This is a genomic window from Bacillus sp. G1(2015b), from assembly GCF_001482475.1.
In the GTDB taxonomy this organism is placed as follows: domain Bacteria; phylum Bacillota; class Bacilli; order Bacillales; family Bacillaceae; genus Bacillus; species Bacillus safensis.
Genome location: NZ_LKIC01000001.1, coordinates 57,672 through 173,014 on the forward strand (window position 1 = coordinate 57,672; position 115,343 = coordinate 173,014).

At 42.7% G+C, this 115,343-nt stretch carries 111 protein-coding genes (2 of these 111 cut by a window edge); 77 read left to right on the forward strand and 34 right to left on the reverse strand.

Features of this window, described 5'->3' with window-relative positions; genetic code table 11:
* Positions 1-246, reverse strand: partial view of a GNAT family N-acetyltransferase gene (locus AMR95_RS00330; protein ID WP_058837233.1) — the 5' portion only. It extends 522 nt beyond the left edge of the window; only the first 246 of its 768 coding nucleotides appear in the window; its start codon is at positions 244-246; the stop codon falls past the left edge of the window.
* Between the two features lie 201 nt (positions 247-447).
* On the opposite strand from AMR95_RS00330, the gene AMR95_RS00335 reads away from it, so the two are divergent.
* From AMR95_RS00335 to AMR95_RS00355, 5 genes are all read left to right on the forward strand, one after another.
* A complete protein-coding gene (locus AMR95_RS00335; protein ID WP_058837234.1) occupies positions 448-906 on the forward strand; it encodes a MarR family transcriptional regulator in 459 nt (152 codons plus the stop codon).
* 111 nt (positions 907-1,017) lie between these two features.
* On the forward strand, positions 1,018-1,248 hold the full coding sequence (locus AMR95_RS00340) for a hypothetical protein (protein ID WP_058837428.1): 231 nt from the start codon (positions 1,018-1,020) through the stop codon (positions 1,246-1,248).
* On the forward strand, positions 1,245-1,703 hold the full coding sequence (locus tag AMR95_RS00345) for a DUF523 domain-containing protein (RefSeq protein WP_058837235.1): 459 nt from the start codon (positions 1,245-1,247) through the stop codon (positions 1,701-1,703). Before AMR95_RS00340 ends, AMR95_RS00345 begins: the two co-directional genes overlap by 4 nt.
* A gap of 32 nt (positions 1,704-1,735) precedes the next feature.
* Positions 1,736-2,152 carry a DUF5301 domain-containing protein gene (locus tag AMR95_RS00350; protein WP_058837236.1) on the forward strand — a complete coding sequence of 139 codons (417 nt, stop codon included), beginning with the start codon at positions 1,736-1,738 and terminating at the stop codon, positions 2,150-2,152.
* Positions 2,153-2,233: 81 nt separating this feature from the next.
* Entirely contained in the window at positions 2,234-3,061 is an 828-nt protein-coding gene (locus tag AMR95_RS00355; RefSeq protein WP_039176146.1) for an aldo/keto reductase, read from the forward strand.
* Positions 3,062-3,097: 36 nt separating this feature from the next.
* Here the strand turns inward: AMR95_RS00355 and AMR95_RS00360 are convergent, their stop codons facing one another.
* On the reverse strand, positions 3,098-4,195 hold the full coding sequence (locus AMR95_RS00360; protein ID WP_082672179.1) for an iron-containing alcohol dehydrogenase family protein: 1,098 nt from the start codon (positions 4,193-4,195) through the stop codon (positions 3,098-3,100).
* Between the two features lie 195 nt (positions 4,196-4,390).
* On the opposite strand from AMR95_RS00360, the gene trhO reads away from it, so the two are divergent.
* Positions 4,391-5,359, forward strand: a complete 969-nt coding sequence (trhO, locus tag AMR95_RS00365; protein WP_039176148.1) for an oxygen-dependent tRNA uridine(34) hydroxylase TrhO — start codon at positions 4,391-4,393, stop codon at positions 5,357-5,359.
* 342 nt (positions 5,360-5,701) lie between these two features.
* Positions 5,702-7,321 (forward strand): APC family permease, encoded by a 1,620-nt coding sequence (locus AMR95_RS00370; protein WP_058837237.1) that lies wholly within the window; start codon positions 5,702-5,704, stop codon positions 7,319-7,321.
* 35 nt (positions 7,322-7,356) lie between these two features.
* Here the strand turns inward: AMR95_RS00370 and AMR95_RS00375 are convergent, their stop codons facing one another.
* Positions 7,357-7,557, reverse strand: coding sequence for a hypothetical protein (locus AMR95_RS00375; RefSeq protein WP_058837238.1), 201 nt, complete (start codon positions 7,555-7,557; stop codon positions 7,357-7,359).
* Positions 7,558-7,743: 186 nt separating this feature from the next.
* Here AMR95_RS00375 and licT point away from each other — a divergent pair, with 186 nt between their 5' ends.
* The 5 genes from licT to arr all read left to right on the forward strand — a co-directional run bounded on the left by licT (position 7,744) and on the right by arr (position 13,009).
* Entirely contained in the window at positions 7,744-8,580 is an 837-nt protein-coding gene (licT, locus tag AMR95_RS00380; RefSeq protein ID WP_058837239.1) for a BglG family transcription antiterminator LicT, read from the forward strand.
* A gap of 235 nt (positions 8,581-8,815) precedes the next feature.
* Complete coding sequence (locus tag AMR95_RS00385; protein WP_058837240.1) at positions 8,816-10,675, forward strand: beta-glucoside-specific PTS transporter subunit IIABC; 1,860 nt, start codon at positions 8,816-8,818, stop codon at positions 10,673-10,675.
* A 19-nt stretch (positions 10,676-10,694) separates the two neighbouring features.
* Complete coding sequence (locus AMR95_RS00390) at positions 10,695-12,116, forward strand: glycoside hydrolase family 1 protein (RefSeq protein ID WP_039176157.1); 1,422 nt, start codon at positions 10,695-10,697, stop codon at positions 12,114-12,116.
* Between the two features lie 152 nt (positions 12,117-12,268).
* Positions 12,269-12,481: a hypothetical protein gene (locus AMR95_RS00395; RefSeq protein WP_058837241.1), complete on the forward strand. Its 213-nt coding sequence runs from the start codon at positions 12,269-12,271 to the stop codon at positions 12,479-12,481.
* A gap of 111 nt (positions 12,482-12,592) precedes the next feature.
* The gene (gene arr, locus AMR95_RS00400; protein WP_058837242.1) at positions 12,593-13,009 is read left to right on the forward strand and encodes an NAD(+)--rifampin ADP-ribosyltransferase; all 417 of its coding nucleotides are present in this window, start codon (positions 12,593-12,595) and stop codon (positions 13,007-13,009) included.
* Positions 13,010-13,071: 62 nt separating this feature from the next.
* Here arr and AMR95_RS00405 read toward each other — a convergent pair whose 3' ends face one another.
* The 6 genes from AMR95_RS00405 to AMR95_RS00430 are packed head-to-tail and all read right to left on the reverse strand — an operon-like array spanning position 13,072 to position 20,622.
* Positions 13,072-14,991, reverse strand: coding sequence for a BglG family transcription antiterminator (locus tag AMR95_RS00405; protein ID WP_058837243.1), 1,920 nt, complete (start codon positions 14,989-14,991; stop codon positions 13,072-13,074).
* A complete protein-coding gene (locus AMR95_RS00410; protein WP_058837244.1) occupies positions 14,988-15,872 on the reverse strand; it encodes an ROK family protein in 885 nt (294 codons plus the stop codon). Before AMR95_RS00410 ends, AMR95_RS00405 begins: the two co-directional genes overlap by 4 nt.
* 56 nt (positions 15,873-15,928) lie before the next feature.
* Positions 15,929-18,592, reverse strand: coding sequence for a mannosylglycerate hydrolase (gene mngB / locus AMR95_RS00415; protein ID WP_058837245.1), 2,664 nt, complete (start codon positions 18,590-18,592; stop codon positions 15,929-15,931).
* Positions 18,593-18,620: 28 nt separating this feature from the next.
* Positions 18,621-19,739, reverse strand: a complete 1,119-nt coding sequence (locus AMR95_RS00420; protein ID WP_024424401.1) for a PTS fructose transporter subunit IIC — start codon at positions 19,737-19,739, stop codon at positions 18,621-18,623.
* A 35-nt stretch (positions 19,740-19,774) separates the two neighbouring features.
* Positions 19,775-20,104 carry a PTS fructose transporter subunit IIB gene (locus AMR95_RS00425; RefSeq protein ID WP_007498438.1) on the reverse strand — a complete coding sequence of 110 codons (330 nt, stop codon included), beginning with the start codon at positions 20,102-20,104 and terminating at the stop codon, positions 19,775-19,777.
* Positions 20,101-20,622, reverse strand: coding sequence for a PTS sugar transporter subunit IIA (locus tag AMR95_RS00430; protein ID WP_231746853.1), 522 nt, complete (start codon positions 20,620-20,622; stop codon positions 20,101-20,103). The genes AMR95_RS00425 and AMR95_RS00430 overlap by 4 nt, the downstream gene beginning before the upstream one ends.
* Positions 20,623-20,801: 179 nt before the next feature.
* Between AMR95_RS00430 and AMR95_RS00435 the strand changes: the two genes are divergently transcribed.
* Together AMR95_RS00435 and AMR95_RS00440 are read left to right on the forward strand one after the other, a co-directional pair.
* The gene (locus AMR95_RS00435; RefSeq protein WP_058837246.1) at positions 20,802-23,468 is read left to right on the forward strand and encodes a S8 family peptidase; all 2,667 of its coding nucleotides are present in this window, start codon (positions 20,802-20,804) and stop codon (positions 23,466-23,468) included.
* A gap of 107 nt (positions 23,469-23,575) precedes the next feature.
* Positions 23,576-24,058 carry an Ig-like domain-containing protein gene (locus AMR95_RS00440; protein ID WP_058837247.1) on the forward strand — a complete coding sequence of 161 codons (483 nt, stop codon included), beginning with the start codon at positions 23,576-23,578 and terminating at the stop codon, positions 24,056-24,058.
* Between the two features lie 308 nt (positions 24,059-24,366).
* Here AMR95_RS00440 and AMR95_RS00445 read toward each other — a convergent pair whose 3' ends face one another.
* The 3 genes from AMR95_RS00445 to mmuM all read right to left on the reverse strand — a co-directional run bounded on the left by AMR95_RS00445 (position 24,367) and on the right by mmuM (position 27,490).
* Positions 24,367-24,987: a hypothetical protein gene (locus tag AMR95_RS00445; RefSeq protein WP_039176173.1), complete on the reverse strand. Its 621-nt coding sequence runs from the start codon at positions 24,985-24,987 to the stop codon at positions 24,367-24,369.
* A 122-nt stretch (positions 24,988-25,109) separates the two neighbouring features.
* A complete protein-coding gene (gene mmuP, locus AMR95_RS00450) occupies positions 25,110-26,513 on the reverse strand; it encodes an S-methylmethionine permease (RefSeq protein WP_039176176.1) in 1,404 nt (467 codons plus the stop codon).
* Between the two features lie 38 nt (positions 26,514-26,551).
* Positions 26,552-27,490: a homocysteine S-methyltransferase gene (mmuM, locus tag AMR95_RS00455; RefSeq protein ID WP_039182957.1), complete on the reverse strand. Its 939-nt coding sequence runs from the start codon at positions 27,488-27,490 to the stop codon at positions 26,552-26,554.
* Between the two features lie 335 nt (positions 27,491-27,825).
* Here mmuM and AMR95_RS00460 point away from each other — a divergent pair, with 335 nt between their 5' ends.
* The 4 genes from AMR95_RS00460 to AMR95_RS19175 all read left to right on the forward strand — a co-directional run bounded on the left by AMR95_RS00460 (position 27,826) and on the right by AMR95_RS19175 (position 29,837).
* On the forward strand, positions 27,826-28,656 hold the full coding sequence (locus AMR95_RS00460) for a YitT family protein (RefSeq protein WP_039176179.1): 831 nt from the start codon (positions 27,826-27,828) through the stop codon (positions 28,654-28,656).
* A gap of 116 nt (positions 28,657-28,772) precedes the next feature.
* The gene (locus AMR95_RS00465; protein WP_039176181.1) at positions 28,773-29,090 is read left to right on the forward strand and encodes a PadR family transcriptional regulator; all 318 of its coding nucleotides are present in this window, start codon (positions 28,773-28,775) and stop codon (positions 29,088-29,090) included.
* Complete coding sequence (locus tag AMR95_RS00470) at positions 29,083-29,670, forward strand: DUF1700 domain-containing protein (RefSeq protein ID WP_058837248.1); 588 nt, start codon at positions 29,083-29,085, stop codon at positions 29,668-29,670. Before AMR95_RS00465 ends, AMR95_RS00470 begins: the two co-directional genes overlap by 8 nt.
* A complete protein-coding gene (locus tag AMR95_RS19175; protein ID WP_186315137.1) occupies positions 29,667-29,837 on the forward strand; it encodes a hypothetical protein in 171 nt (56 codons plus the stop codon). Before AMR95_RS00470 ends, AMR95_RS19175 begins: the two co-directional genes overlap by 4 nt.
* Before the next feature lie 68 nt (positions 29,838-29,905).
* Here the strand turns inward: AMR95_RS19175 and AMR95_RS00475 are convergent, their stop codons facing one another.
* Entirely contained in the window at positions 29,906-31,123 is a 1,218-nt protein-coding gene (locus AMR95_RS00475) for a multidrug effflux MFS transporter (protein ID WP_058837249.1), read from the reverse strand.
* A 213-nt stretch (positions 31,124-31,336) separates the two neighbouring features.
* On the opposite strand from AMR95_RS00475, the gene AMR95_RS00480 reads away from it, so the two are divergent.
* Positions 31,337-31,873: a GNAT family N-acetyltransferase gene (locus AMR95_RS00480; protein WP_058837250.1), complete on the forward strand. Its 537-nt coding sequence runs from the start codon at positions 31,337-31,339 to the stop codon at positions 31,871-31,873.
* Positions 31,874-31,931: 58 nt separating this feature from the next.
* Here the strand turns inward: AMR95_RS00480 and AMR95_RS00485 are convergent, their stop codons facing one another.
* Positions 31,932-32,135 carry a hypothetical protein gene (locus tag AMR95_RS00485; RefSeq protein WP_058837251.1) on the reverse strand — a complete coding sequence of 68 codons (204 nt, stop codon included), beginning with the start codon at positions 32,133-32,135 and terminating at the stop codon, positions 31,932-31,934.
* Between the two features lie 111 nt (positions 32,136-32,246).
* On the opposite strand from AMR95_RS00485, the gene AMR95_RS00490 reads away from it, so the two are divergent.
* The gene (locus tag AMR95_RS00490; RefSeq protein WP_058837252.1) at positions 32,247-32,783 is read left to right on the forward strand and encodes a DUF402 domain-containing protein; all 537 of its coding nucleotides are present in this window, start codon (positions 32,247-32,249) and stop codon (positions 32,781-32,783) included.
* A gap of 37 nt (positions 32,784-32,820) precedes the next feature.
* On the opposite strand, the gene AMR95_RS00495 is transcribed toward AMR95_RS00490, so the two are convergent.
* Positions 32,821-34,434 (reverse strand): S8 family peptidase, encoded by a 1,614-nt coding sequence (locus tag AMR95_RS00495; RefSeq protein ID WP_039176194.1) that lies wholly within the window; start codon positions 34,432-34,434, stop codon positions 32,821-32,823.
* A gap of 187 nt (positions 34,435-34,621) precedes the next feature.
* Here AMR95_RS00495 and AMR95_RS00500 point away from each other — a divergent pair, with 187 nt between their 5' ends.
* The 4 genes from AMR95_RS00500 to AMR95_RS00515 all read left to right on the forward strand — a co-directional run bounded on the left by AMR95_RS00500 (position 34,622) and on the right by AMR95_RS00515 (position 39,108).
* A complete protein-coding gene (locus AMR95_RS00500; RefSeq protein WP_058837253.1) occupies positions 34,622-36,103 on the forward strand; it encodes an amidase in 1,482 nt (493 codons plus the stop codon).
* A 37-nt stretch (positions 36,104-36,140) separates the two neighbouring features.
* A complete protein-coding gene (locus AMR95_RS00505) occupies positions 36,141-36,713 on the forward strand; it encodes a TetR/AcrR family transcriptional regulator (RefSeq protein ID WP_231746854.1) in 573 nt (190 codons plus the stop codon).
* Positions 36,714-36,793: 80 nt separating this feature from the next.
* Positions 36,794-37,816, forward strand: coding sequence for a quercetin 2,3-dioxygenase (locus AMR95_RS00510; protein ID WP_058837254.1), 1,023 nt, complete (start codon positions 36,794-36,796; stop codon positions 37,814-37,816).
* A gap of 158 nt (positions 37,817-37,974) precedes the next feature.
* The gene (locus AMR95_RS00515; protein ID WP_047203435.1) at positions 37,975-39,108 is read left to right on the forward strand and encodes a zinc-dependent alcohol dehydrogenase; all 1,134 of its coding nucleotides are present in this window, start codon (positions 37,975-37,977) and stop codon (positions 39,106-39,108) included.
* 21 nt (positions 39,109-39,129) lie between these two features.
* Here AMR95_RS00515 and AMR95_RS00520 read toward each other — a convergent pair whose 3' ends face one another.
* Entirely contained in the window at positions 39,130-39,567 is a 438-nt protein-coding gene (locus tag AMR95_RS00520; protein ID WP_039176203.1) for a MarR family winged helix-turn-helix transcriptional regulator, read from the reverse strand.
* 262 nt (positions 39,568-39,829) lie between these two features.
* Here AMR95_RS00520 and AMR95_RS00525 point away from each other — a divergent pair, with 262 nt between their 5' ends.
* From AMR95_RS00525 to AMR95_RS00540, 4 genes are all read left to right on the forward strand, one after another.
* Entirely contained in the window at positions 39,830-41,338 is a 1,509-nt protein-coding gene (locus tag AMR95_RS00525; protein ID WP_058837255.1) for a class I adenylate-forming enzyme family protein, read from the forward strand.
* A gap of 66 nt (positions 41,339-41,404) precedes the next feature.
* Entirely contained in the window at positions 41,405-42,787 is a 1,383-nt protein-coding gene (locus AMR95_RS00530; protein WP_058837256.1) for an amino acid permease, read from the forward strand.
* Positions 42,788-42,887: 100 nt separating this feature from the next.
* Positions 42,888-43,253 carry a VOC family protein gene (locus AMR95_RS00535; RefSeq protein WP_025092526.1) on the forward strand — a complete coding sequence of 122 codons (366 nt, stop codon included), beginning with the start codon at positions 42,888-42,890 and terminating at the stop codon, positions 43,251-43,253.
* Between the two features lie 114 nt (positions 43,254-43,367).
* On the forward strand, positions 43,368-44,228 hold the full coding sequence (locus AMR95_RS00540) for an alpha/beta fold hydrolase (RefSeq protein WP_058837257.1): 861 nt from the start codon (positions 43,368-43,370) through the stop codon (positions 44,226-44,228).
* 40 nt (positions 44,229-44,268) lie between these two features.
* Here AMR95_RS00540 and AMR95_RS00545 read toward each other — a convergent pair whose 3' ends face one another.
* Together AMR95_RS00545 and AMR95_RS00550 are read right to left on the reverse strand one after the other, a co-directional pair.
* Positions 44,269-45,696 (reverse strand): alanine/glycine:cation symporter family protein, encoded by a 1,428-nt coding sequence (locus tag AMR95_RS00545; protein WP_024427211.1) that lies wholly within the window; start codon positions 45,694-45,696, stop codon positions 44,269-44,271.
* A gap of 33 nt (positions 45,697-45,729) precedes the next feature.
* Entirely contained in the window at positions 45,730-46,710 is a 981-nt protein-coding gene (locus AMR95_RS00550; protein ID WP_008342152.1) for a glutaminase, read from the reverse strand.
* 517 nt (positions 46,711-47,227) lie between these two features.
* Here AMR95_RS00550 and AMR95_RS00555 point away from each other — a divergent pair.
* From AMR95_RS00555 to AMR95_RS00565, 3 genes are all read left to right on the forward strand, one after another.
* Entirely contained in the window at positions 47,228-48,514 is a 1,287-nt protein-coding gene (locus AMR95_RS00555) for an ATP-binding protein (RefSeq protein WP_058837258.1), read from the forward strand.
* A gap of 4 nt (positions 48,515-48,518) precedes the next feature.
* A complete protein-coding gene (locus AMR95_RS00560; protein ID WP_039176221.1) occupies positions 48,519-49,457 on the forward strand; it encodes a response regulator in 939 nt (312 codons plus the stop codon).
* A gap of 191 nt (positions 49,458-49,648) precedes the next feature.
* Positions 49,649-50,734 carry an SEC-C metal-binding domain-containing protein gene (locus AMR95_RS00565; protein ID WP_039176224.1) on the forward strand — a complete coding sequence of 362 codons (1,086 nt, stop codon included), beginning with the start codon at positions 49,649-49,651 and terminating at the stop codon, positions 50,732-50,734.
* 47 nt (positions 50,735-50,781) lie between these two features.
* On the opposite strand, the gene AMR95_RS00570 is transcribed toward AMR95_RS00565, so the two are convergent.
* The 4 genes from AMR95_RS00570 to AMR95_RS00585 form a co-directional block, all read right to left on the reverse strand.
* Positions 50,782-51,822: a DUF4352 domain-containing protein gene (locus tag AMR95_RS00570; protein WP_058837259.1), complete on the reverse strand. Its 1,041-nt coding sequence runs from the start codon at positions 51,820-51,822 to the stop codon at positions 50,782-50,784.
* A 314-nt stretch (positions 51,823-52,136) separates the two neighbouring features.
* Positions 52,137-52,793, reverse strand: a complete 657-nt coding sequence (locus tag AMR95_RS00575; RefSeq protein ID WP_058837260.1) for a response regulator — start codon at positions 52,791-52,793, stop codon at positions 52,137-52,139.
* On the reverse strand, positions 52,790-54,004 hold the full coding sequence (locus tag AMR95_RS00580; protein ID WP_058837261.1) for a sensor histidine kinase: 1,215 nt from the start codon (positions 54,002-54,004) through the stop codon (positions 52,790-52,792). Before AMR95_RS00580 ends, AMR95_RS00575 begins: the two co-directional genes overlap by 4 nt.
* 22 nt (positions 54,005-54,026) lie before the next feature.
* A complete protein-coding gene (locus AMR95_RS00585; RefSeq protein ID WP_231746855.1) occupies positions 54,027-54,488 on the reverse strand; it encodes a DUF1453 domain-containing protein in 462 nt (153 codons plus the stop codon).
* 159 nt (positions 54,489-54,647) lie between these two features.
* Between AMR95_RS00585 and AMR95_RS00590 the strand changes: the two genes are divergently transcribed.
* On the forward strand, positions 54,648-55,577 hold the full coding sequence (locus tag AMR95_RS00590) for an aldo/keto reductase (protein WP_041089305.1): 930 nt from the start codon (positions 54,648-54,650) through the stop codon (positions 55,575-55,577).
* Between the two features lie 33 nt (positions 55,578-55,610).
* On the opposite strand, the gene AMR95_RS00595 is transcribed toward AMR95_RS00590, so the two are convergent.
* Complete coding sequence (locus tag AMR95_RS00595) at positions 55,611-56,576, reverse strand: sensor histidine kinase (protein WP_058837263.1); 966 nt, start codon at positions 56,574-56,576, stop codon at positions 55,611-55,613.
* Between the two features lie 11 nt (positions 56,577-56,587).
* Positions 56,588-57,289: a LytR/AlgR family response regulator transcription factor gene (locus AMR95_RS00600; RefSeq protein ID WP_039176235.1), complete on the reverse strand. Its 702-nt coding sequence runs from the start codon at positions 57,287-57,289 to the stop codon at positions 56,588-56,590.
* Between the two features lie 166 nt (positions 57,290-57,455).
* Here AMR95_RS00600 and AMR95_RS00605 point away from each other — a divergent pair, with 166 nt between their 5' ends.
* The 3 genes from AMR95_RS00605 (at position 57,456) to AMR95_RS00615 (ending at position 59,851) form a co-directional block, all read left to right on the forward strand.
* The gene (locus tag AMR95_RS00605) at positions 57,456-58,196 is read left to right on the forward strand and encodes an ATP-binding cassette domain-containing protein (protein WP_039176238.1); all 741 of its coding nucleotides are present in this window, start codon (positions 57,456-57,458) and stop codon (positions 58,194-58,196) included.
* Positions 58,196-59,371 (forward strand): ABC transporter permease, encoded by a 1,176-nt coding sequence (locus AMR95_RS00610; RefSeq protein WP_039176241.1) that lies wholly within the window; start codon positions 58,196-58,198, stop codon positions 59,369-59,371. Before AMR95_RS00605 ends, AMR95_RS00610 begins: the two co-directional genes overlap by 1 nt.
* A gap of 144 nt (positions 59,372-59,515) precedes the next feature.
* Complete coding sequence (locus AMR95_RS00615; RefSeq protein ID WP_058837264.1) at positions 59,516-59,851, forward strand: hypothetical protein; 336 nt, start codon at positions 59,516-59,518, stop codon at positions 59,849-59,851.
* A 45-nt stretch (positions 59,852-59,896) separates the two neighbouring features.
* Here the strand turns inward: AMR95_RS00615 and AMR95_RS00620 are convergent, their stop codons facing one another.
* On the reverse strand, positions 59,897-60,232 hold the full coding sequence (locus AMR95_RS00620) for a hypothetical protein (protein WP_039176245.1): 336 nt from the start codon (positions 60,230-60,232) through the stop codon (positions 59,897-59,899).
* Positions 60,233-60,330: 98 nt separating this feature from the next.
* The gene (locus tag AMR95_RS00625; protein WP_039176247.1) at positions 60,331-61,392 is read right to left on the reverse strand and encodes a DUF4352 domain-containing protein; all 1,062 of its coding nucleotides are present in this window, start codon (positions 61,390-61,392) and stop codon (positions 60,331-60,333) included.
* 527 nt (positions 61,393-61,919) lie between these two features.
* Between AMR95_RS00625 and AMR95_RS00630 the strand changes: the two genes are divergently transcribed.
* Complete coding sequence (locus AMR95_RS00630) at positions 61,920-62,348, forward strand: cell wall hydrolase (RefSeq protein ID WP_039176249.1); 429 nt, start codon at positions 61,920-61,922, stop codon at positions 62,346-62,348.
* A 119-nt stretch (positions 62,349-62,467) separates the two neighbouring features.
* Positions 62,468-63,247 (forward strand): glucose 1-dehydrogenase, encoded by a 780-nt coding sequence (locus tag AMR95_RS00635; protein ID WP_058837265.1) that lies wholly within the window; start codon positions 62,468-62,470, stop codon positions 63,245-63,247.
* 20 nt (positions 63,248-63,267) lie between these two features.
* On the opposite strand, the gene AMR95_RS00640 is transcribed toward AMR95_RS00635, so the two are convergent.
* Together AMR95_RS00640 and AMR95_RS00645 are read right to left on the reverse strand one after the other, a co-directional pair.
* On the reverse strand, positions 63,268-64,308 hold the full coding sequence (locus AMR95_RS00640; protein WP_058837266.1) for an acyltransferase family protein: 1,041 nt from the start codon (positions 64,306-64,308) through the stop codon (positions 63,268-63,270).
* Positions 64,309-64,518: 210 nt separating this feature from the next.
* Entirely contained in the window at positions 64,519-65,511 is a 993-nt protein-coding gene (locus AMR95_RS00645) for an LLM class flavin-dependent oxidoreductase (protein WP_047203451.1), read from the reverse strand.
* A gap of 413 nt (positions 65,512-65,924) precedes the next feature.
* Between AMR95_RS00645 and AMR95_RS00650 the strand changes: the two genes are divergently transcribed.
* The 15 genes from AMR95_RS00650 to AMR95_RS00720 all read left to right on the forward strand — a co-directional run bounded on the left by AMR95_RS00650 (position 65,925) and on the right by AMR95_RS00720 (position 81,083).
* Positions 65,925-66,527: a TerD family protein gene (locus AMR95_RS00650; RefSeq protein WP_039176264.1), complete on the forward strand. Its 603-nt coding sequence runs from the start codon at positions 65,925-65,927 to the stop codon at positions 66,525-66,527.
* 20 nt (positions 66,528-66,547) lie between these two features.
* Positions 66,548-67,129, forward strand: a complete 582-nt coding sequence (locus AMR95_RS00655) for a TerD family protein (protein ID WP_039176267.1) — start codon at positions 66,548-66,550, stop codon at positions 67,127-67,129.
* A 39-nt stretch (positions 67,130-67,168) separates the two neighbouring features.
* Positions 67,169-67,747, forward strand: coding sequence for a TerD family protein (locus AMR95_RS00660; RefSeq protein WP_034664245.1), 579 nt, complete (start codon positions 67,169-67,171; stop codon positions 67,745-67,747).
* A gap of 140 nt (positions 67,748-67,887) precedes the next feature.
* A complete protein-coding gene (locus AMR95_RS00665) occupies positions 67,888-68,667 on the forward strand; it encodes a TerC family protein (protein WP_039176272.1) in 780 nt (259 codons plus the stop codon).
* 99 nt (positions 68,668-68,766) lie between these two features.
* Complete coding sequence (locus AMR95_RS00670; RefSeq protein ID WP_058837267.1) at positions 68,767-69,954, forward strand: HpcH/HpaI aldolase/citrate lyase family protein; 1,188 nt, start codon at positions 68,767-68,769, stop codon at positions 69,952-69,954.
* Positions 69,944-71,275, forward strand: a complete 1,332-nt coding sequence (locus AMR95_RS00675; protein WP_058837268.1) for a phosphoribosyltransferase family protein — start codon at positions 69,944-69,946, stop codon at positions 71,273-71,275. Before AMR95_RS00670 ends, AMR95_RS00675 begins: the two co-directional genes overlap by 11 nt.
* Complete coding sequence (locus tag AMR95_RS00680; protein ID WP_058837269.1) at positions 71,268-72,377, forward strand: cysteine protease StiP family protein; 1,110 nt, start codon at positions 71,268-71,270, stop codon at positions 72,375-72,377. The genes AMR95_RS00675 and AMR95_RS00680 overlap by 8 nt, the downstream gene beginning before the upstream one ends.
* Positions 72,374-73,189, forward strand: coding sequence for an HAD family hydrolase (locus AMR95_RS00685; protein WP_058837270.1), 816 nt, complete (start codon positions 72,374-72,376; stop codon positions 73,187-73,189). The genes AMR95_RS00680 and AMR95_RS00685 overlap by 4 nt, the downstream gene beginning before the upstream one ends.
* 70 nt (positions 73,190-73,259) lie before the next feature.
* Positions 73,260-74,876 carry a YceG family protein gene (locus AMR95_RS00690; RefSeq protein ID WP_058837271.1) on the forward strand — a complete coding sequence of 539 codons (1,617 nt, stop codon included), beginning with the start codon at positions 73,260-73,262 and terminating at the stop codon, positions 74,874-74,876.
* 14 nt (positions 74,877-74,890) lie between these two features.
* The gene (locus AMR95_RS00695) at positions 74,891-75,985 is read left to right on the forward strand and encodes a toxic anion resistance protein (protein WP_034283225.1); all 1,095 of its coding nucleotides are present in this window, start codon (positions 74,891-74,893) and stop codon (positions 75,983-75,985) included.
* 400 nt (positions 75,986-76,385) lie between these two features.
* The gene (gene opuAA / locus AMR95_RS00700; protein ID WP_039176292.1) at positions 76,386-77,651 is read left to right on the forward strand and encodes a glycine/proline betaine ABC transporter ATP-binding protein OpuAA; all 1,266 of its coding nucleotides are present in this window, start codon (positions 76,386-76,388) and stop codon (positions 77,649-77,651) included.
* A 10-nt stretch (positions 77,652-77,661) separates the two neighbouring features.
* Positions 77,662-78,507, forward strand: a complete 846-nt coding sequence (opuAB, locus tag AMR95_RS00705) for a glycine/proline betaine ABC transporter permease subunit OpuAB (RefSeq protein ID WP_039182966.1) — start codon at positions 77,662-77,664, stop codon at positions 78,505-78,507.
* Positions 78,507-79,388 carry a glycine betaine ABC transporter substrate-binding protein gene (locus AMR95_RS00710; RefSeq protein WP_039176296.1) on the forward strand — a complete coding sequence of 294 codons (882 nt, stop codon included), beginning with the start codon at positions 78,507-78,509 and terminating at the stop codon, positions 79,386-79,388. Before opuAB ends, AMR95_RS00710 begins: the two co-directional genes overlap by 1 nt.
* 106 nt (positions 79,389-79,494) lie before the next feature.
* Positions 79,495-80,250, forward strand: coding sequence for an alpha/beta fold hydrolase (locus tag AMR95_RS00715; RefSeq protein WP_231746856.1), 756 nt, complete (start codon positions 79,495-79,497; stop codon positions 80,248-80,250).
* A 110-nt stretch (positions 80,251-80,360) separates the two neighbouring features.
* Complete coding sequence (locus AMR95_RS00720; RefSeq protein WP_058837272.1) at positions 80,361-81,083, forward strand: SDR family NAD(P)-dependent oxidoreductase; 723 nt, start codon at positions 80,361-80,363, stop codon at positions 81,081-81,083.
* A 48-nt stretch (positions 81,084-81,131) separates the two neighbouring features.
* Here the strand turns inward: AMR95_RS00720 and AMR95_RS00725 are convergent, their stop codons facing one another.
* Positions 81,132-82,259, reverse strand: coding sequence for a M20 peptidase aminoacylase family protein (locus AMR95_RS00725; protein WP_058837273.1), 1,128 nt, complete (start codon positions 82,257-82,259; stop codon positions 81,132-81,134).
* A 153-nt stretch (positions 82,260-82,412) separates the two neighbouring features.
* Here AMR95_RS00725 and AMR95_RS00730 point away from each other — a divergent pair, with 153 nt between their 5' ends.
* The 3 genes from AMR95_RS00730 to AMR95_RS00740 all read left to right on the forward strand — a co-directional run bounded on the left by AMR95_RS00730 (position 82,413) and on the right by AMR95_RS00740 (position 86,674).
* On the forward strand, positions 82,413-83,843 hold the full coding sequence (locus AMR95_RS00730; RefSeq protein WP_058837274.1) for a YfcC family protein: 1,431 nt from the start codon (positions 82,413-82,415) through the stop codon (positions 83,841-83,843).
* Between the two features lie 217 nt (positions 83,844-84,060).
* Positions 84,061-85,008: an L-lactate dehydrogenase gene (locus AMR95_RS00735; RefSeq protein WP_039176305.1), complete on the forward strand. Its 948-nt coding sequence runs from the start codon at positions 84,061-84,063 to the stop codon at positions 85,006-85,008.
* Between the two features lie 43 nt (positions 85,009-85,051).
* Complete coding sequence (locus AMR95_RS00740; protein WP_058837275.1) at positions 85,052-86,674, forward strand: L-lactate permease; 1,623 nt, start codon at positions 85,052-85,054, stop codon at positions 86,672-86,674.
* Positions 86,675-86,719: 45 nt separating this feature from the next.
* On the opposite strand, the gene AMR95_RS00745 is transcribed toward AMR95_RS00740, so the two are convergent.
* Positions 86,720-87,709: a LacI family DNA-binding transcriptional regulator gene (locus tag AMR95_RS00745; RefSeq protein WP_039176311.1), complete on the reverse strand. Its 990-nt coding sequence runs from the start codon at positions 87,707-87,709 to the stop codon at positions 86,720-86,722.
* Between the two features lie 109 nt (positions 87,710-87,818).
* Between AMR95_RS00745 and AMR95_RS00750 the strand changes: the two genes are divergently transcribed.
* From AMR95_RS00750 to AMR95_RS00780, 7 genes are all read left to right on the forward strand, one after another.
* Positions 87,819-89,144 carry a DegT/DnrJ/EryC1/StrS family aminotransferase gene (locus AMR95_RS00750; RefSeq protein ID WP_058837276.1) on the forward strand — a complete coding sequence of 442 codons (1,326 nt, stop codon included), beginning with the start codon at positions 87,819-87,821 and terminating at the stop codon, positions 89,142-89,144.
* Positions 89,119-89,985 carry an HAD-IIB family hydrolase gene (locus tag AMR95_RS00755; RefSeq protein WP_058837277.1) on the forward strand — a complete coding sequence of 289 codons (867 nt, stop codon included), beginning with the start codon at positions 89,119-89,121 and terminating at the stop codon, positions 89,983-89,985. The genes AMR95_RS00750 and AMR95_RS00755 overlap by 26 nt, the downstream gene beginning before the upstream one ends.
* Positions 89,982-91,028: a Gfo/Idh/MocA family protein gene (locus AMR95_RS00760; RefSeq protein WP_039176319.1), complete on the forward strand. Its 1,047-nt coding sequence runs from the start codon at positions 89,982-89,984 to the stop codon at positions 91,026-91,028. The genes AMR95_RS00755 and AMR95_RS00760 overlap by 4 nt, the downstream gene beginning before the upstream one ends.
* A gap of 54 nt (positions 91,029-91,082) precedes the next feature.
* Entirely contained in the window at positions 91,083-92,273 is a 1,191-nt protein-coding gene (locus AMR95_RS00765) for an MFS transporter (protein WP_058837278.1), read from the forward strand.
* 115 nt (positions 92,274-92,388) lie between these two features.
* On the forward strand, positions 92,389-93,018 hold the full coding sequence (locus tag AMR95_RS00770) for a LysE family translocator (RefSeq protein WP_058837279.1): 630 nt from the start codon (positions 92,389-92,391) through the stop codon (positions 93,016-93,018).
* Positions 93,019-93,122: 104 nt separating this feature from the next.
* Entirely contained in the window at positions 93,123-93,506 is a 384-nt protein-coding gene (locus AMR95_RS00775) for a UPF0715 family protein (protein ID WP_047202084.1), read from the forward strand.
* A 192-nt stretch (positions 93,507-93,698) separates the two neighbouring features.
* Positions 93,699-94,457 (forward strand): YqcI/YcgG family protein, encoded by a 759-nt coding sequence (locus AMR95_RS00780; protein WP_039176329.1) that lies wholly within the window; start codon positions 93,699-93,701, stop codon positions 94,455-94,457.
* Here AMR95_RS00780 and AMR95_RS00785 read toward each other — a convergent pair.
* Positions 94,452-95,768 carry an amino acid permease gene (locus AMR95_RS00785; protein WP_058837280.1) on the reverse strand — a complete coding sequence of 439 codons (1,317 nt, stop codon included), beginning with the start codon at positions 95,766-95,768 and terminating at the stop codon, positions 94,452-94,454. The genes AMR95_RS00780 and AMR95_RS00785 overlap by 6 nt on opposite strands.
* Before the next feature lie 112 nt (positions 95,769-95,880).
* Between AMR95_RS00785 and AMR95_RS00790 the strand changes: the two genes are divergently transcribed.
* The 9 genes from AMR95_RS00790 (at position 95,881) to AMR95_RS00830 (ending at position 105,976) form a co-directional block, all read left to right on the forward strand.
* Complete coding sequence (locus AMR95_RS00790) at positions 95,881-96,477, forward strand: DUF1989 domain-containing protein (protein ID WP_047202087.1); 597 nt, start codon at positions 95,881-95,883, stop codon at positions 96,475-96,477.
* Between the two features lie 198 nt (positions 96,478-96,675).
* Positions 96,676-97,497, forward strand: a complete 822-nt coding sequence (gene nadE / locus AMR95_RS00795) for an ammonia-dependent NAD(+) synthetase (RefSeq protein ID WP_024424335.1) — start codon at positions 96,676-96,678, stop codon at positions 97,495-97,497.
* Positions 97,498-98,016: 519 nt separating this feature from the next.
* On the forward strand, positions 98,017-98,874 hold the full coding sequence (locus AMR95_RS00800) for a citryl-CoA lyase (RefSeq protein WP_082672180.1): 858 nt from the start codon (positions 98,017-98,019) through the stop codon (positions 98,872-98,874).
* Entirely contained in the window at positions 98,871-100,304 is a 1,434-nt protein-coding gene (locus tag AMR95_RS00805) for an aldehyde dehydrogenase family protein (protein WP_058837281.1), read from the forward strand. Before AMR95_RS00800 ends, AMR95_RS00805 begins: the two co-directional genes overlap by 4 nt.
* Positions 100,305-100,370: 66 nt before the next feature.
* A complete protein-coding gene (gene aroD / locus AMR95_RS00810) occupies positions 100,371-101,087 on the forward strand; it encodes a type I 3-dehydroquinate dehydratase (protein WP_058837432.1) in 717 nt (238 codons plus the stop codon).
* A gap of 38 nt (positions 101,088-101,125) precedes the next feature.
* The gene (locus AMR95_RS00815; protein ID WP_058837282.1) at positions 101,126-102,886 is read left to right on the forward strand and encodes a thiamine pyrophosphate-binding protein; all 1,761 of its coding nucleotides are present in this window, start codon (positions 101,126-101,128) and stop codon (positions 102,884-102,886) included.
* A gap of 23 nt (positions 102,887-102,909) precedes the next feature.
* The gene (locus tag AMR95_RS00820; protein ID WP_039176346.1) at positions 102,910-103,290 is read left to right on the forward strand and encodes a cupin domain-containing protein; all 381 of its coding nucleotides are present in this window, start codon (positions 102,910-102,912) and stop codon (positions 103,288-103,290) included.
* Positions 103,291-103,414: 124 nt separating this feature from the next.
* Positions 103,415-104,617, forward strand: a complete 1,203-nt coding sequence (locus tag AMR95_RS00825; protein WP_081258472.1) for a CaiB/BaiF CoA transferase family protein — start codon at positions 103,415-103,417, stop codon at positions 104,615-104,617.
* Between the two features lie 45 nt (positions 104,618-104,662).
* Entirely contained in the window at positions 104,663-105,976 is a 1,314-nt protein-coding gene (locus AMR95_RS00830; protein ID WP_039176349.1) for an MFS transporter, read from the forward strand.
* A 44-nt stretch (positions 105,977-106,020) separates the two neighbouring features.
* Here the strand turns inward: AMR95_RS00830 and AMR95_RS00835 are convergent, their stop codons facing one another.
* The gene (locus AMR95_RS00835) at positions 106,021-107,379 is read right to left on the reverse strand and encodes a hypothetical protein (RefSeq protein ID WP_058837283.1); all 1,359 of its coding nucleotides are present in this window, start codon (positions 107,377-107,379) and stop codon (positions 106,021-106,023) included.
* A gap of 148 nt (positions 107,380-107,527) precedes the next feature.
* On the opposite strand from AMR95_RS00835, the gene AMR95_RS00840 reads away from it, so the two are divergent.
* The 5 genes from AMR95_RS00840 to AMR95_RS00860 all read left to right on the forward strand — a co-directional run bounded on the left by AMR95_RS00840 (position 107,528) and on the right by AMR95_RS00860 (position 112,818).
* A complete protein-coding gene (locus AMR95_RS00840; protein WP_058837284.1) occupies positions 107,528-108,301 on the forward strand; it encodes an IclR family transcriptional regulator in 774 nt (257 codons plus the stop codon).
* Between the two features lie 85 nt (positions 108,302-108,386).
* Positions 108,387-108,944: a shikimate kinase gene (locus tag AMR95_RS00845; RefSeq protein ID WP_003214270.1), complete on the forward strand. Its 558-nt coding sequence runs from the start codon at positions 108,387-108,389 to the stop codon at positions 108,942-108,944.
* A gap of 344 nt (positions 108,945-109,288) precedes the next feature.
* Entirely contained in the window at positions 109,289-110,236 is a 948-nt protein-coding gene (locus AMR95_RS00850) for a dihydrodipicolinate synthase family protein (RefSeq protein WP_058837285.1), read from the forward strand.
* A gap of 77 nt (positions 110,237-110,313) precedes the next feature.
* Positions 110,314-111,321 (forward strand): LacI family DNA-binding transcriptional regulator, encoded by a 1,008-nt coding sequence (locus AMR95_RS00855; protein WP_058837286.1) that lies wholly within the window; start codon positions 110,314-110,316, stop codon positions 111,319-111,321.
* A 120-nt stretch (positions 111,322-111,441) separates the two neighbouring features.
* On the forward strand, positions 111,442-112,818 hold the full coding sequence (locus AMR95_RS00860; RefSeq protein ID WP_039176363.1) for an MFS transporter: 1,377 nt from the start codon (positions 111,442-111,444) through the stop codon (positions 112,816-112,818).
* 234 nt (positions 112,819-113,052) lie between these two features.
* Here AMR95_RS00860 and AMR95_RS00865 read toward each other — a convergent pair whose 3' ends face one another.
* On the reverse strand, positions 113,053-113,826 hold the full coding sequence (locus AMR95_RS00865) for a class I SAM-dependent methyltransferase (RefSeq protein WP_058837287.1): 774 nt from the start codon (positions 113,824-113,826) through the stop codon (positions 113,053-113,055).
* Between the two features lie 116 nt (positions 113,827-113,942).
* On the opposite strand from AMR95_RS00865, the gene AMR95_RS00870 reads away from it, so the two are divergent.
* Entirely contained in the window at positions 113,943-114,860 is a 918-nt protein-coding gene (locus tag AMR95_RS00870; protein ID WP_058837288.1) for a LysR family transcriptional regulator, read from the forward strand.
* 241 nt (positions 114,861-115,101) lie between these two features.
* Here the strand turns inward: AMR95_RS00870 and AMR95_RS00875 are convergent, their stop codons facing one another.
* Positions 115,102-115,343, reverse strand: partial view of a carbon-nitrogen family hydrolase gene (locus AMR95_RS00875; RefSeq protein ID WP_058837289.1) — the end only. It continues 544 nt past the right edge of the window; the window shows 242 of its 786 coding nt (coding positions 545-786); its start codon lies beyond the right edge, outside the window; its stop codon occupies positions 115,102-115,104.

A 115,343-nucleotide genomic window follows, 5' to 3' on the forward strand; every position in this document is an offset into this window, starting at 1 on the left:
ATGGTGATCGATCCATGTGCTGAAGATGAGTTTCTGTGACCGCATGTGTTCAATGGCTGCTTTCACTTTTTTCGGATCTTGGATTTGAGCTGATGTGGGTAAGAGCAAATTGAACGTGTCAGTCGATATATGAGTATTGGATAGAACGAAATCGTCAGTTGCGAGAAAGGTTCCGTTCACAGCAGAAGAAAACAGGTGTATCTTTTCTTCTAATTGGCGGATGGCCATTTGTTGTTCGGGTTTCATTTAGCTCACCTTTTCATTATGATAAATTGGATGACATCCCCATGATTATAGCATGTGACAGGATGAGGGGAATCTAGTAAAAAAGTACAAATGTAATTTTTGGGTCTGTTGACCTATTATTTTACTCACGTCGACATTTCTTTTGACTCCTTTCTTAATTATTAGTACCATTTTATTAACCAGTTAAGAGTGGAGGTTCAGATGGAAACAAAAGAGCAGATTGTATTAAAAGCGATTCAAGATCTGATTATGCATAGGGAAAAGAGACGGAATGATCCAACAGACCCACTGATTACCACGACTGATACACTCAAACAAGAATGGACACTCACACAGCTTCACATTTTATCCATGATTCAAGCCAATCCAAACGAATCAAATAATACATTTCTATCTCAACAACTGAAACTATCAAAGCCAGCAATTACAAAGGCCGTGAAAAAACTAATTGAAAAAGGCATGGTGGACTATTGTCACCGGCAAGGGGATAAGAAATCTGTCTATTATTCTTTGACAGAGGAAGGGCAGCAATTGGCTGCGCTGCATGATGAACTACATGATAAAGCAGTCATGTCTTATTTAGAATTTCTCCACCAGTTTCATGAGGATGAATTACAAGTCATTGAGCGCTTCTTAAAGGCTTGGAAAGAAAAGATATAGATAAAAAACCGAAACCATCGCACAAAAGGAGATGATGGTTTCGGTTTTTTTATGGTAAAATTAACATATATTAACGTTGTTCTTGGCCATGATGAAAGGGAGGGAGCTTCATTGGAGAAAGAAATGATAGAAAATTATAAAAAATACGCATTCATCATGCCATTCGTGGGATTGTTTGTCAGCTTGCTATTATTTGTTTACTTTTTTGGCATCACAGGAGTTGAAGGGTCAATTTGGGCTGCTGCTTTGTATTGTGCTCTGCCCTTTTTGGTGAATACGATATGTTTCTTGCCTGTATGTATTTATTTTAAAATCAGCAAAAAAAGTGAGGAACACACATGATTGTCGTCAGTGCTTGTCTTGCTGGGTTGAAGGTTCGTTATAATGGCAGCCATCGATTAGATCAGCGTATTGAAGAGCTTGTTCAAGAGGGAAAGGCAGTCACAGTTTGTCCTGAGCTGCTTGGCGGTTTCTCCACGCCAAGACCTCCCGCGGAAATCATTGGCGGAGACGGACATGATGTATTACAGGGTCTCGCCTCCGTGATTGATGTGCATGGAACTGATGTCACGGAGATGTATGTAAAAGGTGCGACGGCCACGCTGGAACAGGTTCAGTCTCTGAAAGCGACAGCAGTTGTGTTAAAAGAGTACAGCCCTTCCTGCGGCAGCCGGATGATTTATCGCGGTGATTTTAACGGCAGGACAAAAGCTGGGGATGGTGTGACATCCGCCTTGCTCAAACAGCACGGAATTCAGGTATTCTCTGAGGAGGATGATTGGATTTCGCTGTTTTAATAGGTGTGGTGTGAATAGAAGGAGGAGTTAGGTTGAAAAAGTGGATCATTGGTTTAGTCGTCATTATTTTAATAGGAATTGGTCTTTATTTTATAATCAATGCAAAAACATACTCTTTTGATGATGTGGCCTCAATTGATCAAAACAAGGTGACTTCGATTCAAATTGAGCATGATAATGAGCGTGTTATGGTTGAAAAGAAAGAGGATATTCAAAAGCTGCTGAAGGAATTTTCGGGTATGAAATTAAAGAAGGTGAATGACTCTAAAAAAGACACAAAAGAGTCTTATTGGATCAGGGTGTTAGAGGATGGCAAAGCGACATACGGATTCATCTTTTACGATCAAGCTTATTTAGAAACATATGATGGTTCTAAAACAAAAAATCGGATCAGCGAATATCAAATCGTTGACGCCAATCAAGTCGATATAGGAAAATATATCAAATAAATCAGTCAGAATGTCATGCATGATCAATAGAAAATTCGGGTATAGTGCTTGGTAAGTAAAAAGGAAGCGGAGGTTTGTTTGATGAGTGGATTAACAGATACAGTCACATTAGCAAACGGAGTAAAAATGCCGAAGCTAGGCTTTGGTGTATGGCAGGTAAAAGATGGAGATGAGGCTGTAAATGCCGTCAAAGACGCTCTTGAAGCGGGCTATCGCAGCATTGATACAGCAGCAGCCTATCAAAATGAAGAAGGGGTAGGCAAAGCCATTCAGCAATCAGGCATCTCTCGCGATGATCTATTCATTACGACGAAGGTCTGGAATAATGATCAAGGCTATGAATCAACACTCGAAGCCTTTGAAACAAGTATGAACAAGCTGGGGCTAGATGTATTAGACCTTTATTTAATTCATTGGCCTGTTGAAGGCAAATATAAAGAAACATGGAAAGCGCTAGAAAAACTATATAAGGATGGACGCGTTCGAGCGATCGGAGTGTGTAATTTCCATCAGCATCATTTAGAGGATTTATTGGAAGAGGCTGAAGTTGTGCCAATGGTGAATCAAATCGAGCTGCATCCGAAGCTGACGCAGGAGCCTTTACGAGACTACTGCAAATCGAAAGGAATTCATGTAGAGGCGTGGTCGCCATTAGGAAGCGGGAAGCTTCTAAACCATCCTGTTCTTCAGGATATCGCGAAAAAACATGACAAGTCAGTAGCGCAAGTGATTCTTCGCTGGGACTTACAGCACGGCATTATCACCATTCCAAAATCTGTGACGAAGAGCCGAATCATCGAAAACACACAAGTCTTCGATTTCGAGCTGTCCACACATGAGATGGGTGTCATTGATCAGCTCAATGAAGATGAGCGCACAGGTCCAGATCCAGATAACTTTAATTTTTAATCGAAAGAAAAGCACAGGTGCGATGCCTGTGCTTTTTTATTTGCCTTCATGTGTAGACATTTTTTGAGGTTGAAAGGTCTCAATGATTTGAATGGCGTCGATAATCTTTTCTTTATCATAGTCTCCAATCAAACAAAAGGTTTCATTTTTACGTGCAGCATGGTTTGCCACTGTAAGTGCCGCCTCGTCCAGCTGAGTTGTAATACCAAGATCGCGCATATTTTTAGGTAATCCAAGTGTTTGGTAGAGTTCAAGTAATTCCTCTACCTCGGACATTCGGTTTTCTGCGGCAAGCTGGACAAGGATGCCATAAGCCACTTTTTGTCCATGTAACACATGATGCGTTTCTTCAATAAATGTCAATCCATTATGAATGGCATGGGCTCCTGCCATTCTTCCATAACGTCCCCCATAGCCTCCGACTGTTCCGGCTAACGTAATAATCGTATCTGTCACATCTGCAAATGCTTGTGAAAACTGACCTGTTTTTAAGCTGTTCACCGCTTCTTCACTATGAGAAAGAAGAATGTCTCGAACATATACCGCCTGCTTTAGTGCAGCATGCACCATGAGCGGCAAAGCGCCTTTTGTGTTACGAATAATCGCTTCCGCTTCATACCATTTTGCCAGCGTATCACCAATTCCGCTTTGAAGGTAGGAAAGAGGAGAGGAAAGCAAAAAAGTATGGTCAATTACGGTGAGGTAGCTGGATCGTTTATGATAATCGACTCTCATGAAATTGCCCTTATCATCATAAATGACGCTGAGTGGTGTAGAGGCAGCACAAGTGCCGGGAATCGTTGGTACCATGATAACTTCGATTTGAAGAGCGTCTGCAACTGATTTGGCGGTATCTAAAATCGTTCCGCCTCCGATGCCGATAATCACATCTGACCCGTTAAGCTCTTCTGCGATCCGTGTGACCGCATTGGGTGAACTGTATCCTTTGTGCTGAATGACAGGCCACTCGGTCGGCAGCTTTGTGTATTGTGAAAAAGCTTGGTATGAATCATATCCTGTCACCACAGCAGGTGACTGAAAAGCAGATACAAGGGAATCTAGTTCATGATATATTCCCTTTTGAGAAATAAATTGGTTAGGACCGCTTCTGACAATATCTTCTGGCTGGATCATGGATCATCATTGCTCCTTTACTACATCATATTATTCATAAATCATCTCATTTTACAGAAAGTTCTGTCAAATAAATATGAGAAGAAAGGCCCTTCCGTTTTATGGAATTAAGCCGCCGACATTGCCTTTAGGTATGTATTTCCTGTATGATAAAGAATGGTATGTTTTGATTAAATTTAAGAGGTGTTTATATAGATGGAAAAACAATATCGCGTTTTACTTTACTATCAATATGTCCCCATTGAGGATCCAGAGACGTTTACAGCAGAGCATTTAGCATTCTGTAAGGAGCTTGGTTTGTTAGGCCGTATCCTCGTATCAGCAGAAGGATTGAATGGAACTGTTTCTGGAACCATTGAGCAAACGGACAAGTACATGCAAGCGTTAAAAGAAGATCCGCGCTTTGCGTCTATGCCGATCAAAATTGACGAAGCAGATGGTCATGCATTTAAGAAAATGCACGTCCGCCATCGGAATGAACTAGTGAACCTTAGCCTTGAGGATGACGTGAATCCGTTAGAATTAACGGGGAAACATCTTAGCCCGGTCGAATTTTACGAGCAAATGCAATCACCTGATACTGTTGTGATTGATGCACGTAATGATTACGAGTTTGATGTGGGTCACTTCAGAGGGGCAGTCCGTCCTGATATTGAGACATTCCGTGAATTACCTGAGTGGATTCGTGACAATAAAGAGATTCTTGAAGGGAAAAAAATCCTGACTTATTGTACAGGCGGCGTACGCTGTGAAAAATTCTCCGGCTGGTTAAAGCGTGAAGGCTTTGAAGATGTCTCTCAGCTTGACGGCGGAATTGTCACTTACGGAAAAGACCCAGAAGTACAAGGAAAGCTATGGGACGGTCAATGCTATGTGTTTGATAATCGCTTAACAGTACCAGTGAATCAAACAGAGCATGTGGTTGTCGGAAAAGATTTCTTCACTGGTGAGCCTTGCGAGCGTTATGTGAACTGTGCGAATCCTGCATGTAACCGCAAGATGATTGCCACTGAAGAGAGTGAGCATAAGTATATGCGCAGCTGCAGTCATGAATGCCGCACAAGCGAACGGAACCTGTATGTGAAACAGCACAATTTATCTGAAGAGGAAGTTCAAGAAAGACTAGCTGTCATTGAAAAAGAACAAGCGATTTCACAAGGATAGAGGGAACCCCCCTCTATCCTTTTTTTCTATACATGGCGGGGTTTAGAAGGGAGAGGAAGTCATTTCCTCTATCTTTTTTGTTTTGTTTTTTTCAAAATAAGGGTAAAGGTAGTTATTCAGTCTAATAGAATGAACAGTTGAAAAAGCGCTTTCTTTTGAAATAAGCATGTTCGACTATTTCAGAAAATGAAGAATTGAGAGATAATATAACAGGCGAAAAATGAACAAGGGTAAAGGTTCATTAGAAGAAATATTTGCCAGTAAAATGAAAAGTGAGCTGCTTTGAAAGAGAGATGCTTGCTTGACACATGCTCTGTATTTTAATCGAAAGGTGTTATGAACATGAATCATTTGCATCGTAGGATGGGAACTTTCGCTTTAATGATGGTAGGTCTTGGCTCAATCATTGGTTCAGGATGGCTCTTCGGTGCTTGGCGTGCGGCTCAAATCGCCGGCCCTGCTGCTATTTTATCCTGGCTGATTGGGATGGTTGTGATTTTATTTATCGCTTTGTCTTATAGTGAACTCGGATCGATGTTTCCAGAGGCAGGCGGAATGGTGAAATATACGCAATATTCACACGGATCTTTTATTGGGTTTATTGCAGCTTGGGCGAACTGGATCGCCATTGTTTCTGTCATTCCTGTTGAGGCCGTTGCTTCTGTCCAGTACATGAGCTCGTGGCCTTGGGAGTGGGCAAAGTGGACAACCCATTTGGTTACAAAAGGGGTGTTGACGACAGAAGGGCTTATGGTTGCCAGTGTGCTGCTTGTGATTTACTTTCTGCTAAATTATTGGACAGTTGGGTTATTTTCAAAAGCGAATACATTCATTACCGTGTTTAAAATTGTCATTCCAGGATTAACAATTGGTGCGCTCTTATTCGTAGGTTTTCATAGTGAGAATTTTACTTCTGGAACAAGTATTGCCCCTAACGGCTGGGCGAGTGTGCTGACGGCTGTTGCGACATCAGGGATTGTGTTTGCCTTCAATGGCTTCCAAAGCCCGATTAATATGGCCGGTGAGGCAAAAAATCCAGGCCGGTCGATTCCAATCGCCATTGTCGGATCGATTTTTATTGCAACTGTGATTTATGTCCTTTTACAAGTCGCCTTTATCGGTGCTGTTGATCCATCTATGATTGTGAATGGATGGAGCCATTTGAATTTCAACTCGCCATTTGCGGACCTTGCCATTGCGCTTGGGATTAACTGGCTTGTTCTGATTTTATATGCGGATGCATTTGTGTCACCTTCTGGTACAGGCATTACGTATACCGCAACGACGTCTCGTATGATTTATGGAATGGAAAAAAACAAATACATGCCAAGTGTGCTTGGCCGTCTGCACCCTATTTACGGCGTGCCTCGTCCAGCAATGTTTTTTAACTTAGCCGTATCGTTTATCTTTCTGTTTTTATTTAGAGGCTGGGGTGTACTTGCTGAAATTATCTCTGTCGCAACGCTCATTTCTTATTTGACTGGACCAGTGACCGTCATGACGCTGAGAAAGACAGGGACAGATTTATATCGACCGCTTCGAATAAAAGGACTAAGCATCATTGCTCCTCTCGGTTTTATCTTTGCTTCATTGACGCTGTATTGGGCAAGATGGCCGTTAACAGGTCAGGTGCTGTTCATTATTCTCATCGGTCTCCCTATCTATTTTTACTATCAAGCAAAAGCGAAGTGGAAAGGCTTCGGCCGCAACTTTAAGGCGGGTGCTTGGATGGTTGTGTACCTGCTTGTGATGATGACGATTTCCTGCCTTGGCAGTGACAAATTCGGGGGTTATAACGTCATTCATTATGGCTGGGACATGGCACTGATTACAGTGGTTGCTCTGCTATTTTATATGTGGGCACTCAAAAGTGGATATGAAACAGAATTTTTAGAAGATGCGAAAAAAATTAATGATGAGCTGCGTGCTTCTCAGAAAGAAGCTGCGGCAACCAAAGAATAAAGAAACGGCTGCCTGAACATTGCGGGCAGCCGTTTTTATTTGGATGAATGATGCATCACATGCTGCTTCAGCCAAGTGGTGACGCCGCGCAGAACGGCAGCTGTGACAAGTGAAATGAGCACATATCTCCAAAGCTGACCTAAGCCTTGTCCACTCAGCCAGAACACGATGCCTAGAATGATGAGGGTGAACATGAGAAAGAATAAAAATGTTGCAGACCAGAAAAAAGCCTTCATAAAAGGTCACCTCCTCTGGAGTAATATATGCAGGCTGATGCACGATCAGACCAGTAATGATGAGGTAGAATAATTTATGAATTATATTGCAAAAGTCAGATAAAAACACCAAGTGATTTGACAGTTGTGTTAAGATGAGAGCATATTTTGAGTAAAGTTGTTGGTGATAGACGGAGGTGTTTGGAAATGCAGATTCAAAAGGTTCTAAACAATAATGTCATTAGTGTCATAGATGAACAAGGGAAAGAAATCGTCGTCATGGGCAGAGGCATTGCTTTCAAGCGACGTCCCGGCGACCCGGTGGACGAAACGTTAATTGATAAAGTCTTCCGCCTAGAGGATCATTCCGTTCACGAGCGGATGAAAATGCTGCTTCAAGAGGTTCCGTATGATGTGGTCAAGGTGACGGAGGAAATGATCCAATATGCACATACAAAGCTGAACCGAAGATTAAACGAAAGTCTGCATGTATCGCTGGCAGACCATATTCATTACGCCATCGAACGGTTGAAGAAAAATCATCTGATTGAGAATTCGCTGATTTGGGAGATTAAACGCTTATACAAAGATGAATTTCTTGTCGCAAAGGACTGTCTTGAGATGATTGAAGAGCGTCTTCATATTGAACTGCCTGAGGATGAAGCAGGCTTTATTGCGATGCATATCATTAACGCAGAGCTCAATGAGGATATGAATACGACGGTCAATATTACAAAGGAAGTCAATGCCATTCTCACCATTGTGAAATATCATCTCAACATGGAATTTGATGAAGACTCACTCAACTTTTATCGTTTTCTCACGCATTTGCGCTTTTTCGTCCAGCGTCTGATTAATGAAACACTGCTTGTCAGCGAAGATCAGGACTTATATCAGCTGATCAAAGTGAAATATCCGAAAGCATACGATTGCGCAAAGAAAATCGCAGAATATGTCTATCAAACCTATCACCGAGATCTCACATCAGAGGAGATGCTGTATCTATCAATTCATTTGAATCGACTGATCAAACGAGAAAAATAATGATAGATTTTAAAAGAAAGCGTTGACATGAGAAAAGGTGAGTGGTACTATTTGCTCATAAACATAAAAGAATACGGTTTCACAATGATCGTCTTAGAGGATTGTGACTGTTCGGCAGGCAAAACCTAAACGTTCACTAAAAAAGCGCAACAGCAAGCTGCGACTATTTTTGGTGCCCGTTTAGGTTTTTATTTTGCCCAAAAACGTATTTTTTTCAAAAAAAGGGGGTTTTTGTATGAGTCATCGTCAATTAGCAGAAGACATTATCAAGCACATTGGCACAGAGAAAAACGTTCATTCATTGGTGCATTGCGCCACAAGACTTCGCTTTACTTTAAATGACAGATCAAAAGCAGATAAAGCGGCCATTGAAAAGTTAAATGGTGTCGTCACAGTCATGGAAAGCGGCGGCCAATTTCAAGTGGTCATTGGTAATACCGTACCAGAGGTTTATCGAGAAATCGGAGAGTTTACGAATCTATTAGAGGATTCCTCTGCTTCATCTGCAAAATCAGGTGAAGAGAGCACAAGCCTTTTCGGAAAATTCGTCGACATTGTATCGGGGATTTTCACACCACTTCTCGGTGTCATGGCGGGTGCAGGTATTTTAAAAGGTCTATTAGGTATTTGTATCAATGCGAAATGGTTATCTCCTGAAGATACGTCGTATCAAATTTTATTTGCTGCGTCTGACAGCTTGTTCTACTTCCTGCCATTATTGCTCGCATTCACTTCTGCTAGGAAGTTTAAAGCGAATCCATTTGTCGCTGTAACGATTGCAGGTGCATTGATTTACCCAACCATTCAAGAATTGTCAAAAGGCGGCGGAGATGTGACCTTCTTCGGAATTCCAGTCGTCTTAATGTCTTATACATCTACGGTCATCCCAATCATTTTGGCAGTGTTTGTCATGGGATATATCGAACGTTTCTTTAACAAAGTCATTCATGAAAGTGTCAAAAACTTTATTACACCACTCATTTTACTTGTCACGGTTGTTCCGCTGACACTCATCGTATTCGGACCATTTGGTGTGTATGCAGGGAATGGCATTGCAGCTGTTTTGCTGAAAGTATTCTCCTTTAGTCCTACACTTGCAGGTGCTTTAATTGCGATGGCTTGGCAGATTCTTGTCATCTTCGGTATCCATTGGGGACTTGTGCCAGTGATTTTAAATAATATCGCAGTCCATGGGAAAGATCATATCAAGCCGGCAACTGCGCCAGCGGTCTTCTCACAAGCCGGAGCTTCCATCGGTGTTATGCTGAAAACAAAGAATAAAAAACTGAAATCATTGGCTGGATCAACAGCAGTTTCTGCCGTGTTTGGGATCACAGAGCCAGCTGTATACGGGGTCACGCTTCGTTTGAAAAAACCATTTATTGCAGCTGTTATCTCTGCCGGAGTCGGCGGTGCGATCATCGGTTATTCACAAAGTATTGCGATTGCGTCAGGCCTTCCAAGTTTACTGACACTTCCGATTTTCTACGGTCAAGGCTTTACAGGGTTCATCATCGGAATCTCGGTCTCGTTCGTCCTTTCTATCATCCTAACCTATTTGATTGGATTTAAAGATCCAGTAGATGAAGATGAAACGCCGGCAGCCGCTCCTGCACCGGTAATTGAAAACGAACATGGGGTCAAAGCAGCTCATGTGAAAAGTCCTTTAAAAGGCGAGGTCATCAAGCTGGAGGAAGTGCAGGATAAAGCATTCTCATCTGGTGCACTAGGAAAGGGCGCAGCCATCATTCCATCAGAAGGAAAGCTGTTTGCACCAGTATCAGGAGTTGTGACAACGGTGTTCCCAACTGGACATGCGTATGGTCTAACTTCTGAAAGCGGAGCAGAAGTACTCATTCACATTGGGCTGGATACCGTACAATTAGGCGGTCAGCATTTTACCCCGAAGGTTACTCAGGGGCAAACCGTAACAGAAGGTGAACTGCTTGCAGAGTTTGATATTGAAGCTATCCAAGTAGCCGGTTTGTTAGTCACAACACCAGTGATTATTACCAATTCCGGTGAGTTTAGCGATATTATTGAAACAGAGGAGAAGCAAATTGCTCCGGGACAGTCATTTTTACATCTAGTTTAATTATGAGGAGGAAGAAATTATGAGATATTCAACACTAGCACCATTTCCAAAGGACTTTTTCTGGGGCGGATCGACTTCCGCCTATCAAGTAGAAGGTGCGTGGAATGAGGATGGCAAAGGGCCTTCTGTCATTGACATGAGAGCCAGTTATCCTGAAGGCACAACGGATTTTAAAGTCGCAAGCGATCACTATCACCGCTATAAAGAGGATGTGAAGATGTTTGCAGAAATGGGTTTGAAGGCTTACCGCTTTTCCATTGCGTGGACAAGGATCATTCCAGATGGAGATGGGGAGATCAATCAAAAGGGGATTGAATTCTATCATTCACTCATCGATGAATTGCGCCGCTATGACATTGAACCAATCGTGACAATGTATCATTTTGATCTGCCTCATGCGCTTCAAGTAAAGGGCGGGTGGTCTAACCGCGGGACAGTGGATGCGTTTGAACGCTATGCAGAGGTGCTATTCAAGGAGTATGGTCAGAAGGTGAAATACTGGCTGACCATCAATGAACAAAACATGATGATCTTACATGGATCAGCGCTTGGTACACTTGATCCGAATTTAGAAAATCCAAAAAAAGAACTGTATCAGCAGAATCATCATATGCTCGTTGCACAGGCAAAAGCTATGACGCTTTGTCATCAAATGCTGCCTGAAGCGAAAATTGGACCAGCGCCAAACATCGCGCTCATTTATCCGGCTTCTCCAAAGCCTGAGGATGTGCTTGCTGCGGCGAATTACAATGCGATCCGCAACTGGCTTTATCTTGATATGGCTGTGTTCGGCCGTTATAACAACCTTGCTTGGGCGTACATGAAAGAAAAAGACATTCTTCCTGTCATCGAAGAGGGAGATATGGATATTTTGAAAAGCGCGAAACCAGACTTTATTGCCTTTAACTACTACACCTCTCAAACGGTTGAAGCGAGTAAAGGAGATGGCAACGACGAATTTGCACGCGGCGGAGATCAGCATTTGAAATCAGGGGAAGATGGCGTCTACAAAGGCGGCAACAACCCATTCTTAAGCAAAAATGCGTTTGGCTGGGAGATTGACCCTGTCGGTTTCCGTTCAACGATGCGCGAGATTTATGACCGCTATCAGCTGCCGCTTATTATCACGGAAAACGGATTGGGTGCTTTCGACAAGTTAGAAGAAGATGGTTCAATCCAAGATGATTATCGAATTGATTATTTAGAAAAGCATATTGAACAAATCAAATGGGCGATCACAGATGGCGTCGAGGTATTCGGATACTGCCCGTGGTCAGCTATCGACTTAATCAGCACACACCAAGGATGCTCCAAGCGCTACGGATTCATCTACGTCAATCGAGACGAATTTGACCTAAAAGACCTCAAGAGAATTCGCAAAAAGAGCTCTTATTGGTATGAAACCTTGATTCAACAAAATGGAGACAACATCGGGAAGTAACGATAAAAAAGCCAATCACCTTATGCGGGTGGCTGGCTTTTTTTGTTCACTTTATTGGCAAGATCATATTGTTCGAGTTGTTCTCACATGATAGTCTGATGGTATATTGTAAAAATTGGTTAAATATCCATTATAAGAAAGGGGCTGTTTATATGATGACAATTCTTTATATGTTCTTCCTATTGTTTTTCATTTTTTATGGTTTGAATTATATAGGACAGAAATTAATTGCGAAGGAATATCCAATGAACCATGGAGTGATTGTGACTCTGTCAGCTGTGGAAGGTATTCTTGTTTTCGTCATTGTTGGTGTGAATGCGAAATTCCCATTTTTATTTACAGTATTTATGTCCGTTCACATCTAACTCTCTACTATCATTATACCCCGAATTTAATGAAATTTATAGACTGTTTTCCCCCCATATCTAGCCGTATACTGTTATACGCAAGTCAAAAACGATAAGGGGTGTGGCTGTATGAATGACAAGCAAAAGGTGTTAGATCCAGGGCCATTTTTTCATGGGACAAAGGCAGAATTGAAGATTGGGGATCTGCTTGAACCGCTGCATTTATCCAATTATCAGGATAAAAAATCGAACCATATTTATTTCACCGGAACACTAAACGCAGCCAAATGGGGTGCTGAGTTAGCCAGGTCTGATGCGAAAGAAAGAATTTATATTGTAGAACCGTTAGGCGAGTTTGAAAATGATCCAAATGTGACGGACAAAAGATTTCCCGGCAACCCAACACGTTCTTATCGATCGAAATCTCCGTTGAAAATAGTCGCAGAATTAGGTTCATGGGAAAGACATTCCGATGAAGAAATCAATCATATGCTAAGCTCCTTAAAAAAATTAAGTGAAGAAGGAAAAAATATCATCTACGATTGATGTTACGTATATCTAAATAACACAAAAGCCGCCTCATGAACTGGGCGGCCTTTTATTTGATCTTAATGGAACAACGCATCCATCAGCTCATCAAATGTTTTGGCTTGCTTGAGGGCGCGAATGCGGTCTGGATTGTCTAGTAAATCGACGGCCTGTTCAAAGAATTGGTTCATGCAGGCAGCGTCATCCTTATGAATCGCTAATAAAAAGACAATTGATACTTGGTCTCCCTGCCAGTCAATCGGCTGTTTTAAGTGTGCGATGGCTACAGAGGAAGTCCCTTCATTTGTGATGAGCGGATGCGGCATTGCAATACCGCTGCCAAGATAGGTAGACGACATTTGCTCACGCTCAAGCACCGAAGGCCGAAATGAAGACGATACTAGCTGATGCGCCTCTAAACGGCTGCATAATATATTTAATACCTCATCCTTGCTGCTTAGGTCAGCATTCATTAAAGTCAATCGCTCTTGAAAAAACGCCATCAGCTCTTTTGAGGGTGCCCCGTGTCCATTTAATAAATGAATGACTTCATTCACACGCTGTATATCATGCTGTTCAAAAAAGGCACTGACCTGAATGACTGGTTTCCCCTTTGATGTGAGTGGAACAGTTGTGATGATGACGTCACAAGGCAAAGAGGAGCTCATGAGATAATCCTGATAGGAATAGAGCTCAACGATGTCAAGCTCGTGCTGAAAGGCTGACTTCAATTTAATTTCAAGGAGCCTTGCCGTCCCTAGTCCAGACCCGCACACGATAATGGCTTTCTTTCTTTGCGAGGTGTCGAGCTGACTTCTTTCAAATGAAGCAGCGATATGCAAGGCAACATATGCGGCCTCGTCTTCATTTGGTGTACGCACCAGCTGTAAGGCATTGAGTCCGCTGACAGCCAAATCAAACGGGTAAGGATAGGACGCTTTGATCTCATGCAAAAGCGGATTTTGTAAGGATACGCCATATTGGATTCGATTTAATAGCGGCTTCATATGAAGCATCAAGTCTTGCTGCAGAATGCTGTCATCAGCAAAACGATGGCCGCTTGTTTTTTCAATGTGCTGTAGAAAGACTGTGACCGCCTGTTGGACTTCCACTGTCGTCTGATGCTGGGCGGCTTCTTTCCATGTTTGATTCGCCAATAGATGCATGACTAAGTAATCTGTTTCATCCTCTGATAGGGTCACATAAAAAGTGTCACTCACCTGCTGTATGATTTTTTGTGCAATTCTCATCAAAACTGGTGATCTTTGTGTGCGGGCAGTACTAGCCGATACCCGCTGGTTTTTTCGTGTTTGCTGAATCGCAATGGCTAAGTGAATGACTAAATTTTTTAAGGCAATATCTTTAATGAGCAATGACTCTTGATGCAGGTTCGTCAACACAATAGATCGAATGGTTTCAAGAGATATATCAGGAAAATGGAGCTGCTCCCGCTCGGTGATATGAGAGAGAGCAGGCTCTTCTTCAAGAAGTAAGTCTGCATAGCATGTTCTTTTTTGCAGCTCATCTCCTTCAATCTTTAAGCCAAATCCAGGCTTTGATACAAGGGTCATGCCGTAACGGGCTAACATCTCTCGTCCTTTTTTCAAATCACTGCTGACCGTCATGCGGCTGATAAACAGTTCTTCAGCCAGCTGGTCAATTTTTAAGTAATCTGATTGAAGCAGCAGCTTTCTCATCATAAATCGTACACGCTCTTCTGGCATGACGGGGACAAGAGAGCGGGCAGGAAGTGTTTGTTGATGAAGCCAAAGTAAGAAAGCGTCTTGGTCACTCGTTAAAAGAGTATATCCCTTTCCGCGAATCGTTTTAATCATGGCTCCAGCTTCCTTTAAATACTCATTTGCTTCCTTGATTAAATTGCGGATAGAGCGGTCAGATAAGCGAAAAGAGGCAGTGAGCTCCTCCAGCTTCACGAACCCCTTCGTTTCAAATAGCCGCTGAATCAGCTGATAGGTTCGAGGATCTGCCGTCATCATCATTGCGCGGCTCCTTGCGCCTGTAAGGCATCCGTTCCAAGAGCGATGGCGCCCATTAAACCAGATAATCCATCAAAGGATGGTTTTGTGATAATTTCATGTAAAGGCTTTGGCAGCTGCAAATAGCCGCGAAGCCGCTTGTCTGTTTCATCAAGAATAAGTGGCAGCATAGCTGGCTGCTTCATCACGCCTCCGCCTAAAATGATGCGTTCTGGTGAAAGGGTGAGCAGCAGGTTAGCAGTCATCTGCCCGAGATAGTAAGCATGAAGTGACCAGGCTGGATGATCCTCTGGCAGCATGGGTGCCAGTGTATGATAGCGTCCTTCTATGGCAGGACCAGATGCCAGTCCCTCTAAACAATCATGATGTATAGGGCAGCAGCCTCCGTAGGTATCATGAGGATGCCGCTGAACGGTGATATGACCCATTTCTGGATGCAGCAATCCGTGAATAAGGCGATGTTCAATATAGGCACCTCCGCCTATTCCAGTCCCAACAGTAATATAGACCAAGGAGGCAGGTTTTTCTGCTTCAGTTGAAAAATGGGCTTCTCCGAGTGCTGCACAGTTCACATCGGTATCAAGCTTCATCGGGATCCCGAGGGCTTGTTTTAAGGTAGAGAGGAAAGGGAATTGGCGCCAGGCCGTTTTTGGTGTGTCTAAAATCGTCCCGTAGCTTGGGCTTTGCTCTTTCACATCGACAGGACCGAATGCCCCAATTCCAATTGCATCAACACGATGCTTTGTAAAGTAATCGATCACTTGCCGGCATGTTTCATCTGGATTCCCCGTTGCAAAGGAAGTCATGTGTTCAATCGTTCCGTCTGTTGTTCCGTAGCCGCAGACAAATTTCGTTCCGCCTGCTTCAATGCCTCCAATTCGCATGATCAATGCCCTCCATTAAAGAGGGGCGGAATCCAATGGATCCCGCCCCTACATGTTCATTTTTTCTTTACAATGTAGGTTTGTACCTGACAAGGTGTAAGCGGTTCAATGTGTAATGATCCATGTTGTGCTTTGAGTATCTGTCCTTCAGGTGTTTCTCCTAAATTCGCTGTTTCTCCGTGTTGTAGAGATGAACTATTGATTGAAGCGGCTGTTTGACGCGTTAAATATGGATTGAAGAGACGAATGACAATGCCTGTTCCATGCTCTTCTTTTTTCAGAGCGCTTAGAATGGCTCCATCTGTCTCGATGTCAAGCAGGCTATAAGTAGATTGTAAGTCTTCTTTTTCATCTCGGAAAGAGAAAATTAAACGACCGTTTAAAAAATCTGCCCGCTCGTAGCATTGAACAGGGGTGGTATACCGTTTGGCAAGCTGCGCTAAGTGTCCCTCGCTGACTGCATCCTTGCTATAGTGCATACCAAATGAGAATGACAGTGCACCTTGCAGCTGAGCGTCAGGTGTCTCCACAATTTTTTCCCCAGATGCGCGTCCTGGACGATAAAGGAGATTTTCTTTCCCCATTTTTCCGAAACAGCGGAAGAGCGTATACGCAATCGTTGTGTAACCTTCTCCTGTGATTTGGTATTCTCTCACGCAGTCGGTCAACAGAGCGGCACCATATGCTTCATCACGAAGTGCGACAAAGGATTGCATCGGTTCAATGGTGATCGGTTTTTCTTCCCAATGTTCATTGTTCCACCATTCAAGCTCTTGCGTGAGCTCTGTTGGGCGTTCGATTGTACCAAATTGTTGATCGCTTAGTGATACGTTTGATGCGATGCCTGTATCAAAAAGAACACGAAGGCGATGATCCAATGCATGGTTATCGACATCTACATGAAAACGGATGATAGCCTCGTCTTTGTTTAATGCCACCTTCGCTGTGATCGGAAGTGATGTCGCAGCCGATTGCTTAGAGCGCGCCTCTAGGTCATAAGGGACAGTGAGCTGAAGCTTGATGGTCAGCTCGTCTTGCAGACCGCTTTTAGACACTGAGATGTCCGCTGATGAAAGATCTTTTGATGACACATACAGATCCTCACGCGGTGGTGAATAGTTGTAAGAATCCCCATCGTCTCCGTTGTCTTCAAAGATCATTTGCTCAGAGAAGGTCTTGCCTGTTTGTTTGTCTGTGATGTTCAGTGATCCGTTGTCATTTGCCGCAATGCGGTAGTGCTTATTTTCGATCACGCGTCCTTCTGTTTGTTCCCACACAGATTCGCTTGATTCATCGAAGACCATGCTCACTTGTGTATAGCCTACTGACGGTAAGTCGATGGCTTCAATCAGCAGCACGGCTTTCCATACTTGCTTTGGCATGTACACTTCTTTACTTGGGTTAAGAGAAATTTGCTGTGCCAGCACATAATCTGTGACATCGGTTTTGCTTTTCACTGTGTACTGAAGCGTTCGTCCATTTGCATCCTTTAGCGTAAATGGACGTTCCGTGATAAAGGTCTCGACTTCAATAACTTCAGAACGCTTTGAAGGCAGTGTATTGAACAACGTGAACGTGATTTCCTGCTCTGTTTGCAGTCGAATAGTGATGAGACGCATGTGCAAGTCCACTAGATTCTCGGCGATTTCCTTTGCCTGCTTGTAGCGGAAGAAGACATCTTGGTTTGTCGTGTCACTATTACAGCCGCCAATGCTGTCATGCGCTGCATTTTCAAACATAAGGTACCAAATATCGCGAACCGTATCATGCGGATAGTCGTGTCCAAGCGAATAGCTGATCGTTAGGATAGGCTCCATCACATTCACGAGATAGTTTTCGATTTGATTGTTTAAGATTTTTAAATCCGCTCGTGTTGAAAAAATAGATTTGTGAATCCGCATATGCTTCGCGTGAATAAGCTCTCCCTGTAACGTCTCAAAAGATGTCCGCTCTTTTTTCACGGCTGCAATATAATCTTCTAAACTACTGATTTGATAGTGATGCTCGTCAAGCTCATTGGCTTTTTCTAATAAGTCAGGCAGGTTTTTACGGATCGGTGCCTGGTCAAAGCCATTTGGGAAATAGACATTCTTTGTGGTGGCCTTTGCTTGCAGCGCACCAATTTTTTCAAATAAAAAGGCTTGTAAGTCCTCATCCTTCTCAGGAATATTTCCGCCGTAGTAGTAGCCAAATGGCAGGTTCACAGCAAAGACTTCACTGCCGTCAGCGCCGCGCCAATTGAATTCAGTATGATTGGTCATATGGTCAGAAACGCCGCGCCAAAATGCTGTATCGACAATACCGAATCCGCGATAAATTTGAGGCATTTGCGCGGATTGACCGAAGGAATCAGGGACATAGCCGACTTTCATCACGTGGCCGAACTGCTGACAGCGTTCAATTCCATATTGCAGGTTACGCACAATCGATTCACCTGAAATGACGAGCTGGTCGGTTTGGGTATACCATGGGCCGATGATGAGACGTTTCGCTGTGACGAGCTTCTTGATTCGATTCTCATCCTCTGGACGCCATTTCAAATAATCATCTAATAAGGAAGCCTGGGCATCGAGCATGAAGTAATGGAACCTTTCATCTGTTTCAAGGGTATCTAAAATGTCCATTACGCTTTTCATTAAGTAGATACGGGAGCGGGAGGTGGTGAAATACCATTCCCGGTCCCAGTGAGTATGTGGAATCACATGTACATTGACAGTCATTGATCAACGACACCTTTCTTCGTTCAAATTATCCTTCTAGCACAAGGTCAAAATCGTCTTCTTCTTTCTGCTTCTGATCATGTTCCGGCGTTTTTGGCTCTTTTTTCTCAGAGAAATTCACAAGCAGGTTGGCGCCAATACCGATGACGAGTGCGCCAGTAAGGGCTCCGATTAAATAAGCCCACCAGTTTCCGACTGAGAAGAAGCCGTATAGCCCGCCAATTGGCGGCATGATGTCATGAACTCCTAATAATGCTGCGACCCCGCTTCCAACAGCACATGCGACAACATTGAGCGGAATCAATTTCAAAGGATTGACGAGGGTAAAAGGGATCGCCCCTTCCGTAATACCGATAATGCCCATAACAAGTCCGCCTCGTCCGGCTTCTCTAAAGGTTGGAGAGAAGTTGCGTTTTCGAATCAATGTCGCAAGCCCGTATCCAAGCGGTGGAATGACAATCGCAATATTGACAAGAATGGCAGGGAGGTAGACGCCTGATAGGAAGAGCGCGTTACCAGCCATCCATGCTGACTTATTCACCGGTCCGCCAAGATCGAAGCCAATCATCGCACCTAAAATGAGAGCGAGCGCAAGTGTGCTTGTTCCATCAGCGACCATGCCTTTAATCCATTCAATTAATGCCGTGTTCAAAGCGCCTAATGGTCCGCCTAGAAGAACTGACATAAGAAGTCCGGTTAAGCCAACGGTAATGAGCGGCAGGATGAGCAGAGGGACGAGCCCAGCTGCAGAGCCTTGAATTTGAATTTTTCTTTTCACAAAAAGAGCAACATATCCTGCGAAGAAGCCTGCAATGACGGCACCTATAAATCCGGCATTTGTTGAGCTGGCAAGGGCACCGCCGATAAAACCAGCTGCAAGACCTGATTTATCTGCAATGGAATAGGCGATAAATCCAGCGAGCAGGACGTTCATTAAGCCAATGCCTGTCCAGCCAACCTGCTCCATTAAATAGGCACCGTGCAGTATGCCGCCAGCATCCTTATAGGTGTTTAAATCTGAAACACCAAACCCTAACCCGACCAATTTTGCTAAACCAACGATAAGTGAAGCACCGATGATTACAGGAAGAATATAAGAAATACCGGTCATAAGATGGCCTTCAATGACTTTTAATTTTGCTTTCATTTTCTTTGCTCCTTTCTATATGGCATTGCTCATGTTTATTGAGATTCAGACTTTTTCTTTTCTACAAGTGCTACGGCTTTGGTGATAATTTGTTCAGCATTTTTTAAGGCACGTCCGATTTCGACACGTACAGTGGGAATGCCTGAGAAGCGTTCTGCATCGTTGATATGCTGATTTGAGGCAATGATGCAGAGGTCTGCCTGCTTTGCTTCCTCTGCTGTAATGCCGTTCACCTGTCCCATAATCCCTTGCTGTTCGATTTTGATCTCGTGTCCGAGTTGTTTACCCGCATTTTCTAACGCTTTGGCTGCCATTGGTGTATGAGCTAACCCTGCTGGACATGAAGTGACACCGACAATTTTCATTGTGTAATCCCCTCTTTCAATTGTTGTTCAATGACTTCGTAATAGTAATCAGCTGTTTGACCTGGTTGAATTTTTTCGATAAAAGCAGGTTCCATTAGGCTTGTCGCAATACCTGACAGTAGTTTCAGATGTGTGACATTTGCTTCTTCTAGTGGAACGAGCAGTGTAAATAAATAGCTTGTGGGCAAATCGTCGAAGCTTCCCCATTCAATGGGTTGTTCAAGTTCTAAAAAAAGAAGTGAAGCCGTTTGTACAGCGGAGCTTTTTGTATGTGGAATGGCGAAGCCTTGTTGAAGTCCTGTTGAGACTTCGTCTTCCCGTTTCAATAAATCCGTTAATAGCCCTGCTTGATCGTTTGTAATCTGAAGGTCTTCAGCTTTCTCGGAAATGTATTGTAAAATCTCATTCTTTGATCGTCCGTTTACTTGTGTGAAAACATGATCTTTTTGGAACAAGCTGATCCCTTCTCTCTTGTTTGTTAAGCGCTTACAAGTTGATTGTAATGTACTTTTCAGCATGGTTAAATAGCATCATTTTCCGTTTGAAATGGCAAAAAGTTTATGAAGCTACCCGTCTTGCTGACTGAATATCTCAAATCCTAGCTTAAAACGAGTTTAATTATATAAAAAACAGATTCTACTAAATGTATTTCTGTGATATTCTTCCAAGGTATCATAAAAGATAAGGGGGTCTTTTCATGTTCAAAAAGCAGGTCAAATCCTGTGTGGTCGTACTCATGGCCATCATTCTATGTATGGCAGCATTACCTGGATACGAGGCAGCAGCTGCCAGTCATGGAACAAGTGTCAATGAAGCCATTGGGTTAAAAAATGGTGAAGTCATCTCAGGTACATTACAGAATGAAAAGGAAGAGTCATGGTATCAAATCACGCCATCTGCACAAGAAGTGGCAAAACATACACATATGCAAATTTCTTTGAAAAGTAAACAAGTGCTGTCCGTATCGGTCTATCCAAGTAAGGACAGAGCGATGAAGGATGACACCTATTCAAGGTATCGCGTAGACACAGCAAGCGGAGAGACAGAGATCAACTTCCCGCACGCATGGTCAGGTCCCTATTATGTCAAAGTGCTCTATTTAGGGTCAGAGGAAGACAGCCGTGATGAGGAAGAGGATGCGGCATATACAATCGGATATAAAGGAGCTAACCTTCCGCCTTCTGAACCCGTTTTCCCTGAAGAAGATGAGCCTGAAATCATCATTATTGAGAAAAAGTACGGGCGTGAAATTCTACAATCGATTCGTACAATCGAAGATAAACGATTTAATGAGACTTCAGAAGGTCTGAAGCTTTCGCGTCTGCTCCAAAAAACAAAACCGTTTCTCAAATCGAAGCTCATCAAACATCAAAAAGAGCAGCAAAAGGTATACAATCATCTGCTCACATTAAAAACGCTGCTAAGTGACGTAGAGAAATATGGTGCATTTAGCGGTCATATCGTAACAGAAAAAGAACAGCAGGCGATTCGCTCCCTTTTTGATATGCTCAAAGAAGCAAGTCCGGCTTATTTAAAAAAGGAATTAGAAGCTGTCAGTCAAAAAATTGGCATTGATCAGCTTGAAGGAAAATCAGCTGGTTATGTATTAGAGAAACAAAAGCTTGTAAAAGAAGAGAAGGTTAAAACGAATAAGATCATTTTTAAATTAAAGGATGGCCAAACACTTCAATCTGCGAAAAAGAAGATGAAAAGCTACGGTATCCAAGAAAACCGTGTGACATCACAGTCAGTCAGTCCTTTATTCAAAGGCATGTATGTCTATGATGTACCAGCAGGGCAAGAATCAGCTGGAAAGACACTAAAAGCAGGCAAAGCGGCCATCAAGAGCACGGCAAGAAAGCTTTCCAGCATGCCGAATGTTGAATTTGCAGAGCCTGTTCAAACCTATCGTGCGCTAAGCAACGACGCGCAGTATGCTTATCAGTGGCCGCTGAAAAACAGTGCGCAAAACAGTGGGAAAAAAGGCGCTGACGTCAAATTTGAACAAATGAATACACTGATTGGCACAAGCAAAATGAAGCAAACATTAATTGCTGTTGTGGATACAGGTGTAGACAGCCGTTTGACAGATTTAAGCGGGACTGTTCGTACAGACTTAGGTGCGAATCTCATTGGACGCAACAAAGATGCGATTGATGACAATGGACACGGTACGCATGTGGCAGGCATCATTGCCGCAAAATCCGATAACCATTACTCAATGGCAGGTCTCAACCAACATACGGGCATCATTCCAGTGAAGGTGCTGGATGCTTATGGATTTGGCGATACAGAGCATATTGCACTTGGCATCAAGCATGCAGTGGACAAAGGCGCAAAGGTGATCAACATGAGCCTTGGCGGCTACTACAGCAGAGTGATTGAATATGCAATGAATTATGCTGCACAAAGAAATGTACTAGTCGTCGTGGCAAGTGGAAATGATGGCGTACCAGAAATGGGCTACCCTGCGACGTCAAAATACGCAATGGCGGTTGGCGCAAGCAACCGTATGGATATTGCCGCTGAGTTCTCAAGTTATGGCAAAGGACTGAGCATGTCAGCACCAGGTTCTGATATTCCGAGCTTAATGCCTGATGGGAACGTCTCATACCTTAGCGGGACATCAATGGCGACACCATATGTGGCAGCAGCAGCAGGATTACTGCTTTCTAAAAATCCATCCTTGAAGCCAAATCAAGTGAGAAATCTTTTGCAAAATACAGCAGATGATATCTCATTTAAATCTATTGATGGAAAAGACGACGTTTTCTATGATGAAAACGATGAACCAATTGTTGATCCAAAAATTCCAGGTGTCGATTGGATGACAGGACACGGCAGACTGAATGCATTTGCTGCATTAAGTGCTGTCGAATTGAATGCATCTGTGAGCAAAGTGGAGGATCAGCATCAAAAGGTGACAGGTAAAGCAAAAGCTGGCGCTGCTATTTCTGTGTATAGAGGAAAAACCCTGCTTGGAAAAGGCATAGCAGGCAAAAAAGGAACCTTTAGTGTGAAGATTAAACATCAGAACAAAAACAAGGTCCTTCAAATTAAAATTTCAAAAGGAAAGGCCTCTACGACGCTCAAAACCGTCGTGAAAAAAGGCAAAGCACCAGCTAAGCCGAAAGTGAGCAAAGTAACAGTCAAAAGTAAAGCGGTCAAAGGGACTGCGGGTGCGGGCTTGACCATTAAAGTGAAAAACAAATCAAAGAAAGTCATCAAAACAGTCAAAACCAATAGCAAGGGCACATTTACTGCCCAAATAAAACCACAAAAAGCCAAAACGGTTTTGTATGTGACTGCTTCAGATGTGAGAAAAAGAGAAAGCAAAGCAGTAAAAGTGGTTGTGAAAAAATAAAAGAAGAACTTCCCTTTCTAAAAAAGGGAAGTTCTTTTGTTTTATACTGGAAAAATACCAATTCCTGTCGATAGTAATATAGTAGGAAATAAAAGGAGGATTTATCGATGAAAAAAATCATGTTTGCTTTCTTTCTATCATTGCTTCTCGTATTCCCAAGCTTTGCACATGCTGAAGAAACAGGTGCAGTACCAGCATCCGTACAAGTAACAAGTGTCACAGCAGCCGATAGTGGTATAGTGAATTACGGCTATGGCAGTAAATATCGCGTGGGTTCTTATTATCCAGCTACGTTTAAAGGGACACTAAAAGATGCAAGCGGAAACCTCATGCCTAATCAGCCGATCCAGCTTTATTTTGAAGCAGCAATCAAATCATATGCTCAAACAGCGACAGGCACAACAGATGAGAATGGACAGTTTTCACTCACGTTTCAAGTTCCTGCAGGTGCAGGCTACCAATCATACAATAATGCAGGCTGGTCTACACATTACTACGATATCGTTCCAGTGACGTTCACGTCAAACGACATCAAACTATCTTCAAATGTCACAAGTGTGTACCATTTGGCGTATACATCACGTTACTAATCTCATAGAAAAAAAGGATGTCATCAGGTGACATCCTTTTCTTTTTGTTAGCAAACCTGCTGGGCGGCAACCGAAAGAGTCGATAAACAAACACTCATCAGCCGTTACTCCCAGATTCGATCGAGCGTTTAACTTTTAATCTTAAGCTTTGATGGATAAGAACTTTTACACTTAAACTTTGATCCTTGAACGTTCAGCTTTGAGCTTTTATCAAGGATCATCCTAAGATGATCATCAGATGAGGAGGGAATGACCTTTCCCTCGGAGGTGTTTAGTTCTATCGATTTTCGGCTTACTAACAAAATCAATTAATCGATCTGTATTTTCGTCAATGTATTGCTTTCAGACAAGGAAAAATCAACTTCCATTTGGAAATCTTCAATTTCTTTTGAAAGCTGTTCAATTTTTACTCGAAGGCGAAGCGGATCGATGATCACTGCCTCATTTTCAGCTAGAAAAGACTTCACGATCTCTTGGTTGGCAGCCGCTTGTGTCTTTCCATCTTTCCCAAACAAGGTTTCTAAATGCTGATCAAGTCTCCTTTTCACATCTTCATTCGTTTGTTCTGCTTTGTCGACCAGCTCTTTGTACACTTGTTTCATTTTCCGTAAATAACGAATATCGTAGTCTATCGACGTCTTACGTTCAATCGCCTCTGCCACCGTCATACGGACACCTGCCACATCAATCATTGTGGTTGCATTTGATACAACGATAGCTGATTTGATGGCATTCCGGCGTTTGATTAAAGCTTGAATCGATTGATCATCAGCCTTCGCCTTTTTTTCAACTTCTTCTTGATTCTGAAATCCGTGCTGTATATGTTTCCCGATCATCAATCCACCAAGTACGGCGTCATCAACGGTTCGGTTGATCCTTTTATCTAACATTTTCAGTTCACTTAATGCTCTTGTAATGGTCATTTCCATATTCACGACAACTCCCTTGGTTCATCCTGAAAATCATAGATTCCTATCATATACCAAAGTGTGCTTCTTTTACTAGTGATATCCTTTTCTGTCAGCAGCTTTATATAGAAAAAACCTGATGTTTATACACCAGGTTTTTCTCGTTTTTTCTGAATCCAAGCTGTCATGTAATACGCAGCATAGCAGAGCGCAATGAAAGGAATGCCGCAGATGAGGGCAATCCGCTGATTTGGATCAAAGGCAATGCCGATGACAGATGCTAGACATAGGAGGAAGGCAGCAATCGGAACCACTGGATAGAGCGGGGTTCGAAATGATAAATCTTGAAGCTGTCCGCCTTCCTGTAAAAATCTTTTCCGAAACATCAACTGTGAGGCAGCAATTCCCATCCATACGACCACAACAGCCAGTCCAGAGATTGACACAAGAACAAGATATACCGTTTCTGGTGCGATCACACTCGATAGCAATGAAAGAATACCACCGATCATACTTAAAATGAGTGCATTCAAAGGAATTCCTTTTGATGTCAGCTTCGCCAGTTTTTTAGGAAGTGTCCGTTCTTCAGAAAGCGACCAAAGCATACGAGATGACGCGTATAATCCTGAGTTTGCGGCAGATAAGATCGCGGTCAGGATGACAAAATTCATGAAATCTGCAGCATAAGGAATTCCGATACGATCAAATACCACGACAAATGGGCTTTTGATCACCCCGGCTTCTTCTACTGGAATCAAGCCAGCCAAAACAACGATCGTTCCAACGAAAAACAGGACGAGACGCAGGACGGTTGTGCGAATGGCTCTTGGGATGGTCTCGTCAGGATTGACGCTTTCACCCGCAGCAATCCCAATCAACTCCGTCCCTGAAAAAGCAAAATTGACAGCAAGCATCGTCATTAAAATCGGTAAAAAGCCGTTTGGGAAAAGTCCGCCTTCGCCAGTGAAATTAGAAAAGAACGGAGCGGCCTCACCGCCCTTTAATGGAATCAAACCAAACATTGCAGCTCCGCCAAGAATAATAAAGAGAATAATAGCCATCACTTTAATACTGGAAAACCAAAACTCTGATTCTGCAAAAAATTTGACTGTAAATGCATTCAGTAAAAAGATGAGAAGAGCAAAAACACCACTCCACATCCAAACCGAAGTGTCTGGAAACCAGCGCTGCATTAATAATCCTGCCGCTGTAAATTCCGAACCGAGTGCCACTGTCCATGTCAGCCAGTATAGCCAAGCGACCGTATAGCCTGTACCAGGTCCAATGTATTTTGTTGCGTACGTATGAAAAGCCCCTGTGACCGGCATAGCGACAGACAGCTCACCTAAACAAAGCATCACGAGGTAGACAATTAATGCCCCCACAAGATAGGCAAGAATGGTTCCCGCAGGTCCGGCCTGATTGATGGTATACCCAGAGCTTAAAAAGAGCCCTGTCCCAATGACGCCGCCTAGAGAAAGCATGAACAGGTGCCGGCTCGTCATTTTTCGTTGATATTGTTGTGACTGATCTTTTGCTTGTTCCATGTCTTCCCGCCCTTTTGCTTAGAAGTATGTGTAATGAATCATGATGTGGTTCGTTTTAAGATGTCATTGATATCTTCTGGAGTCGTGCGGCAGCAGCCGCCGATGATATGCGCGCCGTCTTTGTACCACTGATACGCACATTCGCCAAAAGTAAGATGTGACGTATCACCGCTCCAAACCTTTTCTTCAGGATCATATACTTCACCTGAGTTTGGATACACCACAATCGGTTTGCTTGTTCCTTTTTTCATTTCTTGAATGAGAGAAGTGATAAATTGCGGCGGCGTACAGTTCACGCCGACAGCAGCAATTTGTTCATAAGGTTCAAGTGCCTGTACACATTCCCGTATGGAGTCACCTTCACTAATGTGCAGGCCATCCTTTGCGCTGAATGTGATCCAAGCTGATACCCCGCTGAATTCATCCCGCAGCAGCTTTGCGATGGCTGTTGCTTCAATCAAACAAGGAATCGTTTCACATGCAAGGATATCTGCTCCCGCTTCTACTAATGCCTGAATTCTTGGTCTGTGAAAATCAATGAGAGCCTGCTCAGAGAGTCCGTAATTTCCCTTATATTCTGAACCATCAGACAAATAAGCGCCGAATGGCCCCACAGATCCAGCGACAAATGGTTTTGTCCGCCCTTCACGACGCGCTTCATCCTGCCAAAAAAGATCGCGTGCCTCTTTCGCTAAAGTGACAGATCGTTTCATGAGTTCAAGCGCTTCTTCTTTTGTATAGCCTTTTTCAGCAAAGCCTTCAATCGTTGTTTGGTAGCTGGCGGTTGTGGCGCAGTCAGCACCTGATTGGAAGTAGTCCAAGTGTACTTGCTGAATCAATTGTGGCTGTTCAATAAGTATTTTGGCTGACCATAAACTGTCATTTAAGTTACAGCCCTTTCGTTCAAGCTCTGTTGCTAATGCACCGTCTAAAATCAAAGGTGCGTGAGCCTGTAAACGGCTTTGAATAGGATTCATCGGAATCAAACAGCCTCCTTTTTAGATCGGATTTGATGGGTATGATATGAGGCAGTAGTTTAAATGACTAAAGCGTTTTTGTCAAGGAGAGGAAAAAGCATATTAGGGCGCGAAAACCCTGAAAACATGCGGGTTTTGATGCATAAAAATGTAGTCAAAATAATAGAAAACCAAGTCATTGACAGCCTCTAAAAAGAGATATATATTATGGAAAGATTGATTTCAGAAAGCTTCATCAAAAGGCGCCGTCTTTTGATTTTTATGTTGTCCAACGACTGTCTTCTTTCGTGCAGAAAGAGGGTTTTTTATATGCTTAAAAAAGGAGGAAAGAAGAATTGAAAAAATGTGTAAAAGATATAACGATGATTTTAGTTGGTTCTTTTTTATTTGCCGCAGCAGTGAACATGTTTGTCATTCCGCTTGAATTTGGTGAAGGCGGCGTAACGGGGCTGTCCATCATTTTTTATTATTTGTTTGAGATTGCACCGTGGCTGACGAACCTTGTGTTGAATGCGATCTTATTACTTGTGGGATATAAATACTTGGACAAGAAGACCACGATTTATACGGTGGTTGCCGTCGCAAGTAACTCTCTATTTTTACACTTGACCACAACATGGGTCGTGAATGTTCATGAATTGATCATTGGAGCAATTTTTGCAGGAATTATCATCGGTATCGGGATTGGTCTAGTGCTAAGAGCAGGCGGAACAACGGCGGGCTCTGCCATTCTCGGAAGAATTGCCAACAAGTATTTAGACTGGAACGTGAGCTATGCCATCTTGTTCTTTGATCTGATCGTTGTATTTGCTTCCTACTTTATTATTGGTGCGGAAAAATTAATGTTTACCATTGTGATGCTGTATGTGGCGACAAAGGTGATGGACTTCGTGATAGAAGGACTTAACACGAAAAAGGCAGTGACGATTATTTCTTCATGCAAAGATGATATTGCGGAAGAAATCAATCACACCCTGGACCGAGGCGTAACAATTTTAAACGGACGCGGACATTATTCAAAGGAATCGAAGGAAATTCTTTACGCAGTCATTCAAAAGCAAGAGCTCATGCGCCTCAAGAAAATTATTAAGAAAATTGATCGAGACGCATTTGTTGTTGTCCATGACGTGCGCGATGTGTTCGGAGAAGGATTTGTAAATATATAAAAATGAAAATAAGACAAAGAGCTAAAAGACCCGAAAAAGGGTCTTTTTTTATTCTCTATACCTCTTGTCACACAATACTATGTAATGTATAGTATAAAGAGTTAGGAGTTGTAAACATGAATGCACAATTAAAAAAAGGATTACTGGAGTTTTGTGTACTGGCGGTATTAAAGAAAGGCGATTCCTATGGTTATCAAATCATTAAAGATATGTCCCGTTGTATTGAGATTTCAGAATCGACATTGTATCCGATTTTAAAGCGTTTAGAGCAAAACAATTATGTGGAGACCTATTCCCAGGAACATAACAGTCGATTAAGAAAATACTACCGCATGACAGAAAGCGGGCGGGAGCATATGGCGCAGTTTTTAGAGGAATGGGATCAGGTGATGGCGATTTACGACTTTATTTCTGGAGGACAGGGCAATGAATAAAAAAGAATTTTTAAGCAGCCTAAAGAAGCATCTGCATCTTCTAGGCGACAAAGATAGTGATCGGTTTATCGAATACTACGATGAAATAATTGAGGATTATCAGGAAGATGGCTACAGTGAACAGGAAGCGGTTCAACAAGTCGGGCAGCCTGCTATGATCGCTGAAGGAATTATGAAGGAACAAGGAATAAAAACCGTTCAGGTGCCGACGTTTGGAGAAAAAGCCACAAGACTCTCCATTCTCATTTTAGGCTTTCCGTTATGGGGCAGTATTCTAGCAACAGTCTTCCTGTTGATTCTTTCTGTGTATATGGTGATTTGGTGTATTCCACTCGTGACAGGTACAGTGACGCTGGTTGGTCTGCTCGGAGGTTTTTGGAGCATCATTGGTTCTCCATTTATCTTTCAGGACGGTTTGCATGTGGTGGTGACGCAGATTGGCGTTGGTATTTTTCTGTTAGGTGCCGGATTATTAAGCGGCATAGCCACGGCGTATTTGACAAAGCTATTTGTGCAAATAACTATTCAAACCACTAAGGCATTCATGGGAATGTTTAAAAAGAAGGTCGTGAGAGTATGAACGTGAACGATTTAAAAAAGCAAGTCATCAAATGGGGAATCATCTTCACCGTTGCCGGAGGAATTGTCATGGCAATTGGTTTTGGCATATCAGGCTTTGATCTAGATGCATATCACAACGATGACCAGAACAACGTGTTCCGCACCATCAATTGGAGTAAGCCATAATAAATGAAAAAAGACAAAGAGCTAAAATCAAGATCATTTTAGCCCTTTGTCAACAGTCTGAAACCCGCTTATGCGGGTCTTTTTTTCGCTCGGGCCACAAAGAAGAAATAACAGCAAAGTGCGCCTAGATCACAAAGCATAATGATCAGACCCATTGGAAAGGCTGTTTGGCTTCCGGCTAGTCCGACAAGAGGTGTCATGCAAGCGCCTAGCAGCATTTGCGCCACACCGATCAGTGCAGCAGCACTTCCTGCATGTGCCCCGTGATGCTGCATCGCAAGAGACGGTGCAGAGGTGCCGACAATTCCAACGCTTGATACCACAAAAAACAGCGGAATGAGAATACCGTACAATCCTGCATCAATCGAGATCATGAAAAATAAAGTCACTCCCCCTAACGCAGCTGTCAGCAATCCAATGCGAAGGACTTTCTCTTCACCGATTTTCGCAGCGACTCGGGCAAATACTTGTCCAGCCGTGATGATTCCAAGACTATTTACCGCAAATGCTGCACTAAAGCCTTGTGGAGAAAGGTTAAAAATATCCTGGAGCACAAACGGTGAACCTGAAATATACGCAAACATCGCTGCGAATACAAGACCTTGTGAGAGTGCATATCCAACAAAGAGACGATCACTGGCTAAAATTTTCATCGCGCCTGCAATCTGTTGAAAGCCCCCGGTCTGTCTACGCTCCGCAGGTAAGCTTTCTTGCAGTGAAAAGATGGATCTCAGCAGCATCAATGCCCCGAGAATTCCGAGTAGGACAAATACACCCTGCCATGTCGTGAAGCGTAAAATTTGTCCGCCCGCAATAGGTGCTGCTGCCGGAGCCACCCCGTTGACTAACATCAGCAGTGCAAAGAATTTCGTCATTTCTGATCCTTCATAATGATCTCGCACGATAGCTCGTGCAATCACAATGCCTGCTGAACCAGCAAGTCCTTGAATCAATCTAAGAAGAATGAACATCCAAATCGATGTGACCACTGTACAAAGAAGTGATGCCGCTATAAAGATAATCAAGCCAATCATCAGCGGTTTTCTTCTGCCGATCGTATCGCTGATCGGGCCTGCAATCAGCTGGCCAAGCGCCAGTCCAATGAGACAAGCCATGAGACTTAATTGGGACAGCGCCGTACTTGCCTCAAAATCACGAGCAATATGAGGCAATGCAGGTAAATACATATCCATTGCCAGCGGAGCAAGGGCTGTTAAAGATCCAAGCAATGCGGCAAGGAGAAATCGATTTTTTTTCGATTCTTGGGGATAAGATAAAGAACTCATATGATGACAACACTCCTCGTATACTTCCTCAACACAGCATAATGAATCGAGCGTTCCTTTTCAATGAAAAATTTTCAAAGATGTTTCCGTGCAAAATGATTGATCTTTCGAATGAGACTCTTTACATTGAATGAGTAGAGAAAAGAGTAAGGCTATCACATGCAGTGATTGCATGATACGTATATCCACTAATAGAGAGCAGGAGGTGCTGACATGAAGCAGCAAGAGCTAATCATTCGTCAAGCAGTCAAAGAAGATCATGAGGCCATCAGGAGCGTGCTGATCAAATCCTATGCACAGTATGCGCCTCAATTTACAGAGGAAGGCTGGCAAGATTATTCTGCCGCGCTTGCAGCAGCTGTAGATAATCCGAACATGGAGCTGATGCTGGTGGCGGAGCTTGATGGCAAGGTTGTGGGGACGCTTCAAATGTTCCGTTCATCAGAGCAAGCATATGACAATCCAGAAATGGGCATTACATCAGCCATCGTCCGGTTTTTAGGAGTAGATCCCGATGTGAGGGGAAAAGGAATTGCAGAGTCCTTGCTGCGTAAAAGTATTGAACTAACGCAATCATGGGGCGAAAATGTCCTGTATCTGCATACATCTGATAAAATGCAGGCCGCCATTCGCCTATATGAAAGAATGGGCTTTGAGCGTGCGCTTGATAAAGATTTTGTGAGCTCGAGTGGGACGCATGTCAAGAGCTATCAATATGTGATCAAGAAAGAACAGCCAGCAGGTTCATAATATAACGTGCAGCAAAAGGAAGAGCTTACGTCCATGGGCAGCTCTTCCTTTTTTCAATTTACGCCCATAGTGCCAGCGCCCAATATGATACCCCCCATGAGATGAAACCGAACATGACAAAGAATTTTAACATGCGCTCATAAGGAGACAGCTTTCGTTCTCTCTTCGTTTTCACTAGCTGCCAATAAAGGGCAAAGCCGCAAATCATGAGGATAATTTGTCCAAGCCGTGTAAAGTTTTCAAGAATCGTGATTCCGTTCATTTCTTTTCACCTCATTATTCATCTTCCAGAAGTAAAAGCGCAATCCTTTATTTCTTCAAAAAAAATCGGTGTATACTAGAAAGAAACGAGTGTTAGAGGGAGTTGTGCATATTGTTTTCGCTGCATGCGGATCGTTGGGATGAAGTCATCGAGAGAAAAATCAAATACGATCAAAAAGTTGTGGAACATACCTGTCAGCTGTTAGACGCACAGAAGCAGCAGGCTGTGCTGTTTCACAAGATTGAAGACCCGTTTACGATGAGGGCAGGTGATGGTGCTCTGACCATTCCAAAAGGGAGCTATACGACCGCTTATTATTGGAAGGATCGTCCTTACAACATATATTTCTGGAGAGATGATCAAGGGAAGGAACTAGGGTCTTATCTTAATATGGTGGGAGACACTCAATTCAACGGCCAGCTGGTCATGTTTGAAGACCTCATTATTGATCTCCTCGTTCTTCCGAATGGTGATGTCTTTGTGCTGGATGAAGATGAATTGCCGGAGAGTTTAGCGGATTTTGAACACGGTTCGGTGCATCGGGCATTAAAGGGCGTGATGGCTTCGTTAGAAAGCATTCTCGATCAAGTGAGGGCAGATGCCGAAGGAAAATATCATCACAGTTTGTTTGAGCCGATGTTGAAATAGAAAAAACGATTCCTCGCTGAAAGGAATCGTTTTTTTGTTAAACCTTAATACGGTTTAATCGTTTTTGTAAATTGGTTTTTGTTTTGGAGGCTTTTAGCTGTTTGACAGCGCTTTGGGCCGCTGCTTTTGTTTTCTTTGTTCGTTTCGCTTCCGCTTTTTTGACCTTTTGTTTAGCGTCTGTCACTTTCTTTTGATAAGCGACTTGTTTTTTGACTTTGTCGAGCCGGTTTTGCAGGCTTGTTTTTTCTTTGCCTTTGTTTAGTTTTTTGATGGCCGTTTGAGCACTTTTAATAGCGCCCTGTGTTTTGTTTTTTTCGGCTGTTTTGACCTTTGCACGTGCCGAGCGGATATCAATGGCTGCTTGGACTTTCTTCACCCGTTCTGTGAGTGCTGTTTTTTGTTTGCTTGCAGTGAGCCGGCCAATTCTTGTTTTGGCTTGATTGACATCTTCCTGCTTTTTAGATGTTTCGGCTTTTTTAACAGCACTGGCAGCAGCCTTTAAAAAGGAGGATTGCGGCACATATTGCACGCGGCCATAGCCGAATTGTGGATCCCTCCCTTTTGCACCAAGATCCACTGTATAGCTGCGCAATAAAGTGCGAAGCTGTGCATTTGTTTTCTTCGGATGAAGCTGCTTTAACAGTGCCAGCATTCCTGTGACATGCGGTGCAGCTTGTGATGTACCCGTTGCATACCAATATTCATTTTTTAAATAAGTGCTGATGACGTTCTGGCCAGGGGCAGAAAATTCAATCCCTTTCCCTGTATTCGAGATAGACGCGAGTTTGTCTTTGTCAGTCGTTGCAGATACGGCAATGACGCTATTGTAAGCGGCAGGGTAGCTAATATGATTCTTTTTCCCATCATTTCCGCTTGCAGCGACTACAAGTAGTCCTTTTTTATAGGCTTCATCCACTGCTGAACGCAAGATGGGGATATTGTCTTCAAAGCCTAAACTTAAATTAATAATGTCCATCTTGTTGGTAATCGCCCAATCGATGCCTCGAAGCAGACTATATAGATCGCCTTCTCCCGTTTTATCTAACACTTTCACAGCATACAGCTTCACACCAGAAGCGACGCCAACTGTTCCATAATCGTTATTAAGCGCACCAATCGTGCCGGCGACATGTGTGCCATGTCCTTCATCATCTTTATAAGAGGATGTGTAGTTCACGAATGATTTACCGCCGGCTACCTTTAAATCCTCGTGTGAGAAAATGCCAGTATCTAAAACGGCTACTTTTACATTTTTACCAGTGACGCCTTCTTTTATTGCTTGTTTTATATTGAGTTTTTGCAGGTTGTAAGATTTTTGTACCAATGCATCCTGATTAGTAGCAGCGGCTGTTTTCTTCACAGTAGAAGCTGCGAGTTTAACCTTTACGTTTTTTGAGACGTAAGCGATATTTGGGTCTTTTTTGAGTGAGGTGACCGCTTGTTCATCTGCTGTCACAGCGACCGCGGGAAGATGTATGTACTGTGCGTTCACTTTCTCACTTTCCTCAATAGCTGTTTGTTTCCCTTTTTGATTTTTATAGACGATGATAACATCTGTTTCTTTTGACGGTGCAGCTGCCTGCGAATGGAAGGGCAAAGCAGTTGTCAGCGCAAGAAGAAACGCGATGACGATCAATATTTTCCTTTTCAAGGCGTGGCTCCTCTCATCCGATGATCTCGGTCTTTTTTTCTCTATTATATCGGAGAAAGCAGAGGGATGGGATAGTAGAATTGTCGTCTTGTTGAGAAAGTTATTTTTACTAGTAACCTGAAATTGAAATTCATAGAATTCTAGTAGACAATAGAGACATCAAGATAAGAGAAAGAAGGACATGTTGATGAACGTAAAAGAGTATATGACGTATGATGCGACTGGCTTAGCAGCACTTGTGCGGAATAGGCAGGTAACGCCCGAGGAGCTTATGCAGGCTGCATTTAATAGATTGAATGAGGTCAATCCAGAACTAAACGCTGTGATACAGACGAGACAAGATCAAGTTTTAAAAGATATCAAGGAGTTACATGAGTATCAGCCATTTGCAGGCGTTCCGTTTGTGCTGAAAAATATATCACAAGGGATTAAAAACGAACCGCTGACAGCAGGCGCTTTGCTGTTAAAGGATGTAAAAGCCAACTCGGATTCGCACTTTGTTGATCGATTGAAGCAGGCTGGTTTTCTCATGATTGGGCATACAAATACACCGGAATTCGGTTTAAGAAATGTGACGGAACCTGCGTTACATGGGCCAACGAGAAATCCTTGGAATACGGACTATTCTCCAGGCGGCTCAAGCGGCGGGACAGCAGCAGCTGTTGCAAGCGGCATTGTACCTGCTGGCGGAGCAAGTGATGGCGGTGGTTCCATTCGGATTCCAGCCTCCTTTACCGGTTTGTTCGGTCTTAAGCCTACGCGGGGAAGAACGCCGGTAGGCCCAGGCGCAGGAAGGCAGTGGCAAGGGGCTTCCATCGACTTTACACTCACAAAAACCGTGCGGGACAGTGCAGCCCTTCTTGATCTTCTTCAAGTCATTCAGCCCGAAGCTGCTTTCCAAACTCCGTTATACGATGGCAGTTACCAAGAGGATCTGGTGAAACGTACATCTTCTATGCGAATTGCTTACAGTGTAGAATCTCCAGTTGGCACGAAGGTCAGTGAGGAAGCGAAGCAGGCGGTTCAGCAAACAGTGAAATGGCTGAGTGAGCAAGGTCATCAAGTAGAAGAAGCCAAGCCGGAAATTGATGGGGTTCATCTCATGCAGCAATATTACGTGATGAACAGTGGAGAAATGTCTGCGTTATTCACTTCCTTGGCTCGTTCCTTAGGGCGTCCAGTAAAGCCGGAGGAAACGGACATCGTGGCATGGGTGCTGGCGGAGGCTGGCAAGAATGTGACCGCAGCTGCTTATACAGAAAGTCTTGATGCGTGGGATCGGGCTGCTGCACAAATGGCGTCATTTCATCAAACCTACGATCTCTATGTGACACCAGCTACTGCCTATTCAGCTCCAAAGGTTGGTGAGCTTATGCATTCAGATCAGGAAACAGCCGAACTTTTATGTGTGTCATCTCTTTCAATGCAAGCACAGCAGGATCTTATTTATGATATGTTCCTCAAGAGCTTGACCTACACCCCATTTACACAGCTTGCCAACTTAACAGGTCAGCCATCAATGAGTGTACCGGTTCATCTCACTAGCGCGGGCATGCCTTTAGGGGTACAGGTGACAGCGCCTAAAGGGAAAGAGGACTGGCTGCTCAGGCTTGCGGCGGAAATGGAGACATCCTCGATTTGGAAAGGAACTAGACAATTAAATCGATAACGCATGATAAGCGACTTTGGTCTATGGAGGGAAAAGAGTGTCACACGTGAGTACGAAGGATAAAATCATTCAAACGGCAGCACTTCTTTTACGTAAACAGGGATACCATGCGACAGGATTGAATCAAATTATCAGAGAGAGCGGCACACCTAAAGGCTCTCTTTATTATTACTTTCCAAATGGAAAAGAAGAGCTGGCCATTGCATCTGTTGAATACATTAGTCAAAAGGTCATCAATCAAATTGAAGAAGGCTTTGCTTATTCGGATGATCCGTATATTGCCATCGATCGTTTTATGACAAACATCATTCGAGGATTTATGGAGAAAGAAGGTGAAAGAGGGATTCCAATTGTCTTGCTGGCGGCAGAGTCAAAGCCGGAAAACACGCAGCTCCATGTTGCATGCAAACAAGAAATGATCCGCTGGCAGGAGCTTGTAAAAGAAAAGCTAATGAACAGCGGGTATGAAGAAAACAAAGCGGATGAGCTGGCTTCTCTCCTTCACTCAATGGTAATCGGTGGTCTATCGATGACGACTGCACTCAAACAAACGACCCCTTTAGAACACGTAAAAAGTTACCTTAGACACTTATTTATGCGAGAAGAGTAAAATCTCTCGCATATTGTCTATCTATTATATCAATTGGTCTATATAATATAGATAGTCAATTCGTCATGAGGAGTGATGGGATGTCGGAGCAACCGCAATCGATCAAGCAATCCGAAGGTACCTCTTTTTATACCATGTCTGGTTCAGGAAAACTGTATGGGCTGGAGAATCAGCTTGTTCAAATGCTGGCAGAAGCAAATCAAACGAATCAGCTGTTTGAGCTTGCCTTAATCACAGGTGGGAAAGGAGCTTATTTCCCGCTGCACTGTCATGAGCACTTATTTGAAACCATTTTTGTGCTGGAAGGAAAGCTTGAAGTGATGCTGGACGGTAAAAAATACATGGTAACTGCCTTTGATTATATTCATATCCCGCCCAAAACGATTCATGGCTACAGAATGCATAGTCATAAAACAAGATTTATTTCATATACGCTGGGCGGAAAAATGACAGATGTCTATCAGCAAATTGGGAAGAGGCTTTTTCAGAATGAATGTTCTATGATGAATCATGCTTTCGATGCAGCCAGTTTTCAGCAGGCTGAAAAAGAAAGCGATATCATCCTGATGCATGGAATCAGAGAACTGTCCAATACAACGAGGCCCTCCGTTTTATTTCATAGTCAGCTCCCTCAAAAGGTGCAGCCTTATGTATTAGAGGCTGGTGAAGGGAAGCAATACATCATTGATGGTCAGATTCATGAGCTGATTGCAACAGTAGAAACAACAGGGGGCGGATTCAGTCATTTTGTGATTGAAGGAGCGAAGGAGAAATATTTCCCGCCGCATTATCATCAAGTTCATACTGAAGCGCTCTATTGTGTTGAAGGGAAAATGAACCTTCATTTGAATGGAGAAGATATTTGCTTGATGCCGGGTGACTTTGCCTATATCCCGCCTGATACGATTCACTCTTATGAATTTATGTCTCATTCAAATAAAATGTTGGTTTTGCTGCTACCAGGAGAAATTGAGCAGGTGTATGAGCAGTTTGAAGAATCTCCAAGACAAAGTATATGTCCCTATTTTATTCAAGAAGGGAATTTCATGTTCAATCGGGAGACTTCAACTCAATATGATTTGTTTTTTGTCGAAAAGGAATAAGTGTGTAACGCGTTACACAACATTATGAGTCTGTCGAAACAATCGACAGGCTTTTTTTGTTTTTTGCCTCCTCCACATAAATTTCTCATTTGATGAATGAAGCATTCATTCAAGGTGAAGCTATGTAAAGATGACTTGAGCTAAAGGAGGAAATGCATGTGAGAGCCGTTACTTATCAAGGGAAAAATAGCATTGCAGTGAAAAAAGTAGATGCACCGTCGATTCAAGATCGAGAAGATGTGATTATACGGATTACATCGACATCAATTTGTGGATCAGATTTACATTTGTATCAGGGGAATTTCCCGCTTCCAATCGGCTATGTGATTGGGCATGAACCAATGGGGATTGTGGAGGAAGTTGGCCCGGATGTCACAGCCGTAAAAAAGGGAGACCGTGTCGTCATTCCATTTACCGTTGCATGTGGTAAATGCCAATATTGCGATCATCACTTAGAAAGCCAATGCGACAACTCAAACCCGCACTACGACTCGGGTGGACTTTTTGGCTATAGTGAGAAATATGGGAATTATCCCGGAGGACAGGCAGAGTATTTACGCGTACCTTTTGGAAATTACACCCCGTTTAAGATTCCAGAGGATTGTGAGCTGGAGGATGAACAATTGCTGTTCTTATCAGATGTCCTGCCAACCGCCTATTGGAGCGTAGAGCACGCAGGTGTGAAAAAAGGCGATACGGTCATCGTGCTAGGCTGCGGACCTGTTGGGTTAATGGCACAGCAATTTGCTTGGCAAAAAGGGGCGGAACGTGTGATAGCTGTGGATTACATCGATTACCGCCTGCGGCATGCAAAACGGATGAGCGGCGTGGAGGTTTTTGACTTTACAGAAGATCCCGACATGGGAGAAACGTTAAAGGAGCTCACCAAGGGCGGGGCCGATGTTGTGATTGATTGTGTGGGAATGGACGGGAAGAAGTCGCCGCTTGAAAAAATTGAGCAAAAGCTCAAGCTGCAAGGCGGAACGATCGGACCCATTCAAATTGCCACAAAAGCCGTTCGCAAGTGCGGAACAGTGCAGATGACGGGTGTGTACGGCGGCCTGTACAATATGTTCCCATTAGGTGCTTTTTTCGCAAGAAACGTCACCTTGAAAATGGGCCAAGCCCCTGCTCGAGGATACATGTCAAAACTCTATCAAAAAGTGACAAGCGGTGAAATTGATCCTAGAGCCATTATCACACACAAATTGCCATTAGATGAAGCTGCTCATGCGTACCACATCTTCAATGACAAACAGGATGATTGTATAAAGGTCGTCTTAAAGCCATAAAAAGAAGGCTTAGGAGTATTCCTAAGCCTTTAATGTGTGCTCGTCCATCATTTTTTCGATTAATTCAAAAAATGTTTTTTTATCTTCCTCTGAAAGGTGGTTGAACAATTGATTCACAAGCAGCTGGCGATTGTCGATCATTTGTTTAGCAATTTGTTCACCCAATTCAGAGAGTTCAATCCATACAGTACGGCGGTCATTATTATTTCGAGAGCGGATAATCAGCCCTTCGTCTTCTAAGTGATTGAGAGCGGTGGTTGTTGCAGAGGGAGATAATGAAACTTCCTGAAGAATATTTTTCACAGTACATGATTGATGGCGGTAGATGATACGTAAAATAAATCCTTTAACATTCGTGACGTTTTTCGGAATATTTTCTTCATCTAATTGTTTCGTCGCCTTTAAATACTTTGTCAGTGCATGGTCTAACAAACTTGCCTCTAGCTCGAAATGTTGCATTCTCCATACCTCTTTTCCTATTGCATTCGCATTTTCCGATCAATTACTAGGTCTATCTTATCATAATAATCATCATGATTTAAACCAAAATGGAAGACGGCTATAAAATTACCTATATTATCAATTAATAAAAAGAACAATTCCAAAATGAAATGATTTTACTTTCAGCTGTTTTTATTTTAGAATGTGAATGAGATAAAATCTGCCAACCTAATTCGCTGGAAATTGGCTATTGGAAATCAAACGTTTGGAGATGAAGATATTGAATACTTTACAGGCATTACTAAACGACAGAATGGAACGCTCTTCACAAATTGAGGCGGTAACTGGCGGAGGTGTGTCTTATACATTTGAAGAATATGCAAAACGCATCGACCAGCTCGCTCATTACTTACATCAAAAAGGAATTCGAAAAGGCGATCGCGTTTGCTTTATTTGTCAAAACCATCATCACTTTTCAACGATTATGCTGGCAGCCATTAAAGCAGGTGCAGTCGCAGTTCCGCTTAGCTGGCAGCTTACTTCTTTTGAGCTGGAAGGGATTTTGAAAAAAGCAGAGCCAAAGGCTTTATTCTTTGACCGAGAATTCCGTGACATTATTGCTGCGGTGGATGTGTCTTTAGACAACTGTCTCATGGTAGAATCTGGTGTGAATGCAAAAACAACGCAGCTGTTTGAAGATATATTGGCTTCAAATGATGGCAGTGATCTTGCAGAAGAGGTATCAGAGGAGGATCTAGCGATGATCTTATTTACCTCTGGGACAACGGGTAATCCAAAAGGCTGTATGGTTGGACATGGACGAATCTATCAATTTTTAACAAGACGTGGGAATCGAGGATTTGACTTGAAAGGAAAGCGGTACTTAGCGAGTCACCCTCTGTATCATATGAGTTCAATTAATCACCTGATCGCCGCTGCGATTGAAGGGTATACGCTTGTTTTCTTACATGAGGCAACACCGAAGCGCATTTTAGAAACAATTGAAAAAGAAAGAATTACGTTCATGATGGCTTTCCCTTCAGCTTATACGTACATGTTGGAAGAAATGAAGCGTGGTTCGTATGATCTTTCATCCTTTGAAATTGCGATTTCTGGCGGTACGAAGGTGCCGGTCCGTTTGATTAAGGACTACAAAGAAGCAGGCATTCAGATGATGCATGGCTACGGAAGCACGGAAGCATGGGTTGTCAGTGCGTGGCATCCTGCGATGGGCGAGGATAAAATGGGCTCTGCTGGTAAAGTGGATCCAGATGTAGAAGTGAAAATCGTTCATCCTGAGACAGAGGAAACACTGCCAGCTGGAGAAATTGGCGAAGTCGTCATGAGAAGTCCGTTTTATTTCTTAGGCTATTATCATCAGCCTGACGCAACTGCGAAGGTACTCAAAGATGGCTGGTTCCATATGGGAGATGCAGGCTATCTAGACGAAGACGGTTTTCTATTTATCACAGGCAGATACAAAGATGTGATTTTATACGGCGGAGATAATATCTACCCTGATCAAGTAGAAGAAGTCATTGAACAAATTCCGGGTGTGATTGAATCAGCTGTCATCGGGGTGCCGGACGAATTATATGGTGAAGTGCCAAGTGCATATATCATAAAAGACGAATCCGCCGATTTCTGCGAGGAAGATGTGGTGAACTATTGTCAGGAACGTTTGGCCGATTACAAAGTGCCATCCATTCATTTCATCAGTGAACTGCCAAAAAACAAGCTTGGTAAAATCATGAAGAAAGATTTACGTGAATTGGTTGTGAATGCTTAGTACCTATTCTGCTATAATGAAATTTGAATGATTTTTTGTTTTTCTAACGTTTTGGAGGGAAAGGGTTTGCGACATATTCTTCGTAAGAAACACATTCACGATTTGTTGGAACAGAGCAGACAGCAAAAGGTAAAGAAAACGCTGGGCGGGCTTGATCTCACGCTTCTTGGTATAGGGGCAGTGATTGGTACAGGGGTTATGGTATTAACTGGAATTACAGCAGCTAAGGATGCTGGACCGGCTGTCATTTTCTCCTTTGCGATTGCAGCCATTGTGTGCAGTTTGGCAGCACTTTGCTATGCAGAAATGGCATCAGCGCTTCCTGTATTCGGCAGTGCATACATTTATTCATATACAACTATGGGCGAGCTTGTAGGCCATTTGATGGGCTGGACCTTATTATCTGTTTATATGCTGACAGCTTCAGCTGTCGCCAGCGGCTGGTCGAGTTATTTCAACAGCCTGCTTGAGGGATTTGGAATTTCGATTCCGCATCAATTCTTAGCGGGGCCAGAGCAAGGCGGATATATGAATCTGCCGGCGATTATCATTGCTTTACTGATTGCGTGGATCTTATCTAGAGGAACGAAGGAAAGTAAAAAATTTAATAATATCATGGTGTTTGTGAAACTCGGTATTATTGTTCTTTTCATTGTAGTAGGCGGCTTTTATGTACAGCCAGCCAATTGGCAGCCATTTATGCCGTTTGGCGCAGAAGGCGTTATTGCCGGTGCTGCTGCTGTATTTTTTGCCTTTTTAGGATTTGATGCGATTTCTGCTTCAGCTGAAGAGGTGAAAAATCCGCAGCGGAACCTGCCAATTGGGATCATAGGTTCATTACTTATTTGTACGATCATTTACATTGTCGTTTGTTTGGTCATGACAGGCATGGTGCATTATACAAAGCTGAATGTCACAGAGGCTATGTCCTATGTCCTGCAAAGTGTACATCAAAATAGCGTGGCTGGTATTATTTCTGTTGGTGCGGTCATTGGATTGATGGCTGTGATTTTCGCCAATAATTATGCGGCAACTCGAATTGCCTATGCGATGGGCCGAGACGGACTTTTGCCTAAAGTGTTTTCAAAAACAAACAAAAGCGATACGCCTGTTGCTAGCATATGGATGATTGGCGGAATGACAGCTGTTATTTCAGGCTTTATTGATTTGAAGGATCTGTCCAACTTAGCGAATATCGGTGCGTTATTAACGTTTGCCATGGTCAGTTTATCTGTGCTTATTTTGAGAAAGACACATCAGCAGCTTGAGAGGGGCTTCAGGGTTCCTTTTGTGCCGGTTTTGCCGATTATATCAATGGGCTGCTGCTTGTTCCTTATGCTCAACTTACCAGGCCGGACATGGCTTTACTTTGGGGTTTGGCTGTTAATCGGTGTCGTCATGTACGCAGCGTATTCAAACAAACACAGTGAATTAGCGAAATCTTCATGAGAAAAAGGTGCAAATCCGTTGACGATTTGTGCCTTTTTTCATACGATTTGGGATAAGCTATAAAAGAGATAATGGACGGAACAAGAGGAGGATGAGGGATATGATTAGTGTTAGTCCTTATATTGTTGTAGAAGATGTGAAAGAATCTCTTCAATATTATCAAGGGATTTTTGGTGGGGATATTCAAATCTTAAATGAACATCAAGACCGTGTCCTGCATGCTGAATTGCATCTTGGGGAATCACTGCTTCATTTTTCAGATACGTTTGGACGCACGCCAAAGCCAGAGAATCTCAGATTGATCATGCAGTTTGACAATGAAGAAGAACTAAAGGCTGTCTATGAAGCGCTGGAAGCTGATGGAGATGTACTGGTTGAATTACAGGATACCTTCTTTGGCGCACTTCACGGACAAGTACAGGACCGGAAAAATGGGTTGATCTGGGTTCTGAATTATATGAAATAGACTAAGACCTTCACACGAGTGTGAAGGTTTTTTTGTGAGTGTTTTTATTTTCTGAAAAATGGAAAATATGCTATGTTGGAAGAATAAAAGGACAAGGAGAAGGGTGGCAAAGGAATGGAACAAATTGAGTTTCAATCAATCCAAACAAATGGTATAACACTTCATACAGCAATGGCTGGACCGGAAAATGGCCCGCTGCTTGTACTGCTCCACGGGTTTCCTGAGTTTTGGTACGGCTGGAAAAATCAAATCATCCCCTTGGCTGAGGCAGGCTATCGTGTTGTCGTTCCTGATCAAAGAGGCTACCATCTAAGTGACAAGCCAGAAGGAGTCGAATCCTACGTATTAGATAAATTGAGAGATGATATTGTGGGTTTGATCAAGACGCTGAGCCCGAACCAAAAGGCGATTGTCGGCGGACATGACTGGGGCGGGGCTGTTGCTTGGCATTTGGCTTCGACCCGTTCTCAATATGTCGAGAAATTAATCATTGTGAATATGCCGCATCCGCGGGTGATGATGAGGGTTCTTCCTTTTTATCCGCCGCAGTGGAAGAAAAGCTCTTATATCGCTTTTTTTCAGCTCCCAAATGTTCCTGAGGCAGCACTTCAAGAAAATCACTTCCAAAAGCTGGATGAAGCCATTGGGCTTACTGCAAGACCACATTTGTTCACGAAGGAAGATGTCTCAAGCTACAAGCTCGCTTGGACGCAGCCAGGCGCCTTGACCTCAATGCTGAATTGGTACCGAGCCATTAAAAAAGGCGGCTTTGAAAAGCCAATTTCAAAACGAATTCTCGTTCCTGTTCGCATGATCTGGGGGATGGAGGACAAATTTTTAAGCAGAAAGCTGGCGAAGGAAACGATTAAGATCTGTCCAAATGGCCAGCTGATCTTTGTCGATGATGCCTCTCATTGGATCAATCATGAAAAACCAGACGTCGTCAACAAACTCATACTCGAATTCTTGACATAAAGAAAAAAGCTCTGATCAGAGGACCAGAGCTTTTTTTGATTTATCCAATTTGATTCTTTTTCAATGCAGCAGGTTCGTCGTCCCAGCATTCAATTTTCTCATTGTTTGGAACGGCATTTTTATAGAAAACAGGATCTTTGCCTTCTTTTTTCTGTCTCGTGTAATCCTTCAGTGCTGCGAAGGCGACCTTAGACAGCATGGTAATAGCGATGAGGTTGACGATGACCATGAGTCCCATAAAGAGATCGGCTAGACCCCAAACAAGAGGAACAGTGGCAACCGCACCGAACAGAACCATTCCAATAACGGCAATTCGATAGATGTTAAGCCAAATTTTGTTCGCTCCAAGGAATTCAATGTTCGTTTCCCCATAGTAATAGTTACCAATCAATGTACTAAACGCGAATAGGAAAATCATGATGGCAAGGAATCCAGATGCCCATGGTCCAATGTGCTGACTGAGAGAAGCCTGTGTTAATTCAATTCCTTGCAAATTTGTTGTTTTATACGCATCAGAAAACAGAACAAGGAAGGCTGTGCTTGTACAAATAATTAACGTATCTGTTAACACGCCGAATGCTTGGATTAATCCTTGTTTAACAGGGTGGCTCGTGACAGCCGTTGCTGCTGCGTTAGGTGCACTACCCATACCAGCCTCATTCGAGAAGAGACCGCGTTTAATCCCTTGTAATAAAGCACCGCCCAGCGTACCGCCAGCGAACTGTTCAAACCCGAAGGCGTGTTTCACAATCGTGCTGATGACACCAGGAAGTTCCGTGATATTTGTGACAATGACAAAGAACGCAATACCGATGTAAGCAACTGCAAGCACAACAACAATGTATTCAGAAGCCTTTGCAATCGCTTGGATACCTTTGAAAATGATCGCTGCAAAAATGACTGCCATCACAATACCGACGGTTAAACGGTCTAAACCAAAGGAATTTTTAAAAGCGACAGTGATCGTATTGGATTGAACCGCGTTAAAGACGATTCCAAAAGAAATCGTAATCAGGATCGCAAATAAAATCCCCATCCAGCGCTTGTTTAACCCTTTTTCCATGTAATAAGCAGGTCCACCTCGGAAGCCTGTTTTGTCTTTTACTTTATATACTTGAGCTAGTGTACTTTCAACGAAACTTGAAGCAGATCCGATAATGGCTACGATCCACATCCAAAAGATGGCACCAGGGCCACCAATGGCAATAGCGATGGCAATCCCTGTGATATTCCCTGTTCCTACGCGTGCTGCCATACTGATCGCAAATGCTTGGAACGGTGATATTCCCTCTTTTTCTTTTCTTCCTTCTTTCAGGACACGCAGCATTTCTTTGATCATTCTCACTTGCAGGAAGCGTGTTCTATATGTGAAGTACACCCCAACACCAAGTAACAGAGCAATCACAATATAAGTCCAAATAAAATCATTTGTATGTGTTAAATAAGATAGCAAAGCTTTTTCGTTCATAACATCACCTCTTCGAATTCATCACTGTTCTTTTTAAAAAATACTGAGATCCCACTCTTTAGCGAGCTTTTTCAGCATCATGACACCGGTAATACTATTTCCACAATCGTCAATGGCAGGACCGTAAATGCCAATACCACAGCCTGTCTGAAACGGGAACTCTCTTCTTGCGCTTGGCGGAACGCAAGCCATAATTCCTCCAGACACACCACTTTTGGCTGGAACGCCTACGAAAGCAGCAAAATTCCCAGACGCATTATACATGCCGCATGTCAGCATCAATGCCTTTGTTAGTCTGGCGATATCCTTTGGGATGACTTGGACTTGTTTAAAGGGATGGTAGCCATCACTTGATATAATCAGTCCAATCAAGGCGATGTCCTCTGTTGTGACCTCGATGGAACATTGCTTTAAATACACTTCTAACGTGTCCTCGACATCCGATTCTAAATAATTGGTTTCTTTTAAATAATAAGCAAGTGCCCGGTTGCGATGCGCAGTTGCCCATTCTGATTGATAAACCTCTTCATTAACAGAAGGACGCTTACCTATTAAGTTTTCGATTAAATCGAAAATATATGCTAGCTTTTCTGTAGAAGTCTTTCCGGGAAGGATGGAGGATACGGTAATAGCTCCAGCATTAATCATTGGATTAAAGGGCTTCCCTGGTTTATGCATCTCAAGACGGTAGATGGAATTAAATGCATCACCAGTTGGCTCTACATCTACCCGATCCAAGACGTAAGGTACGCCTCTTCCTAAACAGGCAGCTATAAAGCTGATGACTTTTGAGATACTTTGCAGGGTAAAGGGAACGTCCCAATCACCATATCGTACAGATGATCCATCTGGGCCTATCACGCTGATACCAAGTTGAGAGGAATTCACTTTTCCGAGTGCTGGAATGTAGCCAGCATTCTGCCCGTTCTTGTAATACGGACGTATTTCTTCTGCCCATTGATCAACAGAAGACTGGCATGCGTGTTGTGTATTATTAGAAATTGCTGTTTTCATACGATTCCTCCAATCAAAAATCAAAAAGTACCCTATTGAATTGGCGGATGACAAAAAATGCGATCAAATAGGCACGAAAACATGTTACACATCTTCAAAGAACTTGTCATGCGCTGCTTGCACCACTCCTTTACACCTAAATATATGTACAAATGAAGGCATTGTCGGCGGAAAAACAAAAAGGGTTTTTAGTGAAAATTAAGAAAACGCTTACATCTAGTTTCACTAAAATTATTCATTCAATTTATCTTGGAAACTACACAATCTGACGTAAATCTACAGAAAAACTTACAAATAAAAATCAGTCTGTCGACTTTTGTCTAAACAATTCCTATTATTGTCGTCAATGATCAAAACACTGAATAGCTGAAAGGTCACCTTGCTGCCCCGGAGAATAGTCATAAAAAAGGATTTTGGAGATAAAAAGAGCGGTGAAAATTATTTTTTTGCACATTGTGGAGAAAAGAGTCTCCTTGTATACTGTGGCTATGCAAACAGGGGAAGGGATGTCAGTCATTTGAGTTTAAATCAGCTTGTCAAAAAGGACGCATTCATTTTAATTTTTATGATGGTCATTGTGCCGCTTGCAGGAGAGCTGAAGTTTTATCCTGTGAATGAGACGTTTCGCATCAGCTTTGGTGCGCCTGCGTTTTTCTTTTGTTTATTACTCTTAAGAAAATCTAGACCGCTATTGCCAGGATTTTTAACAGGCGCAGCTATTGTGCTTTTTCGTGTAGGCCTAGATTTGATTCAGCAGAATGCTGATTTGATGACATCATTGTATCAGCAATTCCCAAGTTTCTTTTTCTATTTTACTTATGCTTTCTTGTTTTTTGCCGTCCGTACGGGACGCTTTAAACAGCGCTCAATTTTCATTGGGATCATCGGACTAATGATCGAATTAGTTGCTGATTTTGTCGAGCTGTTTGTACAATTTTTAGTGTTTGATACAACAATGACTTTATCAAAGCTGAGCGATATGTTCCTCATTGCGTTTGCTCACAGCTTTGTGGTGATCAGTTTTTTTAATATGATGAAGCTGTATGAGGCGCAATCAAGAGAGAAGCAGATCATGAAACAAAATGAGCATATGATGATGGTCATTTCGAATTTATATGAAGAAACGGTGCACTTAAAGAAAACATTAAAACATACAGAGCATATTACGCAGGAATCATACCGGCTTTATCGTCTGCTGCATGAACACGAAGCAGGGAAAAAAGTGAGTCAGGAGCTGTTAAAGCTCGCAGGAGAAATTCATGAAGTCAAAAAGGACAATCAGCGTATTTATGCTGGGCTTTCAAAGCTGATTTCGAAGGAAAATATGCAAGATTACATGAAGGCGGAAGAACTCGTTCAAATTGTGATCCGTATTCAAGAGAAATATGCTCTATCTCTTGGGAAAAACATCTCCTTTACCTCTGATATAAGGGGCATTCATCTACATGATTATCATGTGTTTATTTTCTTATCGCTGATTAATAATTTAATGGCCAATGCAGTGGAAGCTATAAAGGATACCGGCATGATCTCACTCGAATTGAAAGGAAGTCATGATAAAATAGAGATTCGGATTGAAGATGATGGACCGGGGATTCCTAAAAAAATGAGAGAGATTGTGTTTGATCCAGGCTATACTTCCAAATTTGATGCATTTGGAACACCGTCTACTGGGATAGGCTTATCCTATGTGAGAGAGCTGGTTCAAGAGCTAGGCGGTCATATTCAAATCGAACCAAAAGAAACAAAAGGTACAGCTTTTCTGCTTGTCCTTCCTATACAAAATTTAATACAGAGAGGGTGAGTGTATGCGATTCTTCATTGCAGATGATGATCGTGCAATACGCTCGATTTTAGGTCAAATCATAGAGGATGAGGATTTGGGAGAGGTCGTAGATGAAGCGGGTGACGGAGTTGGATTAGAGGCACATTCACTGAACCTCAAGAAAGTAGACATCCTTTTGATTGATCTTTTAATGCCTGCTAGAGATGGCATTCAAACCATCCGCCATATTCACCCTGAATTCAAAGGCAAGGTCATTATGATTTCCCAAGTAGAGGCGAAAGAGATGATGGCAGAAGCCTATGAACTAGGGATTGAATATTATATCCATAAGCCTGTCAATCGAATTGAAATCGTCAGTGTGATTCGAAAAGTCATGGAGCGTATCAAACTGGAAAAATCGATTTACGATATACAAGCCTCCCTTCGCCACGTACTGCCATTAGAGCCTGTGTTTTCTCAAGGTGCTGGCGCTGGAGCGAAGAGAAGAACGATGAAAGAGGCTGGGGAATTCCTCTTATCTGAGCTCGGAATTGTCGGTGAGAACGGCTCTAAGGATTTACTGGAGATACTTCTCTATTTACATGAAACTCAGTCAGCCAATTCTCATGAGGTCAATTTCCCGCCGCTAAAGCAGCTGTTTATCAAAACCGCAGAAAGAAAGCTGGATCATGGTGCAACCGATGTAGAGGTGATGCGGGAAGTGAAAGCGGCGGAGCAGCGGATTAGACGAGCTATTCATCATTCCTTGAATCATTTTGCCTCACTAGGATTAACAGATTTCTCAAATCCTAAGTTTGAGCACTACGCGTCGAAGTTTTTCGATTTTACCGATGTCAGCCAAAGAATGAAAGAAATGCAGAAGACATCTTCTCCCGCAGGATCGACGGGCAGAGTCAATACAAAAAAATTCGTTCAAATCTTTTATTTTGAAGCAAAGCAGTTATTCGAAGAAATGAGCTGAGGAAAATCTGTTGGTATGATTGGAGAAAATAAACAGAGAAAGTCTGCTTTTCCTATGATCTGTCTTGATCTTCAGGTGTCTTTATCATTTAACTGATCATTCTGATTTTTCTTTTTTCTTGAAAATAAAACCCTCCTGTGCAATCGTTTGTTAAAATAGTGAGGTTAGACTAGAATGTCGGAGGTTTTATTTTGGGAAAAATTAAACGAAATGCGCTCTGCCCATGCGGAAGCGGAAAAAAATATAAACATTGCTGTGGTCAAAAATCAGGCGGAGAACAAACGTCTGAGCTTGTGTTTAAGGAAGCTGTACAAGTTCAAAAGGATTTAATGAATTATGCTTTTTCTAAACATCAAAGAGCGATCAATCAATTCATTAATGAGTTTTCTTTCCTTGCAGATATGGATAAAGAAACGCAACAAATCTCAGTTTTTCATTTGAGTGTATGGGGCATCTTCTTCCGTCCATTAACTGATCAGAAAGAAACCATTTTCCAAGAATTCCTGACAAAGAAAGCAGAAGATATTACCCGTCCGAAAACAAGACAAGTGGTCCAATCTTGGACAGACATGGAACCATCTTTGCTTTTATTAAATGAAAAAACGGACGAGTCTCTTTACTTTGAAGATATGGTAACAGCTGAGAAGGTTGAAGTAGATGTAAAACCGGATCAAACGGTACTGCCTGAAAAGGGAAGTCTCGTGCTTGGTTTTCCTGTTCAATTTGAAGAAAAAGCAGAGTTTTTCATTCAGTATACGATGTTTGCGAAAGAGTTCACAGATACTCTTCTTCTTCAGGTCCGCCAGCTTGTTGACGCATATGAAGCAAATGGAGGAGCGCGCAGCACATTTATGAGAGAATCATTCCCTGATGTGCTGAAGTGTATGTTTGCGAAGCAAGAAGTAGAAGAATCAGAAACACCTGCTCAAACAGAAGGCGATGCAGGTCTATCAGCAGATCGTATGGACTGGGCAAGTGACGTCCAGCTGGAAACAGCTAAGCTGATTGAAGACGGAATGAAGGAGCACGGTGACCAAAGCCTGACAGATGGTGCTTTAACGGTTTGGAAAGCCTACTGTGATCAGAAATCACCTGTGATCCGTAAAGCAGCGTCATTTGCTGCAGGAATCGAATACTATATTCATTCACTTGCAAGCGATGCTCCGCTTTCTCAAGCACAAGTAGCGAAGAAGTATGGCATTAGTGCGTCGACTGTATCGAGCCGTTTTAAAGATATCGAAAAAGCGGTGAAAGAAGAGCAAGAGGCGACAGTATAATCTAAAAAAGACGCGGCACCTTCAGAGGCCAGCGTCTTTTTTTTAGATTATCTCGTTTTAATAAAACCACTCATGTACTGCTCTGTATTATAATCGTTTAGGTCGATTTTCCATTGACCATCCCCATTACGTTTCATTTTCACTTCATATTCAGCTGGGCTGGAGACGGGAGGGAGCTTTTCGAATTCAGATGCGTACATGTTTAAGCTTTTTTTATACAATTCTTCTTTAGAACGGATCTTTCCGTTGTAAAACTCGTCTCTTTTCTTGTCTAGTTTGTCTTTTAAGTTAGAAGCATCAATGCCTGTTACTTGAGCGACAACCTTTGCTTCGTCATCAGAGATGGTTTTTACACTTGTTTCTACTTTGGCTTTATCCTTCATAGTGTTTTGAATGCGTTTGTACATCGACAGAATATCACGGTCACTCACTTCATTACCGTATATTCCTGCACTTCTTTTGAAGTCTTTAACAAACATTTCATGGTATTTATTGACGACATCCGATTGGTTGTCACCCGTTAAATCTGCGAATTCATCGTTCTTTTTGTCAAAAACAATAATATCGGTATATGCTGATAACGCTTTTGCTGGGTTATCCAGCTTTTTTGCTGAATCGAGTATTTTGTTTCCATCTAGATCGATTTGGATGGAATCACTGTTTTTCTTGATGCTGTCCTGATACACGAACTGATATTTTTTCCCTTTGTCTACTAGGAAATAAAGAGCTCCTGAAAGTGACTTGCCTTTGTTCAATGAACCAAGGTCAAGACGGTCTTTACTACCGTAGAATTTTAAATCAGATACTTTGGCATCGTCCTGATAAAGGGAGAAGTCAGAGTTATATAATGAAAGGGCTTTGTCACCTTTGTTTGTGATCGTTAGGTTGACTTTTAGTACCAATTCATTGTCTCTCAGGGTAGTTGTTGAGTCTTCTGGTAACGTATATTCGTAGCTATTGACTTTTACCTCTGCTGTTTTCGTTGACTTTTGGTCAGTGTCTGTTGATTTGGCTGAGCTCTGGCAGGCTGCAGAGATGATCATCACGAATGAAATCATGAGGAGGGCACTTATTTTTTTAAAATTCACAGTTGATGCTCCTTTGCTTTTCTTTCGTCATTTCATTCCCGCTATCTGACTATGAAAAAAGAAACAGATAGAATGGTATATTCGGGTGTTAAAGGGGAAAATATCCTAATGACGATTTGCACTATTCATTCTATCGAAATTCATTCATGATGAGGAATAGGTTTTAGTCCCTATTTTTAATAGTTTTTAACACATTTACCTATAAAATAAGGAATTAAATAAGCATAATATACTGGTTAATAAGTATTGATTTATAGATTTATTTTGGGTTTTAAATGTTTTTTGTATAAAAATCTTGAAATAAAGGTAGTTTTTTATTTGACGAGGCGGTGCCGGATGGCGAAGACGACAGCCTGTGTGCGGTCTTGTGCATTGAGCTTTTGTAATATACGGTGCACATGCGTTTTTACCGTACTTTTGCTGATAAATAATTGATCAGCGATGTCTTCATTCTTTAAACCATAGGCCATTTGCTGTAAAACATCGCGTTCACGTTCTGTAAATGATTCGTGAAGCAGATGAGTGTGATGTGTATCATTTGCTTGCTGAAGGGCTCGTGCCATCATGTGCTCAGAGGCTGCCGTTCGAAAGACAGATTCACCAGCAAAGGCGGTGCGGATGGCCTGAATTAATTCCTCAGGCATTGTATCCTTCAGCAAATAACCGACTGCCCCTGCACGAATCCCGTCAAAGACGTATTCTTCCGTATCAAAGGTCGTGAGAATCACAACTTTTACATCTGGGTGCTTTTTTAAAATGTGCTCTGTTGCCGTGATGCCATCCATTCCAGGCATTTGTACATCCATGAGCAGTACGTCGGGTTTGTTGGTCAAGCAAAGCTCAACCGCCTCCTGACCGTCTGACGCCTCCCATATGACGTCAATATCCTCTTGAGCGCTTGCAATATAACGAAATCCTTGGCGGATCAGCGGCTGATCATCAATAATGCCAATCTTAATAGGGGTTGTCATGTCTCAGAGTCCTCCTTGATAGGAATTTGAACATGGATACAAAAGCCGTGCGGCTCGCGTATGGACGTCTTGAGGGAACCGCCTGCTGCGTCACACCGTGCTTTCATGCCTGACAGTCCAAATCCAAATGAAATATCTTTTTCGCTGGTCAAATTTCCATCGTCTTCAATGTTCATCATCAGCTCATGCTGGTGGTTATAGAGTGTAATGGTCATCGCGGTCGCCTTGGCATGGCGAATTGTATTGGTGATCGCTTCTTGTAAAATGCGGTAAAGCAGTTCAGATACGGAGAGCGGCCATTTTTTATACGTAAGCTGCTCTGTATGAAACTGAATATCTAGCTCTCCTGATATCTCTCCTTGCTTGATGAGACTGCGAAGTCCGGCAAGTCCGAGACCTGCATCATCTGACGCCATATGATGAACCACAGAACGAACTTCGGTGAGACAATTTTTAGAAATATTGATCAGCTCCTGAAACGTCTGCGCCATCTGCTCTGGTTCTTCCTGTTTTAAACGATAGGGCAAAGACTGCAGCTGGACAATCATTGAGGTTAATTGGTGACCGATGCTGTCATGCAGGTCACGTGCAATTCTGCTCCGCTCCTCCAGCACAGCAAATTGGAGTGACTGAACGGTCGCTTCTTCAAGCTCCATATGCGCCTTTTTTAATTGTTCATGGGCATCTGATAATTCCTTGTGAACCAATTGCAGTTCTCCGAAGTGTTCTTCCTTTAATTCCTGTTCACGCCGCCGCATTCTAGAGATCAAGACAAGTGTATACACAAGCAGCTGGAATAGCGGGAGAGTGATCACCATGTTCCAAGAAAAATCATTTACATAATAACTGACCCCACTAGTGAAAAAGATGATAGCAAATAGATAGTGATGATGCGCCTCTGAAAAACGAAAAGCGATAAAGCCAATCATAAAAAAGGTCAGCCCAATACTGTCTTGAATATGACCTGTCACCAGCCACAAGAGATGTGTCAAAATCCACATCAAAAGGAGCATAGAAAATTGCTTTTTAGGTGAGAGCTTGCTTTTTGGAAAAAGACAAAGGAGAAACACCAAATAGACGAAGGTGCGAAACACCAATTCGCCTATTGAAAGGGGCTCATACATTTGAATATACATATAGGTCAATACAAGGCCTAATACGAATTTTCGCCTTATTTGACCTAAAAGCTTGAGTGGCTGCTGAAGGTTCATATCAAAAACTCCTGTCTATCAGTTAAATAGCAGCAGATGCCTTGATGTTCATATATCTTTTTAAAAGAATAAAACGTAATCCGATCATACTGCCAATTGGAAGAAATGTCAGGCCATTTGCGAAAATGATCAGGGAATGACCGCCATCCTGTACAACTGAACCTACTGTCATCCGGATAAGGATGATTCCGATGAAAAAAAGTGTTCCATAGAGTGAGCTGGCGGCGGTGATACGTCCCGAGTGTTGATCAAATGTTACTTTGTATAGTTTACCTCTCCATAGCCCGATTGCAAAACCTACGAGTGCAAAGCCAGTCATCACAAGTAGGCTTATCGCCGTGATTTGAATATGCTGAGTGATGGAATAAGAGAGAAAGCCTAATAAAATGAGCGGCCCTATGAGAAATCTGACGGGGCGGATTTCTTTTTCTTTGCCTGTTCTCAATAGCATAATAATAATGATGATGACAATTTGAATGGTCATGAGAAGATCTCCTTTTCGTTTTAGTCTATCTTCATCATACGCATCTACTATTTTCTCGGCGTCCACCTGCAGGTTGATTTTCAGAGAGCGGGATACTTGAATGTTGGAATTGATTCATGGGAAAATAAGGATGATTACGTAGATAAGGGAGATGAGCTTTTGAAAAAGGTAACGCTTGGACGAACTGATTTACAGGTGAATCCGATAGGGCTTGGTACGAATGCAGTAGGTGGACATAATTTATTCCCGAATCTTAGTGAGGATGCTGGACGGGAGCTTGTGGAGACGGCTCTTGATCAAGGTGTCAATTTCTTAGATTCTGCTTTTATTTATGGGCTGGGCCGTTCAGAGGAATTAATCGGTGAGATCATTGCCAAAAGAGGCGGCAGAGAAAAGCTTGTCCTTGCGACAAAAGGAGCTCATAAGGAAGTAAACGGGCAAATTGAACTTGATAACAGCCGTGATTTCTTAAGAGAGCAGGTCGAAAATAGCCTGAAACGACTGCAAACAGATTATATTGACTTGTACTATATGCATTTCCCGGATGGGCGCACCCCGCTCGAGGAAGTTGCAGGCACATTAAAGGAATTGAAGGACGAAGGGAAAATCAAGGCGATCGGTGCATCCAACCTTGATTTTGAACAGCTTCAAGCTTTTAACCGAGATGGCTACTTAGATGTGCTTCAGTCGGAGTATTCTCTGCTGAAACGTCAGGCGGAGCAGGATCTTCTTCCATACTGCGTCGAGCATGGTATCTCCTTTATTCCTTATTTCCCATTGGCATCAGGCTTGTTGACCGGGAAATTTACAAAGGATGCGACATTTGATGATATTCGAGCAAAAGACCCGCTTTTCCAAGGTGATGCATTCCTTTCAAATCTCGAAAAAGTAGACAAGCTAAAGGCGATTGCCCAATCAAAGAATGCAGAAACGGCACACGTCGCACTCGCTTGGCTCTTAGCTCAGGATGGTATTGATGCTATTATTCCAGGGGCAAAACGAGCAGACCAAGTGCTGCAAAATTTAAAAACAAACGATGTTCAACTAACTGAAGAGGAAATTAATCAAATCGATAAGATTTTCTCTTAACACGAAAAAAAGGTGCAGCTATGCACCTTTTTTTTATGACATTGTAAGAGGGATTTTGATGACGAGCCGTAAATTTGGAGAACGGTAAGTGAAATCCAGTGTACCGTCTGCCTTTTCAACAAGCTGATGAATGATATACGTCCCCATGCCTTGATGATCGCCGCCTTTTGTCGAGCGGCCAAAAGTTTTGAATAAATGATCTAACACATGTTTTTCCATACCCTTTGTGCTGTTTTCACAATGGATTAAAAATAGCCCGCTCCGAATAGAGGTTGTGACCGAAATGCTGCCCTCTTTTCCAGCTTTCTTTGCTTCAATCGCTGCATCTAGGGCATTATCAAGCAGGTTGCCAGTAAAACTAACCTGATCCGCCTTTGAAAAGGGAAGCGATGAAAAGGGAGCTTGAAGGTCTAGTGAAAGTGCAATGTTCTCTTTCTCAGCCCGCTCCAAAAAGATGTGAAGGGTAGAGGCTAAATAGGCATTTTCTCCTTTCATCCATGGGAAATGTTTGACGTATTGCTGAATCAAATCTTTGATCTCATACTCGTCGTTCGACGCCGAAAAGGCATTTAAATGTCTGGCTGTTTCATGATGTTTACTCCGCAGCTCAAGAAGTAATTCGTTGGTTCTAGCTTCTGCGTTTATAAGCTCTTGAAGCCGTCCATTTAACTGTTTCTCTGTCTGCATCACCTTCAATGAGAGGATATCGACTGTCACCATCATGATGATTGCTAAAAGACAGCTCAGCCCATTCTCTTGCGTTAGAAACAGCAAAAAGCCTGCACAGGTGATGAGTATAAAAGCACCTAATATCACATAACCACTCGTATGAGGTAAAAATCTTTTGTACATGAAGAATGTATAAACACATATTACGCAAAAGGTAAGAATCCACAACACAATTGATGATAGCGGTAGAAAGGCTTCAGCAGCTGCATGAAACGCAAGACCTAGCCATATGAGGGCATAAATGCGAAATCCAAGATAGAAAGCGTTCACGTTCGTTCTCCTTAAAAATAGTATTTCTTAAAGAATTCTAATTGCTGCTTGGTCATCATGGCTTTTTTATCTGTCCCTTCAAAAGACACGATAAACGAATTTTTAGCATACGCCGAGAAATTCTTAATGTAATGAATATTGATGATAAACGATCGATGGGAGCGGATAAAATCCTTTTCAGCCAAATCACCCTTTAACTCGTTTAAAGTTTGATATGTCTGGATTTCTCCTGTCGTTGTCACGATAGTTGTTGACCGGCCCGTTCGCTCAACAAAAATGACATCCTTTTTCTGCAGCACATGAATATCTGACTGCTGCTTAATGAGAAGCCGTCCATGAATGCTTTTCTCCTGCTTGGTGGACATATAGCGCTCTAAGCATTTGGCAATTCGATCAGCTTGGTAGGGCTTCATAATATAATCATGTACATTCAAATCAAACGCATGGACTGCATAACCACTGTTTCCTGTCACAAAGACCACATCGACATTCAGTGCGTGAGAGTGAATGAGGTCCGCTAATTCATAGCCGGACATTCCAGGCATTTCAATGTCAGCGAACAACAGATCAATGTCTCCTTGTTTGACCTTCTCATATGCATCCTCTGCTGACTGCGTGACAAAGACAATGTCCACAGCCTCCATTCTGCCCACAATGGCGTGCAGCTTTTCTAAATCTACTCGGTAATCATCGACGAGACCTACTTTTATCATAAAAATCACCTATGACTCTTCTTATTATTTGTCTATTTTACCATTTGTTTTTTTGAAATAGATCATTTCAAGACAGAAAAAGGACGTTTCGCGACATTTTTATATCAGGCAGGCATTATTTTTTCTATCATAGACTTAGAAAGTAAAGTTGAAAGGGGCGAACCAAATGATTACTCTCAGCGATTGCAGCTGCTGGTTTAAAGATAAGAAAAAAGTCGTGAAAGCGATGAAACACATGACGTTCTCCGTGAAGGAAGGGGAAGTCGTTGGCATCCTAGGAGAAAATGGTGCAGGGAAAACGACATTATTGCGCGCCGTAGCCACATTATTAGAGCCTACGCACGGGTCAGTCACTGTCGCAGGCTTTGATACGGTGAAAGAATCAACGGAAGTGAAAAAGCGAATTGGTGTCTTGTTTGGCGGTGAGACGGGGCTTTACGATCGTTTGACGGCACGAGAAAACCTTGAATACTTTGGCAAATTGTATGGCTTAGATCAGCATGAAATCAAAGCAAGAATAGAGGATTTGGCAAAGCGTTTTGGAATGAGACAATATATGGATCGCAAGGTGAAAGGATTCTCAAGAGGGATGAAACAAAAGGTGGCGATTGCCAGAACGTTAATTCATGATCCTGACATTATCTTATTTGATGAGCCGACAACAGGCTTAGATATCACGTCGAGTAATATTTTCAGAGATTTTATCCATCAGCTCAAGCAGCAAAATAAAACGATCCTCTTTTCAAGCCACATCATGGAAGAAGTCAGCCAGCTTTGTGACAGTGTCATGATGATTCATCAAGGAGAGCTTGTGTACAAAGGGACACTTTCAGAATTATATACTCAGGAACAAAGTGATGACTTGAACTATATCTTTATGTCGAAGCTCGCTAGGGGGATTTCATAATGTGGAAAACCGTCTTTTTGAAAGAAATGACAGATGCGCTGAGAGATCGAAAAACGTTGCTCTTAACCGTGCTGATTCCTCTTTTGACCATGCTTGGACTGGTGTTCTTTTATGAAAGCATGATTGCAGATCCAGGGGATGAAGCCTATACAGTCGCCATCAATGAACAGCTTCCAGCCGAAATGAACCAAATGATCAAAGAGGTCAAAAACCTAAACCTTGAAACATTTGATGATCCGCAGCAAGCGGTCAAAGATGGAGAGGCAAATGCTTACCTTGAAATGCCGAAAGAGGCAGGCGATATGCTCAAACAACAAAAGCCATTCGCTATTAAAATCCATGGATATACGACAGATGATGATTCGGTCATCACTGTTCAAATGCTGCAATCATTGCTGGAGCAATATCAAAACCAAGTGGTCGAAAAGCGATTAGCAGCCGATCAAATCGATACGTCCGTTATTCATCCTTTTGAGGTGCAGTCCGTTGATGTAGAAGAAGGGGATGAAGGGGAAAACGGAGTGACCGCTATGCTGTTGTCGATTCTCCTTCCGATGATTTTGGTGACCTCCGTCATCTCAGGAGCTTTGCCGGCTGCGCTTGATATTGTAGCAGGTGAAAAAGACCGGAAATCCATTGAAGCGTTGTTCCTGACACCTGCCAGTAGACTCCAGATTCTCATCGGGAAATGGCTCGCTGTCTCTATGTTTGGTATTTTAAGTGGGATTGTGGCGATCGGTATGCTGCTTCTATCTACTTTGCTCTTTACAGAAAAGCTGAAGCAGGCTCTGAACTTTGGTGATCAAATGTGGAGCATTATCGGCGTCATGTTTGCGGCGCTTATTATCTTCTCCTTCATGGTATCCATGATTGAATTGCTGCTCAGCGTCATTTCGGGCTCAGTCAAAGAAGCACAGTCGTACATGTCCATGATCATTACACTAGGTGTGATCCCAATGTTCTTTACCATGAGAGCAGGTGCTACGCAGCTAGATACGTATTACTTTGCGGTCCCATTCCTTAATATTCATGCGCTTTGTAAGCAACTGATGTTTGGTATCATCGATCCGGTGGCTGTCACTCTGACACTCGGCTCCTCAGCCTTGGCAGTCGTTATCCTGTTTGTCATCGTCAGAAGCTTGTTTATGAAAGAAAAATGGATGCTTGCGAAATAAAGAAAGGAAAGCTTGTAGATTTTTTCTACAAGTTTTTTTATATTCGGAGATTCATATAAAAAAGGCTCGGGATAGAATTGTTATGGCATAATGGAAGAGGAAATGACATAATCATCCTATTTTCACTAAAGAGGGGGTGAAGATATGCCTTATCAAACAGATGACGATGATGTGTTAGGACTATGTAATATATATGCTCAGCAAACACACCATTTTGAAGCCTTTATTTTGGGAAATAGGAAAGGCTTATTAGAACTAAGAAATGCAATAGACAAGGCTTTAGAAACCGGTTGTTCTACTTCAACATTATTTCCGTCTGATTATGAAGGATATGATGTCTATGTTGCTTTAGTAGACGAGGAGCAAAGGTTTGAGAAATTAACAACTCCTTATGTTGAAGAATACGTACAAGAGGAAAATGCGGTTGATCCAATTGAGATCATTAAAGAATATGAAGCTGAAAAGGGGAATTCCTTATAAAGAGATTCCCCTGCTTGTGAACTCGTTTGCTAGTGAATCAAATGTCTATGGATTTGGCTTGTCATTGGGTTTTGTCCAGTACTTGATGTCTTCCAATGCTCTTTCAATGTCATCCATATCGTCAATTCCTAAAGTACTATCAAATTTCGAAGATAGTATCTTTCGTACTTTAGCGAGTCTTTGAGTGACCTCCCACTCATCTATAAATCGTGTGGTTTCTGTTTCATATTCTCCTCTATATGCTTCCTCACCACACTGATGAAATTTTTCACCATAATAAGAACCCATGTTATGCAAAGACAAAAGAATCAAATTCATTTCTTTTAATACCTCTAACATTTCATCACCCGTGTAGGTGATGTTTTGATTAGACTTTAGCATTGACTCCCACCCTTAAAATAAGAAATGTTGATATACGCCGCAACCAATACGCTTGTGCTCATCATATTAAAAAAACCCCCGGAATCGGGGGTTTTTCTTTAGTTCTTGATGAATTTTTCAACTAATGAGCTTGTTTTGTAATCGTTCAAATCAAGTTTCCATTGGTCGATATCGTTTTTCTTCATGTTCACTTCTACTGTTTCTTCAGAAGATGATGGTCCTAATTTTTTAAATTCATCTGGATAGATAGAAAGTAGATATTTCTGTGCATCATCATAAGATGCTGAACGGTTTTTGCTGTAGAACTCAGTCGCTTTCTCTTTCAAACGATCGACAAGCGGACTTGCATCAATCGGTGTAAGAGTCACAGTCACGACAGCTTTATCACCACTGATCGCTTTTGTTTTTGTTGATACTTTTGATTTTTCAGCTAATGTTTCTTTTACTGCTTTTAAAAGCTTATCAAGGTTTTCGTCCTTCGCTGAGCTAGAAGAAATACCTGATGAAGTGATATAACCTTGTTTGAATGATTTATCGAATTCATTCACAACAGTTGATTTGTTATCACCTGTTAGTTTTTCGAAATCGTCGTTTTTCTTACCAAAAATCATCACATCAATATAAGAAGAAAGAGCTTTTGCAGATGCTTGTAGTGTATCTGCTTTTTTCATTAAGTCTTTTCCTTTAATATCGAATTCTAGTGTTTTGTCATCTTTTTTCGATCCACTGCCTGGCTCTGTGTAAACAAGCTGATAGTCCTTGTCTTTGTCAACAACAAAGAATAGACCGCCTTTTGTTACTTTGTCTGCATTTAAAGAGCTTGAAGATAATACTTCGTTGTAGTCATCTGGAGAGATCGTAGATACCTGTGCGTCATCTTGGTAAAGTGTGAAGTTGCTTTTATCAACATTGAGAGGCTCTTTGCTGATATTTTTTACAGATACATTCACTTTTAGTACATACTGATCATCCTGTACAGATGTATCGTATTGAGGTGGTAATGTGTACTCAGCACTTTCTACCTTTACTTCTGCTGCATCAAGAGATTTTTTGGTATCGTTTTCTTTCGCAGCTGTTTTGTCTTTACCACCACTACAAGCGGCAGCGACAACAGTTACACACAAGATCAGAAGAAACAGGGATAATTTCTTTTTAAACATGTCGTGTTTTCCTCCTCGGGTTTATGGTGAATTTCATTGAAAAGCTGTAGTTCATATCGTTCTTTTTGCACAAAAAGAAAAATACTGTATGTTTTTTACTGTAGAATGAAGCGAAAGTACTGTCAATACCTCAGTGCGTTTCCGAGGTTGATTGGCTTCAAGTAGTAAAAATGACACTAAGTTGAGAGGAGAAACTTGTAATTTATTATTTGATATCTCCTGTAGAAACTCAACATTTTATATTTTAAGGTTTTGAGTCGGATTATTGAATAGGTTCAAATGACTGTTTTTGAAGATGATGTCGCAATTAGAAGGATTTTTATGACTTGTAAATGAGTATATAGTAATGAATATTTTTTCCTGCTATGTGGATGATCACTTGGTTTGTGTGTTGTTGACAGCAAGACACATGTCCAGCAAATTTAGACAGGCTGCCGACACTGAACGTGCTTTTTCATGTCAAAATGGCAGTCATCTACACAGAAACGCTACATAAAATAAAAGAGAAACGAACTGGAGGTGGATGTATGGCAGTGGTAAGAGCGACAAGCTCTGATATTGATTTAATGGCCAGACTGCTGAGAGCGGAGGCAGAAGGTGAAGGGAAGCAAGGGATGCTGCTCGTAGGAAATGTGGGCATCAATCGGCTGCGTGCCAACTGCTCTGACTTTAAAGGGCTGCGTACGATTCCACAAATGATTTATCAGGAGCATGCATTCGAAGCGGTCACGCATGGGTACTTTTATCAACGAGCACGAGAAACTGAAAAAACACTTGCGCGGAGAAATATTAACGGAGAACGTTTTTGGCCGGCAAAATTCAGCCTTTGGTATTTTAAACCGCCTGGCAATTGTCCGGCGACATGGTACAATCAGCCGTTTGTGGCAAGGTATAAGTCGCATTGCTTTTATCAGCCAACCGCCGAAACGTGTGAAAATGTCTATAACACCTTTTAGCTTGATGAAACGCACAACCCTCATAGAGTACGAATGCAGAGGGTTGTGTTTTTGTTTTTTCCAAAGTGGGTAACCATTGTGTATCAACAAGATGAAGCACGTGAATGGAGGAAATGAAGATGTATCAAGATTTAAAAGGGAAAACAGCCATTGTCACAGGTTCTTCAAAAGGAATTGGACAAGCGATCGCATTGCGGTTTGGACAAGAGGAAATGAATGTGGTTGTGAACTATAAAGGAGATGAAGATGGTGCTGAAGAGACGGTACAAGCCATTCAGAAGCACGGAGGCAAAGCGGTGAAAGTACACGCAGATGTCTCCAAAGAGGAAGGCATCCAAGCCATCATGGATACAGCATTGGAACATTTCGGTACAGTAGATGTATTCGTCAATAATTCAGGCTTCAACGGCGAAGAAGCGCTGCCGCATGAGATGACGCTGGAGCAATGGCAAAACGTCATCGATGTGAACATAACAGGTGCATTTTTAGGCGCAAAGGCTGCGCTTGCCTATATGATGGAGCATGACATCAAAGGATCTATTTTAAATATTTCCAGTGTCCATCAGGAGATTCCGCGCCCATTCAACGTTCATTATTCCACTTCAAAGGGCGGAATGAATATGATGACAAAGACGCTGGCTCTTGATTATGCAGAATCAGGTATTCGAATCAATGCGATTGCGCCAGGTACCATGGCAACCGAATCAAATGATGATTTGCAGGATGAACAGAAAAAACAAAAGCAGCTTGAGAAAATTCCGATGAGGACCTTTGGTGAACCGAAGGAGATTGGGTCCGCTGCGGCATTCCTCGTTTCTAAGGAAGCGGCATATATCACAGGCACCACCTTATTTGTGGATGGTGGAATGACACTTTATCCTTCTCAAATCAATGATTAATCCGAAAAACATCCGCCTGTTCAGCCGGCGGATGTTTTTTGTTCGTAGCGTTGTGTAGCTTTGGCTCGTTTGCCGAGCAGCATCGGGTACTTGCTCAGGAAGGAGATACATGGCACCATGAGCAGCAATGTGCCGATCGTATAAAAAAGTGTCCAAGAGAGCTGCGCTGTATCAGCAATATTGATACCAAGTCCATAAAAAACAAATGCTTTCATGATATCAATGCCGGCAAACTGCAAGACAAGAATGACAATAGAATTTCGTCCTAGATACGTCAAAATAGGGGATGTTTTCAATTTAAAGCTTAAATAAATCACGGCAGCTGAACCGAGCAGAGCACATGCATAGAAAATAAAGAGATCACCGTAGTCGTTGACGCGCATATCGATCCGTGAATTAAAGCTCTGCATGTAAGCCGTCAGCACAAGCAGACCTGTACATAAAAGAAGGGTTGGATCTGTTTTTAATTCCACAAACCACTGCTTTGCTAAAAATCCAATCGAATAAAACACAACAGCCGTCAAGGCAACATTAGCATTCCAAGGAAGACTTTGATCTAAAAGCAAGGTAGAGGCATATCCAGCACCTCCGCAAAGAATAGTCAGCAAGATTAAGGCAGCAGGTCTCCCTTTTGAAAGACGATGCATAAAGAAAAATAAAATTTCCACTAAAAAGAGTGTCGTTAAAAACCAAATCGCTGGGTTATGTGTAAGTCTTGCTTCATCTGCATTGGATATGAAAATACCTGTAAACGGAACGAAAGGGTCGATATCCGTTTGTCCCTTGAATGCGAAAAAACGAGTAACGGAGAACCAAAATACATACGTAATGATGGAGAAATAGAGATAGGGCAGGAGTAAGCTTTTGGCTTTTTTCCGAATAAATGACAAAGCAGGGGATGAGGATGACCGAAACATCATGCCTGATAGTAAAAAGAAAAGCGGCATATGAAAAGAGTAAATGAATTGCTTGAGCGAATCTGGAATGGGCACATGCGCCATAACCACGAGCAGAATGCCGATTCCTTTAGCTGCATCTACCCAATCGAGTCTCTTTTTCATGTCTGTCATCTCCTTTTTCTCAGCGTCGTAAACCGTTCATTGAATATGTACCTCTACTATATAAAAGGTACACCTCTTATGCGTTTACAGTTCGCTAACGATTAGAAGACACATTTGCGATCAGATGACAGACGGAAGGATTTTGACATCTTGATGTTACATTTCCCATTTTTTATGACAATGTAAAAAAAGAAGCCTGAAAAGCTGGCTTCAAAATAATTCTGCTATTCGCTTGTAGGAGCGTTGTTTTTCAATCGGATCAAAGGAATTGTTCAGAATCATGATGTCATCCGTTTGATAGCGGTCCATCAAGGTCTGTAATTGCTCTTTCACCGTTTTCTTCGAGCCGACAATCATCCGCTGGCGGTTTTGCAGCACTTTTTTCTTTTCCTGCGTGGTGTAGTGATAGGCACTTGCTTCTTCTATAGAAGGAACGCGGCTGTCCAGTCCTTTTTCAACACGCAGCAGCCATAAATCTGTACTGCTGGCGATCCGGTCTGCTTCTTCATCTGTTTCACCGCAGATGACAAAGACGGCAAACATAGATTGTGGCTGCCTAGAAAAGACAGATGGAGAAAAGTGTGATCGATACGTCTCAAATGCTTGTTTGCCGCGTGCAGGATGAATAAAGTGGCCAAAAATATAGTTGATTCCAAGCTCCGCCGCCTGCATGGCACTATTTTCTCCTAGTCCAAGCAGCCAAACCGGCGGATGAGCATCAACAAGCGGAGCAGCTTTCACACCTGCATGCGGATGACCAGAAGGCAGGCTGTCTGATAAGTAAAAAAGAAGATCCTTCAGCTGGCGGTCAAACTGAGACAGATCTTTATGCACGCCGTCCGTCAAAGCGAGTCTCGTCCTTTCGATCCCGCCCGGGGATTTACCGACTCCGATCTCAATCCGTCCAGGATAAAGGGCCTCAAGCTGCCGCGTGACCTCTGCTACTTTAAAAGGACTGTACTGAGGAAGTAAAATGCCGCCAGATCCGGTACGCAAGGTCGATGTATGAGCCGCAATATGAGCCATTAATATTTCAGGCGCCGTACTAGCGAGCCCCCTTGTGCTGTGGTGTTCAGCGAACCAATAGCGCTCATACCCAAGCGTTTCAGCCAGTTGAGCCAGCTGCGTTGTATGAATCAATGTCTCCTGAGCAGACTGACCTTTAGGAATGGCGACTTGATCTAATATATGAAGTGATGGCATCATCAACATCCTTTCAACAACATGCTGAATATAAGTATAAAGAAATCAATGGGTGGAAGGAAACGAAAGGGTTTATCCTTTGAACACATGCTTTTATCTTTTCTATATCAACATATGAAACCACATCTTACGCTCCTTATCAGCAAGAGCTGCTCACCGGGAACTTTCGACAATGTTTCACATGAAACACTTCATTTACGACATGAACTATTTTCAATGTGCATCTTTCTTTAAAAAAATATAAAGTGTTTGAAACCTATCTTGAACATAGATCGTATATACTAGTAAATAGAAAAAAGAGTAAGAGGCTCCAATGTCATTTCATGAATTTTGTCGAATTTTCATGTATGATGATTTTAATAGGGTCCATCGCTTAATAAATAGATTTTTATTATGCTGGAGGAGTGATTGATTTGGCGATTACATTAGAAAAAGGTCAACGTATTGATTTAACAAAAGGGAAAGCAGGGCTAACGAATATTCTTGTTGGACTTGGCTGGGACCCTGTATCACAAGGCGGCGGGTTTTTAGGAAAGCTGTTTGGCGGCGGAGGCGGCGCTGATGTTGATTGTGATGCTTCAGTGCTCATGCTGAAAAATGATAAGTTTACGGAAAATAAAGATTTGATTTATTTTGGCAACCTAAAAAGCAAATGCGGCAGTGTTGAGCATACAGGTGACAACCTGACTGGTGAAGGAGACGGAGATGATGAACAAGTCCTCGTCAACTTGAGCAAGGTGCCGGGTAATGTGAATAAATTGGTGTTTGTCGTGAACATTTATGATGCCCTTAGAAGAAACCAACACTTTGGTATGATTCAAAATGCTTACATTCGCATCGTTGATCGTTCAAACAATCAAGAATTAGTGAAATATAATTTAAAAGATGACTATGCAGGAAAAACATCGTTAATCGTCGGAGAACTTTACCGTCAAGAGAATGAGTGGAAGTTTGCGGCTCTTGGAAATGGTACAAATGATGCGAAGCTTGCCGATATTACGAGAAACTACATTTAAACAGAAGGGAGAGGTTCCTAGTGGGAATTTCTTTAGCGAAAGGTCAAAAAATTGATTTAACAAAAACGAATCCGGGTTTAACAAAAGTAGTCGTTGGTCTTGGCTGGGACGTCAATAAGTATGACGGCGGACATGACTTTGATCTAGACGCAAGTGTATTCCTTTTAGATGCAGCAGGTAAAGCAAGCTCTCCATCTGACTTTGTCTTTTACAACCAAACAACTGGCGGAGGCGGCAGTGTCGTACATACAGGCGATAACCGCACTGGTGAAGGGGACGGAGATGACGAGCAGGTCAATGTTGACCTTGCAGCTGTACCAGCAAGTATTGAGAAGATTTCATTTGTCATTACCATTCATGATGCAGAAGCGCGCAGTCAAAACTTCGGACAAGTGTCTAACGCATATGTACGTATTTTAAATGCGGCTTCGAATGAAGAACTCATTCGCTACGATTTGGCAGAGGATTTCTCAATTGAGACAGCCATTATTGTAGGTGAATTATACCGTCATGGCGGGGAATGGAAATTCTCGGCTGTCGGATCAGGCTATCAAGGCGGTCTTGCACGCATTGCAACGGACTTCGGCTTAGATATCGGATAACGATAGCTTCCTATTTTCAAAGACAGGAGAGATACGAATATGGCGATTCAGCTTTCAAAAGGACAACGTGTCGATTTAACAAAAACCAACCCAGGGCTGACGAAAGTGATGATCGGTCTTGGCTGGGATACGAATAAATATTCTGGCGGAGCCGAATTTGATTTGGACGCTTCGGCTTTCTTGGTGGATGCAAACAATCGTTGTCAGCAAGATACAGATTTTGTGTTCTATAATAACCTTCAACATCCAAGCGGCAGTGTCACTCATACAGGTGATAACCGGACGGGTGAAGGAGATGGAGATGACGAGCAAATTCTCGTTGATTTCTCGAAAATTCCTGCTAACATTGATCGTATCGGAATTACAGTTACGATCCATGATGCAGAGACGCGTAGCCAAAATTTTGGACAAGTCTCTAATGCATTTGTTCGTGTTGTAAATGAAGAGGGCGGGGAAGAATTGATTCGCTTCGATTTAGGCGAAGACTTCTCAATTGAAACAGCTGTTGTGGTATGTGAATTGTACCGACACGGAAGTGATTGGAAGTTTAACGCGATCGGAAGCGGATTCTCTGGCGGACTTGCAGCTCTTTGTCAAAATTATGGGTTAGAAGTGTAAATAAGAGAAACAAATCAATTCAAGAGGTGCTGTCAAAAACTCATATGAGGGCCTTTTCCAAAGTGAGAAAGAAACAGCGATCAAGAATAGCAGCAGGCGAAAGCCTGCTGATGCTTCTACACTTATAGGAGGAAAACCAGTTGGACATTTTGAAACATATGTTGGATACATATGCCTCGTTTTTTGATTGGCATATGTGGGCAGAGGTGTTAACAGACCCTGTCTCTTGGGGGCTTATTGGGACGCTTGTCGTGCTTGAAGGATTGTTATCAGCAGATAACGCACTTGTATTAGCTGTGATGGTGAAACATTTACCGGAAAAGCAGCGTAAAAAGGCATTAACCTACGGATTAATTGGCGCTTATTTCTTCCGTTTTCTATTCATTGGCGTAGGGATGCTGCTTATTAAATTCTGGTGGATTAAGGTTCTTGGAGCTGCTTACCTAGCATGGCTTGTCATTAAGCACTTCTGGTTAGGTGATGGCGATGATGAAGCGAAGGAATTGAAAAAAGAAGGCTGGTTGATTCGGGTATTTGGTATATTCTGGGCAACCGTTATCTCTGTAGAAATTATGGACCTTGCCTTCTCGGTTGATAGTATTCTTGCAGCATTCGCTGTATCTGAGGAAGTATGGATTCTTCTATTAGGCGGAATGCTTGGAATTCTCATGATGCGTACAGTGGCACAGTTGTTCCTTGTTCTTATTGACCGTATCCCAGAGCTCGAGAATACAGCGTTTATTCTTATCGGGATCATTGCGATCAAAATGGGCTTGAGTGCTGCTCACATTGAAATCCCGCATCTTGTATTCTTTGCGATTATTATCCTAGCATTTATCGGAACGTTTATTGTTCATAAAATCAATAAGAAGAAACATCAAGGTGTAACAAACGAAGCTGCGGCTTCAAAAGAAGAATAGGAAGATCAAAAAGGAATGGAGTTGATTAGCGGCTCCATCCTTTTTTGAATCATCAAGTCATTTGTTCGATTTTCTCTCAACAACAGGAGGTGGCACAGCATGCGGTATTTTCAGTTTTTATCAGAGGCGAGGCAGCACGATATTTTTTTCAAACGGCCGGGGACGATGCATTTGATGACGCCAAGGCACGTACTTGCGCATGCATTAGGTGCTACTTTGTATATGCCTGCAACAAGACAGGATATAGCAGACATGCTGCTGTCGCAGAAATATGAAGCGCTTTGCTCTGTTGTATTTTGTTTAGAGGATGCCATCGGTGATCAAGAAGTGGAAATGGCTGAGCAGAATCTAGTGGTACAACTCGCCAAACTGTCGGACAAATTGACGCATACGCCTGAAACGGCTGAACAATTGCCGCTTTTATTTATTCGGGTTCGTTCACCGAAGCAGCTGCTCAAAATGCCAGATTTGCTTGGTTCATCTCTTCATTTATTGACGGGTTTTGTATTTCCAAAGTGTTCTATTCATAATGCGAAGGATTATTTGGACAGCTTGAAACAGGTTTCAGCACAAACGAAGACAAAGCTGTACGGTATGCCCATTTTGGAAACACCCGATTTATTAGAAAAAGATACAAGATATACGGTGCTGTCAGAGTTAAAGCAGATCATGCTGAATGATGAAGAATATATTTTGAATATTCGTATTGGGGCAACGGATCTTTGCGGCTTATATGGCATTCGCCGTGACCGTGACACCACCATCTATGAAATCAGATTGATTGCTGATTTGATCACAGATATGATCAATTATTTTGGCCGTTCCTTTGTTGTATCAGGTGCAGTATGGGAGCATTTTGGCCCTGCACGAAAGGAACAAAAACCATTCATCCGTGCGCTTTCTAAGGGCGGTGAGCTGTCCTTCTCTGAATTCGATGACGTACAAGGTCTACTCAAGGAGACAAGACTCGATGTAGCCAACGGCATACATGGGAAAACAGTGATCCATCCAACACATCTCAAGCCAGTTCAAAGCATGTACGTTGTGACAAAGGAAGAATACTTGGATGCATTAAGTATTTTAGATCATGCTGACGGCACAGTTGGCGTAATGAAGAGTGCCTATTCTAATAAGATGAATGAAACGAAGCCGCATTACAGGTGGGCAGAGCACATTTTAATTAAGTCAGACATTTACGGGGTGTTTCATGAAAATAGAAGCTATATCGACATACTCACAGAATCAGAAGCGGCATACGCTGAACATCTTGGAACATATGGAGGTTGAGCTTGACCTCAAAGAAGGGGTGCTCCAGCTGGAGAAAGAGCATCTTTTTGAGATGGCAGCAAGGGTGAACAAAAAAAGAGCCTTTTTATTCGTTAGTAAGGTGCTTGGAAAGCATATTCCTGTTCATCCAGTGAAACCGCTCCTTGTCTCGGGTCTTTTAGCGATGGCATATGCCAAAGAGCAAACGGGACAGACGCCTCCGTACCAAGATTTTCTTGTAGAGGCACTCAAGACGGATGATCACGCGGCGTTAACGGCAGCCTATGAAACACTCAAAAAAGAAAAGCTAGCAGCTGGCAATGAGCCTGTCGTCATCGGCTTTGCGGAAACGGCAACAGCCCTTGGACATGGTGTGTATGATGTGCTAGAAGGCGCATCTTACATTCATACGACACGTGAACAGCTGCTGGGTCTTGACCCGTCATTGGTATTTGAAGAAGAACATTCGCATGCAACAGACCAGCTTTGTTATGCAGATGAAGCATTACTTCGCACAGACCGCCCCATCGTGTTAGTAGATGATGAAGTCACGACAGGCCGTACAAATATCAACATCATTCGTGACCTTCATGCAAAGTACCCGCGGCATTCTTATACCATTCTTTCCATTTTGGACTGGCGGACGGAGGAGCATGAGAAAGCCATGTGCCAGCTTGAAGAGGAGCTCGGAATTCACATCACATCATTGTCTTTATTAAAAGGGCAGATGGTCTTTAGAGGCAAAACGCTTGATGAACCAGCTTATTCGTATGAGATTGCGGAGCAAGAGAAGCGGCCAAGTCTCTCTTTTCATTCTCTTCAATCTTTCTTTAAGCAAGTGCCGTATTCACTTTCTCATGCAGCAAATTCGGCTGGTCATTCGCCATATATACATGAAACGGGCCGTTTTGGTTTAAACGCAGCAGATACGGAAGCACTTGACCAAGCAGCTGCTGAAGCGGGTTTGAAGCTGCGGCAGGAACGCAAAGGGAAGCAAACACTTTGCTTAGGGACAGGTGAGCTGATGTATGTACCGATGAGACTGTCTGCACATATGGGTGAAGGCATTCGCTTTCATTCAACAACGAGAAGTCCTATTCACCCAGTCGAAAAGGATGGATACGCTGTCCAAAATGGGTTTACCTTTATGAATCCAGAGGATGCCCGAATTCAGCACTACGTGTACAACATTCCAAAAGGTGAATATGATGATGTATTTCTCTTTTTTGAGAAAAAGGTCTCTCAGGAGGCATTGCTTCCGCTTATTCATTTATTTGCCGAGCGGCATGTGAAGCATGTGCATATTGTGACTTTATCAGACGAGGTGAAAGTGAATGGCTAACGTGTATACAAAGATGGGAAGCTATCCAGAGCAGGATGTAACCTTCTTACTCAAAGATTTATCCTCTATTGAGATGGAGAAAAGTACAGAAGAGCGGGAGCGTTCAATTCAGAGTGGTGCGCATTATTCAGAAATGCTGCCAATTGAATATAAACCAACGGCATCTTATATGACTTTATTCTATCAATCTCTTGAAGAAAGTAAGGAAAAGGTAGCCGAAGCAGTAGCTGTTGTAGCAGAACAGATTGTGAAAAAGAGAGGCTTCAAAACCGTGCTTTGCAGCTTGGCGCGTGCAGGAACACCGATCGGGGTGCTGATCAAACGATATATTCGAAAGACGTATGGTATCGATCTGCCTCATTACAGCATCTCTATTATTCGCGACCGCGGAATAGACGAGAATGCACTGCATTATATGCTGAAAGAACATCCGGGCTTTGAAATTGCTTTTATCGATGGATGGACTGGAAAAGGTGCGATTTCGAAAGAGCTCGAAAAAGCTGTGATTGATTTTGAAAAAAAGTATGGCGTGCGTCTTTCGAGTGAGCTGGCTGTGCTGGCTGACCCTGGCTATTGTACACATGTATATGGAACGAGAGAGGACTTTCTCATTCCAAGTGCCTGCCTGAATTCGACGGTATCAGGGCTTGTCAGTCGTACGGTACTAAACAACCGCTGGATCAATGCCGATGATTTCCATGGGGCAAAGTATTATAAAGAGCTGCTTGATGAGGATGTGTCCAATCTGTATGTGGATACGATTGAAGAAGCATTTTCCAGCCTCGGCCCAAATGTACAAGAGAAAGCAGAAACCATACTTACGCAAGGGACGCCGGCAGATTGGCGCGGAATGGCATCCATTGAAGCAATCGGTCAGGAGTTTCAAATTAAAAATACACATTTGATTAAGCCGGGTGTTGGTGAGACGACCCGCGTGCTGCTTAGAAGAATCCCGTGGAAAATCTTGATTCAGCCTGGATCTCAGGAAAAGCTGAAGCATATTTTGCTTTTGGCTGAGGACAGAGGCGTTCCTGTCATTGAATATGCCAATATGTCCTACACGTGCTGCGGGTTAATTCGCCCGCTGGAGCAAACGTCATGAAGACATATGCATTTGCCAGTGATTTAGACCGAACGCTGATTTACTCACATCGAGTGCTTGACCAGTATGCGTATGAAGGAGAGTATGATTTAGTTGAGGTGCTGGACGAACGGCCGCTTTCCTATATGTCTGTTGAAACGAAAAGATCCTTGCAGACGATTCATCAATCAGGCTGGTTCATTCCAGTGACGACAAGAACGACTGCACAGTATGAACGGATCACCTTCTTTCAACAAGAGCTTCAACCGGAGTATGCTGTCACAACAAACGGGGGCTGTATTCTTCACCATGGCAAGCCGCTTGAGGATTGGCAGGCCATTGTTGATGAGAGACTTAGGGAGTGTATGCCAGTCAGAGAGATGCTGAGGGCGATCTCCGAACTTCCGGTTGCGGCTTGGGTGAAGCGTACCCGTACAGCAGAGGGAAGATTTCTTTATTTGATTATGAAAGATGAGTATTTATCTCACATACCGCTTGCTGAATTGAAGCTGTGGGGTGAGGAGAGAGGCTGGCAGGTTTCTCTTCAGGGACGGAAGCTTTATTTTATTCCACAGCCGCTTAATAAGTGGGATGCTGTTGCTTTTCTAAAGGATAGGCTGCAGCTTGAATACGTCTATGGTGCGGGTGATTCCCTGTTAGATGTGGGGCTCATTCGTCAATCAGATAAGGGCTTTGCCCCAAGGCATGGAGAAGTTCTCGACTTTGACCCAGAACTTGAGCCGACAGCAGCATCTGGCATGGCCGCAGCGGATGAAATCACCGCTTCTGTCATCGAGCAGATGGCGAAGGCAAAAAAGCCTTCGATTCGATAGCAGAAGTAGAAGGCTGAATGATATGATAGTAGTAGCTTTCTAGAAAATATAGGAGAAAGGAAGGAGCGGCGTGAGTTATAAAGAAATCAATGTCACCCATACACGGGCGGAGCAGGAAGCCTGGAAAAACGTGCTGAAAAAGCCGCTCCCTGAAAGAGACGGTTATGTAAAGGACGAGCATACGTTGTCCTTGCCGCGTCTCGCCGCCCGGGTCCTTGGAACTCCGCATGATGCAACCGATTATTTTATTTATTTACATGAATTATACGAAACAGAAGGCATGCATATTTTAAGTGAAACGCTCAATCGTCATATTGAGCCAGAGCATTTTCAAGCGTTGCAGCGTATTCATTTGATTAACCAAGAAGAAAAGGGATTGTCCGTGAATCGCTTTGTGGCTTTTTTAGATGGTGAACAGCTGATTGTACGCCATCCAAACCCTGTGATGAACCGGCATATCCGTCTTTCATTGATCAAGGTGTTTGAGCATTTCAAGCAGCTGCATGAGGGTGGATTTCAGCATCCTGATTTCCGCCGGGTCTTGCTGGATGTCGTGAAGTTTTCAAATAACCATCTAGGTCCATGGCTGAAGGAAGTCAATATAGAAGAAAAAATGCCGGCTGTCATTTGGTATGGAGAGGCGAATAAAAGTCAGCTTTATTTTCTTTACTATGTCATGCTGATTGGCTGTGATGTTGTGCTATTTCATCCAGAAGGCGTGGATTCGTTTCGCGAATTAGATCCAGAAGAAAAGCTGACTTTTATTGATCAGTACCCGGGGACTTCAAAGCTTGAGCCGTTCCCTACTGAAAAGCCTGAGAGGAAATCAACGGTGGCGTACCGCTCGACAAGAGAGCTTGAAGAGGTGCTTCACACGGAAGATTCAATGCTGTATAAGCCGTGGCAATTCAGAGATCATACTCCTCATTCTATTACGCTGAAGACAACGTATGATGAGCTGTTTTTAATTGCAAAGGAACGATCCTTTATCCGCCCGAATTTCAAAGCAGACCGGGACACGATACAGATTCCGAATCTTTTTGCGAAAATGATGGGTGTCACACGAGACAAGCGTGAATACTGGGATCGCATTCACACGTTAATGGAGGGGAAAGAGACGAAGACCATTCGCCATTTTCCTTTTACAAAAGAAGTGACTTCGAATTATCAATTTCATTATCAGCATGCACTTTCTGCTACTGGAGAGATTGATCCTGAATTATTAATGAAAAGCAATGTGTGGCAGTTTTCTCATCTATATGAGGGCGCGCAGCGTGCGATAGCAGAGGCGATATCTCGAATCTGTCAGCATCCGAAGCTATTAAAAGAAGGCAATGAAACCGAATTAGATGTCCGCATTTATTTATTCAAGCAGGTTCTGCATTTGAGCCAGGATCTCATTGAACTGATTCAAACCTTTGATTATGCACAAACCGTACCGAAAGTGATTTTATACCATACGGAATATAATGGTGAGCTGACTCGTTCTGATGCGGCCGCCCTGATTTTCCTAAATGAAATGGGTGTGGATCTCTTCGTATATCATCCGGCGGGATATCAGTGTATCGAACGGTATATCGATGACCAATTATTTGATACCCATTGGCTTGATGAGATGGTCATGAACCAGGAGTTTAAAGAGCCGTCCATCGTTAGAAAGTTATTTCAATCCATTAAAAACCGATAAGGAGATCAAAGCTTATGACAAATACAAACGGAAATGACATCATTTCAATTGATAAAGAGGAAATCACGATTGAGAAGGCAGACGATATTCGCGTTCAGCTTCGAAACGAACCAGAAGTGCAAAATATTGCGAGACAGATCGATGCGAAAAATCAGCTTGAGCTTCTTGAATACGGAAAACAGCCAGCTGTTGAAATCTCTAAGTTCTCTGATCGTATCCTTTCAATGATGCGTTCAACAAGCGTGACTGACTCAGGAACAATGCTGACGCAGCTTGGCAAGATTATGGATCGCTTTGATAAAAATGATTTTGACGAACCGAAGGGTGGTTTGTTATCAAAAATCTTTAAGCGCGGCGGCAGCATGATTGAAAAGATTTTTAGTAAATATCAAACGCTCGGTGCAGAGATTGAAAAAATTAATGTAGAAATTAGTAAATATAAAGATGAAATGACCAAATCGACTGTGACGCTTGAAGAAATGTATGAGCATAACATTCAATACTACATGGAGCTTGAAAAGTATGTCGTAGCCGGTCAAATGAAAATTGAAGAATTAAAGCAATTGGTTCCTTCATATGAAGAAAAAGCAGCTAGTGGAAACCAGCTGGCACAAATGGAACTTGATACGCTTCGTAATGGGATTCAAGCGCTTGAAGAGCGTGTATATGACCTTGATATGGCAAGAATGGTCGCGCTTCAAACGGCACCGCAAATCCGTTTACTTCAGCGTGGGAATACAAAATTAATCGGTAAAATCAACTCTGCCTTCATTATCACTATTCCAATCTTCAAAAATGGGATCATTCAAGCTGTGACAGCGAAGAGACAAAAGCTTGTCGCTGATTCCATGAGTGAGCTGGATAGAAGAACAAATGAAATGCTGAAACGAAATGCTGAAAACATTTCAAGTCAAAGTGTGGAGATTGCCAAATTATCCGGCCGTCCAAGCATCGACATTGAAACGATCGAATCTTCCTTTAATACAATTGTACAAGGGATGAAAGAGACGAAACAGATCGAAGAAGAGAACAAGCGATTACGTGAAGATGGAACAAAACGTATGCTTGAGCTTCAAGATAATATTAAGCGGGCTGCCCTAGAGTCCTAAAAAAACAAGCTGTCTGTAACTAAAGTTGCAGGCAGTTTTTTTATGAATTTAAATAAAATTTGAGAAAAAAGGTTTTTATGTGACCATTTTCGGGTAAATCATGTTCAGGGGAATGGTTCGCCCATGATTCAAAAAAACTGCTATGACGAGGATTCGACTTATTTTTTAGCACAATTAGGAATTTCCAGTAAAATATTGTCTGGTGAGAGGAAATACCCCGTAAAATATGTAGTTTATGAAGCATTCTATAGGATTTACGAGTAATACGGCGTATAAACTCTAATGACCAGACCTCTATATGGAATTCATACATATTGTGGGGAAATAAGCGAATTCTAAAGATTGTTCGCATCATAACGCTTATGTTACGGTTATAAAGATGCTAATTTGGAGGGAAAATATGAATTCTGAAGAGAGAAATATCAAAATCAAGATAAATAATGTATCTAAAATTTTCGGTAAAAATGCTAAAAAAGCATCTCAAATGCTTGAAAACGGGAAAACAAAAAGAGAGATCCTAAAAGAGACCGGCGCAACAGTTGGTGTCAATCGAGCAAATTTTGATGTTTATGACGGCGAGATATTTGTCATCATGGGGCTATCAGGGAGCGGAAAGTCCACACTTGTGCGGATGCTAAACAGGTTAATCGAACCAACCTCCGGTGAAATTTATATTGATGGGGATATGATAACAAATATGTCAAAGGATCAATTGCGTGAAGTCAGACGGAAAAAGATCAGCATGGTTTTCCAAAACTTCGCATTGTTCCCGCACCGTACAATTCTTGAGAACACAGAGTATGGTCTTGAATTGCAAGGTGTAGATAAAGAAGAGCGCAGACCAAAAGCGCTTGAATCTTTAAAGCTTGTTGGACTTGAAGGCTTTGAAGAGCAATACCCAAATCAATTAAGTGGTGGGATGCAACAGCGTGTTGGATTGGCACGTGCGTTAGCAAATGACCCTGACATTTTATTAATGGATGAAGCATTCAGCGCACTAGACCCATTAATTCGTAAAGATATGCAGGATGAATTGCTTGAGCTTCATACATCTGTAGGAAAAACGATCATTTTCATTACCCATGATTTAGATGAGGCGCTTCGTATTGGCGACCGCATTGTGCTCATGAAGGACGGAAATATCGTTCAAATCGGAACACCAGAAGAAATTCTAATGAACCCATCGAATGAATATGTTGAACGCTTCGTTGAAGATGTTGACCTTTCTAAAGTATTAACCGCTGGTCATATTATGAAACGTGCAGAAACAGTTCAGATTGATAAAGGGGCACGTGTTGCGCTTACGCTCATGAAAAACCTAGGGATTTCGTCTATCTATGCGGTCGATAAGAAAAAGCATTTATTAGGTGTCATTTCTGCCCAAGCAGCGAAGAAAGCAGCAGAAACGGGAGCGTCGCTTGAAACGGTTCTCGATAAAGAATTTACGACAGTGTTGGAATCAACGTATTTGACAGAGATCTTTGATGCGGTGTCTGATGCGAACATTCCGATTGCCGTTGTCGATGAGAAAAACAGAATGAAGGGCATTGTGGTCCGAGGTGCATTGATTGGTGCATTATCAGGAAATGATGAGTATATCAACATGTCTTCTAACAAGCTAGAGGAAATTAAAGCACAAGAGCCTTCTGCACAGGAGGTAGAATAAGATGTTTAGTATGAGTGATTTACCTAGAATTCCGTTTGCGGAATATATCGATCAATTTGTTGACTGGTTAACATTAACGTTTGGTGGTTTCTTTGATGGCATCACAAATGGATTAGCAGGAACAGTAAATGGGATTGTGGCTGCACTTGGCGTCATTCCATCCATTATTTTAACTCTTATTTTTGCCGGCATTGCTTGGTGGATCAGTACAAGAGGAGTTGCTCTTTTCACACTTATTGGATTTTTACTGATCGACTATTTAGGCTACTGGCATCCAATGCTTCAAACACTTGCGCTCGTTTTGACCGCTGTGGTCATTTCTATTGTGATCGGGGTTCCGATCGGTATTTGGGCATCACAGAAGGAAACTGTGCGTAAAATTGTGACACCTATTTTAGATTTAATGCAGACAATGCCTGCATTCGTTTATCTATTACCAGCGATTTTCTTCTTTAATATTGGGGTTGTTCCTGGGGTTGTGGCATCGGTTATCTTCTCTATGCCGCCAACGATCCGTATGACCATTCTCGGTATTAAACAAGTACCAGCTGATTTAATTGAAGCAACAGAAGCATTTGGTTCAACGACATTCCAGCGTTTATTCAAAGTTCAGCTTCCACTTGCAACAAAAACCATCTTAGCTGGTATTAACCAAAGTATCATGCTGGCTCTATCAATGGTCGTTATTGCAGCAATGGTGGGTGCACCAGGACTTGGTTCAGAAGTATATAGTGCGGTAACCCAGCTGAAAACAGGTATTGGTTTTGAAGCAGGTATTGCCATTGTTATTGTGGCGATTACACTTGACCGTATTACACAAAACATTAAAACGAAAAAAACCAGGGGGAATGCTTAATGTGGAAAAAGTCTCTCTACATTGGGATGACCGCCCTGCTTGTCTTTTTACTAGCCGCTTGCGGTGCGCAGACAGATTCAAATGCGAGTGCAGCACAGCAGGTGAATAAGACCATTATCGGAATCGATCCAGGTTCAGGGATTATGGCACTGACAGATCAAGCGAAAAAGGATTACGGCTTAGAGGATTGGACGGTTGTGTCTGCATCAAGTGCAGCTATGACGGCAACACTCAAAAAATCTTACGACCGTAAAAAGCCAATCATCATCACTGGCTGGAATCCACACTGGATGTTTTCCCGCTATGATTTAAAATATCTAGATGATCCAAAAAAATCTTACGGTGAAGCGGAAGAAATTCATACGATTTCACGTAAAGGCTTTGCAAAGGATCAGCCGGAAGCAGCCAAAATGCTTAGTCAGTTTAAATGGTCTCAAGATGACATGGGCGAAGTCATGATTGATATTCAAGATGGTGTGAAACCAAAGGATGCTGCCATAAAATATGTGAAAAAACATAAAGACCAAGTAGCGAAATGGACAAAAGGCGTGAAAAAGTCGAATGGTGGAAAAGTCAATCTTGCCTACGTTGCCTGGGATAGTGAGATTGCAAGTACCAATGTTGCGGCAGAAGTATTGCGTGAACTCGGGTTTAATGTGACTTTGACTCAGGTTGAAGCAGGTCCAATGTGGACAGCAATTGCAACCGGAAGTGCGGATGCATCATTATCCGCTTGGCTGCCAAATACGCATAAAACGTATGCAGCGAAGTTTAAAGGAAAATATGACGACCTTGGTACAAGTATGAAAGGCCTTCGAATGGGGCTAGTTGTTCCGAAATATATGAAGAACGTAAACTCCATTGAAGATTTGAAAAAATAGTCAATGATGTAATGGTTCCCTTATAATAGAAGGGAGCATGTGGAAAAAGCAGTCTGCTCAAAAAGCGGCTGCTTTTTTCTTATATAGAAGGATGGAGTTGTCGTCGATGATGGATAGGTCAATCATGATTTTTCTGCATGGTGGAGGAGTAAGCAGCTGGATGTGGCAGGAGCAGGTTGAAATATTTAAGGACACGTATGAATGCTTTGCCCCTGATCTCATTGGACATGGGACAAGAGCAAAAGAACAGATATTTTCATTGAATGAAAGCGCCCAAGAAGTCATCTCATGGATCAAGGAAAACGCGAATGGCCGTCAAGTGATTCTGATTGGATTTTCTTTAGGTGCACAGATTGCCGTTGATGTGTTATCAAGAGAGCCAGATATCGTAGACATCGCTGTCATCAATAGCGCCCTCGTGATGCCTCTGCCATGGCTCCATTTCATGGTGAGACCGCTCTTGCCACTGACGTATCCATTATTAAAGAAAGATTGGTTTATCCAGCTCCAAGCCGAAAAGATGGGGCTCCCGCAACATGTACTGCCTCATTATGCGGCGGAATCGAAACATCTGCAGAAGAAAACCCTTCTTACGATGTTTCAAGAAAACCTCCATTACAGGCTCCCAGACACGTTTCAGCAAGCAAAGGCACGCATTCTTGTCACAGTGGGAGAAAAAGAAAAAGGCATTATGACACGGTCAGCAAAAAAAATAACAAATTCACATCCAAAGGCAGCAGGCGTCATCGTTCCCGGTATTGGACATACATTTACTTTTGAGAAAAAAGAACTTTTCACAGAAATGATCAAAAGCTTTATAGAGGCACGTGCATTACCAGTGGAATTAAAGGAAATCCAGTAGCCGTGCCCATCAATAAGTGAAGATAAGCATAAAAGAGGCGGTGGTCTCTTAGAATCTGTATGATATAGGTATAAAACGCTTTCAGTTTCTGTGCCATAGAAGGAGGAGCTATGAGTAAAAACTATATCATATTCGGTGCAAGTCAAGGATTAGGAGATGCTTTTGTAAAGGGTCTTCCTTCAAGTGGAGATACAGTTTGGATTGTGTCGCGAAGTGAACCAAGCAGTTTGAGCATAGATGACGGTGTACATAGAATTTGGCTGAAAATCGACTTATCAAGCCAAACACATATCCCTTATATGCTCGAAGCACTGGAGAACAAGACGATTGATGTACTTATTTATAACGTCGGTTTATGGGAAAAACGAGGCTTTGAAGACGATTATTCCTTTGATCACGATCAGCCAGAGGATATTGCGCACTTAATTAATGTGAATGTCACCTCAACCATTACGTACATCCAGGCACTGCTTCCGCACGTAAGGAAATCGGAGAATGGGAAAATCATCGTGATTGGCTCAACGGCTGGACTCGATCATACAAACCTGCCGCAAGTCTCGTTTGTTGCATCTAAATTTGGCCTGCGCGGAATTGTGAATGCGCTGAGAGAGCATGTGAGAAAAGATAAAATATCTGTTACCTGTATCAATCCAGGAGAGCTGGCGGCAGAGGTTCCGTATGAAGAGGGAGCCGAAAAGGCCATTACTCTATATGATGAAACGAGAATCCCTGTTCAGGATATTGTGGAGCTTGCTAGATGTGTGATTCACTTATCAAGGGTATCTTGTGTGAAAGAAATCAACGTTCCAGCCATGGCAGATTTGAATGCATAATATAAAGCGACCACCCGTCCTGAAGAGAAGGCGGGTGGCTTTTTCATTTTATGATGAATGCTGCTGGAGCGTTTGATAGACAGCTTCAGTCAAAATCTCAATGCCGGTAAAGATTGCAGAGCGGTCAAAGGTCATGTACGGATGATGAAGACCTGGCTTTAAATCACAGCCTAAACCGAGCATCGTAGATTTGATATGCGGAAGCTTTGCTGCATAAAAGTGAAAGTCTTCTCCACCTGTTGTGACGATTGGGGGATCAAGCTGCTCTTGGCCTAAAACCTGTTCAATCGCATGAGACATGATCTGGACAGCTTCCTCATTTAACGTAGCGGCAGGCAGACGATGGTCTGTTGAAAGTGTAATGGAAGCACCAAAGGCATCCGCTACAGAATGAACTGCTCTTTCAATTTCTTTTTCTAGCTCATCCATTACTTCGTTTGTTTGCGCCCTTACATCTAATGTAAAAGAAGCTTTGCCTGGGATGATGTTTGAGCTGCCCCCGCCAGCATGTAAATTGGTCATTTTCACAGAATGGGCGACTCGTGGATCGACATGGATATGCGCGAGTCTCTGCACGAGGGTTGAAGCCACTTCTATTACGTTGATGCCAAGGTGAGGACGTGCACCGTGCGCTTCCTCGCCGATAATGGTGCCGACATAATGATTACTTGATCCGTGAAAAATAGCAGGAGCGCAGCGTCCGTTTAATGTTTCTTGAATTGGGCGCACATGTACGCCATATAAGTAATCGACATCTGCCAGCACACCTTTTTCAATCATTTTCAGCGCACCGCCGCCTCTTTCCTCGGCAGGCTGAAAGATGAAACGAATTGTGCCGTTTGGGCGTTCTTTTTCCTTTAATGCCATAAAGGTGCCAAGAGCCATTGTCATGTGTGCATCGTGGCCACATGAATGATTGGCTTGAAACTCTCCACCTACTTCCTGCCAAAGTGCATCAATATCGGCTCTCACAGCGACCACTGGTGCGCCTTCTCCAATTTCACCGATCACCCCTGTACAGTCGTCAAATGTTTGAGTTTTGCAGCCTAATTTTTTCAATATACCTTCAATATAAGCAGTCGTTTCTGTTTCTTCCCAGCTGATTTCTGGGTGGGCATGCAAGTGTTCGAAGATGTCTGTCACGGTTTGTTTCATTTCGTTTGTCAAAGTTGTCATGAAGAGCCTCCTTGCTGACAGATAATCTGCCAAAACATTATTTTAGTGAAATAATATTGATCTTAAATATCAACAGTGTTTATAATATAACACATCATTTGATTATTCTGAAAATTAAGTGAAATTCCGATCGGGACAAAGGGGTTTTGACACATGAAAACAGCGACAGTATCAGCACCAGAGAAACAGAAACGAAAACTTCAAATGCCGGATGCGTATGTTCTCTTATTTATGATTGCACTGATTTGTACGATAGCAACGTATTTTGTACCAGCAGGTGAGTTTGATCGAAAGACATCTGGGGAGATCACAACGGCCGTTCCTGGCAGCTATCACCGCATTGATCAATCACCAGTGAGTCCAGTTGGCTTTTTCACTGCGATACAAGAAGGAATGGTAGGGTCCGCTTCTATTATTTTTCTGATTCTATTTACAGGCGGAACCATTGCCATTTTGGAGAAGACAGGTGCTATTAACGGGATGATTCACCATGTCATCAGCCGGTTTCAAACGAAGCAATTATTGTTTATTTGTATTGTTGGGGGATTATTTTCAGTCCTTGGAACGACCGGAATTGTCGTGAACTCTGTTATTGGATTTATTCCAATTGGCATCATTGTGGCACGATCCTTGAAATGGGATGCTGTAACAGGAGCGGCTGTCATCTACATCGGCTGTTACGCAGGGTTTAATGCAACGATTTTATCTCCATCTCCATTGGGTTTATCACAAACGATCGCAGAGCTGCCGATCTTTTCTGGCATTGGCCTGCGTGTCATCATTTATCTTTGTTTTCTTATTTCTAGTATTGTGTACATCTATTTATATACAAGACGTCTGAAGAATAAAGACAAGGGAAGCATTCTTGGCGATCAATGGTTTCCTGCTAAAGGGCTTGGCGGAGCAGATGCGGAATCTGTGGACAAGCCTGCATTCACTGGCAGACATAAGCTGATTTTAGCGGTGTGCGGATTGTCACTTGGAGGGTTCTTATATGGCGCACTTCAGCTTGGCTGGACCGATAAGGAAATGGCCGGTGTGTTCATTTTTATGGCAATTGTAGCTGGACTGCTTGGCGGATTAGCTGCCAATGACATTGCGAAAACGTTTATTGTCGGCTGTCAAAGTCTTGTATACGGCGCACTTATTGTTGGGATGGCACGCTGTATTTCGGTCATTTTAGAAAATGGGAAGCTGCTTGATACAGTGGTCAACGGCTTGGCGAGTATGCTGACAGGATTTAGTCCAATTGCTGGTGCGATCGGGATGTATATTGCGAGTGCGCTTCTTCACTTTTTGATTTCATCAGGATCAGGAGAAGCCGTAGTCTTTATCCCGATTCTTGCGCCGCTCGCTGATTTAATGGGCATCACAAGACAGGTAGCTGTAGAAGCAGTAATGCTTGGTGAAGGGGTGGTCAACTGTATCAATCCGACTTCTGGTGTGTTGATGGCTGTGCTTGCTGCAAGTGGTATTCCTTATGTAAAGTGGCTGCGTTTTATGGTGCCGCTTGCCCTCATTTGGTTTGTCATTGGTCTTGTATTTATTTGTATTGGGGTCATGATCAACTGGGGCCCTTATTAAACATGTATGAAGCTGCCGAAGAGCGTTTGGCAGCTTTTTTCTTGTGGAAATATGTATGGAACCAGCGCTTTGAAAGCACAATAAATGTGTTCACAAATTCGCTACATATTTTTTTTGAGCAACCCCCTTGCAAAAGTTTGTGAAGTGTTGCACAATAAGAATGTGAAATACTTCACATAATAAAAACAGCCTAGTTTTACTCAGGAGGATGAGATAAATGACAAACGAAAAAGTAAACAAAGTAGCCCTTATTGGAGCAGGTTTCGTCGGCAGCAGTTATGCCTTTACATTAATAAATCAAGCGATCACAGATGAATTGGTTGTTATCGATTTGAATCAAGACAAAGCAATGGGTGACGTGATGGATTTAAACCACGGAAAAGCATTTGCCCCGCATCCTGTGAATACTTGGTATGGAGATTATGAGGATTGTAAGGATGCAGACATTGTATGTATCTGTGCTGGCGCAAACCAAAAGCCAGGTGAAACGAGACTTGACCTTGTTGAGAAAAATTTAAATATATTTAAAGGTATTGTAGACAATGTGATGAAAAGCGGATTTGATGGCATTTTCTTAGTTGCTACGAACCCAGTTGATATTTTGACATATGCGACTTGGAAATTCAGTGGACTACCAAAAGAACGAGTGATTGGCAGTGGTACGACGCTTGATACGGCAAGATTTAGATACATGCTCAGTGAGTATTTTGAAGCAGCGGCACACAATGTGCATGCGTACATCATTGGCGAGCATGGGGATACTGAGCTTGCTGTTTGGAGTCATGCGAATATCGGAAGTGTACCAATTACAGAATTAATGAAGAGAAATGATCAATACAAACAAGAAGACTTAGATGAAATCATGGAAAATGTCCGTCATGCCGCTTACCAAATCATTGAGAAAAAAGGCGCCACTTACTACGGCGTGGCAATGAGTTTAGCCCGCATTACAAGAGCGATCCTGCACAATGAAAACAGCATCTTAACGGTCAGCACTTACTTGGATGGTGAGTACGGAGCAGAAGATGTCTACATTGGTGTACCAGCCCTTGTGAATCGAAATGGCGCAACAGAAGTAATGGAGCTTGCACTAAACGACACGGAGAAAGAAAAATTTGCACACAGTGTGAATGTGTTAAAAGAGATTTTGGCTCCTCATTTTTAATCAATCAAAAGCAACCTATCTGAGCAGAAAAGGATGAATCACTATGTGGCAGCAAATATATGATCCGTTTGGTAATGAATTCGTCAGTGCATTGGTGGCAATGCTCCCAATCTTGTTTTTCCTACTTGCATTAACCGTCTTTAAGTTAAAAGGTGTTTTAGCCGCTTGTTTTACCTTAATCGTCAGTTTTGTAACAGCTGTTTTCTTCTTCCATATGCCAGTTGAAAAGGCATTATCTGCTGTGCTGCTCGGTATATCTAATGGGCTGTGGCCGATTGGATATATCGTGATCATGGCGGTATGTCTCTATAAAATTGCAGTGAAATCTGGTAAGTTCGATGTCATTCGTTCTAGTATTGCAGGAATCTCTCAGGATCAACGTCTTCAGCTCTTATTAATAGGTTTTAGCTTTAACGCATTTTTAGAAGGTGCTGCTGGGTTTGGGGTACCGATTGCGATCAGTGCCGCTCTCTTAACAGAGCTTGGGTTTAAACCGCTGAAAGCTGCGATGCTCTGCTTAATTGCCAATGCTGCATCTGGTGCATTTGGTGCTGTGGGAATTCCAGTGATTACAGGGGCGCAAATGGGCAATATGACGCCGCTTGCGTTATCTCAAACCCTTGTATATACGATCCCGTTTATTTCATTCTGTATTCCGTTCCTACTCATTCTGATTGTAGATGGATTCAAAGGAATCAAAGAAACTCTGCCAGCCTTGCTTGTTGTGAGTGGAACCTATACCATTTTGCAAGCTGTTACAATGGTGACGATGGGTCCTGAGCTTGCCAATATTATTTCTGCCTTAGCAAGTATGGGTATTTTGGCTTTATTTCTTCGGAAATGGCAGCCAAAAAACATTTATCGAGAAGAAGGAGCGCCAGATATTGAACAGAAACAAACGTATCGCGGCGTTGAAATACTGAAAGCATGGTCTCCGTTCTATATTTTAACTGCGGTTATTACGGTATGGAGTCTGCCAGCATTTAAAGCATTGTTTGCTGTAGGAGGACCACTTAACTGGACGACGATTTTAGTGAAAATGCCATTTTTACATCAGCAAATTGTGAAATTACCACCAATTGCACAAACGGAAACACCTATTGATGCGATCTTTAAAATTGATGTCATCAGTGCAACGGGTACTGCCATTCTGATTGCGGTGATGCTGACAGGGCTGTTTAGCAGACATATTACATTAACAGAAGGCGCTGCCTGCTTAAAAGCAGCGGTGAAAGAGCTTTGGCTCCCCGTTCTTACCATTTGTTTTGTCATGGGCTTTGCCAACCTGGCGAACTTTGCTGGACTAAGTTCTGCGATTGGACTTGCTCTTGCCAAAACAGGCGATTTGTTCCCGCTTGTCAGCCCGGTGCTGGGCTGGATCGGTGTGTTTATTACGGGGTCTGTCGTGAGTAACAACGCCTTATTCGGTAACCTTCAAGCGGTCACTGCTTCTCAAATCGGCTCACAGGCAGGTTTGTTAATTGGGGCGAACACGACCGGTGGTGTGATGGCGAAATTAATTTCTCCACAATCTATCGCTATCGCTACAGCAGCTGTTGGAGAAACAGGGAAAGAATCTGAGCTCTTCAAAAAGACCGTGAAGTACAGCTTCATTCTGCTCGGCATTGTATGTATATGGACATTCATTCTTGCTCAATTTTTATAGGTTGATAGATTAAAAAAGACTGAGAGAGATCTCAGTCTTTTTTCTTTATGTAGATTCTCTTGTCACGAGCCGGGTAGGCAGCTGGATATGTTCGCGCTGTAATGGTTTTTGGTCTTGCAGAAGCGAGATCATTTGCTGTACTGACCGCTGGCCAAGCTCTACGATCGGTATGTCAATCGTGGTGATCGTTGGAGCTGTCACTTCGCATATGTCTTGGTTGTCATAGCCGATGACCGCTAGATCCTCGGGGATTTGATAGCCATATGAAATGGCCTGTTTAATGAGCCCTGCTGCAACTTGATCATTGCCGGTGAAAATGGCATCAGGCGCATCCGTCATATGATGAATGACCTCCATTAAGCGAAAGCCGTCTTCAATTGTAAAAGCCTCTCCAAACAGCCAATCATCTTGCAGCGGCAAACCGTGAGCAGAGAGTGCATCAAGATAGCCCTGTTTTCTTTGTTTCTGCGCTTCACTGCTTTCTGTATCAAAGCAAAACCCAATCGATTTTCGCCCCGACCGAATCAAGTAGTCCACCGCTTTATAGGCAGCTTCCCGTTCATCGTATCCAATAATCGGGATGTTTGCTGTTTGATGATATTCATTTGCCATGACAATGGGGCCGTTCGTTAAAAATGGCTCAATTTTCTCCCACGTATTTTCTAACGCCCCCAATATAACCCCATCTACTTCTCTTCTTTTTAATAATTGAAGTCCTTCAAGCTCTAATGCTTCTTGATAAAACGTCTGAAGCACGATGGCTTTATATCCTTGATCAAGGGCTTCTTTTGAAATGCCTTTAATCAATTGTGCAAAAAAAGGATGGTCCACAGCTGGCACAGACACAGCAATGGTTTTTGTCTGATGTGACCTTAGTGTGCGGGCTGCTGAACTCGGTGTATATTCCATTTCTTTCATCACCTGTAAGATGAGCTGCCGCTTTTCTTCTGACACATATGGGTGATGGTTTAGCACTCTGGAAACGGTGGTGGTTGAAACCCCGCAGCGTTTGGCAATTTCATAAATTGTACACATATTAACAAATCCTTTACACAAAGTTATTGTTCTGAAATCGATAACATCATTTACAATGTGAAACAAGTTAAATATTAACAAAAGGAATTGATTAATTGGAGGGAATGGAATGCAAATATTGACGAAGATATCAGGTAAAAGCAAGGATTATCTTCCTTTGCTGGATATGATCAATCAAGGTGTTCAAGTAAAAGCCGATTCAGTTGAAAAGCATCTAGCAAATGAAAAGCTGGTGACGTTCCTTGAGCAAGATATAGAACGCACAGGTTTGGAAAAAATTCTCTTCCATTATAAACAAAATAAGGAAAAAAAGATACCGTTTCTGCCGGTTGATAAACTGATTTCAGAGGATGAAATCGATGATATTATGCTGGTGTTGAAGGAAGTATTGAGCTCTGGCCGTTTTACTTCAGGGCCATATATTCCGACCTTTGAAAAGGCGATTGCTGAGTACTTAGGGAAAAAATATGTCATAGCCACGTCAAGTGGAACAGATGCCTTGATGATCAGTCTCATATCGGCAGGCGTCCATCCGGGAGACGAGGTGATTTTGCCAGCCAACAGCTTTGCTGCAACAGAAAATGCAGTGCTTGCCATTGGGGCTGTTCCGGTATATGCCGATATCGATCCAGAAACCTACTGCCTCGCAGCGAGTGAAATAGAGAAGCATATCACAGATAAAACGGTATGCATTCTACCGGTTCATTTATATGGAAAGCAAGCGGATATGAAGGCTATTTCGGCGATTGCGAAACAGCATGGGCTGAAAATCATTGAAGATGGCTGTCAAGCGATTGGCAGCAGCGGCCTTGGTGCTTATGGAGATGGACTTGTTCTCAGCTTTAATCCATACAAAAACCTTGGGGTTTGCGGAAAGGCAGGCGCCATCGCTACAAACGATGAGGCCTTAGCGGAAAAATGCATGGAGATCAGCTATCACGGCTTTGAAGCTGGAAAGAAAAATGTCAAACGCAGCGACTACGGCTTTAATTCCAAAATTGATAATTTGCAGGCAGCGATCGGACTCGAACGAATGAAGTATTTAGGACTGCAAAACTTTAAACGTTTTTACTTAGCCAAGCGATATATTGACCAGCTGCAAACGCTTGAGGATGAAGGGTACATGAAGCTTCCGAAGCTGACGGATGACCATGTATGGCATCTATTCCCGATTAGAGTACTGAAGGGAGAGCGAGATGAACTGGCAGCGAAATTGCTGGAAATGGGCATAGAGACGGATGTCTATTACCCGATCCTATCTCATCAGCATCAAACAAATCTTGTTTCTCAAAAGTATAGACAAACAACATTACCGCACACGGAAAAGGCAGCGCAGCAATTACTTCACTTGCCGCTTTACCCAGGAATGCCGCTGCAAGATCAGGAGAAGGTCATCGAGGGGGTTCATCATGTTATCAAGTCTTCCATTCAATAAAAAACTGCTGAATCAGCCGAAGAATCCGCAGTGGATCGTCTTCTGTGATTTTGATGAAACGTATTATTCTCACGAAATGACAGAGGAGCAGAGAGAGGATGTCAAGCGGCTGGAAGCCTTTGTAGCAGAAAAGAGTGAAACGGGACAGCTTTTGCTGGGCTGGGTGACGGGAAGCAGCCTCGATTCTGTCACGAGCAAAATGGAAAAAGGCGGATTTCATCAATTCCCGCATTTCATTGCGTCGAACTTAGGGACTGAGATTGTATATACGTCGGATGTTCATTTTGGACAGCCAGATGCAGAGTGGATGAAGCGGCTGGATGCACAGGGCTTTTCAGATGAAAAAATCGAAGACATCCTGGAAACTGTCCGAGAAAAGGGCATTTCCCTTAGACCGCAAACGCAGCTGGGCAGCTCAGGGTATAAGAAGAATTTCTATTATCAAGAGCAGGATGAACGGACGGATCTTCATCATCTATCATTTATCCAAACACTGGCTAAAGAGCGGGGTGTGGCGGTCAACATCAACAAATGCAACCCGCTTGCAGGAGATCCTGCGGATTGCTATGATGTCGATTTTTTACCAGTAGGAACAGGGAAGGATGAAATTGTCCGCTTTATGCTGAACCAATATGATCTATCGAAAGATCAAGGCTTTGCGTTTGGTGATAGTGGGAACGATTTGCGGATGCTTCAATCCGTCACGCACGGTTTCCTTGTCCAAAATGCGACAGGCGAAGCCAAACGGCACCATCACCAAATTTGTCATCATGGGTATGCAAAAGGAATCTATGAAACTCTGAAAACAGTGATGTATAAACATGAGGAGGCACATTCATGAAGAAAATTGGAATTGTTGGAGCAGGGAATATTGCAAAAGCACATGCAAGAGCATTATCAACGATCAAAGGTGCAGAATTATCCGGTGTCTATGATTTGCATGAGTCGGTCGCACAGGGATTCATTAAACAGTACGGCGGACGTGTGTATTCAAGTATCGAGACACTTGCAGATGCATCTGATGGGTTGATCATTGCTTCTCCTAATTTTTGTCACAAGGACCATGCCCTTCAGTCGCTAAGAGCAGGACAGCCGATTTTATGTGAAAAACCGATGGCTGTGTCGCTGAAGGAAGCGAAGGAAATGGTGGAGACAGCCAAACAGTTCCAAGTTCAAGCCAGTATGGGCTTTAACTATCGTTATTTATCCTTTGTGAATATATTGAAGAACTTGATTGCCAACGGTGAATTAGGCCGTATTTTGACCGTCAGAACTCATTTTAAGAAAAACAGTGCCCTCAGAAGAAAGACATTTTCATGGAGAGACAGCGGCGAAAGTCTGCGTACGAGCGGTGCGCTAGGAGATCTTGGCATTCATTTGATTGATATGCTGTGGTACTTATTTGGCAGTGAAATGAAGAAAGAATCACTTAACACCAAGATGCTGACACGTGTAAAGGAAAAAGAAGAGAAAAAGGTACAAGTGGATGATCATACCGAAATTTTCGGGCAGATGGAGAATCAAGTGTTCTTTCATTTGGTGACATCCAAAAGTACGCAGCCTGAGGAATGTGGATTTAGTGTAGAAGTCGTTGGTCATGACAAGGTATTCAAATACCATACGAACATGAAAAACGAATATGAGATCAGTGATGGATTGTGTGTGGAGCGTCATCAAATGCCGCAAACCTTGCTGACAGATCCGCCGAATGAATTTTACGGATGGTCCGATACATTCCGCGATCAGCTGATGCATTGGGTGAATACTGATCCATACCCAACTCATATGAAGGTCGCTGATTTTGAAGATGGTTATCGCGCGCAGGCTGCGCTCAATACATGCTTTGAGAGGGAAGAGGCAGTTGTCTCTGCTCAGGCATATTAAAGAGGTGGAGCGGAGGATGTCATGACTCCGCTCCTTTTTAGAGGAAGTGAAAAGATGAAAAAGGTATTTTATTTTGGCTGTGTCTTTTATTTTTTTATTGGGACCATTCATGTGTTCTTTGGCAGCTTAACGCCTTATTTGCTGTCGAGTTATGATAAGGGTCCTGGGGAATTATCATCTTTAATTTTTTTTCAGTTTATTGGTTTTTTGACAGGTGTTCTGCTATCCCCCATTCTAGTGAGAAAAAGAGGCTATGGCGCTGTGCTGACGATGGGTCTTTTGCTGATGATTGGCTCACTTCTGCTGGGGCTGTTGGTGCCGGGCTGGACGACGCTTGTGCTGGCAGGTTTTTTTCTTGGGAGCGGCGCAGGCAGTCTTGAGACAACAGCCGGTGCGTATGTCATTTCGATGGCTAATAGTGCAAAGCGAATCAGTATCATGGAGGTCTTTTTTGGATTAGGTGCACTGTTATTTCCGCTAGTGATTTTGCTGACTGTCACAGAGCAGACATGGCAGTATGTGTTTTTATTTCAGGTGGGTGCGCTGACATTTTTCCTCATGCTCTGGCTTGTTTTTATGAACAAACTGCCTCATGGACAGATGGATGCTCCTTCCACAGGAGAGATGAGGAAACCGTCCTTACTTGTTGATCGAAAAAATCGAATGATTGTGGTGATTATGATTTGCTTTGCCTTTTTCTACGCAGGGATTGAAACGAACTTTGCGAACTTTTTGCCGTCGATCATGCTGGAAAAGGGGGGAGAAAATTGGGGCCTCTTTGCGGTCTCTACTTTCTGGACAGCGATCGTCATTGGCAGGACTGTGATTGCGAGAAAAGCTGATCAGCTGCACCCGCTGCGTTTTTTAAAGCTAAGCGCATCACTGATGATTTTGCTGCTTGTGATATTCGCTCTGACAACCCACATTACTGCGCAGCTGATTCTCATCTTTTTCATCGGCCTTTGCGCAGCTGGCATGTTCCCAATCGCACTGACAGCATCAGCGCTAATGATTGAAAATGCCATCGATGAGGCGACGAGTTATTTTATTGCAGCCGCGAGCTTAGGCGGAGCCTGCTTGTCCTTTTTAATTGGATTTAGTCTGGAATGGGCAGGTGCGGCAAGTGCCGTCTTTGTATTTGCTTTCTTAGCTGTTCTTTTGTTTGCAGCTGCGATTCAAATGAATCGTTCTAAGAAAAAAGAAACAGTACACACGCAGCAGACGGAACTGAAAGCAGATCGCTAAGCACATGATCAAGCCGCTCCCCAAGGTCCACCTGAAATGATGACAAAGGACTTGTACTAAAACGCAGAAATATTGAATAACATGTACAAGTCAGCATCAAAAGGAGGACGTCTATGTGGCGGTGTTTTTTGGTTATATCTTTTTAGGGTTGTCACTTTCAGCGCCTGTTGGGCCAGTCAATGCAGCCCAAATCGACAGAGGGATTAAAAGTGGATTTTGGCATGCGTGGATTTTTGGTGTGGGGGCTATGGCTGCGGATATTGTCTATATGCTCCTCATCTATTTTGGTGTCGCCCAGCTTTTGACTGCACCTCTTGTAAAAACCTTTTTGTGGCTGTTCGGCTTTTTCGTTCTGACCTATACCGGCATTGAAAGTCTGCGAAAAATCAATTTGCAGGAGAGTCCGAAAAAGGACAGCGGTAACACAACAATTGGCCATTCGTTCATGACCGGATTTTTCATTTCTCTATCTAATCCGCTCAGTATTTTGTTTTGGCTTGGCATCTATGGCAGCATTTTAGCCAATACGATCGAAAAGTATGGAGCTTCCCAAATGCTCATGTACAGTATGGCTATTTTTATTGGCATGCTGATCTGGGATTTCTGTATGGCGCTGCTTGCTAGTTCGTTTAGGCGTTATTTAAGTGAACGTGTGTTACATGGCTTATCCGTTCTTGCAGGTCTATCTTTACTTGGTTTTGGCGCTTATTTTGGGTATCAAGGGATTATGGCGTTGATTGGGTAGAAAAACAGACTGACACATTCAGTCTGTTTTTTTGTAAGGATTGACAGACATAACACATTCTTGAATAATGGTGGAATATAAAATGGATTGAAGGAGCTTCTGCTATGCGTATGTTTCTGCCAGTATTCAATTATCTGTGTATGTTGATTTTATCAGTCATCACAGCAACATTCGTTTATACGTTTTTATTTATGCCGCCTGAAGTGGGCTTCAGTTATGTGGAGATGACCAGTCTGTTCATTTTATTTGCTTATGTCATTTTTGCTGTACCAATTCAGCTTGTTTTACACCGGCATCCTAAAAGGTTTCGAAGCCGTGACTTATTGATTTATTTTATTGCGGCCTGGGTGGTTTGCTCGGCTTTGGCTTTATGGATTGACTATGGACTTGTTGTGTTCATCAGCTATAAAGTTTATTTGTTTAGCTTCTGCGCAGCCCTTATTTATTGGGTGCTGGATTCCGTCTTTTTGATGAAGAGCCGTTCGTAGGAATGACGAAAGGCGCTCTATTAACTTACATTAGTCTGATCCTGCATAATAGAATAAGAGGAACAAATACCTGCTCCATTTGAATGGAAATCCCCATCTTGTCATGTGTAAGGAAAGTCGTGGGAGGACAGTCACCACAGCCATTTCCACCTCATAGGCTGTGGAGAAGACGCTAAAACGAGGTGGAAGGAAATGGCCCAGCTGTATGCAAAAAGTTGCCTTGATCAAAATCTACGATCACTAGAAGAATGGAAGCAGGATGCTTTCACACAATTTGGCGAGATGGTCGGAGATGAAGCAGATACATTCCCTTGTGTACCCGGAAGACAGGGATTTTTTCTCGATCATTTACGCTATGGATTTGTTGGTGACCCGAGGGAAGAGGAAGCAGTGGATGATTTAGCCCAGCTGCTTAGAGAATATCAAGGCTGTGCGAAAGAAACCGGTCAATATGCTTCATTTATCTGTTTTTTTGAAACACCGCAGGATTTAAAGGAAAGTTCGCTTGAAGAGTTTGAGCAGCATTTTTGGTCGCTGCTTCAACGGCTGCATCATAAAGATGAAGAACCATGGCCTGAGGAGATTCCGCTAGATACTCATCATCATGAGTGGGAGTATTGCTTCCATGGTGAAGCGTATTTTATTTTATGTTCTACACCTGCTCACAAGCTCAGAAAAAGCCGCCACTTCCCTTATGTCATGATGGCGTTTCAGCCTAGATGGGTGTTTGAGAAATTGAATGGATCGACCAAGTTTGGACAAAAAATGAGCCAGCTCGTTCGCAAGCGGCTTAAAGCATATGATGAGGTCAGTGTTCATCCATCATTAAAATGGTACGGGGATCCGGCCAATCATGAATGGAAGCAGTACTTTCTCCCAGACGAAGAGGCGGAGAAACCAGCCTCCGCCAAATGTCCATTTACTGCATTAAAAAACATGATGAAATTATGATGCGGTCTGATCCTGTTTCCACTTTTTCCTCATAAATAGCACCATGACGGCAATCACTGCAATGATCCCAAGGCTGATAAAAAAGCCAGGTCGTCCGCTTGCCTCTGTTAATGTGCCAGAAACGGCGGCTCCAATTAAGAGCAGCGCAAGAATCATTTCACACGTCTGGCGAGTGGATGGCTTGGATAGCTTTTTACTTGAGAACAGAATAAAGATCCATGTATACAGCAAGGTAAGACCGGCTGCTGTTGTGAGATGCTCGTAGATGTGTTTGGACAAAAAGAGTGCAAGCAAAATTGAGACAATTAAGCCAGCAGCAGTTAAGATAATCGAAGACCATCTCACATGAGATGGATCTTTTGGTTTAAAGCAAGCAGGTGCATCCTGATGTTCTGACATTGTGCCGAGCAGCGTTGTGACTGCATAGAGAGAGGCAACCAATGTCGAAAAACCGGCAATGATAAAAATGCCATTAAAGATATGAAGAAAGATCGATAAATGAAACGGCTCTAATGAAGTAATAAATGGACTGCTGTTCTCATTAAAGGCTGTCACTGGGACAAGCAAGAGAGCAAGTCCGATCGAGATGATATAGATGACTGCTAGAATGATCAGCATGACACGTCCAGCCTTTGCCGCATCCTTCGGGTCCTTTAAATGAACCGCCATCAGCCCCATGACTTCAATTCCCCCAAAAGCATAAAACGCATAAATCAAACCATTCCAAAGACCAAGCGGACCAAGAGGCATCCATTCGTGATCCTTATTAGGCAGATGAAGGGTCGGTTTATGTTCTGTCAAAATGCCGAATAATACAAGCACCGCAAGAATCATAAATAGAAAAATCGCCGCTGTTTTCAGTACCGCCAGAACATTTTCTGTCTTTTGAAAAGAAGAAAGCCCTATGATAATGACAAGCAGGGCAAGAGCAGAATAAATCGCAGAAAACACCCAAAGCGGAACAGAAGGAAACCAGTGACGGGTAAATAGAGAAATGGCGGTTAACTGACTTCCTGTAATCAGCATTTCTGCAAACCAATACACCCAGCCATTACTAAATCCTGCCCAGCGTCCGTATGCTTTACGAGCATAAGAACAAAACGACCCTTTATCAGGATTATCGGCTGTCATCGCAGCCAAATGTTTAAAAACGAGATACGTTCCGACCGCAGCAAGCAAAAAGGAGATGCAGACGGAATAACCGGATTTTGTAATGGCGATGCTGGAGCCAAGGAAGAACCCAGTGCCAATTGTACAGCCGACTCCGATGAGAGAAAGCTGCCACCAAGATAAAGATTGTTCTTCTTTCAATGCAAGTGCAACACCTTTCTATTTCAATGACATTAGCTTGTGACCACCTCTTTTTTTTATACATGATCAAGGGGACATTTTGGGCATACTGTCATGGAAAGGAGTGCATGTGATGAACGGAGAATACGTCATTTTACCGAAGGGTAGACTCGGCTTTCGTTTAGGAAAAGGCCAATGTATGCGAGTGGTTGATGTCGAAGGCCAGCAAGTAGCAGATGTGATGGCCTATCATGAAAAGGATTTTTATGAAAAATTTGACCAAGGTGCCACAATGGATAGCCTATTTTCATCCAAAGTGAAAAAAGGCGATAAGCTCTATTCTAATTTATATAAACCGATGTTTACGATCATTGAAGATACAGTAGAATGCCATGATTTATACATGCCCGCCTGCCGGCAAGAAATGTATCAGCTTTTATACGGCCGGACGCACTTGGAGGTCATGCATACATGCTACGACAATTTGCGGACTGCCTTTGAGCCCTTTGGAATTCCAAAGGAGGATATGTATTATCCTTTTAATGCCTTTATGAATACAGTCATTGATGAAAAAGGAAAGCTGTCTGTCGAGCTGCCAAAATCGCTGCCAGGTGACTACATTCGCCTGAGGGCTGAAATGGATCTCATTGTGGCCGTGTCCGCTTGTCCTGCTGATATTGGGAAGTGTAATGGTTCAAGCTGTACATCTATACGGGTAGAAATCGATTAAAAAAGAAAAGGACCAGTCCATAAAGACGTGGTCTTTTTCACTTGTGAATGTTTGATCATCTTAGAAATAGGGGAACGTCTAACAAAATGTTCTTGATGAAAACATGGTATAATGGAGATTCAAAAAACGTTGTTAAATCAATGAATTGTGTGTAAAACCTGTTCTCTTCATGTAGAGGATGCTTAGGAGGAAAAGTGTATGAGTTTGCAGAAAAAGATCAGCCAAGAGTTGCATGTGCAGCCCTCAATTGACCCAAAGCAGGAGATCGAAAAACGGGTTGGATTTCTAAAGGAATACTTGAAAAAAACCGGGGCAAAAGGATTTGTACTCGGCATTAGCGGCGGGCAGGATTCAACGCTTGCCGGACGTCTTGCACAGCTTGCTGTCAGTGAGCTTCGTCAAGAAGGAAAAGAGGATGCTGTCTTTATTGCGGTACGCCTTCCGCATGGTGTGCAGCAGGATGAAGATGATGCACAGCTTGCTCTATCATTTATTCAGCCAGACAAGTCGTGGAAATATGATATTGCACCTGCCGTATCAGCATTCAGTGATCAATATCAAAAAGAAACAGGCGGCCCATTGTCTGACTTTAATAAAGGGAATGTCAAAGCACGTATGAGAATGATCGCGCAATATGCTGTCGGCGGTGAGGAAGGATTGCTTGTCATCGGTACAGATCATGCAGCTGAAGCAGTAACCGGCTTCTTCACGAAGTATGGTGATGGCGGTGCAGATGTTCTTCCGCTCACAGGCTTGACAAAACGCCAAGGCCGGGCGCTACTCGAAGCGCTAGAAGCACCGGAACGCCTGTATTTAAAGAAACCAACAGCCGATCTGCTGGACGACAAACCTCAGCAAACGGATGAAACAGAACTCGGCATTACGTACAATGAAATTGATGATTACTTAGAAGGCAAACCAGTGTCAGATCAAGCAGCAGAAGCGATTGAAAAGCGCTATGTTCAATCAGAGCATAAACGCCAAGTACCCGCTTCCATGTTTGATGATTGGTGGAAATAAAAAAGAGACCTCTCCAGAAGATGGAGAGGTTTCAGCGTGTAGGCAAACCCTCGCATTCGGTGTCAGGTCTGCGCGCCGGTACTCACGAATGTCACATTCGCTCCGCGCCGGTACTCGTCCTTCCTAGGGCTGCAAAGGTTTTCTATCACGCTGAAAAGAAGACAAAGGGCTAAAATAAAGATCATTTTAGCCCTTTGTCAATAATCAGAGACCTCTCCAGATGGAGAGGTTTTTTTATGTCGAATTTCAAGTGGGTTTGACAAAATAACCAAAATTTCATTAAATTAGTAGAACGATATACTTAAGTCCATTTCACTAAATATCGGTTTTTTTGATCAAAAAAAGTAAGCATAATTAGTTCGATTCACTTAATTTCATTTCTATTGACAGTATTTTCAGAAAAAATGATTGACGAAGAAAAAGAATGCGCTTACAATGAAACCACATTCCGAAAAGTGAAATTAGATTCCACTGAATGGAATAAAGGGGTGATTCACCTCCAAATAAGAAGCTAAAGGAATGATGGACACAATGAAAAATCGAAGTGCACTGGAAATTTACAAAGAGGGAGGCGCTTGGTGGGAGACTGAGATTAGTCATATTCAAAAAAATTCAATTGAACTTCGAGGATATCCGATTGAAGAACTGATTGGTGAATTGTCGTATCCACAAATGCTCTATTTACTGCTTGTTGGTGAATTATTGGATGATTCAAAAGCAGCTCTTTTTGAAAGTGTTCTTGTCGCAGGTGCGGACCATGGACCAAGGGCGCCATCTATTGCAGCAGCCAGAATGGCGGTGACTTGCGGCATTTCGTTTAATTCCTCTGTTGCAACAGGGGTGAATCTATTAGGTGACATTCATGGCGGAGCCGGAGAGAAGGCCATGCGTATGTTATACGAAGCCAAAGCGATCTACGATGATCAAAAGGATGTACAGTCTGCGGCAAAGCAAGTGTGTCAAACATGGTTAACTCGCAAGGAAAAAATCCCGGGAATCGGACATCAGCTTCATGATGATGATCCGAGGGTGAGACGTTTATATGAGCTGAGTCACACATATGTCCAGCAAGGTGTTATCAGCGGGACATATTTACGATTAGCCGAAGCGATTAGACATGAGCTTGAACAGCTGAAAGGGAAGAAAATCACGATGAATATAGATGGTGTATCTGCTGCCATCCAATGTGAATTAAACATTCCGGCCGAAGCAGCAAAAGGCATTTTTTCCTTATCCAGAGGAATGGGCATCGTGGCGCATGCATATGAGGAGCTGACAAAGGGAGCCCTCGTGAAGGGACCTTGTCCGAATGAAGAAAGATTGGTTCGTTATGCAGGGCATGGAACGCGGCACTTGAAGGAGGGAGAAAAAATTTGAGTGGTTTCAAAGCGTTGTCATATATAAACGGCGAGTGGCTGGATACCGATCGTGTCAAAACTGATATCATCAATCCTTACTCAGGAGAAAGGATCGGTACATCCTATCTCGCCTCATCAGAAGACATAGAACAGGCACTTTCTAGTGCGCAGCATGCTAAAAAACAAATAGCGGGAATATCGGCAATCGAACGCTCAAAGCTTTTAAAAAAAGCAGCCACCTTACTTGAAGAACAAAAAGACCATTTTGCAAAACTGATTTCGCTAGAACTAGGCAAACCACTTAAAAATACAAGAGATGAAGTTTCGCGATCAATCGAGACGCTGGCGCAGTCGGCGGAAGAAGCGAATCGATTAATAGGTGAGACCATTCCTGGCAATGTATCATCGCGTGGACAGGGAGCAATGGCCATGACATTTAAAGTACCAGTCGGAGTTGTACTGGCAATTACCCCTTTTAATGCACCGCTCAACTTAATTTGTCACAAAGTCGGTCCGGCCTTTGCGGGAGGGAATGTCATAATTTTGAAGCCCGCACCGCAAACATCAGCTGTTGCCACAGCGTTTGTCAAACTTCTTCTCGAAGCAGGATTTCCTGAGGCTGGATTGCAGCTTGTAATTGGCGGGATCGAGGCTGGGAAGCAGTTAGTCACTGATGAAAGAACGAATCTCATCTCTTTTACCGGCGGGGCTGCCGGAGGCGAACATATTACAACCTCTGCGGGATTAAAAAAGGTACTGCTCGAACTTGGAGGGAATGGCGCGACGATTGTTCATCACGATGCAGATATTGAACAAGCCGCATCCCTTTGTGCCAAAACAGGCTTTAGTAATTCCGGTCAAAGCTGTATTTCTGTTCAAAGAATTTATGTCCACCAGGAAATCATGCCGACGTTTACTGAGGTATTAAAACAAAAAGTAGAGCAGCTTGTCGTTGGAGATCCGCTGTCTAGTGAGAGTGATATCGGCTGTATGGTTGATGTCCAGGCCGCGCAGCGTGTTGAGGCCTGGATACAAGAGGCAGAGAGCATGGGTGCTGAGCTTTTATATGGGGGAAAAAGAAAAGGAGCGAGCATCACGCCAGCTATTTTGTTAAACCCTCCGAAACAGGCCAAGGTTGTCTGTGAGGAAGTGTTCGGCCCAGTTGTCAGCGTTCTCCCTTATGAGGAGCTGGAGGAGGCAATCAAAGAAGCAAATGATAGTCGATATGGGTTACAGGCAGGGATCTTTACGAATCAGCTGGATGTGGCATTACACGCAGCAAAAGAGCTTGAAACTGGCGGTGTTGTCATCAATGGGACATCGAATTTTAGACTGGATCATTGGCCTTATGGTGGGATTAAGCGAAGTGGTCTTGGAAGAGAGGGTCCGCGTTTCGCCATCGAGGAGATGACCGAAACCAAAATGGTCGTGCTCCCAAATGGTCTGTGAAAGGGGCGGAGGGATGTGAATGCATTTCAGCAAAAAGTAAAAAGTGTGCAGACAGGCGGTCAACCAATGATTTGTACGCCGCTCATCGGACATACAAAGGAAGAATTGTTTCATGAGGTCGAGGTGTTAACAGAGAAGAAGCCTGATGTGATCGAGTGGCGGGCAGATTTTTTTCATCACCTTCATGACAAGGAACAAGTGATAGAAACCCTTAAGGGAATGGTAGAAAAGGCAAAAGGCATCCCATTTTTATTCACCATTCGCTCTGAAAAGGAAGGCGGTGAAAGTATATCACTCTCCGAAACTGAGAAAGTTTCTTTGCTTGCCGAGCTTTGTTCCACACAGCTTGTGGATGCCGTTGATTATGAATTGATGCAGGATGTGGCACATATACAGCAAGTCAGTCAGGCAGCTAAAAGAAATGGCGTCACCTTGATTGTGTCGTATCACGATTTCTATCGCACCCCTGAGATAGATCGTCTCGTGCAGCTACTCGTCAATGCAGAATCAGTCGGCGCCGACATCGCAAAGATCGCAGTGATGCCGCATTCCTATGACGATGCATTAACACTGCTCTCAGCGACCAGCCATGCGAAAAAGCAGCTGTCAATTCCCGTGATTTCGATGGCAATGGGGGAATACGGGGCTTTTACAAGAATGGTTGGCGGACTTTTTGGATCTGTCATGACCTTTGCTGTAGGGAAAGAAAGCTCAGCTCCCGGGCAAGTGGCGATACAGGATTTGAGCAATGTTCTATCTATTGTGTTTTCAAAGAATAAGTGAGTAGCAGATTCATAGCTGCAACGTGAGAGGAGAGAAACATGAAGAAGAATATTTCTACACAGGTTATTCAGTACTTAGAAAATCGGGGAGTCGAGCATATATTCGGTCTCTGTGGTCATACGAATATAGCTTTTTTATCAGCGCTTGAAAAAAGCTCGATTCAATTTGTAAATGTCAGACATGAACAGATAGCGGCACATGCAGCAGATGGTTATGCGCGAGCAAAGAAACAGACGGCTGTTGTTCTCAGTCATCTAGGTCCTGGACTCACCAATGCGGCAACAGGGGTAGCGAATGCAGCACTTGATTCCATTCCAATGGTTGTCATTGCAGGAGATGTCCCAAGTCATTACTACGGAAAGCACCCACACCAAGAGATCAATCTTCATTCCGATGCCTCTCAATACGAAATTTACCGGCCGTTTGTGAAAAGAGCATGGCGAGTCGATATTCCAGAATTATTTCCAGAGATTTTATCAAAAGCATTTCAGTTAGCTGAAAGCGGCCGTCCTGGCCCGGTGCTTATTTCTGTTCCGATGGACGTTTTCTCAAAAGATCTAGATGTGTCCCTGTTTGAACAAATGAACCATCATACACACACCATTGAAAAACCTTCTATTGATGATCAAACGGCCAATCGGATATTAGACCGATTGCTGCAGGCAGAAAGGCCGCTCTTATATGTAGGGGGAGGCATTTTATTAGCTGATGCAGCTGAAGAATTAAAGGCATTTTCTGACCATCTAAGTATCCCTGTTGCTCATTCTTTGATGGGGAAAGGAGCCATGCCGGATGATCACCCAATGACCCTTGGAATGACGGGGTTTTGGGGGACAAAATTTATTAATGATCAGTGTAAAGAGGCGGACTATATATTGGCTTTAGGGACCCGTTTTGCTGAAGCTGATGCGAGCTCGTGGGAATCGGAGTATACGTTCAATTTCCAATCAACCAAGCTCATTCATATTGACATCGATCCGAATGAAATTGGCCGGAACTACCCTGTTGAAATTGGAGCGGTAGCCGATCTCAAGCAGGCACTGACCGTACTCAATCGCGTGGCGAAAGAAAGGCTGCCAGAAGGTATCGATCGCCTTGAACTGAAAAAGGACATTGCGGCATATCGTGAGGAATTTCAAAAGAGCAATTTGACGAATATTCAAGACGAATCTTTCCCAATGAAACCGCAGCGTATTTTGCAGGAAGTGCGGGAAGTATTACCGTCAGATGCTTTCATTACAACCGATGTTGGCTGGAATAAAAATGGGGTAGGACAGCAATTTCCTGTATTCACTCCAGGCACTATTTTAACCCCAGGCGGTTTTGCAACCATGGGATTTGGAGCCCCTGCCGCACTTGGAGCAAAGATTGCCCAGCCTGACCGTGTCGTTGTGTCACTAGTTGGAGACGGTGGATTCGGTCAAAATCCATCCGTTCTCGCAACAGCCGTTGAAGAAAACATTCCTGTTGTGTGGATTGTGATGAATAACAGTGCGTTTGGCACAATAGCCGGCTTGCAAATGGCGCACTATGAAACGACGTACGGCACTGTTTTTAGAAAAGGTGGAGAAAGCTATTCTCCGGATTTTGCTGCCATTGCGAGAGGTTATGGAATGAAGGGGATTAAAATCACTTCTGCGTCTGAATTCAAAGAAGCCTTGGCTGAAGCCATTGCCTCTCAGGAGCCTTGCGTCATTGATGTAGCGATGAAAAATGATCCTGTTCCTACGGATGGACATTGGAATATTAATGACATTTATTCACCAAATACAAAACGCTCACATGTCAGTGTGAACTAAACATTACTAGGGAGGAATCAACAATGAAAATTAAAGTATTGAATCCGTTTCAAGATGGGAACCCATTATGGTTAGGCTTAGATCGTCCAGAGGAGCAAATGATTCGAAAGGTATTTCAAACGATTACACCAGATACCGTTGGATCAGAACATATGATGGCGGGTCTCACCATTTTTGAACCAGGGGAAGCAAGTTCAGTGCACAATCACCCGGGTTCAGAGGAATTTGATTTTGTGATTAAAGGGTCCGGCGAAGTCATTTGTGATGGAGAAAGGCAGCCCTTTAAACAAAATGATTTTATGTTCATTCCTGACGGTGTCCCGCACCAGCATGTGAATACAGGCGATGAACCTTTATGGCTCATTTGGCTCTACACGCCGCAAGGGCAGCTTCCAAAGGATTAAAAACCTGCACCGGTAAGCCCTTCTTTTGAATCATCAGGGCTTTACGGGTCAATCAGAAAGATGAAAAGGGCTAAATTAGAAATGATTTTAGCCCTTCATCACTTGAATGGAAGGGAGTCAAGCAATGAATATGAATACACCGCTCGAAGGAATAAAAATATTAGACGTCTCCACAATGATCGCTGCACCCTATGGCGCGGTGCTTCTAGGGGATTTTGGAGCAGAAGTCATCAAAGTCGAGATTCCCGGTAAAGGCGATACGCTGCGGCATGTCGGCCCTTTTGCAGATGGGGAACCACTTAGATGGTCAGGTCTCTCACGGAATAAGAAATCCCTTACACTGGATCTGCACAAAGACGAAGCAAAAGACATTTTTAAAAAGCTTGCAGCTCAGGTCGATGTACTGATCGAAAATTTCCGTCCTGGAACACTCGAAAAATGGGGCGTTGGGTACGATGTGTTAAAAGAAATCAACCCTCGTTTAATTATGATTCGTGTATCGGGTTATGGTCAAACGGGCCCGTTTAAGGACAAGGCCGGATTTGGAACGCCAGCGACGGCGTTTAGCGGCTTTACATATATTCAAGGGTTTCCAGACCGGCATCCAGTCAGCCCTTCCTTTTCTCTAACTGATTATATTGCTGGCATCTATGTGGCATTCGCTACTGTGACAGCGATGTATTACAGGGATACACATCCAGAAGGAACGGGGCAAATGGTGGATTTGGCCCTCTATGAATCTGTGTTTCGTATGTTAGAGTTTTTGGTTGCAGAATATGACAAGCTTGGGAAGGTGCGTGAGCGTTCACCGGGGCTAAGCGGTCATTCAAGCCCTGCTGGTACCTATGAGACAAAGGATGGGCATTATTTGGTTCTTGTAACAAGTACAGATTCGACCTTCAATCGATTGGCTGAGGCGATGAATCGATTAGATTTATTAGAGAATGAAAAATTCGCGGTTAATGCATCCAGGCTGAAGCATAACAAAGAAATGGATGCGATTGTTTCGCGATGGATCGCGTCGAAAACAAGGGATGACGTATTAGAAATTCTAGATACTCACGGTGTCCCTGTGAGCCCGATCTTAAGTATTCGGGATATTTTTGAACATCCACAATTTAAAGCAAGAGAGAATATCGTCGAAGTGCATCACCCTCGACTTGGAAAAGTGAAGGTGCCTGGGATCATTCCGAAGTTTGAAAAAACACCTGGAAGTATCCGTCACATTGCACCTGATTTAGGCGAACATAATTATGAGATTTTAACAAATATGCTTGGCCTAACAAAAGAAGAGTGTAAGCAGTTAGAAGAAAAAGGGGTTATTTAAGACGTTCAACCGAACCGCACGCTGCGGAAACAAAGGAGGATGGTTATGAAAGTGCATTCAGAATTGAAGGGGAATGAATTGCAGCCCGCATATGTGAAACCAACGAAAGCCCGTTTTGGCATATTGATTCTGTTGTTTTTTATTACCGCTATTAATTATATTGATCGAGCCAGTGTGTCTATTGTTGCGCCTGCTATTCAATCTTCATTGCAATTAAATCCTGCTTTATTAGGTCTGATTTTTTCGGCATTTAGCTGGACATATACAGCGATGCAAATTCCAGGCGGTTTTATTCTCGATAAATTTGGCTCAAAGGTAACGTATGGGATATCACTCGTTACTTGGTCTATTTTTACAGGCTTACAAGCGTTTGCGAATAGCTTTGCCTTTTTATTCGGCTGCCGTTTGTTTATTGGAATTACAGAATCTCCCGCATTTCCTGCAAATAATCGTATTGTCACTACATGGTTTCCAAGGCGGGAACGGGCTTTTGCAACAGGAGTATACACAGCTGGAGAGTATGTGGGTCTTGCATTTGCGACACCTCTTCTTTTTTGGATCATGACGACTTTCGATTGGAGAACCGTCTTTATTACGGCAGGTGCGCTCGGTATCATATTTGCTTTCTTTTGGTACAAGTATTATCACGAACCGAAAGAGCATCCGAAGATAAATGAAGATGAGTTAGAATTAATCCGGCAAGGCGAAGGGCTGACCGTCGCATCACAGGAGAAGCTGAAATGGGCAGACTTTGCAGCCCTTCTGAAATATCGTAAGTTGATCGGGCTCTATATTGGCCAATTCTCTGTTGCGTCTACACTTTTTTTCTTTTTAACGTGGTTTCCGACCTATTTGGCAGAGGCGAAAAACATGGCATTTCTCAAGGTAGGTTTTGCTGCTTCTCTTCCTTATATTGCTGCATTTTTTGGGGTCTTGTTTGGAGGTTATGTGTCTGATTGGCTGCTTAAAAAGGGCGTATCAGTGAATGTAGCGAGAAAGCTGCCGGTAGTGGTTGGCTTGCTGATGACGAGTACCATTGTTTTAGCAAACTTTACAACGAATATCCCGCTTGTGCTGACCATTTTATCCATCGCTTCATTTGCGCAAGGACTGTCTAATATCTCTTGGACGATGCTGTCCGAGGTGGCACCGAGGGAAATGGTTGGGCTTGCTGGCGGCGTATTTAACTTTTTTGCTAATTTAGCTGGGATCATCACTCCGCTGATTATCGGATTCATCGTGTCGGCGACAGGCTCTTACAACGGGGGAATTTTATTCGTCAGTTTAGTCGCATTAGGCGGGGCATTGTCGTACATTTTCATTGTAGGTAAAATTGAACGTATCCAATTAAAACCGTAGTGGGAAAGCAAAAGAGAACTCAAATCAAGACGAGTTCTCTTTTTTTATGAATAAAAAATAACGGTGATAACTGTTGCACATGCGATACCCATGCTGATATAAAAGCCAGCAAACCAAATATTCCACCGAGTGATACGGTAAGGGTTGACCTTCATCAAATCTGCCAATAAGGAGACAGAAACATTAAAAGGGCTAAACATAACAGTTGATGTGCCAGCAACGATCAGCATGATAGCAATGGGAAGAGCAGGCAGTTCATGAATGACAGGTGTCATCATGCTGACTAATAAAGCAAGCGAGACGAGCGGGTGAAAACCGCAAAGAGCGGTGATCAGAAAATACAACCCGATGACACAATAAACCCAAATGGCATGGTCTGCTATACTGACAATAAATGCTTGAATCGGCTGCATACTGTTTGTGGCAAGCAGCATATCGACAAAGAAGCCGGCACTTAAAAATAGACACATATAGTTGGAGAGCTGATTGGTTCTTTCTTTCCAATGAGGCACAGAGACCGCTATATATTGTTTTCTTTTTTTGATAACAGATGAGAATAATAGAGCAAATGGAATAATTGTCAGCACAACAGCAAATAGATAGCCTTTTCCAATCCATGCATCGACAAGTGAGACGGCTGTCATAAAACTAAGCAGCATGAAAGCGAGCTGAAGGGTTTTTCGCTTAATTCGATGAAGATTGGAGTTTGTTTGTGCTGACTGAATGATGTTTGGTAATCGTTTGCTTTGCCGAGAAAAAAGCATCCAATCTGCCGCCAGCACCACGATCATTAAACCAAAAGTAATGGGTGCAATTTGATAATATTTTAGTTTGGTTGCATCAATGGTGACGCTGACTAGCACTTCAACAGGACTCCAGCTTAAACATAATGCATATGACCTTAAGAGGTTGCGTGTATAAAGATGTTGCTGCACCTGTTTTTTTAGGGATTCCAGCGACGGTTTGAGTGATGTATATAGTAAGGGGATCGTCGCGATATTTAAAAACATGCCAAGAATATGAGTGACAAATGAACTCTTGCGATAAAGCTGGTTTGGACTCGTTGTATGCAGTGTGAGCAGTTTATTTAATTGTGTATCGAAATGTCCAACATGTATGAGAGAATGAATAAAAGGCAGCATGAAAAATAGAGAAAGCAAGCCTAGCATGGAATGAAAGTGAAGAACAAACGTATGCAATGGCTGGCCGGATAAGAAGAATAAGAACAAACCAATGATGAGAAACACAGCACCTGTTTTCAAATAAAGCCCACTGGCTTTCTTAAAAGAAATGGTGAGCGAGATAGCGGCCAGCAGACCAACAAAGTAGGAGAGTATGGGAGCAGGAAATAGTTGATGAACAATATATAAGCTAATCAGAAGTGTAAAAACGACCAGGTACATTCAAATATCTCCTCCATCAAACATCTTCAATTGATTTTATTCCGTCTAGTAGAATTTGTTTTCTTTTAGTGGAACATTTAAAATGGATTATAGCAAAATCGATCTTTTATGTCGATAAGAAATCAAAGGGGAAAAGGAGAAAGTGAACATGGCTGATAAGAAGTCAAAAGAAGAATCAGGACTGCGTACGGTTCAGCGCGCTTTGGATATTCTTTCTTGTTTTAGTGAAGAACGTCAAGAGCTGACGCTAACGGATATTTCAAAAGAGATGAATTTAGCAATGTCTACGACAACGAGACTGCTCAAGGCACTTGAAATGAATCATTTTTTGGAAAAGAATCAAGAAACAATGAAATACCGATTGGGTCAAAGGCTTTATCTCCTCGGGTACATTGCAGGGAAGTCCATTCAATTGAGAGAACTGGCTAAACCACTCATGTACGCACTTCGTGATGAAACAAAGGAAACCGTCAACCTGTATGTACTCGATTCAACAAGCAGGGTTTGTATTGAACAAGCGGAAGGGCTGCAATCGATTCGGCATCTTGTCAAGATTGGTGAGAAGCTGCCATTATACGCAGGTGCAGGCGGAAAGGTATTATTGGCATTTCAAAGTGAAGAATTTCAACAAAAAGTATTTGCGGCTGAGGCTGATCATGTGATGGGAGACGACTGGAAAAAGGAACGTAAACATATTCTTGACACGTATACTTCTTGCAGTATCGATGAACGAGAGGTAGGATCTGCGGCAGTAGCGGCACCAATCTTTAATATTCATGGGGAAGTGAAAGCTTGTTTATCCATATCTGGTCCAACCCATCGGTTTACTGAAGAAGTCATTCCCCAGTTGCAGCAAAAAGTGAAAGAACAAGCACAGAGGCTCTCTGAACAGCTCGGCTACGTCGTTAAACACAATTTTTAAGATGGTCTATCTTTTCGCGCTCCATTTATCATATAATAGAAACATTATGTAGCATTCCTTGTCGTAGGGAGGACGTGTCACGACCATGAAAATCAATAGAGAAATTCCTGTAAGACAGCGGAATATTGTCCTCATTGGCTTTATGGGTGTTGGAAAAACAACCATTGGGCAGCTGGTTGCCAAAAAGCTATATAGAGATTTTATTGATGTCGATCAGGAGATTGAGAAAAAGTACAACATGACGATTCCAGAGATGTTTCAGCAAAAAGGAGAAGCATTCTTCAGGCAGGCTGAAAAGGATTATATCGTCGATTTATGTGAACATACACAGCTCAAGATCGTTTCCCTTGGAGGCGGTGCATTCAAACAGGAGGAAATCAAACGCGCCTGCTTGAAGCATTGTACCGTTCTTTTCCTAGACCTGTCTTGGGAGAATTGGAAGCAGCGGCTGGATATTTTAATCGAAAATCGCCCTGTTCTTCACAACCGGACGCTTGATGAGATGAAAGAGCTGTTTGAAGAACGCCGGGAAATTTATTCTCTTCATAACTCCAGAGTGGAAACAGATCATTTAGAGGCTGAGGAAGTCGCCAATTATATTGTGGACACACTCAAGCTTGGCTGGGATTTATATTCGAAATAAAAAAAGTCTACCGTTTAGGGTAGACTTTTTTCTATTGATTCCTTTCCTCTTTGTACATATGATGATGTTTTGACAATCAAAATATTTTTATCCTTTATTTGGTGTATGGCCGGTTGGGAAAAGCGGTGATCCTACTTCAATCAGTTCATGATGATGAGGTTTTTGATATAGATCTTTTTCTTTTTTGAAAAAATAAAATAGTATCTAAAATTCCATAATAGTTTTTTGAATTATTATAATATTAAAAAAACAGTGTTGACATCTTTGTTGATGACATTCTATGATTGTTTACGTAAACGCTTACCGTAAACGTTTACTATAATCGAATGGGGAGGAATTTGTTGATGAAAAATAAAAAAAAATGGAGCGGTGTATTCCCGGCAGTCTTAATTCCTTTTAAAGATGACTATTCAATTGATGAATTTGCTTTTCGTAAGCTTGTTCGCTGGGTGGCGGAGCACGAAGGGATTAACGGGATTGTTGTCAATGGACATACTGGCGAGATTATGACTTTGCTGCCACATGAACGAGCTGAGGCTGTGCGCATTGCAGCCGACGAATTAAAGGGAGAGGTACCTGTCATTTCTGGGGTTTCAGCTGAAGGGACAATTGAAGCGATCCAGCATGCAAAAGCAGTTCAAGAAGCTGGCGGAGAAGGTATTCTTCTCATGCCGCCGCATTCATGGCTGAGATTCGGTATGCAGCCTGAATCACCTGTCCAATTCTTTAAAGATGTTGCAGAAGCAATTGACATTTCAATCATCGTCCATCAATATCCAACATGGACAAAAACCTCTTATACAACCAGTCAATTATTAGAAATGTCCGAGATTCCAAACGTTGTCTCATTTAAAATCGGTCAAAGAGACATGGCACAATATGAAGTCGATGTGCGCGCACTAAAAAAGCATGCACCAGATGTATCGTTGCTCACATGTCACGATGAATATTTATTGCCAACATTAGTTCAAGGGATTGATGGGGCGCTTGTCGGTTTCGGCTGTTTTGTGCCGGATTTGATCGCTGAACTTGTCAAATGTGTGAAAGAACAAGACCTTGCAGCGGCTAATAAAGTGTACGATAGAATCTTTGAATTAAAGCATGCTGTGTATAAAATGGATGAACCTTCCTCTACCTCTCATCTGCGAATGAAGGAAGCGATGTTCCAGAGAGGTTTGATCAGCAGTTCGCTTGCGAGGAAGCCGGTATTACCTTTAACTCAAAAGGAAAAAGAAGAGATTCGTCAGGGCCTTCAAAGTGTTGGTTTGCTTAAGGAAAACGTCAGTAGATAACAGACCATTGATTTCATGATGAAGGTGAGTCAGGTTATAATAGAGTATAAAACAACAGACTCCCGGAGGTATGAAATGTGTCAGTAAGTATTAAAGATGTCGCATTGAAAGCAGGAGTATCTATAGCCTCTGTTTCCCGAGTATTAAGTGGTAAACCAGGAGTAGGTGCTCAAACGGCTGAAAGAATCAAACAAGTGATTGATGAGTTAGGCTACCGTCCTAATTTAGGAGCGAGAGGGCTCGTTAAAAGAAAGACTGGGAATATCGCTGTAGTGGTTCCTCGCGGTTCATATATTTTGAATAATCCATTTTTTTCAACGATTTTAGATGGAATAGCGAAGGAATTAGATGAGACCGAATTCAATATGCTGATGTCATTTACATCTGTACAACAGCAGCGATTACTTGAGACGCAGGCTGTAGATGGTGCCATTTTATTTTCTCCAAGAAATGAAGAATTGAGCATGGATTGGTTAAAAAGTTTGGCTATTCCCATTATCGTTGTCGGAAGTTACTTAGAGGATTCTCCATTTCCATGTGTCAGGCCAGATGATGAAGAAGGTGTTTGTCAATCTGTAACGGCCTTATTTGATAAAGGTCATCGAACCATTGGGCTGGTCAATGGTCCAATGAGTTCGATGCATAGTGTGAGGTATTACAAGGGGTACGAGCGTACACTGAAAAGTTTAGGATTAACAATGAACAAAGAGCTTGTGTTTGAGTTAGATGAATTTGATGGGGGAAAAGTAGTAGAAGTGGTTTCTCAATTTCTTCAAGGAAACCAGCACATGACTGGAGTTGTTTGCTCTTCAGATTTTTTGGCGATGGGGGTCATGAAAGCGGCAGATAACGCAAATGTGTCAATACCTCATGATTTGTCTGTCGTTGGTGCTGATGATGTGCCTATTGCAAGTTTTCTAACCCCTTCTTTATCTTCTGTTCATGTTGATTTAGTTGGAATGGGAAGAAAAGCTGTTTCTTTACTCACACAGTTATTGGAAGGAGAACAGTTAGAAGCGATGGAGCATGTCTTCCCTATGTATTATATAGATCGTGGCACCACTGGAACGCCAAAAAAGAATTGATAGATGCTGAAAACTCGTATGAACGCTACAGAACTTCTCTTGATTTAAAATGTAAGCGATTTCTCTGGCGATCTTCGGCATGTACTTTTGCATCATTTCCTCTAATAAGGAGGAGATACTATGACGTTAGAACTCAGCGGAAATTCAAATTCTCACGGTGGGCAAGTTGTTGATAGAGCTTCACAACTATTGACTAGGATGGAAAGTGTACCTTTTTCGAGGTGGCATTTAAAACCTCGGATCATTATGGGATCTGCTACCTTTTTTGATGCGTTTGATGCGCTATCTTTAGCGTTTGTTCTCCCGGTTCTCATCGGAATGTGGAATTTGTCACCTGCTCAAATTGGCCTTCTTATTGGGTCTGGTTATATCGGACAAGCGATTGGTGCTATTTTCTTTGGATGGTTAGCAGAAAGGCGCGGCCGTGTATTTAGTGCAAAGTGGACGGTGTTCCTCATGTCTATTATGAGTATCGCATGTGTATTTTCAGGTAATTTTATGGCCCTTTTTATTTTCCGCTTTATACAAGGGATTGGAGTTGGAGGAGAGGTGCCGGTAGCAGCCTCATATATTAATGAGTTGTCCAGAGCCCAAGGAAGAGGTAGATTTTTTATGCTTTATGAGATGATTTTTCCTTTAGGATTAATGATCTCAGCTCAAATTGGCGCATTTGTCGTACCTAGCTTTGGGTGGAAATGGATGTTCTTGATTGGAGGCATTGGAGGTTTAATCGTCTTTGTATTCTTTTTCATGCTGCGTGAATCGCCAAGGTGGCTTATTTCGAAAGGCAGGTTAGATGAAGCCGAAAGAATTATTGAAGAAATTGAAGCTAGTACTGACAAACGAATGCCTGTCGCAAATCAAGTATCCAGCAGTACTGAAAAGGGCGACTGGAAAGAGCTATTTTCAACTTTTTACCGTAAGAGAACATTGATCGTATGGGGACTATGGTTTTCTGCCTACTTTGTATCGAATGGTTTAAATAACTGGTTACCGAGTCTTTATAATACTGTTTACCATTTGCCAGTCGGAGATTCATTAAGGGCAGCATCTCTCACAAATATTTTACAGACCATAGGGGTATTCGCTTGTGCATTTTTAATTGATAAAGTAGGACGGAAGCGCTGGGCAACCATTGCATTTGTATTAACAGGTGTTTTATTAACGGCTCTATGGATCAGCGGAGCGACTTCTCCAGAAAGCGTCATCTATTTAGGGTCTGCTGCTTACGGAATGATGGGAACAATTACAGTTCTTCTCTATCTATATACACCTGAAATTTATCCAACACGTATGAGGGTGATTGGAACGGCATTTGCTACAGCGTGGCTTAGGCTGGCCTCAGCGATCGCTCCTATTATGATAGGTTTTATTTTAGAGGTAAGCGGTGTTTCAACTATTTTTATTCTTTTTGCAAGTGTGACTGTAGTGGGAGCAATTCTTGCTTTTAAAATGATAGAAACGCGCGAGAAAGTATTAGAGGATATTGCACCGTAAGTTACGTTTGCAGTAAAGAACTTATTCCAACGAGGGTAGGTTCTTTTTTTATTCAGAGAATCTAAAATGCCTAACCTATCTCCGCTCATTTATCATATAATAGAAACATGATGTAGCCCTCCTTGTCATGAGGAGGGACGTGTCACGAACGTAAAAAGCAATACAAGTGAGACAGTGAAGATGTATATTTGAAATAAAAAAGTCTACCGACGATGGTAGACTTTTTCTATCAGTTTAATGCTTGATTCCTTGAAGCAATGCAGCTTTTAAACAGAAAGAAATGGGCTGATGCTGTGCATCGAATTGAAGTTGAAACAGCTGCTTTGTGTCAGGTTCTGCGGCTTGAAGGTGGGAAACGATCTCCTTTTGAACGTTCTCTGGTGTGCGTCCACGTATAATCCAGTCCTGATAATCAATGTGCAGATCCCAGTAACGAATCTCGTTTTGAGTCAATTGGTTTGCTGCGAAAAGCTCTTTCCATTCTGATAACGAGCTTTCCCGCACATGAGAGGGATCTCTCAGTCTATTTAAGTGATTAATAAATGAATCCTGTGCAGTGTTTTCAGGTGCATAATGATCGACGAGCAGAAATTGGCCGCCTTTTTTTAAGACTCGGCTGATTTCAGACATGGCTGCCGGAAGGTCTGGAAAATGGTGAGCGGCAAATCGGCACGTCACTAAATCAAATGATTCATCAGAGAAGGGCAATGCTTCTGCGGCTGCCTGCTCAAAAGTAATGTGGGTCAGCTGGCGTTCTTCCGCAAGTGCTTCAGCAACCTCGATCATCTTTTGTGTGACATCAATACCGATTCCTTTAGAGATGACGTCTGAAAAGGAAAAAACGGTATGTCCTGCCGCACAGCCAATATCAAGTAAATGCTCATGTCCCGTCGCATTTGCTGCTGTTTTCATCCATTCCAGCTCTTCTCCGGCTGCAAATATAGGTGAATCTCGATAGTTCTCGGCATTTTGTGAGAATTGGTTCTCTGCTTTAGCATATGGATTCATTTCTTTTCCCCCTTTGTGGTCTCTTTATCGTAGAATTCCTTCTGTTATTTGTCTAAGACATAAAAGATATGGCATGAATAGTTAAAACCTATGAGGTGATGAAAGTGGATATACGAATGATGGAATATGTCATTGAAGTGTACCGGCAGCAAAGTTTTACAAAAGCAGCGGATCAACTTCATATTGCACAGCCTTCTCTAAGCCAGCAAATAAAGAAGCTGGAAGAGGAATTAGACACACCACTATTTATTCGAAAATATGGACAAGTAACGCCCACACCTCAAGGGAGACGATTCATTAAAAGGGCTGAGAATATTTTGAAGGAAAGAGATGATTTGCTGCGTGAAATGGAAGAAGCAGCTTATGAAATCGGGAAAGAGCTGAACATTGGAGCGCCAGCAGTGACAGGGGGATATGTCTTGCCCGGTTTATTAAAAACTTTTTGTCAAACGTATCCTCATGTTCACGTTCAACTGATAGAAGAGTCTCCACGTGAGCTCGAAAAACTTCTATTGGCTGGAAAGCTGGATTTGGCTATTTTATCGATGCCTGTCGAGCACGAATCATTGAAAACGAAACAAATGCTGACCGAGCCGCTCCTTCTTGCAGTTCCGCAAGCTGCTCAGCCCTGGTTATCAGAGGAATTGAACGAGATCATTGAGCAAGCAGGGCAAAAAGAGACCGGTCACGAAATCGTTCCCTTTCGGCTTCTTGAAGGTATCCCATTTATTTTGCTGAAAGAGGGATACGGTTTTCGGCAAGTGGTCACTGAACTGTGCTATCATCATGGTTTTCAGCCAAAAGTGGCTTTTGAAACAAGTCATATTCAAACAGCACAGGCAATGGTCAAAAACGAACTAGGAGTGACCGTTGTGCCGAAAATGATGGCACAAGTGGATAGGAACCAAGTCACTTATTTGCAAATTGATTCATGCCCAACCCGCACACTTGTGTTTGCATATGTGGAAGAAAGGTATTTAACGAAAGCCGCTCAAGCCTTCATGGACCTATATCAGAATCAAGGGAAAGCTTAAACAAACGTTTAATTAAACAAAAAGCAGGGGAGCACCCTGCTTTAAGATTGGTGACAAAGGGCTAAAATGATCTAGATTTTAGCCCTTTGTCTTCTTTTCAGCGTGATAGAAAACCTTTGCAGTTTAGGAAGGACGAGCACCGGAACGGAGCGAATTTGACATTCGTGTGTACCGGCGCGCAGACCTGACAAAGAATGCGAGGGTTTGTCAACACGCTGAAAGCAGGGGAGCACCCTGCTTTTTAATATAAGTCCAGACGCTGATCCGTCATCACCGGAATTTGCTGTCTTACTTCATCCACTAGATGAAGATCAATTTCCGCATAATAAATGTCTTCGTCATCGTTTGTTTCAAGCAGAATGCGGCCGAGTGGATCAATTACCATGGAGTGTCCAGGAAATTCCGTGTCTCTGCTTGTGCCAGTCCGGTTGACAGCAATCATAAATGACTGGTTCTCAATTGCTCTTGCAATGAGCAGGCTGC

Excerpts from the sequence above, each read along its gene's own strand:
- AMR95_RS00435 (WP_058837246.1), top strand. The coding sequence starts at position 20,802 with ATGTTCAAAAAGCAGGTCAAATCCTGTGTGGTCGTACTCATGGCCATC.
- AMR95_RS00860 (WP_039176363.1), top strand. The coding sequence starts at position 111,442 with ATGACGTTAGAACTCAGCGGAAATTCAAATTCTCACGGTGGGCAAGTT.
- AMR95_RS00765 (WP_058837278.1), top strand. The coding sequence starts at position 91,083 with ATGAAAAAGGTATTTTATTTTGGCTGTGTCTTTTATTTTTTTATTGGG.
- AMR95_RS00755 (WP_058837277.1), top strand. The coding sequence starts at position 89,119 with ATGTTATCAAGTCTTCCATTCAATAAAAAACTGCTGAATCAGCCGAAG.
- opuAA (WP_039176292.1), top strand. The coding sequence starts at position 76,386 with ATGAATTCTGAAGAGAGAAATATCAAAATCAAGATAAATAATGTATCT.
- AMR95_RS00745 (WP_039176311.1), bottom strand. The coding sequence starts at position 87,709 with ATGTGTACAATTTATGAAATTGCCAAACGCTGCGGGGTTTCAACCACC.
- AMR95_RS00675 (WP_058837268.1), top strand. The coding sequence starts at position 69,944 with ATGGAGGTTGAGCTTGACCTCAAAGAAGGGGTGCTCCAGCTGGAGAAA.
- AMR95_RS00715 (WP_231746856.1), top strand. The coding sequence starts at position 79,495 with ATGATGGATAGGTCAATCATGATTTTTCTGCATGGTGGAGGAGTAAGC.
- AMR95_RS00470 (WP_058837248.1), top strand. The coding sequence starts at position 29,083 with ATGAATAAAAAAGAATTTTTAAGCAGCCTAAAGAAGCATCTGCATCTT.
- AMR95_RS00395 (WP_058837241.1), top strand. The coding sequence starts at position 12,269 with ATGATGACAATTCTTTATATGTTCTTCCTATTGTTTTTCATTTTTTAT.
- AMR95_RS00740 (WP_058837275.1), top strand. The coding sequence starts at position 85,052 with ATGTGGCAGCAAATATATGATCCGTTTGGTAATGAATTCGTCAGTGCA.
- AMR95_RS19175 (WP_186315137.1), top strand. The coding sequence starts at position 29,667 with ATGAACGTGAACGATTTAAAAAAGCAAGTCATCAAATGGGGAATCATC.
- AMR95_RS00760 (WP_039176319.1), top strand. The coding sequence starts at position 89,982 with ATGAAGAAAATTGGAATTGTTGGAGCAGGGAATATTGCAAAAGCACAT.
- arr (WP_058837242.1), top strand. The coding sequence starts at position 12,593 with ATGAATGACAAGCAAAAGGTGTTAGATCCAGGGCCATTTTTTCATGGG.
- nadE (WP_024424335.1), top strand. The coding sequence starts at position 96,676 with ATGAGTTTGCAGAAAAAGATCAGCCAAGAGTTGCATGTGCAGCCCTCA.
- AMR95_RS00850 (WP_058837285.1), top strand. The coding sequence starts at position 109,289 with ATGAAAAATAAAAAAAAATGGAGCGGTGTATTCCCGGCAGTCTTAATT.
- AMR95_RS00725 (WP_058837273.1), bottom strand. The coding sequence starts at position 82,259 with ATGACAACTTTGACAAACGAAATGAAACAAACCGTGACAGACATCTTC.
- AMR95_RS00625 (WP_039176247.1), bottom strand. The coding sequence starts at position 61,392 with ATGTTTAAAAAGAAATTATCCCTGTTTCTTCTGATCTTGTGTGTAACT.
- opuAB (WP_039182966.1), top strand. The coding sequence starts at position 77,662 with ATGAGTGATTTACCTAGAATTCCGTTTGCGGAATATATCGATCAATTT.
- AMR95_RS00560 (WP_039176221.1), top strand. The coding sequence starts at position 48,519 with ATGCGATTCTTCATTGCAGATGATGATCGTGCAATACGCTCGATTTTA.
- AMR95_RS00585 (WP_231746855.1), bottom strand. The coding sequence starts at position 54,488 with ATGACCATTCAAATTGTCATCATCATTATTATTATGCTATTGAGAACA.
- AMR95_RS00750 (WP_058837276.1), top strand. The coding sequence starts at position 87,819 with ATGCAAATATTGACGAAGATATCAGGTAAAAGCAAGGATTATCTTCCT.
- AMR95_RS00670 (WP_058837267.1), top strand. The coding sequence starts at position 68,767 with ATGCGGTATTTTCAGTTTTTATCAGAGGCGAGGCAGCACGATATTTTT.
- AMR95_RS00480 (WP_058837250.1), top strand. The coding sequence starts at position 31,337 with ATGAAGCAGCAAGAGCTAATCATTCGTCAAGCAGTCAAAGAAGATCAT.
- AMR95_RS00360 (WP_082672179.1), bottom strand. The coding sequence starts at position 4,195 with ATGATCCAGCCAGAAGATATTGTCAGAAGCGGTCCTAACCAATTTATT.
- AMR95_RS00835 (WP_058837283.1), bottom strand. The coding sequence starts at position 107,379 with ATGTACCTGGTCGTTTTTACACTTCTGATTAGCTTATATATTGTTCAT.
- AMR95_RS00615 (WP_058837264.1), top strand. The coding sequence starts at position 59,516 with ATGCCTTATCAAACAGATGACGATGATGTGTTAGGACTATGTAATATA.
- AMR95_RS00775 (WP_047202084.1), top strand. The coding sequence starts at position 93,123 with ATGCGTATGTTTCTGCCAGTATTCAATTATCTGTGTATGTTGATTTTA.
- AMR95_RS00545 (WP_024427211.1), bottom strand. The coding sequence starts at position 45,696 with ATGAACGAAAAAGCTTTGCTATCTTATTTAACACATACAAATGATTTT.
- AMR95_RS00390 (WP_039176157.1), top strand. The coding sequence starts at position 10,695 with ATGAGATATTCAACACTAGCACCATTTCCAAAGGACTTTTTCTGGGGC.
- AMR95_RS00375 (WP_058837238.1), bottom strand. The coding sequence starts at position 7,557 with ATGAAGGCTTTTTTCTGGTCTGCAACATTTTTATTCTTTCTCATGTTC.
- AMR95_RS00730 (WP_058837274.1), top strand. The coding sequence starts at position 82,413 with ATGAAAACAGCGACAGTATCAGCACCAGAGAAACAGAAACGAAAACTT.
- AMR95_RS00510 (WP_058837254.1), top strand. The coding sequence starts at position 36,794 with ATGTCGGAGCAACCGCAATCGATCAAGCAATCCGAAGGTACCTCTTTT.
- AMR95_RS00870 (WP_058837288.1), top strand. The coding sequence starts at position 113,943 with ATGATGGAATATGTCATTGAAGTGTACCGGCAGCAAAGTTTTACAAAA.
- AMR95_RS00830 (WP_039176349.1), top strand. The coding sequence starts at position 104,663 with ATGAAAGTGCATTCAGAATTGAAGGGGAATGAATTGCAGCCCGCATAT.
- AMR95_RS00500 (WP_058837253.1), top strand. The coding sequence starts at position 34,622 with ATGAACGTAAAAGAGTATATGACGTATGATGCGACTGGCTTAGCAGCA.
- mmuM (WP_039182957.1), bottom strand. The coding sequence starts at position 27,490 with ATGAATCCTATTCAAAGCCGTTTACAGGCTCACGCACCTTTGATTTTA.
- AMR95_RS00335 (WP_058837234.1), top strand. The coding sequence starts at position 448 with ATGGAAACAAAAGAGCAGATTGTATTAAAAGCGATTCAAGATCTGATT.
- AMR95_RS00345 (WP_058837235.1), top strand. The coding sequence starts at position 1,245 with ATGATTGTCGTCAGTGCTTGTCTTGCTGGGTTGAAGGTTCGTTATAAT.
- AMR95_RS00440 (WP_058837247.1), top strand. The coding sequence starts at position 23,576 with ATGAAAAAAATCATGTTTGCTTTCTTTCTATCATTGCTTCTCGTATTC.
- AMR95_RS00600 (WP_039176235.1), bottom strand. The coding sequence starts at position 57,289 with ATGATAAAAGTAGGTCTCGTCGATGATTACCGAGTAGATTTAGAAAAG.
- AMR95_RS00575 (WP_058837260.1), bottom strand. The coding sequence starts at position 52,793 with ATGACAACCCCTATTAAGATTGGCATTATTGATGATCAGCCGCTGATC.
- AMR95_RS00780 (WP_039176329.1), top strand. The coding sequence starts at position 93,699 with ATGGCCCAGCTGTATGCAAAAAGTTGCCTTGATCAAAATCTACGATCA.
- AMR95_RS00475 (WP_058837249.1), bottom strand. The coding sequence starts at position 31,123 with ATGAGTTCTTTATCTTATCCCCAAGAATCGAAAAAAAATCGATTTCTC.
- AMR95_RS00405 (WP_058837243.1), bottom strand. The coding sequence starts at position 14,991 with ATGATGATGACGGCAGATCCTCGAACCTATCAGCTGATTCAGCGGCTA.
- AMR95_RS00535 (WP_025092526.1), top strand. The coding sequence starts at position 42,888 with ATGATTAGTGTTAGTCCTTATATTGTTGTAGAAGATGTGAAAGAATCT.
- AMR95_RS00430 (WP_231746853.1), bottom strand. The coding sequence starts at position 20,622 with ATGCTGAAAAGTACATTACAATCAACTTGTAAGCGCTTAACAAACAAG.
- AMR95_RS00355 (WP_039176146.1), top strand. The coding sequence starts at position 2,234 with ATGAGTGGATTAACAGATACAGTCACATTAGCAAACGGAGTAAAAATG.
- AMR95_RS00680 (WP_058837269.1), top strand. The coding sequence starts at position 71,268 with ATGGCTAACGTGTATACAAAGATGGGAAGCTATCCAGAGCAGGATGTA.
- aroD (WP_058837432.1), top strand. The coding sequence starts at position 100,371 with ATGATTTGTACGCCGCTCATCGGACATACAAAGGAAGAATTGTTTCAT.
- AMR95_RS00640 (WP_058837266.1), bottom strand. The coding sequence starts at position 64,308 with ATGAAAAAGAGACTCGATTGGGTAGATGCAGCTAAAGGAATCGGCATT.
- AMR95_RS00605 (WP_039176238.1), top strand. The coding sequence starts at position 57,456 with ATGATTACTCTCAGCGATTGCAGCTGCTGGTTTAAAGATAAGAAAAAA.
- trhO (WP_039176148.1), top strand. The coding sequence starts at position 4,391 with ATGGAAAAACAATATCGCGTTTTACTTTACTATCAATATGTCCCCATT.
- licT (WP_058837239.1), top strand. The coding sequence starts at position 7,744 with ATGCAGATTCAAAAGGTTCTAAACAATAATGTCATTAGTGTCATAGAT.
- AMR95_RS00845 (WP_003214270.1), top strand. The coding sequence starts at position 108,387 with ATGAAAATCAATAGAGAAATTCCTGTAAGACAGCGGAATATTGTCCTC.
- AMR95_RS00840 (WP_058837284.1), top strand. The coding sequence starts at position 107,528 with ATGGCTGATAAGAAGTCAAAAGAAGAATCAGGACTGCGTACGGTTCAG.
- AMR95_RS00695 (WP_034283225.1), top strand. The coding sequence starts at position 74,891 with ATGACAAATACAAACGGAAATGACATCATTTCAATTGATAAAGAGGAA.
- AMR95_RS00815 (WP_058837282.1), top strand. The coding sequence starts at position 101,126 with ATGAAGAAGAATATTTCTACACAGGTTATTCAGTACTTAGAAAATCGG.
- AMR95_RS00865 (WP_058837287.1), bottom strand. The coding sequence starts at position 113,826 with ATGAATCCATATGCTAAAGCAGAGAACCAATTCTCACAAAATGCCGAG.
- AMR95_RS00425 (WP_007498438.1), bottom strand. The coding sequence starts at position 20,104 with ATGAAAATTGTCGGTGTCACTTCATGTCCAGCAGGGTTAGCTCATACA.
- AMR95_RS00420 (WP_024424401.1), bottom strand. The coding sequence starts at position 19,739 with ATGAAAGCAAAATTAAAAGTCATTGAAGGCCATCTTATGACCGGTATT.
- AMR95_RS00610 (WP_039176241.1), top strand. The coding sequence starts at position 58,196 with ATGTGGAAAACCGTCTTTTTGAAAGAAATGACAGATGCGCTGAGAGAT.
- AMR95_RS00685 (WP_058837270.1), top strand. The coding sequence starts at position 72,374 with ATGAAGACATATGCATTTGCCAGTGATTTAGACCGAACGCTGATTTAC.
- AMR95_RS00645 (WP_047203451.1), bottom strand. The coding sequence starts at position 65,511 with ATGCCATCACTTCATATATTAGATCAAGTCGCCATTCCTAAAGGTCAG.
- mngB (WP_058837245.1), bottom strand. The coding sequence starts at position 18,592 with ATGACTGTCAATGTACATGTGATTCCACATACTCACTGGGACCGGGAA.
- AMR95_RS00720 (WP_058837272.1), top strand. The coding sequence starts at position 80,361 with ATGAGTAAAAACTATATCATATTCGGTGCAAGTCAAGGATTAGGAGAT.
- mmuP (WP_039176176.1), bottom strand. The coding sequence starts at position 26,513 with ATGGAACAAGCAAAAGATCAGTCACAACAATATCAACGAAAAATGACG.
- AMR95_RS00660 (WP_034664245.1), top strand. The coding sequence starts at position 67,169 with ATGGCGATTCAGCTTTCAAAAGGACAACGTGTCGATTTAACAAAAACC.
- AMR95_RS00485 (WP_058837251.1), bottom strand. The coding sequence starts at position 32,135 with ATGAACGGAATCACGATTCTTGAAAACTTTACACGGCTTGGACAAATT.
- AMR95_RS00735 (WP_039176305.1), top strand. The coding sequence starts at position 84,061 with ATGACAAACGAAAAAGTAAACAAAGTAGCCCTTATTGGAGCAGGTTTC.
- AMR95_RS00820 (WP_039176346.1), top strand. The coding sequence starts at position 102,910 with ATGAAAATTAAAGTATTGAATCCGTTTCAAGATGGGAACCCATTATGG.
- AMR95_RS00710 (WP_039176296.1), top strand. The coding sequence starts at position 78,507 with ATGTGGAAAAAGTCTCTCTACATTGGGATGACCGCCCTGCTTGTCTTT.
- AMR95_RS00410 (WP_058837244.1), bottom strand. The coding sequence starts at position 15,872 with ATGCGAATTGGAGGCATTGAAGCAGGCGGAACGAAATTTGTCTGCGGC.
- AMR95_RS00790 (WP_047202087.1), top strand. The coding sequence starts at position 95,881 with ATGAACGGAGAATACGTCATTTTACCGAAGGGTAGACTCGGCTTTCGT.
- AMR95_RS00580 (WP_058837261.1), bottom strand. The coding sequence starts at position 54,004 with ATGAACCTTCAGCAGCCACTCAAGCTTTTAGGTCAAATAAGGCGAAAA.
- AMR95_RS00550 (WP_008342152.1), bottom strand. The coding sequence starts at position 46,710 with ATGAAAACAGCAATTTCTAATAATACACAACACGCATGCCAGTCTTCT.
- AMR95_RS00465 (WP_039176181.1), top strand. The coding sequence starts at position 28,773 with ATGAATGCACAATTAAAAAAAGGATTACTGGAGTTTTGTGTACTGGCG.
- AMR95_RS00825 (WP_081258472.1), top strand. The coding sequence starts at position 103,415 with ATGAATATGAATACACCGCTCGAAGGAATAAAAATATTAGACGTCTCC.
- AMR95_RS00445 (WP_039176173.1), bottom strand. The coding sequence starts at position 24,987 with ATGGAAATGACCATTACAAGAGCATTAAGTGAACTGAAAATGTTAGAT.
- AMR95_RS00385 (WP_058837240.1), top strand. The coding sequence starts at position 8,816 with ATGAGTCATCGTCAATTAGCAGAAGACATTATCAAGCACATTGGCACA.
- AMR95_RS00635 (WP_058837265.1), top strand. The coding sequence starts at position 62,468 with ATGTATCAAGATTTAAAAGGGAAAACAGCCATTGTCACAGGTTCTTCA.
- AMR95_RS00630 (WP_039176249.1), top strand. The coding sequence starts at position 61,920 with ATGGCAGTGGTAAGAGCGACAAGCTCTGATATTGATTTAATGGCCAGA.
- AMR95_RS00620 (WP_039176245.1), bottom strand. The coding sequence starts at position 60,232 with ATGCTAAAGTCTAATCAAAACATCACCTACACGGGTGATGAAATGTTA.
- AMR95_RS00370 (WP_058837237.1), top strand. The coding sequence starts at position 5,702 with ATGAATCATTTGCATCGTAGGATGGGAACTTTCGCTTTAATGATGGTA.
- AMR95_RS00520 (WP_039176203.1), bottom strand. The coding sequence starts at position 39,567 with ATGCAACATTTCGAGCTAGAGGCAAGTTTGTTAGACCATGCACTGACA.
- AMR95_RS00800 (WP_082672180.1), top strand. The coding sequence starts at position 98,017 with ATGATGGACACAATGAAAAATCGAAGTGCACTGGAAATTTACAAAGAG.
- AMR95_RS00540 (WP_058837257.1), top strand. The coding sequence starts at position 43,368 with ATGGAACAAATTGAGTTTCAATCAATCCAAACAAATGGTATAACACTT.